The sequence below is a fragment of the Pseudomonas marincola genome, assembly GCF_900682675.2.
In the GTDB taxonomy this organism is placed as follows: Bacteria; Pseudomonadota; Gammaproteobacteria; order Pseudomonadales; family Pseudomonadaceae; genus Aquipseudomonas; species Aquipseudomonas marincola.
This window is the reverse complement of sequence record NZ_LR215729.2, coordinates 3,193,906-3,307,050: the sequence shown is the minus strand read 5'-3', so window position 1 is coordinate 3,307,050 and position 113,145 is coordinate 3,193,906. Positions and strand designations below refer to the sequence as shown.

Here is a 113,145-nt window from a genome sequence, read left to right as displayed (position 1 = left end):
CAGTCGGCGTATTGCCGAGCAGGTTGCAGCTGCCGCTGCATTGATCGCCTTGGGCGTGGAGAACGGCCATGACTGATTCACCTGTATTGCGTTGCGGCTATGTCGCCATCGTTGGCCGGCCGAATGTGGGTAAATCGACATTGCTCAACCACATCCTCGGGCAGAAGCTGGCGATCACCTCGCGCAAGCCGCAAACCACTCGTCACAACATGCTCGGGATTAAAACCGAGGGTGAGGTGCAGGCGATTTACGTCGACACGCCGGGCCTGCACAAGAACAACGAGAAAGCGCTTAACCGCTACATGAACAAGAATGCGTCTTCGGCACTGAAAGATGTCGATGTGGTTATTTTTGTAGTCGATCGCACCCGTTGGACCGATGAAGACCAGATGGTTCTCGAGCGCATTCAGTATGTTGAAGGCCCGGTGATTCTGGCCATCAACAAAACCGATCGCCTCGAAGACAAAGCCGAGCTGATGCCGCACCTTGAGTGGCTGGCCGAGCAGTTGCCGAATGCTGAAATCGTGCCGATCTCGGCGCAGCATGGGCACAACCTCGAAACGCTGGAAAAACTGGTTGGCGAGCGTTTGCCGGAAGGCGTGCATTTCTTCCCGGAAGACCAGATTACCGACCGCTCCAGCCGTTTCTTCGCCGCTGAGCTGGTGCGTGAAAAAATCATGCGTCAGCTGGGTGCTGAGTTGCCTTATCAGATAACCGTCGAGATTGAAGAGTTCAAGAAGGAAGGGCGCATTCTGCATATCCATGCGCTGATTCTGGTTGAGCGCGACGGGCAGAAGAAAATCATCATCGGCGACAAGGGTGAGCGCATCAAGCGTGTGGGTCAGGAAGCGCGCAAGGACATGGAAGTGCTGTTTGACTCCAAGGTCATGCTCAACCTGTGGGTCAAGGTTAAAGGCGGCTGGTCCGACGATGAGCGAGCACTGCGCTCGCTCGGCTATGACGATATTTAACACCCCAGACGCGCGGCACGACTGCCTGCAATGGCGGGCGATGTTTCACGCCGCGCAACCCGCGCCTGACCGAGTAATCGCGTCGGGCGCAGGCGACCCCATTCTCTCTTGAGTCTGCATCTGCCATGCTTGCGCTCAGCCAACCCGCTTTCGTGCTTCACAGCCGCGCCTATCGCGAAAGCAGTGCGCTGGTTGATTTCCTCACTCCACAAGGTCGCTTGCGCGCGGTATTGCGCGGCGCCAGAGGCAAGGCCGGCACGCTGGCCAGACCCTTCGTAGCGCTGGATGCCGAATTCCGCGGGCGCAGCGAACTGAAAAATGTCTCGCGCCTTGAAGCCACCGGTTTTCCCATGTTGATCGCCGGGCAGGCTTTGTTCAGTGGGCTGTACCTCAATGAACTGCTTATTCGCCTGTTACCCGCCGAAGACCCGCATCCGTTGCTCTTCGATCACTACGCCATGACCTTGCAGGCGCTCGCCGAAGGGCGGGCTATTGAACCCTTGCTGCGCTCATTTGAATGGCGTTTGCTGGGTGAGCTGGGCTATGGTTTTGCCCTTGATAGTGATGTGCAAGGCGAGCCGATTGCCCCAGAAGGCCTGTATCGCCTGCAAACTGAAGAGGGGATGGTGCCTGTCGGGCAGTTTCAGCCCGGCGTATTTCAGGGCAAAGAATTATTGGCCATGGCCGAAGCCGACTGGTCGGCTGTCGGCGCGCTCGCGGCGGCAAAACGCCTCATGCGCCAGGCGCTGGCCCCTCATTTAGGCGGCAAACCGTTGGTGAGCCGTGAATTGTTTATGACGCTCAAGGAGCCTGTTCGTGACTGATGCCAATCGTGTATTGCTTGGGGTAAATATTGACCATGTGGCGACGCTGCGCCAGGCGCGCGGTACACGTTACCCCGATCCGGTAAAGGCAGCGCTGGACGCCGAAGAGGCGGGCGCTGATGGTATTACCGTGCACCTGCGTGAAGATCGCCGGCATATTCAGGAGCGCGATGTGCGCGTGCTCAAGGACGTGCTGCAAACGCGCATGAACTTCGAAATGGGTGTGACCGAGGAAATGCTTGCGTTCGCCGAGAGCATTTGCCCGGCGCACGTATGCCTGGTGCCGGAAACACGTCAGGAGCTCACCACCGAAGGCGGGCTTGATGTGGCGGGGCAAGAGGAGCGGATTCGCGCGGCGGTTGAGCGCTTGAGCAAGATTGGCTGTGAGGTGTCGCTGTTCATTGATCCGGACACCGCCCAGATCGAAGCGTCCAAGCGTGTCGGTGCACCTGCTATCGAGCTGCACACAGGGCGTTACGCCGATGCCCATATCCCGCAAGAGACTGCGCACGAGCTTGAGCGTATTCGCCAGGGTGTGGCTTGTGGTCTGGCCAATGGGCTTATCGTTAACGCCGGTCACGGGCTGCATTATCACAACGTCGAGCCTGTAGCGGCGATTGCCGGCATCAATGAGCTCAATATCGGCCATGCGCTGGTTGCCCACGCCTTGTTCGTTGGCTTCAAGCAGGCAGTCGTGGAAATGAAGCAGTTGATCACCGCCGCAGCGGATCGTGGTTAACCGCTAAGCGTGACGTTGAAGTGCTGAAAAGGCTGGAGAATGCTCCGGCCTTTTTGCTTTTGCGCCGTTAGAAAGGTGCAGGGCACTCGAAACGCATCCGCTCACCTGTTTGCGGGTGAGTCAGGCTGAGCATGCAGGCGTGCAAGCAGAGGCGCGGATAGGCGTGTAACGCTTGCTCATGCGCATACAGGCCGTCACCCAGCAGCGGGTGACCGATAGAGAGCATGTGCACGCGCAATTGGTGTGAGCGGCCGGTAATCGGCGTCAGCTCTACACGGCAATAGTCGCCACAGCGCTCGATAATCCGCCAGAAGGTCTGCGCGTGTTTACCTTGCTCAAAGTCGACCACGTGACGCGGCTTGGTTGGCGGATCGTAGCGCAGCGGCAAGTCAATCGAGCCGCTGTCCTGTTCGGGTTGGCCCCAGCACAGCGCCATGTAGGCTTTTTCAGTCTCACGATCATGGAATTGGCGCGACAGCTCGCGGTGGCTGTCCGGGTCGCGTGCGAGCACGATAATTCCCGAGGTTTCCCAGTCCAGTCGATGCACGATACGTGCTTCGGGGAAGCCGTTTTCTTGCAAGCGAGTCACCAGGCAGTCCTTGTTGTCCTCCGCGCGACCGGGCACCGAGAGCAGCAGGGTGGGCTTGTTGATCACCAGCAGGGCGGCGTCTTGGTGGAGTATTTCGATCTGGCTGAGAGGCATTAGCGATTCTTGCGTTAGCGGTTTGTTGCGGGGTGAAAATGAAACGGCGGCCAACAGGGCCGCCATTTTCATAACTGTCGATCGTGTTGTTACCGGTTGGCGAGAGCTCAGAGCTTGCGCGAACCCCGGCGATTAACGATCGGGCAGGGTGATGTTCAATTCCAGAATCGAACAGCTGCCCTGATTCTCCAGGGCAACCTGCACTTGGTCAGATTCGATATTGACGTACTTGCGAATCACGTCGACCAATTCTTGCTGCAAGGCCGGCAGATAGTCCGGCTTGCTGCGTTGGCCGCGCTCGTGGGCGACGATAATTTGCAGGCGTTCTTTCGCGATCGAAGCAGTGGAGCCTTTCTTGCGCTCACGAAAGAAGTCAAAAATATTCATTCACGACCTCCAAACAGACGTTGTAAGAATCCTTTCTTCTGTACATCAAGGAAACGATGCGCCACTTCTTTGCCCAGCAGGCGGTCAACTGCGTCGCTGTAGGCCTGGCCCGCATCGCTCTGGTCGTCGAGAATCACCGGAACACCCTGGTTGGATGCTTTCAGTACAGCTTGTGACTCCGGAATGACGCCGATGAGGCGTATCGCGAGAATTTCTTCTACGTCGTCAACACCGAGCATTTCACCTTTGGTGACGCGCTCTGGGTTGTAACGGGTGAGCAGCAAGTGCTCCTTGATCGGGTCTCCGCCTTCTTCGGCGCGGCGTGATTTGCTCGCAAGCAAGCCCAGCATGCGGTCGGAGTCACGTACCGACGAGACTTCAGGGTTGGTCACGACAATCGCCTCGTCAGCGAAGTACATGGCCAGGTGAGCGCCTTTCTCGATACCGGCTGGCGAGTCGCAAACCACGTACTCAAAGTTTTCGGACAGCTCTTTCATGACCTTTTCAACGCCTTCCACGGTCAGCGCGTCTTTGTCACGGGTCTGGCTTGCGGCCAGTACGAAGAGGTTTTCCAGGCGTTTGTCTTTGATCAGGGCCTGGGTCAGTGTGGCTTCGCCGTTAACAACGTTGACGAAGTCATACACTACGCGGCGCTCGCAACCCATGATCAGGTCAAGGTTACGCAAGCCGACGTCGAAGTCGACGATGACTGTTTTGTGCCCGCGCAGAGCGAGGCCGGTACCGATGGCAGCGCTGGTGGTGGTTTTACCTACGCCACCTTTGCCGGAAGTGACTACGAGGATCTTGGCCAAGGTGTTTCACCCCAAAATATAAGATTAAAGCGGGATCTTTCGGCCGATTGAGGCTTCCTGATGCCCTTATTGTGTCCAGAATTTGCGGCAGTATCCGTTAAAGACGAGTGATGTTCAACAGCTCACCCGACAGGCAGACATGAACCGCATCGCCCCACAGTGGATCGCGTCTCAAGTCTTCTGCAACCTTGTAATGGCCGGCGATGGAAAGCATTTCCGCGCCCAGCTGTTTACAGAAAATTCGTGCTTTCAAATTACCTTTTACGCCAGCCAGTGCTCGGCCACGCATAGGCCCATAGACATGGATGTTGCCGTCGGCGAGAAGTTCCGCGCCCGAACTGACAGCCGCCAATACGATCAAGTCACCGCCTTGTGCATAAACCTGCTGGCCGCCGCGCACGGGGCTGGTGATGATTTTGGTCGGTTTATGTTCGGGCTCTGCCGGGGCTGGCGGCTTTTCAGGTTTCTTCTCGGTCTGACCTGCGGTCGGATCGATAACGCGTTCGCGTGCGCCAGAAGGAGGCAATACCGGCAAGTCGAGGGCGTTGGCGGAATCTATGTGCGCCTCATTGCTGGCGCGAACCGCCAATGTGCGCAGGCCGTGTTTGCGGCATACGGCCATCAGGGCGGCCAGATCCAGCTCTTCTTCGCTTTCGGGCAATTTGTCGAGTGCCAGAATAAGCGGGGTGTTGCTGAAAAAATTCGGGGCTTGGGCTACTTTTTCGGCCAGTTGCTGATCGAGTTGCTCAATCGAATACTGCGCCAACTCCATTACGGTGATGGCCAGCATACTGCCTTTGAGTTGGAATACAGGGGTTTGGTCGAGGAGGTCGGCTTGACTCATGGTGTGCCTGGGGCGCCTTTTCGGTTGGGCTTGCGGACAAACAGACCTGCTTACCGCTGAAATTTCTAAACTGTGATTATTTCACTGTGGCTCTTATAGCGAGAACTACGTTGGCCCGCAAGCGGCTACCCGTTTTTGCCGCCTGCTCAGGGCGCCAAAGACTTGAAATTGCTGGCCATGTCCTGGTTCAAATGGCTGACGTACGCTGCATTGGTCAGGTGAATGCTGACCTTTTGTGCATTGTGTTTCTGCCGCGCGATACCTGTTGCTGAGGGGCAGGGTTTTTCGTCGCTCACGGCATAGACCGCAGGCCGGCAAAAAAGTCCTATAGAATGTCGCACTTGATGCTCTGATCGGAAGTGTTCATGGAACGTCCTGTTTTTAGTCGCGCTTTTCTGCACCCCAAATATTGGCCGTTATGGCTGGGATTGGGCCTGCTCTGGCTGATTGTGCAATTGCCTTATCGGGCCCTGCTCGGGTTGGGGAGTGCGCTGGGTGCAGTGATGCGGGTATTCGCCCGTGAGCGCCGTGAGATCGTTGCGCGCAATCTGGAGCTTTGTTTCCCCGAGAAAAGTGCAGCAGAGCGTGAGCAATTGTTGCGCGATAACTTTGCGTCGACCGGTATCGCGTTTTTCGAGATGGCCATGAGCTGGTGGTGGCCACAGTCGCGTCTGGCCAAGCTGGCGCACATCGAAGGGTTGCAGCACTTGCAGCAGGCTCAGGCTGAGGGGCAGGGCGTAATCCTCATGGCCCTGCATTTCACCACACTTGAGATAGGCGCTGCCCTGCTGGGGCAGGTGCATACAATCGACGGCATGTACCGCGAGCATGACAACCCGTTGTTCGACTATATCCAGCGCCGCGGCCGTGAGCGGCACAATATGGATGCGACTGCGATCGAGCGTGAAGATGTTCGTGCCATGCTCAAGGTCCTGCGCGCGGGTCGGGCCATTTGGTATGCGCCGGATCAGGACTATGGTCGCAAGCAGAGTGTGTTCGTGCCGTTGTTTGGTATTCAGGCGGCAACTGTTACGGCGACGACCAAGTTTGCCCGTCTGGGACGTGCCCGCGTGTTGCCGTTCACTCAGCAACGCCTGCCGGACGGTGGTGGCTATCGCCTGGTTATTCATCCGCCGCTCGAGGGTTTCCCGGCCGACAGCGAAGAGGCAGATTGCCTGTTGATCAATCAATGGGTCGAAACGGCAATCAAGGAGTGTCCGCAGCAGTATCTGTGGGCGCATCGGCGCTTCAAGACCCGCCCCGAGGGTGAGGCGCGGCTTTACCCCAAGCGCAAGAGGAAATAGCGCACGCCGGCAAGGCGCTTTTCTATACTGCCTCTAACAAGCTAAGGATTATTCATGAGCCCAGCACCCCAAACCCATGAACCGATTACCGGGTTGATTCTGTCAGGGGGTGGTGCGCGAGCGGCTTATCAAGTGGGCGTACTGGCGGCAATTGCCGATTTGCTGCCAGATCCCGAGCACAATCCCTTTCCCGTTATTGTCGGCACCTCTGCCGGTGCAATCAATGCGGTGAGTCTGGCGTGTGGTGCCTTGCACTTTGGCCAGGCGGTGCAGCGTCTTACTCAGGTCTGGCAGGGGTTTTCAACTGATCAGGTTTACCGCAGTGATTGGCCCGGGGTGATTCGTCAGGCCAGTCGTTTCTTGGGTCACAGCTTGCTTGGTCTCGGCTCTCAAGTGCCGGTCGCCTTGCTCGACAGCGCGCCATTGGCAGAGTTGATCAAGGAAAGGCTCGATTTCAGCGGCATCTCGGCTGCGGTTCGGCAGCGCAAATTGCGCGCGGTGGCGGTATCAGCATTTGGTTATGACACAGGGCAAGCGGTCACCTTCTATCAGGGTCGCGCTGCCATCGAGCCTTGGTTTCGTCATCGTCGCGTGGGTATACCGACACGGTTGGCGTGCGAGCATCTGATGGCGAGTGCTTCGATCCCGCTGCTGTTTCCGCCGGTTAAAATTCAGCGTGAATACTTTGGTGATGGCGCCGTGCGTCAAAGTGCACCGATCAGCCCGGCGCTGCATCTCGGTGCCAGTCGCGTGTTGGTGGTGGGCGTGAGTGGCAACCTGCAGGACGAAACAACCGGCCCTAACGAGTTTCGCCCGCACAATGCCAAGCAACCAAGCTTGGCGCAGATTGGCGGGCACATGCTTAACAGCACGTTCATCGACAGCCTTGAGAGTGATATCGAATTGCTTGAGCGGCTCAATCAGATGGCCCGCCTGGTGCCAGCCGATCAGCAGGTTGGTCATGTCATCAAGCCAGTTGAAGTGCTGGTCATTGCCCCCAGCCAGCCGCTCGACGTAATCGCAGCTCGCCATCGCCGCGAACTGCCGGCGGCTTTGCGCCTGTTCTTGCGCGGGCCGGGCGCTACGCATGCAAGCGGCGCAGGTGTACTCAGTTATCTGCTGTTCGAGGCAAGCTATTGCAGCGAGCTGATCGAGCTCGGCTATAAGGATGCAATGGCGCAAAAGGCCAAACTTTGCAGTTTTCTGAATATCCAGCCGGCCACGGTTGCCGGTGAAGTGTCGATACCGGCATAAGTCTCAATCTTGCCCGGGGCTTTAAGCAGGCTTGCGAGCAGGTATGACTTGCTGGTCATTAATTCAATAATTTATCCCTGCGCTATTGGCTGCGTTTAAACTGCGCCTTCATGACGCTTTCTGTCGCATTTGCATAAGCGCCGTTTTCACTCGGGTTGGCGCTATAAGAAGTTGTCGCATAGCGGCAATGCCAGCCGGTGTTCAGTCCCTACAATCGTTAAATCGCCTGTCACCCTGTTTGGGTGTTCCTCGTTAGGAGAGTTCAGATGTCAGTTCAGCACGACCCGGTTCAACGCGCCGACTTCGATCAGTTCATGGTCCCCAACTATTCGCCAGCCGCTTTCATTCCGGTGCGTGGCGAAGGTTCGCGCGTGTGGGATCAAACCGGTCGAGAACTGCTCGACTTCGCTGGCGGCATCGCGGTTAACGTACTTGGCCACGCGCATCCGGTGTTGGTGAAGGCGCTGACTGAGCAAGCCAATGCGCTGTGGCATGTGTCTAACGTCTTCACCAACGAGCCGGCGCTGCGTCTGGCTAAAAAGCTGACTGACGCTACCTTCGCTGAGCGAGTGTTCTTCTGTAACTCCGGTGCGGAAGCCAACGAGGCGGCCTTCAAATTGGCGCGTCGGGTTGCGTTCGATAAGTTCGGCGAGGAGAAGTGCGAAATCATTGCGGCGGTCAACAGCTTCCACGGCCGTACCCTGTTTACCGTAAGCGTGGGTGGCCAGCCGAAGTATTCAGATGGTTTCGGCCCGAAAATCCAAGGCATCAGCCACGTTCCGTACAACGACCTTGAGGCACTTAAGGCCGCAGTCAGCGACAAGACCTGCGCCGTAGTGCTTGAGCCAATTCAAGGCGAAGGCGGCGTACTGCCGGCCGATCTGGCTTACCTGCAAGGCGCCCGCGAGCTTTGCGACAAGCACAATGCGTTGCTGGTGTTCGATGAAGTGCAGAGCGGCATGGGCCGCAGCGGCTCGCTGTTCACTTATCAGCACTACGGCGTAACCCCGGACATCCTCTCCAGCGCCAAGAGCCTGGGCGGTGGTTTCCCAATCGGTGCGATGCTCACCACCACCGAACTGGCCAAGCATCTGGCCGTCGGTACTCACGGTACTACCTACGGCGGCAACCCGCTGGCGTGCGCGGTGGCCGAGGCGGTCGTCGACACCATCAACACCCCTGAGGTGCTGGAAGGCGTCAAAACCAAGCATCAGCAATTCAAGACCGCGCTGGAGAAGATTGGCCAGCAATATGCAGTGTTCAGTGAAGTGCGTGGCTTGGGCTTGCTGATTGGCTGTGTGCTGACCGATGCCTGGAAAGGCAAGGCCAAAGTCATTCTCGATGCCGCCGCCCAGGAAGGGTTGATGGTGCTGCAGGCTGGCCCCGACGTGGTGCGTTTTGCACCGAGCCTGGTGGTGACTGAAGCCGAGATCAATGAAGGTCTGGCACGGTTCGAGCGTGCTGTCGCCAAGGTTACTCAGGCTTAACTGAGTACAGGCCCGGCACAGGAAGTGCCGGGTTCCTCGCACGGGATGGCTTATTTCGTTTATCCGCAGCACTGCTGCGGTTTCCTTGAGCGCTCAATGCAAGTGCTCAGGGCTTTTCTTGAGAAAGGAGTGGCACCATGCTGGTGATGCGCCCCGCGCAAATGGCTGATCTCGCTGAAGTCCAGCGTCTGGCCGCGGATAGCCCGGTTGGTGTGACTTCACTGCCGGATGACAGTGAACGCCTGAGCGACAAGATCGCCGCCTCGGAAACCTCATTTGCCGCCGAAGTCAGCTTCAATGGCGAAGAGAGCTACTTCTTCGTGCTCGAAGATACCGCAACCGGCAAGCTGGTTGGCTGCTCGGGAATTGTTGCGTCTACCGGTTACTCGGAGCCGTTTTACAGTTTTCGCAACGAGACCTTTGTGCATCACTCGCGAGAGCTGAAGATCCACAACAAGATTCATGTCCTGTCGTTGTGCCATGACCTGACCGGCAACAGCTTGCTCACCAGTTTTTATGTCGAGCGGCCGCTGGTCAACACTCCCGCCGGTGAACTCAATTCGCGAGCGCGCCTGCTGTTTGTGGCCGCACATCCTGAGCGTTTTGCCGACGCCGTGGTGGTCGAAATTGTCGGCCACAGCGACGAGGCGGGCGACTCGCCGTTCTGGGATGCTGTGGGGCGCAACTTCTTTGATATGAACTACGCCGAAGCTGAGCGTTTGTGTGGCCTGAAGAGCCGCACGTTCCTCGCCGAGTTGATGCCGCATTACCCGATTTACGTGCCGCTGTTGCCAGACTATGCCCAGGAAGCCATGGGGCAGGTGCATCCGCGTGCGCAGGTGACATTCGATATCCTGATGCGTGAGGGTTTCGAGACCGATCACTACATCGATATTTTTGACGGCGGCCCAACTTTGCATGCGCGTACGTCGGGCATTCGCTCTATCGCCGACAGCCGCGTTGTGCCCGTGCATATCGGCGCCAAAGCGACGGGCGGCCGACAGTATCTGGTCGCCAACGGCCAGCTCCAGGACTTCCGCGCGCTGGTCACCGAGCTGGACTGGGTGCCAGGCAATCCTGTCGAGCTTGATCTTGAAACCGCCGAAGCCCTGGGCGTCGGCGAAGGCGCCAGCGTGCGTCTGGTTGCGGTTTAACCATTAGCGGTGAGCGTGTAATAGCGGGCGACTGCGCGCATTGCACTTAGCAGCCTCAGGCGCTTGAACGCTTGCAGCTATCTGGAGGATTTATGATCGTTCGTCCCGTACGCAGCGCCGATTTACCGGCCCTGATTGACCTGGCACGTAGCACGGGTGCCGGCCTGACCACTTTGCCGGCCAATGAAGAGCGCCTCGCGCACCGGGTCGGCTGGGCTGAGAAAACCTTTGCCGGCACGGCCGAGCGCGCTGATGCCGATTACCTGTTCGTGCTCGAAGACGACGACGGCGGCGTGGTTGGCATTTCGGCGATTGCCGGTGCTGTCGGCTTGCGTGAGCCTTGGTACAACTATCGCCTTGGGCTGACGGTCAGCGCCTCGCAAGAGTTGAATATTCATCGTCAGGTGCCAACCCTGTTTCTGGCGAATGACCTGACCGGCAACTCGGAGCTGTGCTCGTTGTTCTTGCGCAGTGACAAGCGCAGCGGCCTCAACGGGCGGATGCTGTCGAAAGCGCGCTTCCTGTTTATCGCTGAATTCCCCGAGTTGTTTGGTGACAAGGTCATAGCGGAAATGCGCGGCGTCTCGGATGAGCAAGGCCAGTCGCCGTTCTGGGAATGTCTGGGCCGCCACTTCTTCAAAATGGAATTCAGCCAGGCCGATTATCTGACCGGGGTCGGCAATAAGGCGTTCATCGCCGAGTTGATGCCCAAGTTTCCGCTGTACACCTGCTTCCTTTCTGAAGGTGCGCGCAACACCATCGGCCGTGTGCACCCGGACACTGAGCCAGCGTTGGCGATGCTCAAAGGTGAGGGTTTCAGCTATCAGGGCTACGTCGATATTTTCGATGCTGGCCCGGCAATTGAAGCCGAGACGCAGAAAATCCGTGCCGTGCGCGACAGCGAAACCCTGGTGCTGGCCATCGGTACGCCTGGCGATGATGCACCGCCGTTCGTGATTCATAACCGCAAGCGTGAAGATTGCCGGATTACTGCCGCTCCGGCACGCGTAGCCGCTGGCACGCTGGTGGTGGATGCGTTAACCGCCAAGCGCCTGCAAATGTCGGCGGGCGATCTGGTTCGCGCGGTGCGCTTGTCTGCACGCGGTTAATTGATTGAATTCTGCATCCGGCCTGGCCGGGTGCCAAATTGCTGGGAGTGGTAAAACAAAATGAGCACTCATTTCATTGCAGGAAACTGGCTGGCAGGAGAGGGCGACGCATTCGAGTCGCTCAACCCAGTCACTCAGGACGTTCTTTGGCAGGGCCGTGGTGCCACGGCCGCTCAGGTCGACAGCGCGGTAGCAGCTGCGCGTGCAGCGTTGCCGGGCTGGGCTGCACAGTCACTCGATCAGCGTATTGCGCTGCTTGAGCGATTTGCCGTAAGCCTCAAGGAACATGCAGATGAGCTGGCTCGTACCATTGGCCAGGAAACCGGTAAGCCGCTTTGGGAGTCGGCTACCGAGGCCACCAGCATGGTTAATAAAATCGCCATTTCGGTGCAGAGCTACCGCGAGCGCACGGGCGAGAAGAGTGGCCCGCTGGCAGACGCTACCGCTGTTCTGCGGCACAAACCGCACGGTGTGGTTGCGGTGTTCGGGCCGTATAACTTCCCGGGCCATTTGCCCAACGGGCACATTGTTCCTGCGCTGTTGGCGGGCAACACCGTGGTGTTCAAACCAAGCGAACTGACTCCTAAAGTGGCCGAGTTGACGGTCAAGTGCTGGATTGCTGCCGGTCTGCCAACCGGCGTCTTGAATCTGGTCCAGGGCGCACGTGAGACGGGCGTGGCGCTGGCCTCGAATCGTGATATCGACGGCTTGTTCTTCACCGGCTCAAGCCGCACCGGCAACTTGCTGCACAGCCAGTTTGCCGGTCGTCCCGACAAGATTCTTGCCCTGGAAATGGGCGGCAACAACCCGTTGGTGGTTGATCAGGTCAATGATGTCGAAGCGGCGGTGTACACCATCATTCAGTCGGCGTTTATTTCTGCGGGTCAGCGTTGCACCTGTGCGCGTCGCCTGCTGGTGCCGGCTGGCGAATGGGGTGACAGCTTGCTGGCGCGTCTGGTTACTGTGGCCGCCAACATCAAAGTGGGTGCCTACGACGCTCAGCCTGCACCATTCATGGGCTCGGTGATTTCGCTGGCGGCAGCGCAGCAGTTGATTGATGCGCAGCAAGAGTTGTTGGGCAAAGGCGCGGTTTCCCTGCTCGAAATGCGCCAGCCAGAGGCCGGTGCAGCTTTGCTCACGCCGGGCATTATTGATGTGACGGCGGTGGCGGATCGCCCGGACGAAGAATTCTTCGGCCCGTTGCTGCAAGTGATTCGCTACGCTGATTTTGATCAGGCCATCGCCGAGGCCAATAACACCCAGTACGGCTTGGCCGCTGGCCTGTTGTCGGATTCCAAGGGCCGCTACGAGCAGTTCTGGCTGCACAGTCGTGCCGGTATCGTTAACTGGAACAAGCAGCTCACTGGCGCTGCCAGCAGTGCACCATTCGGTGGTGTGGGCGCCTCCGGTAATCATCGAGCCAGCGCCTATTACGCGGCCGACTATTGCGCCTATCCGGTTGCCTCGCTTGAGAGCGAGAGCCTGAGCCTACCCGCCACGCTGACGCCAGGAGTAAGCCTGTGAGCAATGCTTTTGAAGTGAACTTCGACGGGCTGGTCGGGCCGACGCACAACTACGGCGGTTTGTCCTACGGCAACGTCGCCTCGCAGAGCAACAGCAACGTCGCCTCCAGCCCTAAAGAAGCCGCCAAGCAAGGCCTGGCGAAAATGAAGGCGCTGATGGAAATGGGCTTCAAACAGGGCGTGCTGGCGCCGCAAGAACGCCCTGATGTGAATGCCTTGCGCAGCCTGGGTTTTGCCGGCACCGATGCGCAGGTCATCGCCAAGGCCGCCAAAGAGGCCATGCCGCTGTTGGTGGCAAGCTGCTCGGCGTCGAGCATGTGGACGGCAAACGCCTGCACAGTGAGCCCGAGTGCCGACACTGCCGATGGCCGTGTGCATTTCACCGCTGCCAACCTCAACTGCAAATTCCACCGCTCAATCGAACACCCGACCACCAGCCGGGTACTGGGCGCCATGTTTGCAGATTCCCAGCACTTTGCTCACCACGCGGCGCTTCCCGCTGTGGGGCAGTTTGGTGATGAAGGTGCGGCTAACCACACGCGGTTTTGCAAAGAATATGGCGCGGCCGGTGTCGAGTTCTTTGTCTACGGTCGCAGTGCCTTCGACAGCCGTTTGCCAGCGCCGCAGAATTACCCGGCGCGGCAGACGCTGGAAGCCTCACAAGCCATCGCCCGCTTGCACGGTCTGAGCGAGAGCGGTGTGGTTTACGCCCAGCAAACGCCGGCTGTGATTGATCAGGGTGTGTTCCACAACGACGTGATTGCCGTCGGCAACGGTGAAGTGCTGTTCCATCATCAGGATGCCTTCCTCAATAGCGATGCGGTCATGGCTGAGCTGCGCGAAAAACTGGCGCGTGTCGGCGCTGAATTCCACTCCGTGTGTGTGCCGCGTGATGCGGTGGGTGTGGATGATGCGGTGAAGTCTTACCTGTTCAACAGCCAGCTGCTCAGCCGCGGTGATGGCAGCATGCTGCTGATTGTGCCGGAGGAGTGCCGCAACAACAGCAATGTATGGAACTACCTGCAGCAGCTGACGAGCAGCAACGGCCCGATTCGTGATGTGAAGGTTTTTGACCTCAAGCAAAGCATGCAGAACGGTGGCGGCCCGGCGTGCCTGCGGCTGCGTGTTGCGCTCAAGGAAAACGAGTTGGCGGCAGTCAATCAGGGTGTGATTATGACCCCGGCTTTGTATGACACGCTGACCGTTTGGGTCGATAAACACTACCGTGACCGTTTGACCGAAAACGATCTGGCAGACCCGAATTTACTGATTGAGTGCCGGACGGCATTGGATGAACTGACGCAGATCCTTAAACTAGGCTCGGTTTATCCTTTCCAATTGCCCTGAATAGAGAGTTCCTACAATGTCTGACGCCCTGCAACTTATCCTCGAAGACACCGACGGCACCCAGCTGGAAACTTCCTGCACCCGTTTTGCCGTTATGTGGCAGGGCAAGGAAGTGTGGATTCAGCAAGTGGGCAACAACCAGCTGATGATCGGTGTCGATGTCGCGGAAGGCGATACCGAGTACGCCAATCTGGTACTGCGCCCGTTGGCGACCAATCTGGTCAGCCTTGAGCTGGAAATCGAGCCGGCCGATGTTGATGAAGACGGTGTTGCCGGTCACGTGCATGGCCCGGATTGCAACCACGACTGATTGCGTGAGGCCTCTGCAGCGCTAATGCGGCGGTGCTTTTGCGCCGTTTTAAGCTGTCAGAGGCCACTGTCACAGTCATAGCGTTTTCAATGTAAAGGTGCACGACCGCGGCACCTGGATGGCAATAATGGAGTCGTTATGCTTGCACTTGGACAACTGCTTGAACTGACCCTGGCTGGACGTGAGCCAGCGGCGAAAATTCAACTGACGCCCGAGGGCACGCGTTTACGTTGGCTGGCAGAAGGCGCGCTGGAAATCACCCCGCCAGAGGCGCGCGATACAGGCCTCGACTTACTGTTGTCTGCCGGTATTCACGGCAACGAAACCGCACCGATCGAGCTGCTTGATCGTCTACTGCGGTCAATTGCCAATAATCAGCTGCAACCGCGTGTGCGTATCTTGCTGTTGCTGGGTAATCCAGCGGCGATGCGCCATGGCGAGCGTTATATCGAGCAAGACATCAACCGCCTGTTCAATGGCCGTCATGAATACAGCGAAGGCTACGAAGCATTGCGTGCCGGCGAACTCGAGCGTCTGGCGGCTAGTTTCTTCAGCTCGCCCGAGCGCCAGCATCTGCATTACGACCTGCACACCGCAATCCGCGCCTCCAAGATTGAGCAGTTCGCGCTCTATCCATGGGCCGAAGGGCGTCTGCATTCGCGTCGGGAGCTGGCGCGTCTGAATGCGGCGGGTATGGAGGCGGCGCTGCTGCAAAGCAAAAGCTCGATCACCTTCAGTGCCTACACCTACTCGGCGTTGGGCGCCGAAGCCTTCACGCTGGAGTTGGGCAAGGCGCGGCCGTTCGGGCAAAACGAGATGGTTAATCTCGACCTGCTCGAGGCGCGTTTGCAGCACATCATCGAAGCCACTGAGCCCGATGAAGATGAGCAGGGGCTTGATGGCCTGCAGCTGTTTGCGGTGGCGCGTGAGGTGATCAAGCAGAGCGATGAGTTCCAGCTGCACCTGCCGGCCGATATCGAGAACTTTACTGAGCTTGACGTCGGTTATCTGTTAGCTGAGGATCGCGGAGGCGTTCGCTGGACCATTGAGGAGCCGGGCGCTCGCATTATCTTCCCCAATCCTAAAGTCAAAAATGGCCAACGCGCTGGCATATTGATTGTGCCGAGCGATAACGCCCAGCTTGCTTGAACACGCATTGTTCAGCCAAGCGGGCAGTGCTCCGCCTGGCTCGCCGTAATATCCACTTAAGGCCCGAACCATGACTGTTATTGATTTGCGCAGCGATACCGTAACCCAGCCGACTGCCGGTATGCGTGATGCAATGATGGCGGCGCCGTTGGGCGATGACGTGTATGGCGAAGACCCGACCGTCAACCTGCTTGAGGCCACTCTGGCCGGTCAGCTCGGTTTCGCTGCCGGATTGTTCGTGCCAACCGGCACCATGAGTAACCTGCTTGGGCTGATGGCGCATTGCGAGCGCGGCGATGAATACATCGTTGGCCAGCAGGCGCACACTTACAAATACGAAGGCGGCGGTGCCGCTGTGCTCGGTTCAATCCAGCCTCAGCCATTGGAGATGGAAGCCGATGGCAGTATTGATCTGGCCCGCGTTTGCGCTGCGATAAAACAGGATGACTTCCACTTCGCCCGCAGCCGGTTGCTGGCGCTGGAAAACACCATGCAGGGCAAGGTATTGCCGCTGGCTTATCTGGCCTCGGCGCATGAGTTCTGTGGCTTGCATGGTTTGGCGCTGCACCTGGACGGGGCGCGTTTGTTTAATGCCTCGGTCAAACTGGGCGTGGCCCCGCGTGCGATTACCGGGCATTTCGATTCAGTCTCGGTGTGCTTGTCCAAGGGGCTGGGTGCGCCGGTCGGCTCGGTGTTGTGTGGCAGTGAGCCGTTTATTGGCAAAGCGCGGCGGTTGCGCAAGATGGTCGGCGGCGGCATGCGTCAGGCCGGTGTTTTGGCGGCTGCCGGGTTGTACGCGCTGGAGCATCAGGTTGCGCGTTTGAGCGAGGATCATGCCAATGCTCAAGCGCTGGCCGATGGGCTGATTGAGCTGGGCTACAGCGTTGAGCCGGTGCAAACCAATATGGTTTATGTTGATGTCGGTGACCAGGCCGCCGCGCTCAAGGCCCATTGCGCCGAGCAGGGCATTATTTTGTCGGCTGCTGCGCGGTTGCGCATGGTCACCCATCTTGATGTTAGCTGCGACGCAATTACGCGGGTAATCGAGGCGTTTGCAAGCTTTCGGTCGGCTTAATATTCTTCAGTTAAGGCTTTTTGCCCTGCGCTGGCAGGGTAAAAAAGCCCAGTCGGCTACTTTCTCACGCGGTTGTCTTATGGATGTGCGTGGGTAATAGTCAAGAACTATCGCGCAAATACACTAGCCGCGACTGTCAGGGCCTATATAATGCGGCCCTTTGCCGGACATATTACCCGTCAGATATGCGCCTTTTGCGCCAATAAATGCCTGAAATGACCTGTTAAGACGTCATTCATATTTTTTGTCAGCCTGGCTGAGTGTCATACGGGGTTTTAAGAAGCCAGCGTAATCGCCTATTTCCGTGGATGACCTATGAAAAGCGCAGAAATCCGTGAAGCCTTCCTCCGCTTCTTCGAAGAGAAGGGGCACACCCGCGTAGCCTCCAGTTCCCTGATTCCGGCTAACGACCCAACGTTATTGTTCACCAACGCCGGTATGAACCAGTTCAAGGACTGCTTCCTGGGCCTGGAAAAGCGCGCCTACACGCGCGCCACTACCAGCCAGAAGTGTGTGCGTGCCGGTGGCAAGCACAATGACCTGGAGAACGTTGGCTACACCGCGCGTCATCATACTTTCTTCGAAATGCTGGGTAACTTCAGCTTTGGCGACTACTTCAAGCGCGACGCCATTACCTTTGCCTGGGAGTTCCTGACGTCCGAGCAGTGGCTGAACCTGCCGAAAGAGAAACTCTGGGTAACGGTTTACGCCAGCGACGACGAAGCCTATGACATCTGGACCAAAGAAGTCGGTGTACCAACCGAGCGCATGATCCGTATTGGCGATAATAAAGGCGCGCCATACGCCTCGGATAACTTCTGGGCGATGGGCGATACCGGCCCTTGCGGTCCGTGCACTGAAATCTTCTTCGATCACGGCGAGCACATCTGGGGCGGTCCTCCGGGTTCACCCGAAGAAGACGGCGACCGTTACATCGAGATCTGGAACAACGTATTCATGCAGTTCAACCGCACCGCCGATGGCGTGATGCACGCGTTGCCTGCGCCAAGCGTTGATACCGGCATGGGCCTTGAGCGCATCAGTGCGGTGTTGCAGCACGTCAATTCGAACTACGAAATTGACCTGTTCCAGCGCTTGCTCGACGCCTCAGCCAAAGCCATCGGCTGCCAGAACGAAGGTCAGGCTTCACTGAAAGTTGTGGCTGACCACATTCGTTCGTGCGGCTTCCTGATCGCCGACGGCGTGACGCCATCGAATGAAGGCCGTGGCTATGTGCTGCGCCGTATTATTCGTCGCGCTTGCCGTCACGGTAACAAGCTGGGTGCCAAGGGCAGCTTCTTCTATCAGATCGTGGCCGCGCTGGTTGCCGAGATGGGCGATGCGTTCACCGAACTCAAGCAACAGCAAGCACATATCGAACGTGTACTAAAAACCGAAGAAGAGCAGTTCGCCAAGACTCTGGAACAGGGCCTGAAGATTCTTGAGCAGGACCTTGCCGAACTCAAAGGCACCGTAGTGCCAGGCGATGTTGTGTTTAAGCTGTATGACACCTTTGGTTTCCCGGTTGACCTGACGGGCGATATCGCCCGTGAACGCGACCTGACCATCGATGAAGAAGGCTTTGAGCGTGAAATGCAGGCTCAGCGCGAGCGTGCTCGTTCCGCCAGCGCCTTCGGCATGGACTACAACAGCGTCGTCAAGGTCGACAGCGACACGCGTTTCCTCGGTTACAGCGCCACCAATGGCAGCGGCACGATCATCGCGTTGTTCAAGGATGGCGCAGCAGTTTCCAGCCTGGCAGAAGGCGAGGAGGGCGTAGTCGTCCTCGATCAGACGCCGTTCTACGCTGAATCCGGTGGTCAGGTGGGTGACAGCGGTTTCCTTGAAGGGCCAGGCGTTCGCTTCGATGTGCGCGACACCACCAAGGCAGGCGGTGCCTTCTTGCATCACGGTATCGTTACCAAGGGCAGCCTGGCGGTTGATACCTCGGTTAACGCAGAAGTCTCTGCAGAGGTGCGTAAAGCCACCGCGCTGAATCACTCGGCGACTCACTTGCTGCACGCGGCATTGCGTGAAGTGATTGGCGAGCATGTGCAGCAGAAGGGCTCATTGGTTGATAGTCAGCGTCTGCGTTTCGACTTCAGCCACTTTGAAGCGATCAAGCCAGATCAACTGCGCGCATTGGAAGATCGCGTTAATCAGCAGATTCGCCTGAACAGCGAAGTCGAAACCCTCGAAACCGACATCGAAACGGCCAAGGCCAAGGGCGCAATGGCGCTGTTTGGTGAGAAATACGGTGATCAGGTTCGCGTGCTGACCATGGGCGACGGTTTCTCTGTTGAGCTGTGTGGCGGTACTCACGTTTCACGAACCGGTGACATCGGCGTGTTTAAGATCACCAGCGAAGCGGGTGTGGCCGCCGGTGTGCGCCGTATCGAAGCGGTAACCGGTGCTCAGGCGCTGGCTTACCTGAACGGTGCCGAAGAGCAGCTCAAAGAAGCCGCGCAGTTGGTAAAAGGCAGCCGCGACAACCTGCTCGACAAGCTGACGGCTGTGCTGGAACGCAATCGCCAGCTGGAAAAAGACCTTGAGCAGCTCAAGGCTAAAGCGGCGAGTGCAGCCGGTAATGACCTTGCCGCTTCGGCGCAGGAAATTAACGGCGTTAAGGTTCTCAGTGCGCGTATCGACGGTGCGGACGGCAAAGCGCTGCTGGCGTTGGTCGACCAACTGAAGAACAAGCTGGGCAGTGCGGTTATCCTGCTCGGCGGCGTTTTGGATGACAAAGTTGTTCTGGTTGCCGGTGTAACGGCAGATCTGACCGCTCGCTTCAAGGCTGGCGATCTGATGAAGCAGGCTGCTGCGGCAGTCGGTGGCAAGGGCGGTGGTCGTCCTGATATGGCGCAAGGCGGCGGTGTTGACGCGGCGGCGCTGGATCAGGCACTGCTGCTGGCGCAGGCTTTCGTCGAGAAGGCTTGAAGAAACACAAGGTGAGCCCACTGCGCGCAGTGGGCCAGAAGCAGTCATTTTGGTTGCATGATTAATGGGCGCCCTTCACGGGCTTAGGCGGCTTTGAAATGGCTTTGATCGTACAAAAATTTGGCGGCACATCCGTCGGCACTGTCGAACGTATCGAGCAGGTGGCGGAGAAAATCAAAAAGTTTCGCGAGGGCGGTGATGACATCGTCGTGGTGGTTTCCGCCATGAGCGGTGAGACCAATCGCCTGATTGATCTGGCCAAACAGATTGGTGACCAGCCCGTACCGCGTGAGTTGGACGTGCTGGTCTCGACCGGTGAGCAGGTGACGATTGCCTTGCTTGCCATGGCGCTGATGAAGCGTAATGTGCCAGCGGTTTCGTACACCGGTAATCAAGTACGGATTCTCACCGATAGCGCGCACAATAAAGCGCGTATCTTGCAGATTGATGACCACAAGCTGCGCACCGATCTCAAGGCCGGTCGCGTCGTGGTTGTTGCAGGTTTCCAGGGTGTCGACGAGAACGGCAACATCACCACGTTGGGCCGTGGCGGTTCCGATACCACAGGCGTTGCGCTGGCCGCTGCGCTGAAGGCTGATGAGTGCCAGATCTACACTGACGTAGATGGCGTCTACACCACCGACCCGCGTGTGGTTCCGCAAGCTCAGCGTCTGGAGAAGATCACGTTCGAGGAAATGCTCGAAATGGCCAGCCTGGGCTCCAAGGTTTTGCAAATTCGCTCGGTGGAGTTCGCCGGCAAGTACAACGTACCGCTGCGCGTCCTGCACAGCTTTAAGGAGGGGCCAGGTACCCTCATTACTATTGATGAAGAGGAATCCATGGAACAGCCGATCATCTCCGGCATCGCTTTCAACCGCGACGAAGCCAAGCTGACAATCCGTGGTGTGCCGGATATTCCGGGTGTGGCCTTCAAGATTCTTGGCCCGATCAGCTCGGCCAATGTTGAAGTGGACATGATCGTGCAGAACGTTGCGCACGATAACACCACCGATTTCACCTTCACCGTGCACCGCAATGATTATCAGAATGCGCTGCAGGTACTGGAAAATACCGCACGTGAACTGGGCGCTCGTGAAGTGTCCGGTGATACCAAAATCGCCAAAGTGTCGATTGTGGGTGTGGGCATGCGTTCACATGCAGGTGTTGCAAGTCAGATGTTCGAGGCGCTGGCCAAGGAGAACATCAACATTCAGATGATTTCGACTTCCGAGATTAAGGTTTCGGTGGTGATTGAAGAGAAATATCTGGAACTTGCCGTGCGTGCATTGCACACCGCCTTCGAGCTGGATGCTCCAGCCACGAAGAGCGAGTAAAGCTGTAACCGGAAGGCGCTAATTAAAACGAGCGCCTTCTGTCTTTTTTTGCCTGGGGTGGACGGCGCTATCTTTCCGGCTACTCTGGTCAATACTTAGGTGATGGGTTGACTTGTAATTGGGTTGGCTCGGCATCATTTTAATTTTGCAGACTGTTTGTACTGAATTTAATCCGTGAGGTGAATGGAATGTTGATTCTGACTCGTCGGGTCGGAGAGACCCTAATGGTGGGTGATGAAGTCACCGTCACTGTGCTTGGCGTTAAGGGAAATCAGGTGCGCATAGGGGTTAACGCCCCGAAAGAAGTGGCTGTGCACCGCGAAGAGATCTACCAGCGCATACAGAAAGAAAAGGACGACGAACCAAGCCACTAATTTAATTGAAATTTTGGCTTTGCAAACGGGGGGAAACATGGGTATCATGCGCCCCGTGTTGCGGAGAGGTGGCCGAGTGGCCGAAGGCGCTCCCCTGCTAAGGGAGTACATCTCAAAAGGGTGTCGGGGGTTCGAATCCCCCCTTCTCCGCCATTATTAAGCTGTATAGGGTGGGTCAGGATTTTTTCAGTAAGTTGTTGAATTACTTGAAAAAATTGCTTGTAAAAAGTTTTACGATCCCTATAATGCGCACCGATTGTTGCACTCATAGCTCAGCTGGATAGAGTACTCGGCTACGAACCGAGCGGTCGGAGGTTCGAATCCTCCTGAGTGCACCATATTTAGAACGATCTGCTAAGGCGGGCGTTCTGATTCAACCAGAGGTGATCTGGTCTACCAAGCGCCATTTGCACTCATAGCTCAGCTGGATAGAGTACTCGGCTACGAACCGAGCGGTCGGAGGTTCGAATCCTCCTGAGTGCACCATATAGCAACACCGAAAAGACCCGCAGAGATGCGGGTTTTTTTTCGTCCCCAGTTTTTCATTCCGATTATTTTTCGCTGCAGCCGTTCTGGTCAAAGCTGACCTGACGTTTGTTGCCGCGCCTGTCGCTGTAGTAATAGCGAGTGCGGCCGTTGACTCGGCTAATCCGCTCCGGTGAGCCCAGGGCTCGCTCTACGTCCTGTAATGACATGCCAGCCGGGATGAGTTGCTTGATGCGCGCATTACGCCGCTGGCGATCGCTGAGAAGGTTGCCGCAGCCGTCGTCGCGCTCACCGACCACCACAATCTCAGTGCTCTGGCGGGATGATTCAGGCTTGGGCAGTGCTTTTGGCTGGACTTCTGCCGGCGCCGCTATTGAGTTGACGACACGGCTGCGATCATCGAGCAATTGCCCTTGATGCTGGGCGGGGCAGCCGTGCCCGGTGAAGCTGAGCTGACCCTGATTATCTTCGCAGCGATACAGGCGGGCCGCCCACGGCGTGCCTGTGACCAGCACTAACAGGATGGCGGTGACGATGCTTGGATAAAGCATATCGGTGTCCTCCGTGACAGGAGGCTAAGCTTAGTCAGGTATTTTGGCGGGTGGCGTGCCTTGTGCTGAGTTGCCCGCGTCGTAACAGAATATCTACAGAAATAATTCAGGATTGCGATGCAAGCGCTTGTTCTTGCCGTGTTTTTGTAACGCGCAATCCTGCTAGGTGATGTTATTATTCGCAGTATCAGCCCCGTCGGGGCTTGTGGACAGCACCATGGACTTACCCAGTAGTTACTCTGCAACTCGATTGTGCAATCAAGAATTGACTGATTGACCCTCCTTGGCGTGCGCCGTCACTGGGGGTGGAGCGCGCCATGACTGAAGTAGAAGCCAAAAAGCCGCAAGAAAGCCTGCAGGATCGCCTGGCGCAGGTGGTCGAGCTATTGCAGCGGCACAAAGTAGTTGAAGACCTGACGCAGCGTCAGGAAGGCCAGCACAGCGATCTGGTCGAGAATCTGGTGCACCGCCAGAACCTTGCCGAGCTGCAACGCAAGCTCGAAGACCTGCACAGCGCAGACGTCGCCTACATCCTTGAAGCCCTGCCGCTTGAAGACCGTCTGGCCGTCTGGCAGCTGGTCAAGGCCGAGCGCGACGGCGACATTCTTCTCGAAGTATCCGATTCGGTCCGCGAAACCCTGATCGCGGACATGGACGACCACGAAATTCTCGCGGCCGCCAAAGACCTCGACGCCGATGAACTGGCTGACCTTGCGGCTGAGTTGCCGCGCGATGTCGTTCATGAGCTGATGGAAACCCTCGATGCACAACAGCGCGAGCGTGTTCGCTCGGCGTTGTCCTACGAGGAAGATCAGGTCGGTGCATTGATGGACTTCGAGATGGTGACGATTCGTGAGGACGTCACCCTCGAAGTGGTCTTGCGCTATCTGCGCCGCCTGAAAGAGCTGCCGGGGCACACCGACAAACTCTTCGTGGTCGATTACGACGGGGTACTCAAGGGCGTCCTGCCGATCAAGCGTTTGCTGGTGAATGATCCAGAGCGTCTGGTGGTGGATGTAATGGCCACCGACCCGGTGAGTTTCCATCCCGACGAGGAAGCGCTGGAAGCCGCTCAGGCGTTTGAGCGTTACGACTTGATCTCGACCCCGGTGGTCGATAAGAACGGCAAGCTGATCGGCCGTCTGACCATCGACGAGATGGTTGACCTGATCCGTGAAGAAAGCGAAGCCGAAGTGCTCAACATGGCCGGTCTGCGCGAAGAAGAAGACATCTTCGCCTCGGTCTGGCGCTCACTGCGCAACCGTTGGGCCTGGCTTGCGATCAACCTGATTACGGCCTTCCTCGCGTCGCGGGTAATTGGCCTGTTCGAAGGTTCCATCGAAAAACTCGTGGCGCTGGCGGCCTTGATGCCAATCGTTGCGGGCATCGGCGGCAACTCCGGTAACCAGACCATTACCATGATCGTGCGGGCGATGGCGCTGGACCAATTGAGTACCGGCAACACTTCACGGCTGATCCGCAAAGAGCTCGCTGTTTCGCTGATTAACGGCGTTATTTGGGGCGGCGTGATCGGCATTGTGGCGTGGGTGCTGTATGACAGTTGGTCGCTGGGGCTGGTGATGACGGCAGCAATGACCCTCAATCTGCTGCTGGCCGCGCTGATGGGGGTTTTGATTCCCATGACATTAGTGCGCATGGGCCGCGATCCGGCCATGGGCGCCAGTGTGATGATCACCGCGGTGACCGACAGCGGCGGTTTCTTTATCTTTTTGGGCCTGGCCACGCTCTTTCTCATGTAAGTGCACCAGCACCTCTCGGGCCGCAAGGCCCGGCCCAAGGTTTGCCTGGAGTCATCGTTTAGGGATAACCTTTCCCGGCTTTTGGCTCCATTCGGGCGTATAAGGCTATAAAAAATGCGACCTGGAAGTCCCTAAACAATAAATAAAGGAGTCATGATGACCCCAAGCCAACTCCTCTCCGAAGGCGTTGAACTCATGCTTTATGGCATGGGTTCGGTGTTTGTTTTCCTGACCCTGTTAATCCTCTCTATACATCTGATGGCGCGCCTGCTCGGGCGAATAGCGCCGCCAGCTGCCGTTGCTGCTGTCACACCCGCCAAACCTGCTGTTCAGGCCGAGCAAGGGCCGGAACCGGATGTTCTCGCTGCCATTCAGGCTGCCATTTCTCAACATCGCGCCCGCCGCGACTGACCCAGCCTGACGGAGTTTGTGTATGACTGCTGTGAAGAATCCGCTCGGTATCACCGACGTTGTGCTGCGTGACGCTCATCAATCGATTCTGGCCACCCGGGTGCGCCTTGAAGACATGCTGCCCATCGCGCCAAAGCTCGATCAGGTCGGTTTTTGGTCGGTTGAGTCCTGGGGTGGCGCGACCTTCGACGCCTGCATTCGCTACCTGGGTGAAGATCCTTGGGAGCGCATTCGCGAACTGAAGAAAGCCATGCCCAATACTCGCCAGCAGATGTTGCTGCGCGGGCAGAACCTGTTGGGTTATCGCCATTACGCCGATGACGTGGTGAACAAATTCGTTGAACGCGCCGCCATCAATGGCGTTGATGTGTTCCGGGTTTTCGACGCCATGAACGACCCGCGTAATCTGGCGACTGCACTGAAAGCGGTCAAGCAGCAGGGCAAGCATGCCCAAGGCACTATTTCCTACACCACAAGCCCGGTTCATACCCTGGACATGTGGGTGGATCTGGCCAAGCAGATCGAAGACATGGGCGCCGATTCGGTGGCCATCAAGGACATGGCCGGGATTCTCAATCCCTACACCGCGTTCGAGTTGGTGACGCGGCTCAAGGCGACGCTGTCGATCCCGATTCATATGCAGTGCCACGCCACGGCAGGCCTGTCTACCGCCGCGATTCTCAAAGCGGTTGAGGCTGGAATCGACAACGTCGACACCGCCATCTCGTCACTGTCGATGACCTACGGTCATTCGCCGACCGAATCGGTGGTGGCCATTTTTAAAGACAGCGAGCGCGACACCGGTCTTGATCTGTTGCTGCTCGAAGAAATTGCAGCATATTTTCGCGAAGTGCGGAAAAAGTACGCCAAGTTTGAGGGCAATCTTAAAGGCGTCGATTCACGCATTCTGGTCGCCCAAGTGCCAGGCGGCATGTTGACCAACATGGAAAGCCAGCTGAAAGAGCAGGGCGCCCAAGACAAGTTCGACGAAGTGCTGGCGGAAATTCCGCGAGTCCGCGAAGACCTCGGCTTTATTCCACTGGTGACACCGACCTCGCAGATTGTCGGCACTCAGGCCGTTATCAATATCCTCACGGGCGAGCGCTACAAGTCGATCACCAAAGAGACCGCCGGCATCCTCAAAGGGGAGTACGGCGCGGCGCCTGCGCCGTTCAACGCCGCATTGCAGGCGCGGGTGCTTGATGGCAACGAGGCGATTACCTGTCGTCCGGCTGACCTGCTCAGCGACGAGATGGACAAGCTCACCGCCGAATTGCGCGGCATTGCCGCCGAGAAGGGCATTCGACTGGCCGCCGATGAAATCGACGACGTACTCACTTATGCCTTGTTCCCGCAAATTGGCCTGAAGTTTCTCGAGAATCGCGGCAACTCAGCCGCGTTCGAGCCGGCGCCAAATGCCAAGTCGTTGCCTGCACTCGAGGCCGGCAAGCCCGAGGTTTACACCGTCGAGGTCAGTGGCAAGTCTTACGTTGTGCAGGTGAACGAGGGCGGCGACATCAGCGGTATCAAGTCGCTCAACAGCGGCGCTGCGGATGCGGTTCCGGTAAGCGCCCCGGTTGGCGCTGGCGAGCCGCAAGTTGCCCCGCTGGCGGGCAACATCTTCAAGGTTCTGATCAAACCGGGCCAAGTGGTAGCAGAGGGTGAGCTGGTGATCATTCTTGAAGCCATGAAGATGGAAACCGAAATTCGTGCGTTCAAGGCAGGCACCATCGGTGCCGTCAATATCAAGGTAGGTGACTCTGTGGCGGTGGGCGACAGCCTGCTGACCATCGGCTGAGGGGCGGATTATGGAGAAGCTCCTCAAACTGTGGCAAAGCACCGGCCTGTATCATCTGGAGCCGGGACAGGCGCTGATGATCGCGATCTGTCTGGGTCTGATTTATCTGGCTATTCGCAAGGGTTTTGAGCCGCTGCTACTGATCCCGATTGGTTTTGGTGGTCTGCTCGCCAACATTCCGGTTGCCGGCATGGCCGAAGGCAACGGCATTTTGCATCTGTTCTACGAAATTGGTCTGCCCACCAGCGTATTCCCGCTGCTGATCTTTATGGGCGTGGGCGCCATGACTGATTTTGGGCCGATGCTGGCAAACCCGAAAACCCTGATCCTTGGCGCTGCTGCGCAATTCGGTATTTTCGCGACGCTGATCGGCGCGCTGGCGATCACCGCAATGGGCATTCCGGGAATGGAGTTCACCCTGCGCGAGGCGGCATCGATTGCCATCATCGGCGGGGCGGACGGGCCGACGTCGATCTTTGTAACCTCCAAGCTCGCGCCAGATCTGCTGGGGCCGATTGCCGTGGCGGCTTACTCGTATATGGCATTGGTGCCATTGATTCAGCCGCCGATCATGCGTGCGCTGACCACCAAGGCTGAGCGCGCCATTGTTATGAAGCAGCTGCGCCCTGTTAGCCAGGTCGAGAAAATCGTCTTCCCGTTGGTGCTGTGCCTGCTGGTCGGCATGTTGCTGCCGGATGCAGCGCCGCTGGTAGGCATGTTCGCCTTCGGTAACCTGCTGCGCGAAGCCGGTGTGGTCGAGCGCCTGGCTGATACGTCACGCAATGCGCTGATCAACGTGGTGACTATTTGTCTGGGCCTTACCGTGGGTTCGAAGCTTTCCGCCGAAGCATTCCTGCAACTGAAAACTCTGGGAATCCTGCTGCTGGGCATGGTCGCGTTCTGCGGTGGTACAGCGGCTGGCGTATTGATGGCCAAGGTGATGAACATGTTCAGCGCCAACAAAATCAACCCGCTAATCGGTTCGGCTGGCGTCTCGGCGGTGCCAATGGCGGCGCGTGTTTCGAACAGGGTCGGGCTTGAAGCCAATCCGCAAAACTTCCTGCTGATGCATGCGATGGGGCCGAATGTGGCTGGTGTTATCGGCTCGGCGGTTGCGGCGGGCGTGTTGCTCAACTTTGTTGGCTAAGGCGATTGCCTGAACAGAGAGGTATTTTCTTCTCCCATAAAAAAACCGGCCAACTGGCCGGTTTTTTTATGGGTAAACCTCAAGCCTCTTCGGCTGTCATTTCGGCGTCGTGGGCAATCAGGGCGACCAGCGCATTTTGCTGGCGGCGTGTCAGCTGGCGGAATTGCTGCAGAAGCTCGCGCTCATGCAGAGACAGTTCCGGGCTGTCCAGACGCAGACTCGAATCATCACTCAGAGCGCCTTCCTGGAGCATGCTCTGCTCAAGACGAGCAATGATTTCTGAATTCATGCTGCGATGATGATTGCGTGCTACATCAGCGATACGTTCACGCATGCCATCGGGCAAGCGTACGACAAACTTGTCAGCCGTTCGGCTGGAATAGATAGCCTGTTTCATAGGGCGCATACATTAAACCGGTTAGTTCAGGGGAGCGATACTGGCATGCAACTTGATTCTCACATGCTGTGACAACCTTATTCATCAACCGTTCAGCCGAAGCGTTTAACTGCGGCATTATGACCTGAATACCATCCTTGATTAGAAGCCAGTAAAACCAGCGCGATTCTCGTCGGTATTGGCACGTTTGGCCATAGACCCAATGGGTTAATGCGAGTGGTCCTACACAAAACTATGAAAATTCCGCTCGCAATTCGGCGGTTCATCCCGTTGCTGCGCATGCGCTTAAAGGGACAACAGCTCGTAAGCCTTATCACCTAAGCATAATCAATCGTCACTGAAGTGTCATGACTCATTAACTGACCTGACACAGTCTTCGCCTAGCTTGGTCTACACCAGATGGCGAAGCGCAGGTGGCTTTGCCTTACTCAAAGATGAGGCTAAGCCATGAGCGCGGCAATTCAAGTAGACAGTTTAAACAAGACCTTTGGCCGCAAACAGGCACTGCACGGCCTCTCTTTAGCGGTTAAGCCAGGCGAAATGGTCGCCTTGATCGGTGCTTCAGGTTCCGGCAAGTCAACCTTGCTGCGCCATGTTGCCGGGCTGGCCCGATGCGACAAGTCGGTAACCGGCAATATTCAGGTGCTTGGCCGGCCGATGCAGGATTGCGGGCGCCTGAGCGATGAAGTCCGTCACTTGCGTGCCGACATTGGCTACATCTTCCAGCAATTCAATCTGGTTGGCCGCCTGAGCGTGCTGCACAACGTATTGCTCGGTTGTCTGGGGCGTATGCCGCGCTGGCGCGGTTCGCTGGGCATGTTCAACAGCGAAGAACGCCAGCGTGCGCAAGAGTCGCTGGAGCGTGTCGGCCTGGGTGATCTGGCGGAGCAGCGGGCATCGACTTTGTCGGGTGGCCAACAGCAACGCGTGGCGATTGCCCGCGCCCTGTGTCAGCGCGCCGAGGTGATTCTGGCTGATGAGCCGATTGCATCACTCGACCCCGAGTCCGCACGCAAGGTCATGGAAATTCTCGCCGACATCAATTCGCGCGACGGCAAGACCGTTGTCGTGACGTTGCATCAAGTCGATTACGCCGCTCGCTACTGCAAGCGAGCAGTGGCGCTCAAGGCCGGGCGTATTCATTTCGACGGCTCTACCGAGCAACTCAATCCCGACTTTCTCAATGACCTTTACGGCGCCGAACTCGATACCAGCCTGTTGCTGCCCGGTATCGAGGCGCGTGCCAAGCAATACCAGCAGCCGTTGGCACTGGTTAAAGCATAAACCCAACAAAACCAACGCAACCCTTATCAAGCAACAGGAGTGTGCTCCATGTTCAATCGTCTTGGTCGTGTTCTGGCGGCATCTGCATTAATCACCGGCTCCATTATGGGCACCGCGCAGGCGGCTCAGGAGTCACTGACGTTCGGCATCATTTCTACCGAGTCTTCGCAGAATCTGCGCACCTTATGGGACCCGTTTCTGGCGGACATGAGCAAGCAGACCGGCATGAAAATCAACGCCTTCTTCGCCCCGGACTATGCCGGTGTGATTCAGGGTATGCGCTTCGACAAGGTTGATGTGGCGTGGTACGGCAACAAGGCGGCAATGGAAGCTGTGGACCGTGCCGGCGGTGAAATCTTCGCCCAGACCACCGCCCTCAGCGGTGCGCAGGGTTATTACAGCCTGATGGTTGCTAACAAGGACAGTTCGATCAACAACGTCGACGACATGCTGAAAAACGCCAAGCAACTGACCTTCGCCAACGGTGACCCAAACAGCACCTCGGGTTTCCTGGTACCTGGCTATTACGTGTTCGCCAAGAACAAGGTCGACGCCAACACGATCTTCAAGCGCACCATGAATGGCAGCCACGAAGTCAACGCCTTGTCGGTGGCTAACAAGCAGGTCGATGTCGGTACCTTCAACAGTGAAGGCATGGAGCGTCTGGAGATCACTGCGCCGGAGAAAGCCGCGCAACTGAAGGTGATCTGGACATCGCCGCTGATCCCGGCCGACCCGATGGTTTGGCGCAAAAATCTGGATGGCGAAACCAAGGCCAAATTGCAGAAGTTCTTTATGTCCTACGGCGCCAAACCGGCCGAGAAGCAAGTTCTGGCCGCGCTGCAATGGGGCCAGTTCCGCGCCTCGACTAACGACCAACTGCTGCCGATCCGCCAGCTTGAGTTGTTCAAGCAACGCTCCGAAATCGCCAACAACAGCAACCTGTCTGCTGCCGACAAGCAGGCCAAGCTGGACGCCATCGATGCCGAACTGGCAACCCTGGAAAAGCGCATGGCTGAGCTTGAAAGCAAGAACCTCAAGCAAGCCAGCTAATCAGCCCCGTGTTAATGCGCTGCCATCAGGCCGGTCTCGAGCGACTGGGCCGGTCTGATGAGTCACCTGTTGCACTTCAAGAGATGTACCTATGACAACACTCAACCCGGCTGTTAACGCTCAGGCTACAGCCAAGCAATCCTGGCTCAAGTTGTTCATGTGGGGCGGCGTTATTGCGTTGCTGGCGTGGTCCTGGCAGGGCGCAGAAATGAACCCGCTCGGGCTGATTCGTGACAGCGGCAACATGGCCACCTTTGCCAGTGACTTCTTTCCGCCAGACTTCAGTAACTGGCGCCTTTATTTGAAAGAAATGGTCGTAACCGTACAGATCGCTATTTGGGGTACGGCGATGGCCATCGTCTGCGCGATACCGCTGGGCATCCTGTGTTCCGAAAACATCGTCCCGTGGTGGGTTTATCAGCCGGTGCGCCGGGTGATGGATGCGTTCCGTTCGATCAACGAGATGGTCTTCGCCATGCTCTTTGTTGTGGCCGTGGGTTTAGGCCCGTTTGCCGGGGTGCTGGCGCTGTTTATCGGCACGGTAGGCGTTCTTGCCAAGCTCTTTGCAGAAGCGGTCGAGGCGATTGATCCGGGGCCGATCGAAGGTGTTCGGGCAACCGGTGCCAGCGCGCTGCAAGAAGTAATTTTCGGGGTGATCCCGCAAGTATTGCCGCTGTGGATCTCCTATTCGCTGTACCGCTTCGAATCCAACGTGCGCTCGGCAACTGTGGTCGGCATGGTCGGCGCGGGGGGCATCGGGGTGATTCTGTGGGAGTCGATTCGCGGCTTTCAGTTTCAACAAACCTGCGCACTTCTGATCGTCATCATCGTGGTTGTCAGCGTCATCGACATCCTTTCCCAGCGCTTGCGCAAATTGTTCATCTGACCTGAGCGAGACGCCTTGATGCGTCCTTTTTTTGCCATGAACTTGTCTAGACAAATTGAGCCGTTATACCGCGAGTTGGCCAGTGTGCTGCGCGAAGAACTGCAACAGTTTTGCCCGGGTGATCTGTTGCCCAGCGAAGTTCAATTGGCCGCGCGTTTTTCAGTCAACCGGCACACGTTGCGCCGCGCGGTGGATGAACTGGTGCTTGAAGGCCTGGTTCTGCGCCGTCAGGGCAAAGGCACCCAGGTTTTGGCCAGACCGCTGGTGTATCCGTTGCAGGCAAACAATGCGTTCAGCGATTCGCTGTCGGCACTCGGCCTGCGCGTAGAGGCGGTGTTGCTGGAGCGCAAAAAGCGCAAGGCCACGGGCGATGAAAGCCAGCGCCTGCAATTACCCGAGGGCGCCATGCTTATCGAGTTGACGACCTTGCGCTTGCTCGACGAGCAGCCGGTCAGCCTGATTCGCCATCGCTTTTGTGCAAGCCACGCGCCAGCACTCGAGCGCTACAACGGCGGCTCATTGCGTGAGTATTTGCTTGAGCAATCACTCGGGCTCAACCGCACGTACAGCCTGATTGGCGCCCGCCTGCCGAGCCGTGAAGAGGCCGCGCAATTACTCATGCCGCTGCATGCACCACTGCTCAGCGTGCTCACTCTTTCCTGCGATACGGCCGGGCGACCGGTGGAGCTTGCGTTGTCCACTAGCCGCGCCGATCGCTTTCAGTATCAAGTTGCCCCCTGATGGAGACATTCACCATGCACAGCGACCCCAATGTCGCCAAGCGACAGCACTGGATGGGCGTTCTGGCCCGTGCCGCGCAACAGTTGCAACCCTATGCAGATGCTTTGAAAGACGCGCAATACAGCCACATTCGCCACCCGGAAATCGGCATGACGCTGGTGCGCGGGCGCATCGGTGGCACCGGCGAGGCTTTCAATTTAGGCGAGATGAGCGTCACCCGTTGTGTGGTTCGTCTTGAAGATGGGCGCGTCGGTTTCAGCTATGTCAGCGGCCGCGACAAGCAACACGCGGAGTTGGCCGCGTTGGCCGACGCGCATTTGCAAGGCAGTCAGCAGCAACAATGGTTGCGCGAGTTGATCGAACCGCTGGCGGCGCAACAGCAGGCTGGCAAGGCGGCACAGGCTGCCGAAACCGCAACCACCCAGGTGGAGTTCTTCACCCTGGTTCGAGGAGAAGATTGATGGCCCAGGCTCACAGCTCAGAATGGTTGCAGGCAGCCTTTAGTGATCCGGTGCTCGATGCACAGCTGAGTTTCAGAACAGCGCTCAAGGCCCTGGCCGAGCCAGGTCTGGTACAGATCATGGATCGCGCACTGGAACTCGACAGTTTGCAGCCGGCGACATATGCCCTGTGCCTGTCCTTTTTGGATGGCGATACACCTTTATGGCTGGCACCGCGTTTTGATACACCGATGATCCGCGCCAATTTGGCCTTCCATTGCGGCTGCCCGATTGTTGCCGAACGCGAGATGGCACTGTTCGGTTTGCTCGATGAAAGCGAGTTGCTCGACCTCAGTGATTTCGACAACGGCAGCGAGCGTTATCCCGATCAGTCCTGCACGTTGCTGGTGCAGTTGTCCTCTCTGGATAACGGCCCCCAACTGCGCTGGCGCGGCCCTGGCATCAAGGATGTGCAGGCGGTCGAATTGCCGGTTCCTGCCGGGTTTTGGGCACAACGCAAAGCGCGCAGCAACTTCCCGCGCGGTCTTGATGTGTTCTTTGCCGCAGGCGAACACGTGATGGGTTTGCCACGCAGTACCCACGTTCTGCACAACAACCACGAGGAGGCTGCCTGATGTACGTTGCCGTTAAAGGAGGCGAGCGCGCTATCGACAACGCCCATGCGTTGTTGGCCAAGAAGCGCCGTGGCGCTACCGACATTCCCGAGCTGACCGTCGATCAGGTGCGCGAGCAAATGCCGTTTGCCGTCTCACGGGTGATGAGCGAAGGCTCGCTTTACGACCCGCAATTGGCCGCGCTGGCGATCAAGCAGGCGGCGGGCGATCTGATGGAAGCAATATTCCTCTTGCGCGCCTATCGCACCACGTTGCCGCGCTTTGCCTCCAGCATGCCGATCGACACCAGTGCCATGCAGTTGTCGCGGCGCATCTCGGCCACCTTCAAGGATTTGCCGGGTGGCCAGTTGTTGGGCCCGACTTATGACTACACGCACCGCTTGCTCGACTTTGCTTTGCTCGCAGAAGGCGAGCAGCCTGGCCCCGAAATTGACCCGCAAGCCGCCATTGAGAAATGCCCGCGGGTGCTCGACTTTCTGGTGGATGAAGGGCTGATGAGCCACGACGGCGACAGTTCGGCAGCGGTGCCGGACATCACCCGCGAGCCGCTGGAATTTCCGGCCAATCGTGCTCAGCGCTTGCAGGCATTGGCGCGGGGTGATGAAGGTTTTTTGCTGGCGCTGAGTTATTCGACGCAGCGCGGCTATGGTCGCAATCACCCGTTCGCCGGCGAAATACGCATCGGCGAACTTGAGGTGTGGATCGAACCCGAGGAGCTGGATTTTGCCGTGCCGTTGGGCGACATCGAAGTGACCGAGTGCGAGATGGTCAATCAGTTTATCGGCGGCAAAGGCATCGAGGCCCAATTCACCCGTGGCTACGGTCTGGCGTTTGGCTACGCCGAGCGCAAGGCGATGGGCATGGCGCTGGTGGATCGCGCATTACGCGCAGACGAGTTCGGCGAGGAGGTACAAGGCCCGGCGCAGCAAGAAGAGTTTGTGCTGGCGCATTGCGACAACGTCGAGGCGGCCGGTTTTGTCTCGCACTTGAAGCTGCCGCACTACGTCGACTTCCAATCCGAACTCGAGCTGATCCGCAAATTACGCGCTCAGCCAGGCTCTCAGCAGGAGCAAACGCCATGACCTCATTGCACAACGCACAACAGCAAGCCGACAGTGGCTACAACTTTGCCTATCTCGATGAGCAGAGCAAACGCATGATCCGCCGTGGCCTGTTGAAGGCGGTGGCGATTCCTGGTTATCAGGTGCCATTTGCCGGCCGTGAGATGCCTTTGCCGTATGGCTGGGGCACAGGCGGCATGCAGCTAACTGCGGCGATTCTGGGCCGCGACGATGTGCTTAAAGTTATCGATCAAGGCGCGGATGACACCACCAATGCGGTGTCGATCCGCCGCTTCTTCGGGCGCACCGCAGGCGTTGCAACTACTTTGCGTACGCCGGAAGCCACGGTGATTCAAACCCGTCACCGCATCCCGGAAACGCCGCTCAGCGCCGATCAGATCATGGTCTATCAGGTGCCGATTCCTGAGCCTTTGCGCTTTATCGAGCCGTCTGAAAGCGAGACGCGCACCATGCACGCGTTGGGTGATTACGGGGTTATGCACGTCAAGCTGTATGAAGACATCGCTACCTTCGGCCACATCGCCACAAGTTACGCCTATCCCGTCACGGTGGATGACAACTATGTGATGGATCCGTCGCCGATCCCCAAATTCGACAACCCAAAGCTGCACATGAGCCCCGCGCTGATGCTGTTCGGTGCCGGGCGTGAAAAGCGTTTGTACGCCGTGCCGCCTTACACACGGGTCGAGAGTCTGGACTTTGAGGATCATCCGTTCGAGGTGCAGAGCTGGGAACACAACTGCGCGATTTGCGGCAGCGCTGATTCTTATCTGGACGAGCTGATTGTCGATGATGCCGGCAGCAAACAGTTTGTCTGTTCCGACACCGACTATTGCCTGCAACGCCGTGACCAGCAGCAATCCGGGGAGGGCGCGCAATGACCGCCGCCGTACGTGTAAATCGTGAGCTGGCAGCGCTCGAGCCGCTGTTCTCCGTCAACAATGTGAGCAAGTTGTATGGCCCCGAAAAGGGCTGTCAGCAGGTGTCGTTCGACCTGTATCCGGGTGAGGTGCTGGGTATTGTCGGCGAATCCGGCTCGGGCAAGTCGACGCTATTGAGCCTGTTGGCCGGGCGTTGCCTGCCTGATGAAGGGCAGATCAGCTATTTGCGTGAAGATGGTCAACTGCTCGATCTGTATGCCAGCAGCGAAGCGCAGCGGCGCACGTTACTGCGCACCGAGTGGGGCTTTGTCGAGCAGAACCCACGCGATGGATTGCGCATGGGGGTATCGGCCGGCGCCAATATTGGCGAGCGTTTGATGGCGCAAGGCGTACGCAATTACGGCGAGCTGCGCGGTGCGGGTATCAGCTGGCTGAAGCAGGTGGAAATCGATCCGCAGCGGATCGATGACCTGCCGCGCACCTTCTCTGGCGGCATGCAGCAGCGCCTGCAAATAGCACGCAATCTGGTCTCCAGCCCGCGACTGATTTTCATGGATGAACCCACCGGTGGCCTTGATGTGTCGGTGCAGGCGCGCTTGCTCGATCTGCTGCGTGGGCTGGTGCGCGAGCTGGGCCTGGCCGTGGTTATCGTCACCCACGATCTGGCAGTGGCGCGTTTGCTCGCAGATCGGTTGCTGGTGATGCGCAGCTCGCGCGTGGTCGAAAGCGGGCTGACCGATCAGATTCTTGATGATCCGCAGCACCCGTATACCCAGTTGCTGGTCTCCTCGGTGCTGCAACCATGAGTCTCGCAGCGCCAATGCCCGGAATATCACGGCCCAGGACAGATGCCATGAATAACCTGATTGAAGTCACCGAACTGAGCAAGACGTTCACCCTGCACCAACAACACGGCATCGTGCTCAAGGTGCTGCGCAACCTCAGTTTTACCGTGGAAGCTGGCGAGTGCCTGGTGCTGATGGGCAACTCCGGAGCTGGTAAGTCGACGCTGCTGCGCACGCTTTATGGCAACTATCTGGCCGCTGGCGGCAGCATTCGCGTGCGTCATCAGCAGCAGTGGGTCGAGTTGGTCGGCGGTGCGCCGTTGCAGGTGCTGGATGTGCGCCGGCAAACACTTGGCTATGTCAGCCAGTTCTTACGCGTAATCCCGCGTGTCGCCACGCTCGATGTGGTGATGGAGCCCGCACTGGCGCGGGGCTGGAGCAAGGACGCGGCCAAGGCGCGTGCCAGTGAATTGCTCACCCGCCTGAATATTCCGCAAACCCTCTGGCAACTCGCGCCCGGGACTTTTTCCGGCGGCGAGCAGCAGCGGGTCAACATCGCGCGCGGCTTCATGGTCGATTGGCCGGTGATGCTGCTGGATGAGCCCACCGCATCGCTCGATGAGCGCAATCAGCGGGTGGTACTCGAGCTGATCAATGAGGCCAAGGCCGCAGGCAGCGCATTGATTGCCATCTTCCATGACCGTCACGCACGTGAAGCCGTTGCTGACCGTTATCTCGACATGCAGGCGCCATGCACCGCCGATCAGGAGTTTGTTTATGCCGGTTGAAACGATACTCAGCAATGCCCGCGTAGTGACCGCCAATGAGGTCTTCGATGGCAGCGTGGTGTTGCGCGATGGCAAGGTATTCGATGTGCAGCCGGGTGTAAGCAAGGTGCCGGGCGCTGAAGATATGCAGGGCAGCTATCTGTTGCCGGGGCTGGTCGAGTTGCACACCGATAACCTCGAAAAACACATGAGCCCGCGGCCGGGCGTTGACTGGCCGTCGGCCTCGGCAGTGCTCAGCCATGACGCGCAAATCATCGCCGCCGGAATCACCACGGTATTCGATGCCTTGTCGATCGGCGACATCAATCCGCGTGGCAAACGCATGCAGCAACTGCCGCAAATGCTCGCGGCGATTACGCAGGCACAAAGCCAGGGCAATACCCGAGCCGAGCATCGCCTGCACCTGCGCTGCGAGGTTTGTCACCCGGACGTGCTCAGCGTCTTCCGCGATCTGGTCGAAGACCCGCTGGTGCAGCTCGTCTCGGTCATGGATCACTCGCCGGGGCAGCGCCAGTTTGCCAAGGAAGCCAAGTACCGCGAGTACTACATGGGCAAGTACCACCTTTCTGTCGCCGAGATGGACGCGTTCATTGAGGAGCAAATTGCCAACTCCAAGCAGTACAGCGACCGTCATCGTCAGCAGATTGTGCAGGAGTGTCATTTGCGCGGACTGTCGATCGCCAGCCACGATGATGCAACGCTTGCGCACGTGCAGGAATCTGCGAGTCTGGGCATGGCCATTGCCGAGTTCCCGACCACGCTGGAGGCGGCCAAGGCCAGCCATTCGCTCGGCTTGAGTGTGCTGATGGGCGCACCGAATATCGTTCGCGGCGGTTCGCACTCGGGTAACATAGCCGCGGCAGAATTAGCCCGCTTAGGTGTTCTTGATATCCTTTCGAGTGACTACTATCCGGCCAGTTTGCTGCAAGCGGCGCTGCAACTTGCAGACCTCGACAACGACTATGATTTAGCCAAGGCGATTGCCACGGTCAGCCTCAATCCGGCCCGCGCTGCCGGGCTGGATGATCGCGGTGAAATTCGTACAGGCTTGCGCGCTGATCTGGTTCAGGCGCGTCTGCACGACAAGCAAGTGGTGGTGCAACAAGTGTGGCGTCAGGCCAAAAGGGTGTATTGATGAGCGCCAGATTGATCTATCTGATAGGCCCCTCCGGTTCAGGCAAGGACAGCCTGCTCAATGCAGCACGCGCGCAGTTGACTGCGCGCGGCTGCAAGATCGCCCGGCGGGTGATTACCCGTTCGGCTGAGGCGGTAGGGGAAGATGCAGTCGCCGTTACGCTGGCAGAATTCGAGCGCATGGAGGCGGGCGGCGAGTTCGCCATGAGCTGGCGCGCCAACGGGCTGGCTTATGGCATTCCCAGGCAGATTGACGACTGGCTGATGCAAGGTCACGACGTGTTGGTAAATGGCTCGCGGGCATACTTGCCCGAAGCCTTACAGCGCTATCCAAAGCTGCTGGCGGTTTTACTGACGGTCGAAATGGACGTGCTGCGCCAGCGGTTGCTGGAGCGTGGGCGTGAGCCACTGGCAGAGATCGAGGCGCGTCTCGCACGAAATGCGCAGTTCGAGAGTGACATGCTAAAGCAGCACGCCAATCTGCAACTGTTGAATAACTCCAGCCATTTTGAGCAAACCGTCGAGCAACTGCTGGCGCTGGTGCAGCGCGCGCCCGCATGCGCCTGACCCTGCTTGGCACCGGTGATGCGCGACAATTGCCGGTATACAACTGTGCATGTGCCGCATGTAGCAGCGCACGTTCAGACCCCGCGTTACGGCGCGGCCCATGTTGCGCGCTGCTGGAGGTGGATGATCAGCGCTGGCTGATCGACAGCGGTCTGACGGACCTGGCCGAGCGGTTTGCGCCGCATACACTCAGCGGTATTTTGCAGACCCATTATCACGCCGATCATGCACAGGGTTTGCTGCAGTTGCGCTGGGGGCAAGGGCTGATAATTCCCGTGCATGGCCCGGCCGATCCCGAAGGTTTGGCCGACTTGTACAAACACCCGGGAATCCTCGATTTCTCGCAGCCGTTCAGCGCGTTCGAAGCGCGAACATTTGGTTGTTTGCGGGTAACCGCTTTGCCGCTGCAGCATTCGAAGATGACTTTTGGTTATTTGTTTGAAGCGCAAGGCCAGCGGATTGCTTATTTAACCGATACGGTTGGTTTGCCGGTAGCTACAGCTGAGTATTTACGTGGCGGGGAGTTGTTGGATTGGCTGGTGCTGGATTGTTCGTTGCCGCCGCAAACGCATGAGCCGCGTAACCATAATGACCTGACGCGGGCGTTGGCTATTGTTGAGGATTTACGGCCGAAGCAAACGGTTCTGACGCATGTTGGGCATACGTTTGATAGTTGGTTGCTGGGGAATGCGCAGGGCTTGCCGGAGGGGGTGGTTGTGGCCAGAGATGGGCTGGTTGTTGGGAGGTGAGGTGGGGTTGGTTTTTTTGAGGTGCTGAGTAAGCGGTGTAGAGCCGGCGTAGGTTTGAGACTGTTTAAGGCGCTGTTCGTGATTCATTGTTATTGGGTGGGTTGAACGCTGGCGCTAAGCCTGGTTTTTTGGGCGCTCTCTGGTCACCTTTTCGCCCTTACGGCGAGTCACTTTTGCCAAGCGAAGCAAAAGTAACCCAAAATTCTATGCCCCTCCATTGGGCCTCGCTGTGCTCGGCTTCCCGCATTCCATCATTGCTCCGTGGGCACGCCGCGATGGGCCGTCCTTGGCCCAGCGCGACTCTCGCAGCATCCATGCTGCTCAACCCACTGCACAACGATAGCATTTGGCCTGCTGGCAAGGGGCGCTGGCGGTGTTTGGAATATCGCATTACAGGCCGCAACCGCTGCTTTGCTTCAACTCCTGCACAGCACATTCCGCCCAAACAACTCGGTCATCTGGCCCGTCAGGAGGCTGAGTGGAGGTGGTGTGGAGTTGGGCATTTGGCAAGGACGCCAAATGAGCCATCAAGGGACAGGGACGTCCCTTGGTGGCGACCAACGGAGCGGCGCCGGAACGAGGGTAGTTTTGCGCAGCAAAACCCGTATGCCGGGTGCGTTTTCTCTTTGGTTACTCTTCTCTTTGCGCAAACAAAGAGAAAGTCACTCGCCGTAAAGGCGAAAAGGTGACCAGAGAACACCAACCATTCCGGATTAGCGCCAGCGTTCAAACGCAATAAAGCAGACCTCGAACGAATGGAGGATGGATAGCGGCGCGAAGCAACGCAATCCGTCGGGCGATTTCGCAGGCGCCGATGTCGTCGAGTGAATCAGTTAGACCGCCATGTCGGAAGCCGCAATGCGGATTCCAACCTCCGGCAGCCAACCATTCGAAAATTCGGCGCACATCTCAAACGTACGGAGGATGGATAGCGGCGCGCAGCAACGCAATCCGTCGAGCGATTTCGCAGGCGCCGATGCACCCGAGTGAACCCGTCAAATCGCCATGTCGGAAGCCGCAAGCGGATTCCAACCTCCAGCAGCCAACCATTCGAAAACTCGGCGCACATCTCGAACGTACGGAGGATGGATAGCGGCGCGAAGCAACGCAATCCGTCGGGCGATTGCGCGGGCGCCGATGCAGCCGGGTGAATCAGTTGGACCGACATGTCGCCCCGTCGACGATTCAGCGCATGGCCGCTTAATCCAACGGCAATTCCGTCGTGCGTTTGACCTCACTCATCGCAATATTCGAATGCGCTTCCTGCACGTGTGGGCGTTGCAATAAATGATCCCGCAAAAACCGCTCATAACTGTCGATGTCTTTGGCGATTACCTTCAGCAGATAATCCGAACTTCCCGCCATCGTGTGGCATTCCAATACCTCGGGATACCCGACAATCGCCTTCTCGAATTCGTCCAGATTACTGCGCCCATGCGCCGACAATTTGATGTCCACAAACACCGTGATGCTAAAACCGAGCAGCTTGTGATTGAGCAGCGCTACCTTGCGCTCAATCAGGCCTTCTTCCTGCATTCGGTTTATCCGTCGCCAGCAAGGCGATTGCGATAATTCGACCCGCTCGGCGATCTCGGCAGCGGACAAATCCGCGTTGTGTTGCAGCAGGCGCAAAATCTTGCGATCGATGCTGCTCAATTTTTCCTGCATGAATAGCCCTGAATATTTGTTTTTATTGGAAGGTTCATGCGCAGTATTAGCGTTTTGCCCTCAAAAAAGAAATAAAAAATCAGTACCGAGCAGTCATATTGTTGCCATGAGCCACCTGCAGTGATCCTGCGGGTGAGTAATCGGGAATACCTAGCCGTATTGCCCACAGGTCGCCTAAAAAAATAAAAGGAGCGCCCGCATGTCTCTGGCCGAGATCCGCCTGGATGACAAATACCGTCTTGCAACGGGTCATCTGTACCTCACCGGCACCCAAGCGCTAACCCGCTTGCCCATGCTGCAAAAGCAGCGTGACACTGGCAACGGTTTAAACACCGCCTGCTTTATTTCCGGTTACCGCGGCTCGCCGCTGGGTAATCTGGACAAGAGTTTGTGGGAGGCCAAAAGCTTCCTTGAGTCCAACGCTATTCACTTCCAACCCGGTGTTAACGAAGAGTTGGCCGCCACCGCCGTGTGGGGCAGTCAGCAGACTTCGCTGTTTCCGGGCGCGCGTTACGACGGCGTGTTTGCCTTGTGGTACGGCAAAGGACCGGGCGTGGACCGTTGCGGCGATGTGTTCAAGCACGGCAACTCGGCCGGTGTTTCGCCCAAAGGCGGTGTGCTGTTGCTGGCGGGGGATGACCACGGCTGCAAGTCTTCGAGTATCGCCAACCAGAGCGAGCATGCGTTTATTGCCGCTTCGATTCCGGTACTCAATCCGGCAAACGTTCAGGAAATTCTCGACTATGGCATCATCGGCTGGGAGCTTTCGCGCTACAGCGGTTGCTGGGTGGCGCTAAAAACTATCGCCGAGAACGTCGACTCTTCGGCTGTGGTCGACGTTGACCCGCTGCGCATCAATATCAAGGTGCCTGAAGATTTTGAGCTGCCGGATGACGGTGTGCATATCCGCTGGCCAGATCCGCCGCTGGTGCAGGAAAAGCGCCTGAATACCTTCAAGATCTACGCGGCTCGCGCCTTTGCCCGCGCCAACAATCTCAACCCGCTGATGCTCGACTCGCCGAACCCGCGGCTAGGCATTATCACCACCGGCAAGTCTTATCTGGACGTGCGTCAGGCGCTGGAAGACCTCGGGCTGGACGATGAGCTGTGCGCCAAGGTTGGCCTGCGAGTGCTGAAGATCGGCATGAGCTGGCCGCTGGAGCCGGTTTCGGTGCATGAATTTGCCGAGGGGTTGGACGAGATTTTGGTGGTCGAAGAGAAGCGCAGCATCATCGAAGACCAACTCACGGGCCAACTCTACAACTGGCCGGTGGGCAAACGCCCGCGGGTCGTCGGTGAGTTTGATGAACAAGGACGTTCGCTGCTGCCTAACCTCAGTGAACTCACGCCTGCGATGATCGCCCGGGTGATCGCCAAGCGTCTTCAGCCGATCTACAGCAGCGCGCAGATTCAGTCGCGTCTGGAGTTCCTGGCGGCCAAGGAAGCTGCTCTGGCAGCGCCCAAGCACACGACTGTGCGCACACCACATTTCTGCTCGGGTTGCCCGCATAACACCTCGACCAATCTGCCAGAAGGCAGCCGTGCGCAAGGCGGCATTGGTTGTCACTACATGACCCAATGGATGGACCGTAATACCGACACCTTCACCCAGATGGGCGGTGAGGGCGCGACCTGGATCGGCCAGGCGGCATTTACCGACACCCCGCATATTTTCCAGAACCTTGGCGATGGCACCTATTTCCATTCGGGCCATCTGGCCGTTCGTGCGGCGGTGGCTGCCGGGGTCAATATCACCTACAAGATTCTCTACAACGACGCCGTGGCCATGACCGGCGGGCAGCCGATAGATGGCGAGCTGCGCGTTGATCAACTCAGCCAGCAAGTGTTTTTCGAGGGCGTTAAGCGCATTGCGCTGGTTACCGATGAGCCGGAGAAGTATCCGGACCGCAGTACCTTCGCGCCGATTGTTAGTTTCCACCATCGCCGTGATCTGGATGCGGTGCAGCGTGAATTGCGCGAGTTCAAAGGCGTGTCGGTGCTTATCTACGATCAGACCTGCGCCACTGAGAAGCGTCGCCGGCGCAAGCGCGGCAAGCTGGTCGATCCGGCTAAACGTGCGGTTATCAATTCGGCAGTGTGCGAAGGCTGTGGCGATTGCAGTGTTAAGTCTAACTGCCTGTCGATCCTGCCGCTGGAAACGGAGCTGGGACGCAAGCGTGAGATTGACCAGAACAGTTGCAACAAGGACTTCAGCTGCGTTGAAGGCTTTTGCCCAAGCTTTGTCACCGTGCACGGCGGCGCTTTGCGCAAGCCTGAGGCTGTAGGTGTTAATGCGCTGTTTATTGCGCTGCCGGAGCCCAAGCAACCAAGCCTGGAGCGGCCGTGGAATATTCTTTTGCCGGGCGTTGGCGGCAGCGGTGTCACTACAGTTGGCGCGCTGCTGGGTATGGCGGCGCACATTGAAGGCAAAGGCTGCAGCGTGCTCGACCAGGCCGGTCTGGCGCAGAAATTTGGTCCGGTAATCACCCACATCCGGGTGGCGGCCAAACAGGATGATATTTACGCTGTGCGCATTGCCGCCGGTGAAGCTGACCTGCTGCTGGGCTGTGATCTGGTGGTGGCAGCGAGCGAGGAGTCGCTGGCCAAGCTCAATGATCAGATTGCCTTTGCGGTGGTCAACAGTTTCGAGGCGGCCACAGCAGAGTTTACCCGTAACCCAGATGCGCAGGTGCCAGGCGCCGCTATGCGAGAGGCATTAGTGGAAGCCGTTGGCGCAAAGAAAACCTGGTTCGTTGATGCGACGCGTCTGGCCACTCGCTTGTTGGGCGACAGCATTGCAACCAACCTGTTCATGCTCGGTTATGCCTACCAGAAAGGCTTTGTGCCGGTTTCAGCCGAGGCCATCAACAAGGCCATCGAGTTGAATAACGTCGCTGTGCAACTCAACCAGCAAGCGTTTCTTTGGGGCCGCCGCGCCGCACACGATTTGGCGGCGGTCGAGAAGTTGGCGCGTCCGGCTATTGCTGACGAGCCGATGGCCAAAACCCTCGATGAAATCATTGCCTATCGGGTCGAGCAACTGCGTCTGTACCAGAGCGCCAGTTATGCGCGGCGCTATCAGAAATTGGTCGAACGCGTGCGCAAGGCCGATGTCAGTGAAGATCAGCTGTTGAGCAAGGCCGTGGCGCGTTATTACTTCAAGGTGCTCGCCTACAAGGATGAATACGAGGTGGCCCGGCTGTATAGCGACGGTAAATTCGTCAAGCAACTGCAAGCGCAGTTCGAGGGCGATTTGCGACTTGAATTTCACTTGGCACCGTCATGGTTGGCCAAGCGTGATCCGCTCAGCGGCCAGCCACGCAAGCGTCAATTCGGCCCGTGGATGCTTAAGGCGTTTGCAGTTTTGGCCAAGTTCAAATTCTTGCGCGCGACTCCGTTCGATCCTTTCGGCTACAGCGCCGAGCGCCGGGTGGAGCAGCAGTTGATTGCTGAGTACGAGCAAAGCATCGATGGATTGCTCAAAGTGCTCACGCCCGCCAATTACCGCACGGCCGTGGCAATTGCCGAGTTGCCTGAGTCTATCCGCGGCTATGGCCACGTTAAAGAGCAGGCATTGCTCAAGGCTCGTGAGCATGGCAAGCAGTTGCAGCAACGCCTGAGCAGTGCCGAGATTCCTGCCGTTCAGGTCTTCGAACCCGCCGCTTGAGTGATGCATGAGGGCTGCCAGCGCAGCCTTCACGCTTTCTAATCAGCCTTCAATTTTTAACTTTATTGATTTATCGAGGTACACCATGTCGGTGTTTACACACGTTGATTTCGACCAGCATCAGCACGTCGTCTACGGTCACGACAAAGCCAGCGGCCTGAAAGCCATCATTGCCATCCACAACACCAATCTTGGCCCCGCGCTTGGCGGCTGCCGGATGTGGCCGTATGCCGATGAAGAAGCAGCATTGCGTGATGTGTTGCGTTTGTCGCGCGGCATGACTTACAAGTCGGCGATGGCCAACCTGCCGCTGGGTGGCGGCAAAGCCGTAATCATCGGTGATCCGCACACGGGCAAAAGCACCGCGCTGTTTCAGGCGATGGGCGACTTTGTCGAGAGCCTCGGCGGTCGCTATATCACCGCTGCCGACTCGGGCACTGGCGTTGCCGAAATGCAGATAATGGCCGAGCGTACCCGCCATGTGGCCGGCGCCAATGCGCGTGAAGCGATCGGTGGCGGCCAGCGCAGCGGCGATCCGTCACCAGCAACGGCTTACGGGGTATTCTGCGGGATCAAGGTGGCTGTGCAGCAACGTCTGCAACGTGAAGATCTGCGCGGGCTCAAGGTGGCGATTCAGGGCGTCGGGCAGGTGGGCTTTACGCTGGCCAGGCACCTTAAAGAGGCTGGTGCCGAACTGTGGGTGACCGACATCGTCGAGGCCAATATGCGCCGCGCCGTTAATGAGCTGGGCGCGATTGCGGTCAGCGCTACAGATATCTACGGCCTTGATGTCGATGTGTTCGCACCGTGTGCGATGGGCGGAATCATCAACCGTCAGGTGCTTGAGGTGTTACGCGCGCCTATCATCGCCGGCGCGGCCAACAACCAGTTGGCCGATGCCTCCGTCGCAGAGGAGTTGCAGCTCAATAACGTGCTTTACGCGCCGGATTACGTGATTAACGCAGGCGGTATTATCGATATTTACTACGAGCGCAGTGGCGGTACTACTGAGCAATTAAAAGCGCATCTGGACGGTATCGGCGACACACTTAAGCAGGTCTTTGTGCAGGCGCAGCAGCAGGGCAGAACCACCACTGCTGTGGCTGATGCCATCGCCGTGCAAAGATTCAGCGTTCGCTAAACGAGCCGCTGCAACTTTAAACAGGCTCCAGCGCCAGACTAACGCCGTGCAACTGATAACCCAGCGTTTGATAAAAGCGCTGGGCATCGGCACGGTTGTTCCGGCTGGAAAGCGCCAGTTTGTAACAGCCCCAGTTACGCGCGCGTTCAGCGGCTTTGTGTACCAAAGCCTGACCCACTCCCAAGCCGCGCATATTGGCATCGACCACGACATCTTCAAGGATCGCCGAGCGGGCGAAGTTGTGCGCCAGATGCTCGATTAAATGCACGGTGCAGGTGCCCAATAGTTTGCCTTCGCGTTCGGCGACCAGCACTACACGGCCCTGATTTGGCTCGTTGAGGCGCATCGCCAGAATGACGGGGTCTGGCCTTGGCTCATCATCCCCCAACTGTTGGAGCAGTGAGGCGAGCGCATGGGCGTCGGTCGCGCAGGCAGCACGCACGCTGAAGTTGGCGAAGGGCGAGTCGGGGACAAGCTGTGCAATTGGCTGCGACATGCTGATTTCCTCCAGTGAGTGTTCTCAGTATGGCAATTGTGTTGTGGCAGTGGCATGACAAAACGGTCGATCATGGTTAAGATGCCGGCCGTTGTTTGCAATACCTCGTCTCCTTAGTTCAATGGATAGAATAAACCCCTCCTAAGGGTTAGATACTGGTTCGACTCCAGTAGGGGACGCCATCTTTCAGGTGCATTGCTGCACGCTAATTGCAGCAATCACTGCCCGGCGCATCTCTGCGCATCGTGATTATCATTTCCACAGCTCAGTATTCTGCGAAGCCTTTACGGGCCTCGCAGGGATGTATTGCTGTGGGTTAGCGTGTGGAGCTGCTGTAGCGGCGAACGCCGGATTCCGAGAGGTCGGCGTGGGCGGCGATGCTGCCCGGCGCGGGGAAGGCGACCAGATGATCGGCTGCTACGCGGATGCCCACGTTTTCACCGGGCTGGTGATCGGCATGGCTGGGGAAGATGGCTTCTAGCTGGCTGCCGGTATTCATTTGCAGGCGGTACAGGGTGGCCGCGCCGAGGAAGGTCTTGCCGATAATGCGTGCCTGCAGCTGGCTGTCGGGGGCGTAGACAATATCGTCAGGGCGCAGCAATACATCGACTGCGCTGCCCAATGGCCAGATATAGGCGCGGTTGCCGCCAATCACGCCCAATTCGGTTTGCACCGTGTCCGGGGTGAGCAACTGGCCGCGAATGAAGTAGCCCTGGCCGATAAAACTCGCCACAAACGGCGTGTGCGGCTCGTGGTAAAGGTTGTAGGGCGTATCCCATTGTTCGAGTTTGCCGTTGTTGAACACGCCAACGTGATCGCTAACCGCAAAGGCTTCTTCCTGATCATGGGTGACCAGAATGGCGCTAGTGCCGCGTGCCTTGAGGATCTCGCGAACTTCCTGGCTGAGGCGGCGGCGCAGTTCGCCATCGAGGTTAGAGAACGGCTCGTCCAACAACAGCAGGCTTGGGTCCGGTGCCAAGGCACGGGCCAGTGATACACGCTGTTGCTGGCCGCCAGACAACTCATGTGGATAGCGCTTGCTCAGGTGCGCAAGGTTGACCAGTTCGAGTAGCTCTTCGGTTCTGCGCGCACAGTCGGCGAGTTTGCGAATGCCGAATGCGACGTTCTCGGCGACGCTCAGGTGCGGGAACAGCGCGTAATCCTGAAACACCATGCCAATCCGGCGTTTTTCCGGGGCGAGGGTGAAACCCGGGCTGGAGATAACATCGCCAGCCAGCTGGATTTCGCCTGTATGAACTGGCTCAAAGCCTGCGATTGCGCGCAGGGTTGTGGTCTTGCCGCAGCCGGATGGGCCGAGCAAACAACCGATGTCACCGGCATTGAGGTGCAGGTTGAGGTCTTGTACAACCTTGTGCTCGTGATAACCACAGCTCAGGTTGTGCAGGTTGAGCAGCAATGACTGGCTCATGCGTGGTGGTACGCCGGCTCTACGAGAAACTCCAGCAGCGCTTTTTGTGCGTGCAGGCGGTTCTCGGCCTGGTCCCACGCCACGGAGCGCGGATCGTCGAGCAGGTCTTCGCTGATTTCCTCGCCACGGTGTGCCGGCAAGCAGTGCATGAACAGCACATCTTCGGCGGCCGCGTCGAGCAGCTCACGGGTCACTTGGTAAGGCTTGAAGCGCGCCATACGCTGCTCGGCTTCTTCTTCCTGCCCCATCGAGGCCCAGACGTCGGTGCTGACCAGATCCGCGCCGCGAACGGCTTCCATCGGGTCCTGAGTGACCAATACGCGATCGCCGTATTTGGCCAGCAACTCAGCGCTGGGCTCGTAGCCTTGCGGGCAGGCAACGCGCAGCTGGAAGTCGAATTGCTCGGCGGCCTCGATGTAGGAGTTGCACATATTGTTGCCGTCGCCGATCCAGGCCACGGTTTTGCCGGCAATGCTGCCGCGATGTTCAAAAAAGGTCTGCATGTCGGCCAGCAACTGGCACGGATGCAGGTCATCCGACAGGCCGTTGATTACCGGTACGCGCGAGTTGGCAGCAAACTCGGTGAGGGTGCTGTGGGCGAAGGTGCGGATCATCACCACGTCGAGCATGCGCGACATCACAATCGCCGCGTCGCCGATTGGCTCGCCACGGCCGAGTTGCGTATCGCGCGGCGAAAGGAAGATCGCCTGGCCGCCGAGCTGGATCATGCCGGCTTCGAACGAGACGCGGGTGCGGGTCGAGGCTTTCTCGAAAATCATGCCCAGTACGCGGTTTTTCAAAGGCTCGAACAAGACGCCGCGATTGCGCAAGTCCTTCAGCTCCATGCCTCGGCGGATCAGGCTCACCAGTTCGGTTGGTGTGCAATCCATCATCGAGAGAAAGTGTCTTGCGCTCATAACTCACATACCTTTTTGCAACAGGGTGCAGGCTCATTGGGCCGGTGGTAATCCGGGAATAGCAGAGCCAGCAGCAGAAGGCCGCAGCGTGCGACGAAACGGGGAAAGGCGAAATCTTATAAGGAAATGGCGATCCGGCGCAAATTGTCGGCTTAAACCCTGCAATAAAGCGTGTTATAGCCCGCCGTTGGGCTGTTTTTGCCGGGCTTATAACCGCTGCAATCGGCTGGCCTGATAGAGGTCGATTCATGAGACGAACGCTGCTGGCGGCGAGGCCCTGCGCGCGGCATAGTTATTGTAGTCGGTACTGAAACTGCCAGAATAAAAACCAGAGGCTTGGCCATGACCCATACCCAGCATCACCGTGCGTGCCATCTGTGCGAAGCGATATGCGGATTAACCATCGAAACTGCGCCCGCCGAAGACGGCTCCGAGCGCATTGTCTCAATCAAGGGTGATGCGCAGGACACCTTCAGTCGCGGCCATATCTGCCCAAAAGCAGTGGCCCTGCAGGATATCCAGAATGACCCTGATCGCTTGCACCGTCCCATGCGCCGCGTTGGCAGCGAGTGGCAGGCAATTGAATGGGATGAGGCGTTCACCCTGGTTGCTGAGCGCTTAAGCGAGATTCAGATGCGCCACGGCAAAAATGCCGTGGGCATTTATCAGGGCAATCCGAGCGTGCATAACTACGGGTTGATGACCCACAGCAACTATTTCCTCGGCCAGTTGAAAACCCGCAATCGGTTTTCGGCGACCTCGGTCGATCAACTGCCGCATCATCTCACCAGTTATCTGATGTACGGACACGGGCTGTTAATTCCGATTCCGGACATCGACAACACAGACTTCATGCTGATTTTGGGTGGCAACCCGCTGGCGTCGAACGGCAGCATCATGACCGTGCCGGACGTGGAGAAACGCCTCAAGGCGATCAAGGCGCGTGGCGGCAAGTTTGTTGTAGTGGACCCGCGTCGCAGCGAAACCGCAGCAATTGCCGACCAGCATGTCTTCGTCCGTCCCGGGCAGGATGCTGCCTTGCTGTTTGGCCTGCTGAACACCCTGTTCAGTGAAAACCTGACCCGTCAAAGCCACCTGCAAATTGCCGGCATCGAGCAGGTGAAGACGGCGATTGCAGACTTCACCGCTGAAGCCATGAGCGTTCGTTGCGGCGTACCCGCGCAAACAATCCGCCAGTTGGCGCGCGACTTTGCCAGCGCTGAAAAGGCGGTGTGTTACGGGCGCATGGGCGTATCGACGCAGGCATTCGGCACGTTGTGTCAGTGGCTGGTGCAACTGATCAATATGGTCACCGGCAATCTTGACTCGGTGGGTGGCGCGTTGTGCACCGAGCCGGCTGTCGATCTGGTTGCGGCCACTTCCGGCGGGCACTTCAACGTCTGGCAGAGCCGCGTGTCCGGCTTGCCCGAGTACGGCGGCGAATTACCCGTGGCGGCGCTGGCAGAAGAGATGCTTACCGAAGGCGAAGGGCAGATTCGGGCGATGATCACTGTGGCCGGTAATCCGGTGTTGTCGACGCCTAACGGTCGGCAGATGGAACAGGCGCTAGACGGTCTGGAGTTTATGCTCAGCATCGATTTCTACATCAACGAAACCACGCGCTACGCCGACCTGATTCTGCCGCCAACTGGGCCGCTGGAGCATGATCATTACGACACCACCTTTAATATGTTCGCGGTGCGTAACGTCACCCGCTTCAACCAGTCAGTATTGGCTAAACCGGCGGGCGCGTTGCACGACTGGGAAATATTCGTCGGCTTGGCCAAGGCTTTCGCCGAGAAGACCGACGCTCAGTTAAAGCCAACCATGGCGCCTTCGCAAATGATTGATATGGGGTTGCGGGCAGGGGCTTATGGCGACCGTTCCGCGCATAAACTATCGCTGCAAACCCTGGCCGATCATCCGCATGGGCTCGATCTGGGGCCGCTAAAGCCGAATCTGGCGGGGCGCTTGAAAACCGCCGATAAACGCATCAATGCCGCGCCAGAGGTGATTCTTGCCGACCTGCAACGTTTCGCCGCAGAGCCGGTACCGGCCGAGAACCAACTGTTGCTGATTGGCCGGCGCCATGTGCGCAGCAATAACTCCTGGATGCATAACTATCACCGTTTGGTGAAGGGCAAGCCACGTCACCAGCTATTGATGAACAGCGCAGACATGGCGGCGCGGGGATTGACTGATAAACAGCGCGTGCGAGTGCGTTCGCGCATCGGACAAATTGAGGTCGAGGTGGTCGCCAGTGAAGACATGATGCCGGGTGTTATCAGCCTGCCGCATGGCTGGGGACACGCGCGGCCCGGTGTGCAATTGGCCACTGCGACGGAGCAGCCGGGCGCCAGCGCCAATGACCTGACAGATGAGCGTCAGTTGGATAAGCTTTCAGGTAACGCGGCATTGAACGGTGTGCCGGTCGAGGTGGTGGCGGCCTGAGGGTGGCTGCCGTGGCGTTTTCAAAGCCGAGCATGGCGCTCGGTTTTTCGTTACAATGCAGCCACCGTGTCGACGTATGAGTCGAAAAGTTAAGACCTGAGGTGCCCAATGGATATCATCGAAACTATCAAAGAGCAGATCGCTAACAACACTGTTCTGCTTTACATGAAAGGCTCGCCGAATGCCCCGCAGTGCGGCTTCTCGTCGAAGGCTTCGCAGGTTGTGATGGCGTGCGGCGAGAAATTCGCTTACGTCGATATTCTGCAAAACCCGGAAATCCGCGCCAACCTGCCAAAGTACGCCAACTGGCCAACCTTCCCGCAACTGTGGGTTGGCGGTGAGCTGGTTGGCGGTAGCGATATCCTTGCCGAGATGTTTGATAAGGGCGAGCTGCAGACCCTGATCAAAGACGCCGTGCAAAAAGCTGAAGCCTAAGTTTGCCTCAGCAAGCTGAGTAACAAGTTACTCAGACAAAAACGGGAGCCAATGGCTCCCGTTTTTTATTGCCGCGAATTCCAGCCCCGCCCGAAAACAGAACCCTGTACCAGGAGGATGGATAGCGACGCGCAGCAACGCAATCCGTCGGGCGATTGTGCAGGCGCAAATGCCCCCGAGTGAATCCGGCAAATCGTCATGACGCAAACCGCGACGCGGATTCCATCCCCCGCCGAAAACCCAACACCCGGAGGATGGATAGCGTGCGCAGCAACGCAATCCGTCGAGCGATTGTGCGGGCGCAAATGCCGCTGAGTGAATCCGATAAATTGCTATGTCGGAAGCCGTGACGCGGATTCCATCCACCGTCGAAAACCCAACACCCGGAGGATGGATAGCGGCGCGCAGCAACGCAATCCGTCAGGCGATTGTGCTGGCGCAGATGCCGCCGAGTGAATCCGATAAATTGCAATGACGGAAGCCGCGTTGCGGATTCCATCCTCCGTCGAAAACTCAACACCCGGAGGATGGATAGCGGCGCGTAGCAACGCAATCCGTCGAGCGATTGTGCAGGCGCAGATGCCCCTGAGTGAATCCGATAAATTGTCATGTCGGAAGCCCCGATGCGGACTCCAATCCCGTCGAATCAACCCAACACGGAGGATGGATAGCGTGCGCAGCAACGCAATCCGTCGGGCGATTGCACGGGCGCAGATGGCCCCGAGTGAATCCGATAAATTGCAATGACGGAAGCCGCGTTGCGGATTCCATCCTCCGCCGAATCAACCCAGGAGGATGGATAGCGGCGCGCAGCAACGCAATCCGTCAAGCGATTGTGCAGGCGCAGATGCCGCCGAGTGAATCCGGCAAATCGTCATGACGCAAACCGCGATGCGGATTCCATCCCCCGTTGAAAACCCAGCACCCGGAGGATGGATAGCGTGCGCAGCAACGCAATCCGTCGGGCGATTGCACAGGAGCAGATACAACCGAATCAATCCGCGCATTCAACACATTCAGCCCAAACAAAAACAGGAGCCATTGGCTCCTGTTTCAACGTTGCTGACGATTTACTCGTCCATCTGCGACTGCAGGTAATTCTGCAAGCCCACTGCCTTGATCAGGCTCAGCTGAGTTTCCAGCCAGTCGATGTGCTCTTCTTCTGAGCAAAGAATATCTTCGAGCAATTCGCGGCTGGCGAAGTCACCAATGCTCTCGCAGTAGGCGATAGCATCTTTCAGGTCGCCATGGGCTTTGTGTTCGATCTTCAGGTCACACTCGAGCATTTCCTGAGTGTTTTCACCGATGAGAATCTTGCCCAGGTCTTGCAGGTTCGGCAGGCCTTCGAGAAACAGAATGCGCTTGATCAGCTTGTCTGCATGCTTCATCTCGTCGATGGATTCATGGTACTCGTGCTCACCAAGCTTCTTCAGACCCCAATCCTCGTACATGCGCGCATGCAGAAAGTACTGGTTGATCGCGACCAACTCGTTACCGAGGATCTTGTTCAGATGCTGGATGACTTTCTTGTCGCCTTTCATGTCCGGGCCTGCTGAGTGTCGGGGGAATTTGACTATCGATTTTGGCCCTGACTCTGCTAGCTGTCAAACCTAAGTATCTGAAAGTAAAGTGAAAATTAATCGCAATACGAATACTTTACTTCTGCATTAAAGCGCTAAGTATCTGAATTTCAGGCATAAAAAAACCGGATATGGCATCCGGTCTTTTTCACTGCATTCAATCAGGCGCTAATAAAATTTGCCGGAAAGGCCAAAGCGCTCTGGCTGCTGTGCATTTCACTCAGTGTTTCGCGAACGACTTTCTTGGCAAGGCATGCACATTTGCCGCACTGGCTGGCAACACCGGTGGCTTCACGGACATCACGGTAGCTGCAGCAGCCATCATAAATGGCTTCGCGGATCTTGCCGTCGGTGACACCTTCGCAGAGACAAACATACATAAGAAAGACTCGCTGCTAAGCAGTAGTAAGTGACCAAGATACTAATGCTAATGAGAATGCTTGTCAAAGACCGAATGCGAACGTTCTCATTTATAGAGCAAAACTCGATTAACGGTCGTGCGCTTATTACCTATTGCTTCGTCGCGGCTAGGGCATCGCACACCAAGCGGCACAAAAAGCGGTGGGCGAGGCCTAAAATCGAGGTGTATCATATTTCGTTCAAGTGACGCGGGCCGTGTCATTGTGCTGTCTTGCGATCATGCAAATTTAACGGCTCGCCGTTCACCTAATCATCCAAGGAGATATCGAATGAGCGTACTCGTAGGTAAGAAAGCCCCGGATTTCAACGTTGCAGCGGTACTGGGCAATGGCGAAATCGTTGAAGATTTCAGCCTGTCTACTGCGATCAAAGGCAAATATGGCCTGGTGTTTTTCTATCCTCTGGATTTCACCTTCGTATGCCCGTCCGAGCTGATCGCTCTGGATCACCGCATTCCTGAATTCAAAGCGCGCAACGTTGAAGTTGTTGGTGTGTCCATCGACTCCCACTTCACCCACAACGCATGGCGCAACACCCCAGTCGACAAGGGCGGCATCGGTCAGGTTTCTTACACCCTGGCAGCCGACATCAACCACGAAATCTGCAAGGCCTACGACGTTGAGTCCGAAGGCGGCGTTGCTTTCCGTGGCGCTTTCCTGATCGACCTGAACGGCGTTGTTCGCTCGCAGATTGTTAACGACCTGCCGCTGGGCCGTAACATGGACGAGCTGCTGCGTTTGGTTGACGCGCTGCAGTTCACCGAAGAGCACGGCGAAGTTTGCCCGGCTAACTGGAAGAAAGGTGACAAGGGCATGACTGCATCGCCAGAAGGCGTTGCTGCGTATCTGTCTGAGAACGCTTCCAACCTGTAAGCGCTTCGACGCTGTGAGTACGCACGGGTAACAATCCGTTGCCTTTGCTACTGCAATAAAAAACCGGCCTTGTGCCGGTTTTTTATTGCGTGAATGTTTTGTTGGAACAGCAGGGTATTGGTCAAGATCACGCGCAAAGCCAGCGCGATAAATTTTATAAAGCATTTGCGATGACAACACCCTTAAGGCTGGATCGGATGCCAATGTAAGCCCGTTGGTCGGTAATTCGCAGTGTTGTGCGCCCGGAAAATGCGTACAAATTAAGTTGTTGGGCTAGCCTCAGGTTGCAGTCGTTATGCCGATGTCATTTTGAACATGCGCTAAATCGCGGTCTGCATGGAGCAAACGCACTATGGATACCGACACAAGGAACCCCTGTGTAAGCCGTTTTATGTTGTTGCGCCAAGGCCCTAGTTGTCTAGTCGAATCAATTACTTTCATCGTGGTTACAGCACTGCCCGTTGCCGCGTTCGCTGTCGATGAATGTGGCGCGGATGGCGCAGGTCAAAGCACAATCAGTTGCAGTGCGGGTTCGTATGTGTCGGGGATTAATTACCAGGTCGCGGATGGCCTGACACTTATTCTGGATGATGCTGGCATCATCGTGGGTGAGGGCGGTGTATCCCTCGAGGCTGATGCCACCTCAACCGGTAATCTCAGCATTGAAGCGCGCAATTTTGCACCGTTTGTCACCACCGTAGATGGCACAGGCCTCGTTGCCATCAAACGGGGAACGGGTGATGTGTCGGTCACGGTGACGGGGGGCAGTGTCGCGATTACAGGTCCGACGCAATCACAGGCTCATGCCGTGTTCGCCCGAAATTTGGGCCAGGGCAATGCATCGGTGGAAGTAGCTGGCGGCACATTAACCACGGAAGGCAACAGTTCATTCGGCGCCTATGCACGGACAGATAATGCCAATGCAGGGTTAGCCTCAGCCCTGATGAGCGGTGGCTCAATTGAGACCACAGGAAGCAGCGCCTCGAGTGGTGTTGTCGCAGAAGCAGCGGGCACTGGGGGCGGTGCGGTCGCAACCATGACCGGTGGCTCAATTTTGGTACGAGGAAACAGTGCCAGTGGCCTCGAAACAATCGTAGGCAACGGACAAAGTATCGCGGATGCGATTACCACTTTTTCGGGCGGTAAAATTGAAGCGCAGGGCAATTCGAACGGTGTGTCTGCACGTAACTCCGGTACGGGCTCAGCAACTATTCATATTACCGGTGGCCAGATATCCGCGACTGAAGGCAATGTTGTCAGACTCGCAATGATTAATACCAATACCGTGGGTACTGGCAACGTCGTGATTGATGACGGTGAGTTGATTGGGGAAAGGGGTGGCGTTTTGTCGGTCAAGTCAGGGCCTGGTGACGTTGCTATCACCCTTAATGGAGGTTCGATCCGGACTACATTCGCGGGTAATGCTCCCGGTATTTTCACTCGTTCCGACCGGCAAGCTGGCGGAAATGATGGCAGTCTGATCATCAATATCAATGGCGGCACCATCGATACGGTGGGCAGCTCGGCTTTTGGCGCAGAAGCGCTGGCCGGCAGCAGAACCTCGACTTTTATCAATATGAGAGGAGGAGCCGTCACGACTGAAGGACGCGGTGCGACTGGACTTTTGGCGACCCACGGTAGCCAGACCGATGTGACCGGTTCTGCAAACATTTTGATGAGCGGCGGAAGCGTTACAACCAAGGACAGGGGGGCAGATGCGATTCTCGCCAGTCACGGTGGAACCGGCACAGTAGGCGCGGCCACTGCAATAATCACTGACGGTGTTATTAGCACCGCGGGCTTGGGCTCCAATGGTGTGTCTACCTTAATTACTTCCGCTTCCAACGGCAGCACAGCCGAGTCGCGTATAGAAGGTGGCACTGTGCAGACTACCGGGCAAAGGGCTGCGGGCGCTCGGGCACTCAACCGAGGCGCGGGAGCGGCAATTTCGGGTTTGTATGGCGGTACGCTGACCACCGCGGACAGCACCGGGCACGGTGTAATAGCAACATCGGAGGGGACGGGTGCTGCAACCGCTAATCTCGCTGGCGGTACTGCAACCACTCAAGGAAGCTCCGCGTATGGCGTGGCCGCAGAAGTCAGTAATGCAGCCTCCAGCGCTGCCGCAACTGTAAATGCAACCGGTGGCACCTTAAATACCTCGGGGGCGCTCGCACATGGTTTGTTTGCTACCAACGCGGGCTCTGGAAATGCGGTTGTCAGTAACCAAACCACAATCACTACCAGCGGAGGCAACGCTGATGCACTGCGGGCTGAGGTGACGGGTACTGGGCGCTATTCGGTGTCCGCAACCGGAGGCCTGGCAACGGGTGGCAGTGCTGGCGGGGCGGGTATTCGTGGTGTCGGGGCGGCGGGCGGTAACATCGATGTCGCTCAAGCAGCTGTCATAGACGGTTCTGCAGGTGCAGCCGGTATCGTCGCTGAGGGCGGCGCGGCCACCATCACCACATCGGGCACTATCCGTAATGGCATTACCACGGCCGCTGGAGCTGATGTTCTTAACTGGAATGCGGGAGCTATCGACTCGACTATAAACATGGGTGATGGCTCAGACACCGCATTGGTTACTGCAGCAGCCGACATGTCGGGCCTGCTGGTGGCCAACGGTGGCGATGATCTCGGCATTGCCGATGGCGCTGAAGATGAGCTGAAATTTCTAGCTGGCACGCGCGTAGTCGACGGTAGCTTGCTGACCAACTGGGAGCGGGTCCGTCTGGTAAGTGGTACCGATCTGGCGCTTTCAGGCACGCTGGCAACCGGTACCGGCGCGGGCCTTGGTGCAGACGGTTTGGGCTTTTGGATCGAGGATGGTTCGACGCTGCGCTTGGCCTCCACACTGGCCACGGTGATGGGCGACGTCACCAATTTAGGCACCATCGACCTGCAGAACAGTTCAGCCAACAACGTGTTGACCGTGACCAACAATTACCGCGCCGGCTCAGATTTGTTGATTGATACCGTGCTCGGCAATGACAACTCGGCCACCGATAAGTTGGTAGTCAATGGCAGCACTGCCGGCAATACCACGCTAACCGTCAACAACCTCGGCGGGCGAGGCGCGCTAACCACCAACGGTATTCAAGTGGTGCAGGTTGATGGCGCATCGAACGGCGGTTTTCTGTTGAAGGGAGATTTCGTTACCCCGGACAATCAACAGGCCGTTGTGGGCGGCGCTTACGCATATACCCTGCATAAAAATAGCCCGGCCGATCCGGCAGACGGAGACTGGTATCTGACTTCGCAGCGGCGTCCCGCGACGCCGATAACGCCTACGTTACCGCCTGCGCCCGTTGACCCAAATAATCCAACAGCTCCCGGCACCCCGACTGACCCAGGTTCGCCGACCAGTCCAGTTACCCCGCCGGCGCCGTCGGAGCCTGCACCCGTTGAGAACCTCGGGCCGCGTTACAGCCCTGGCGTGCCCTTGTATGAGCAGTACGCTCAGGCGCTTTTGGGGTTGGCAACATTGCCCACCATGCAGCAGCGAATTGGTAACCGTTATTGGCCGGTGGCGATTAATCAAAGTGAACTGGCTGTTAATACTGAAGGCCTTGAGGCAGAAGAGCCGAGCATTGAAGACGGAGCCAGTTGGATTCGCGTAGAAGGCAGTCATCGGCGCGATCACTACAACGTGTCCACCGCTAAGGCCAACACCGAAAGCCATAACTGGATGGCGCAAGCGGGCATCGATGCTCTGCTGAAAGAGCGTGATGATGGCAGCAAGTTATTCGGCGGTCTGACCGCTCACTACGGCGGCTCGCGTACTGACGTCGATGCTTTGGATGGCGATGGCAACATTAATATTCGCGGCTATGGCGCCGGATTAACGCTGACCTGGTTAAAAGAGAACGGTTTCTATGTCGACGGGCAGGCGGCCGTCACCTGGTTCGATTCTGACCTGGACTCGGATACCGCCGAGCGAACATTAACCAGTGATAACGATGGCAAAGGTTACGCGGTGTCGATTGAGAGCGGTAAGAAATACGTGGTCGACAACGAAACAACCCTGACTCCGCAGGCGCAATTGATTTACTCGCAGGTGGACTTCGACAGCTTTGACGACACCTTCGGCGCTGAGGTGTCGATGGATGATGCCGATAGCTTGGAAGCCCGCGTGGGCATCTCGGTCGATCGCAATGCCGCCTGGAAGGACGATGCCGATAAACTCCGTCGCAGCCATGTGTACGGCATTACCAACTTGTACTACGAGTTCTTGGACGGCACCCAAGTCGATGTTGCTGATGTCAAATTCAACAACCGGGCAGCGCGCATGCGGGCGGATGTAGGTGTGGGCGGCAGCTACAACTGGAACGATGACAAGTTGTCGTTGTATGGCGAGGTCTCGGTAGACACCAGCTTGAATAACTTCGGCGACAGCACCGGCGTTAATGGCACGGTGGGTTTACGCGTGAAGTTCTAAGGTATGGCCAAAAAAAACCGGCGCGAAGCCGGTTTTTTTATGTTCTTATTTATTCCGTCTTATTCCGTTAGGCCAGACAAATAGAGGCTTTCAGGCTAATATAGCGTCCTGATAATTCCAACCACTACCGGCTGAATCCAAAAAAATGTGTGGGGCTGGGTGAGGGTTTGATCAACAAGCGGGGCGAGTAATGGCACTGAATCCGAAAGAAGTTGAGCACCTACTTACACCAGGTAGACATCTCGATGGGGGTGGGTTGTATCTGGTTATTAGCACAACAGGTAGCAAATCATGGTTACTGCGTTATCAACTCAACGGTAAGCGCCGTGATATGGGTTTGGGGCCGTACCCTGCTGCGTCACTCAAAACTGCGCGATTAGCCGCTACAGATGCGCGAGCGTTGATACTTAAAGGTCTTGATCCTCTGGATGAGCGAAAAGCTCAGCAGCAGCGTCAGAAAGACCAGCAGGCCGTAGATAAAGCTAAGTCCATTACTTTCAAGACGGTACTGCTGGAGTACCATTTGGCGCACTGCCAAGGCCTCAGCGTCAGGTGGCGAAGTGGCTGGCTATCCAAGATGGAGCGCTATGCTTTACCTGTAATAGGCGAGCTCTCACCTAACCAAGTCGATACGGAGCATGTGCTGAGAGTCCTTCAGCCCATCTGGAACTCTAAGCCACGGACTGCTAATGAAGTACGCGCCCAGATTGAGTGCGTTTTAGATGCGGCTAAGGCACGTAATTTGCGAACAGGTGAAAACCCAGCCCGTTGGCGTGGTCACCTAGACAACCTATTGAGCAGGGCAGACAAAAGACGGGCGACTCAACGAACTAATCATCCCGCAATGCCGTGGCGTGATCTGCCTGCATTTATGCTGCGCTTGGCGAGCATGGGAGGCCGCGATCAGGCGGCGCTGCAACTGATAATCTTGACAGCAGCACGCGCTGGCATGGTTCGCTTTGCCACTTGGGATGAGTTCGACCTAGAAGCCGCTACCTGGCACCTGCCAGCGGAACGCATGAAAACTCGTCAGCCTTTCACCGTCCCTTTACCTGACCAAGCTGTTGAATTATTGCGATCTATACCTCGTACAGTGGGCAACTCCTATCTGTTTCCAGGCCAGGGCAGTAAGTCGAAAGTTATCCACGTTGGTGCAACCTTCAATCTATTGCGATCTATGGGGCATAGCGACATTACAACCCACGGCTTTCGTGCCACCTTTCGCACCTGGGCAAGTGAATGTACCCACTACCCGCGAGAGGTTTGTGAGATGTCACTCGCCCATGATGAACGAGGTCAAACTGAAGCCGCATACAGTCGCAGCGACTTACTGGAGAAGCGTCGTGTGCTTATGCAGGCTTGGGCTGACTACGCCACCTCTGCACCGGTTAATAATGTGGTTCATGGCGCATTTGGGAGGCTATGAGCTTGAGCAGAAAATATACTGGCGACCTGGCGAAGCCTTATCAGCCAGAAAGATTGGGCCCTTTGGCTTCTGACGAATTAAAGGAGTCGTGGCGCCGGAAAGTCTTTGCCGAAAAAAAACAACGGATGGGATTACTGTTTGACTTGTATGGATTTGAGGTCGGAGATTGGGAGGGCCTGGCATGGGGCTTAGCAACAGATCACGTACCTGGAATGAAGTTAGGTGAGAGGTCTGGCAGACAAAAAAAATGGGACGATTACACAAGAGCCATGCTTGTATTGTGTGTTGAAGAAACCGGCCTCTCGGTCACTAACGCAGCCGCATTTCTTGCGGAGCAGGAGCCTTGGAAAAGCTTTCTAGGGCCTTCTAGTGGGGCCAGTCGATTGCGTGATGAGTATCACCGTCAGTCTGATCACAAAGTGCAAGCCTTAGTGCGCGATGCGTGTGATGCGCAAGGAGTCACCCCAGTCGAGTTTGCGCGTAAATACTTAGCGCCATAATTACGCACACGACCACTACAATTCCGAGCAATAGTATTGGTGTTCATGGCGTTCCAACAATATGGAGCGCTCTTATTCGTGAGGAGCGAACATGAACACTGCAACAATCGATACTTCCCCCATCAGGATTCTGCGCCGACCTGAAGTCGAAAAGCGTATTGGGCTTGGTCGCTCAACAATCTATCTGCATATGCAACAAGGTACTTTCCCGAAGCCAATTCGCTTGGGTTCCGGTGGTGCCGCTGCGGTCGGATGGCTGGAGCATGAAATTGACGCTTGGTTACACGAGCAGGTAAGCAAAAGCAGAGTTAGTAGCACCCGCGCATGAAAAAGCCGGACGTGAGGGCGTCCGGCTGTGCCTGTCATTGATCAAAGCAGTGATGGCACGCTGATTGTCTCACCCTGTCTGGCCTTCGACAATATTGAGGGCAATTTATATGAGCATCAAAGATAAGATGCAGGCTCAGTGCGGCCTGATTAATGGCGAACCTTTACAGGACGGCAAGATTCACCGATTCCACGCTTACGGCGACCGGCCAGGTCACGATAGTGGCTTCTACTTGTACTTTCCGGACGGAGCAGCTTGCTGGTTTTCAAAGCATCTTCACAGCGCTGGATTTTGTCATGGTTCAGACCCCCGTAACGGGAGGGGCTGAGTTATGGCTCGTTCACGCAACATAAAGCCTGGATTCTTCAAAAACGAGATGCTGGCCGAACTCCCGGCCTTTGACCGATTACTTTTCGCTGGTTTGTGGTGCCTAGCCGACCGGGAGGGGCGTATCGAGAATCGTCCAAAGCGGATCAAAATGGAGCTTTTCCCTTGTGATGACTACCAAGTAGATCAGGGGCTTGCGGCGCTGGAGCAGGCGGGATTTATCGAGCGATATTCAGTTGCGGGCTGGTCGGTGATTGAGGTGTTGAACTTCGCAAAACATCAGAGGCCACACGGCACTGAAAAGGACGGGACGCTACCAGACAAGCACGGGGAGTTAACAGTTCATGAACGTAAGAAAAATGGTTGCGTAACTGGAGACAAACACAAAACCCACGTTCAACCACCGTTAGATAACGCCCTGATACCTGATACCTGATACCTGATACCTGATACCTGATACCTGATACCTGATTCAGCCCTCGCCCCCGCTCTTGCTCTTGATCTACCAAGACGATTGAAAATCGTTGACTTTGATCTTGGCCCGAGTGGGGCCCCGCTTGCGGGGTCGAGGGCTTGCACTTTTTCACGGGCTCAGCCGATGGGCAAGTGCATCTGGTCGGTGTCGATGGTGGGTTGGACTTCGGTTAGCTACCTGTTTCCTGGCCAGGGTGGTGGTGTGCTAGGCAAGGTAAAGGGACGGCGGCTGGGGGCGATCATTCGCAAGCGAGGTGTTCGATGGGCATGACTGAGTATGTGGAGTTCAGCGATACGGTCATCAGAGAAGCGGCGGTGGATGACTTTGTGCGTGACCTGCGAGACCGGCGCTATCCTGGATTACGGTTGCGCTTCCGAGGGGATCGACGGTACGCCAGTTGGGATCTGCGTCAGGACGGCAAATGGAGGAAGGTCGGTAACTGGCCGCAAATAGAGTGGAAGGCGATGCATTCGGCGTTGCCGGGGTATGAGCTAGCGTTAGGACTGGAAGGTAAGACTGTGCGTCTGATGGGTGAGTTTGTCACGGTGGGCGATCTGCTGACTTGGCATTTGGAGCGTCAACTGAACAACGCGGAACTCTCTAAGCTGCGCAAGGCGGTCTGTCGGTCGATGTTCAGGAGGTGGCTTCTCCCGCACCTAGGCATGTTGCCGCTTGCGGAAGTGAACCGGGCGACCGTGGACCGGCTGTTGATTCAGCCGATGCAGGCGAAGTTGAAGCCGGCAAGCGTCTGTAATTGCTACCGGATGTTATTGGCGGCGATCCATGCTGCGCGTCGACTGGAACTGCTGACACGCAATCCACTGGAGGGCGTGATGTTTCCCGACTTCGGGTTGAGACCGATCAGACCTAAGGAAGCGAGGTTACTGCCCAAAGATGCCGGTGCGGTGGCCAGCCTGCTGGCGGAGCGTTTCGCGTCCGCGCCGCGTGATTGCATGCTGGCGCTGCTGATGTTGTTGCACGGGACGCGGGTTGGTGAGACGCGGCGAGCGCGCTGGGTGGATTTTGATCTTGACGCCGGTTGGTTGGTGATCCCGGCTGATCTGACCAAGACGCGGACGCAGCATGAGATACCGTTGACGCCCGGGGTGGTGGCGCTTGTGAGGCGGTATCGGGAGACGCGGGGGGAGAAACGAAGTGTTTACCTGTTTCCTGGGGGCGGTGGCCGACCACTTTCGGCACAAGGGGCCGCGCAGGCTATACAGATGCTGAGTGGTGGGGCGTGGTCGAGTCACGACCTTCGCAAGTTGGCGCGTGCTGGGTGGGCTGAGCAAGGGGTAGATTATTTGGTGGGTGAGCTGTTGCTTAACCATGCGCCGCCTGGACTGGCGTCGACATATATCCAGACGGATCTGGCCCAGAAGAAGCGGGAGGCGTTGGAGGGGTGGCACGGGGCAGGGAATGGACGATCACAAGGGTTGGATCTGTCATCGCGGTTTGAGTGGTTTATTCGATTCGATTAAATGGGCACTAGGCGCTGAGGGGCGTTCTATATGGGCGCGCTGCGGGTGGCCGGATTGCGCTCATAAAGTGGTGCTTTTAGGGGCGTATTCTTGGGGTGTTTGGGAAGTAGATTAATCGCGGCGTTGGCCACTGGGTAAAGGTGCTGGGCAGCGCTATGAAGTGCGGGGTAGAAGGGGCGGTGGCGTGTTGAGGAGTTGTAGCAGTGAAGGGGATGCATTCTCCAGGGTGACTAATTCTGGCTTCAGCGGTACAGCGCTCTGCGGCGGGGCTCTCAAGCCTTCGCCGCGATGGCTTGCATGGAGGTAAATATTGTCCACCCGGGCCGGCTGCCGCGTCTGCAATTTTTGCAGTTGTCATAACTGCAAGGAAATCAATGGGCTGCGGTGGAAATAAGGGTAGAAATCCTGGTGAGTCAGGCGTGCAGATTTTCGGCGTGAGCTCTGATCTGGGCTGATAGCACCTGCTGGTCGGGTTGTCGCCTCTTTCGCCGCTGGTCTGTCCGACCTAGGTTAAGTATTGGGGCGGCGATTGGTGGCAGGTAGAATCCGAGACGTTTCAGGTGGTTGACATCCCAGCCACGCTATCGGAGCAGCGCATTCAAATGGCTAAACCCTCTATTTCTCAGCACTTCGTCAACCTAGGCGCACCATTGCGTAATGTCGTCAACTCGTGGGGAGCAGTCCGCGAAAGCGATGGGGCGGTGTTCCTGCGCGTGTGGCGAGACCGGCGCCGGCAGATCGACGTGCGTTGGTTCCGGCAACTGCTACACAAGGCTAGCGAGTTGAAAGTTGGATACGTGGAGCGCATAGAACATATCGACCTGATACGCGCCGGGGCGCCTGCATACATGGTGATAGTCACCGCGGCGGATCCAGAAGCCAGTCCCCGCAAAATTGGCTCGTATACTCCTGATCGGTTAGTGCCGATTGGCGAGCTGGTGGAGATCGATGGCGAGGTGTGGGGGGAGTGCCTGCCTCCCGTCGCTACCCGCCATTGAATATGCTGGGAATCGAAGGCAGGCGAGATTCCCGCGGTGTAGGACGTATCAAAACAATCGGAGGCGGCGCGGCGGACTGCGCCTTTCACAAATGAGAACACTACTGATGCTAACGACACTGGCGCTGCTGAGTGGCTGCGCAAGTGTGCTGAATTCTGACTTTGTTCGCTGGGCGTCGGCTCCGCGCGCTTATTACCAGAGCCAGAGCTATCAACAAGCCCCAGTGCTGGCGCCGAACGGGCAGTCGGTCTATCAACAAGCCCCAGGACTGACGCCGAACGGTCAGCCTGTTTATGACGTCAGCCAATGCATCGGCGCTGTGGTAAATGGCGTCTGCCATGGATCGACTATGGGCGCACCAGTTGCTCGTTGCTATGGATCCATGCTCAATGGCCAGTGCATCGGGCCGCAGTTCTGACTAACCCCACGCGCCCTAATTATGTGGGGCTGGGCGTGGGGTTGGATAGAAATTAAATTAGAGGTCCGCTTATCACGTGGTATATAGGTTATAGAAAACCGGCGCAAAGCCGGTTTTTTTATGCACGCGTAAGAGCCTCAGACTAGTCGTCGAAGTCCATCCAACCGCCCATTTCTTTCCAGCGATTGACGATGCCGCAAAACAGCTCGGCAGTTTTTTCGGTGTCGTAGCGCGCTGAGTGCGCCTCGCGACCGTCAAACTCGATTGCTGCTGCCTGACAAGCTTTGGCCAATACGGTTTGGCCATACGCCAGACCGGCCAGTGTGGCAGTGTCGAAGCTTGAGAACGGATGGAACGGGTTGCGTTTGATACCGGTACGCGCGACGGCCGCGTTGAGAAAGCCCAAGTCGAAGCTGCTGTTGTGCCCTACCAGAATGGCGCGTTTGCAGCCGTTGGCTTTCAGCGACTTGCGCAGGCCACGGAAGATCTCGGTGAGCGCGTGCTCTTCAGTCACTGCCATGCGCAGCGGATGATCGAGCTTGATGCCGGTGAACTCCAGCGCCGCCTGTTCGATATTGGCGCCTTCGAACGGTTCAATCCGGAAAAAGTGGGTGTGATCCGGATAGAGAAAGCCTTGTTCGTCCATTGCAACGGTGGTCGCCGCAATCTCCAACAAGGCGTCGGTGGCGCTATTGAAGCCACCGGTCTCAACATCCACCACTACCGGCAGGTAACCACGAAAGCGTGCCGCCATCGGGTGACGCGGGCCGCTTGGGCCGGTGTCTTCCTGTTCGTCGTCGTACTGATCTTCACTCACTCGGTTGCCTCCAGCAGGCGCCAGTTAAGGGTTTCGCCCGCTCGCAGGGGAATTACGCTGTTGTCGCCCAGCGGCAAGGTGGCAGGGGCTTGCCAAGGCTCGCGAACCAGGGTGATGGTGTCGGTGTTACGCGGTAAACCGTAGAAGTCCGGGCCATTCTGGCTGGCGAATGCTTCAAGTTTGTGTAGGGCGTTGCGCTGCTCGAATGCCTCGGCATACAACTCGATTGCAGCATAGGCGGTGTAGCAGCCTGCGCAACCACAAGAGGTTTCCTTGGCTTGCTGGGTGTGCGGCGCAGAATCCGTGCCGAGGAAGAATTTGGTGCTGTCGCTCGTGGCCGCGTCCAGCAGGGCTTCCTGGTGTACGTTGCGCTTGAGAATCGGCAGGCAATAGAAGTGCGGACGAATCCCGCCAACCAGCATGTGGTTGCGGTTATACAGCAGGTGGTGAGCGGTGATGGTCGCGCCAACGTTGGCCGGAGCGGCTTTGACGAACTCGACTGCATCGCGTGTGGTGATGTGCTCGAACACCACTTTAAGTGTCGGGAAGCGCTCGACAACGCGGCTCAGGTGCTCATCAATAAAGACTTTTTCGCGGTCGAAGACATCGATCTCACCACGCGTCACTTCACCGTGAACCAGAAGCGGCAGGCCAACCTCGGCCATGGCTTCGAGCGTCGGGAAAATCTTGTCGACGCTGGTCACGCCAGAGTCCGAGTTAGTCGTGGCACCAGCCGGATACAGCTTGGCCGCATGGATAAAACCACTGGCCTTGGCCGCGCGCACATCGGCAGGGCTGGTCAGGTCGGTGAGGTACAGCACCATCAGCGGCTCGAAGCGGCTACCGGCCGGACGTGCAGCCAGAATGCGCTGACGGTAGGCGTCGGCTTGCTCGGTGTTGCGCACCGGCGGCACCAGGTTTGGCATGATGATGGCGCGGGCAAACGTACGCGCGGCATCAGCCACCGTGTGGTTCAACACAGCGCCATCGCGCAGGTGAATATGCCAGTCGTCAGGACGCAGCAGAGTAAGGCGGTCAGTCATGGAGGTATCCAGGCGGGTATAACATGGCACGAATGCTACCGGAAAAGCCTATGCAGGGCACGCAGGGCGGGCGACTAAAGCCGACATGGATCAGTATTTAGTACATTTCAGAGCCATCTGAGCGTCTATGTTCATGGCTTTATCGGCTAACGAGGCCAAAGTTGCCAGCGTTTGCGGTTTAAAGTTTTGCGTTGCAGGGCCGACAGTACAGGCAACTTTGTCTGTCATTGTGGAACTTAACGTGCCTCGGTCGCGACTTGCTCTCTGCTGTTTATTACTCAACCTGCCACTCGTCGCGAGTGCCTGGGGCGTGAGTTTTCAAACGCGCCTGGAAAAGGCCGAGTGGACAGTCAGTGGTGATCAGTTCGAGTGTCGCCTGAGCCAGCCGGTGACTGGTTTCGGCAGTGGCGAGTTTGTGCGCCGGGCGGGTGAGCGCGCGGTGTTTCGCTTGCATTCGGCGCAAAATAGCCTGAGCGCTGGCTCGGCCACCCTGATTGCCGCCGCCGCGCCCTGGCAGCCCGGTCGTGGCGATATTAATCTGGGGGCGGTGCGAGCGACTGGCGGGGCTACGCCATTCAATGCATCGTTCAATCAGAGTGGGCGACTGCTCGCAGGTTTGCTCGAAGGGCGGAGCCCGCTGGTGCGCTACAGCGCGCGCGGTGGTGAGTCGCTTGAAGTGCGTTTGCTGCCGGTGCGCTTCAGCCAGGCCTACGATAAATATCTGGACTGCGCGGCCAAGTTGCTGCCGGAAAACTTTGATCAGCTCAAGCAGAGCCGCATCGGTTTTCCCGGCGGTGGCGTGGATTTGGATCCCGCAGGCCAGGCCAGATTGGATGCACTGCTGGCCTACCTCAAGGCCGATCCGAGCATTAATCATCTGCTGATTGAGGGCCATGCCGACAACAGTGGTTCGCGCCTGACCAATCGCGATCTCTCAAGACGCCGCGCAGAGGCGGTGGTCAACTATCTCAAGGCGCATGGCGTAGCAGACGATCAACTGACCATGCGCTTTCACGGTGAACGTTATCCGCTGGTGCCGAACACCAATAATGCCAATCGGGCGAAAAACCGCCGGGTGGCGATCCAGCTTGAGCGCCTGCCGCAAACCCCGGATAAACCTGCTGAAAGTAGCGAAACCAAAGCATTGGCCACCGCTTCCTGAGCTGTGACGGATGGTCGCTCCGATGAAAGGTATTGTCGCTTGTTGATCAGAAGCTGTCGCGCCACTGTAAATTCACGCTAAGGGCCAGTAGAATAGGCGGTTTTCCGTACAACCCCGTGGAGTTGATGGCATGGCCGATGTAAACAAGGTGGTTCTGGCTTATTCTGGTGGCCTGGACACTTCAGTAATTCTCAAGTGGCTGCAAGATACGTATAACTGCGAAGTGGTGACTTTCACTGCAGATCTTGGCCAGGGAGAAGAAGTCGAGCCTGCCCGTGCTAAAGCCCAGGCCATGGGCGTCAAAGAGATTTATATCGACGATCTGCGCGAAGAATTTGTGCGCGATTTCGTGTTCCCAATGTTCCGTGCTAACACCGTTTACGAAGGCGAATACCTGCTGGGTACTTCGATCGCGCGTCCGCTGATTGCCAAGCGTCTGATCGAAATTGCCAACGAGACGGGTGCCGATGCGATCTCCCACGGCGCAACCGGTAAAGGCAACGATCAGGTGCGTTTTGAGCTGGGCGCTTATGCACTCAAGCCAGGCGTTAAAGTGATTGCACCATGGCGTGAGTGGGACTTGATGTCCCGCGAAAAACTGATGGATTACGCTGAAAAGCATGCCATCCCAATCGAGCGTCACGGCAAGAAAAAATCGCCGTACTCGATGGACGCTAACCTGCTGCACATCTCCTATGAAGGCGGCGTGCTGGAAGACACCTGGACCGAGCACGAAGAAGACATGTGGCGTTGGACCGTCTCCCCGGAGAACGCGCCTGACACCCCACAGTATCTGGAACTGACCTACCGCAAAGGCGATATCGTCGCCATCGACGGTAAAGAAATGACCCCGGCAACTGTGCTGGCTGAACTGAACCGCATTGGTGGTGAGCACGGTATCGGCCGTCTCGACATCGTTGAGAACCGTTTCGTCGGCATGAAGTCGCGTGGCTGCTACGAGACCCCGGGCGGCACCATCATGCTCAAGGGCCACCGCGCCATTGAGTCGATCACCCTGGACCGTGAAGTCGCTCACCTCAAAGACGAGTTGATGCCTAAGTACGCCAGCCTGATCTATAACGGTTTCTGGTGGAGCCCAGAGCGCACCATGCTGCAGCAGATGATTGATGCTTCGCAGGCTAACGTTAATGGCGTGGTCCGCATGAAGCTGTACAAAGGCAATGTGGTGATTGTTGGCCGTAAGTCTGACGAGTCGCTGTTTGATGCCAACATCGCGACCTTCGAAGAAGATGGCGGTGCATACAACCAGCAGGACGCAGCAGGTTTCATCAAGCTCAACGCACTGCGCATGCGCATTGCAGCGAACAAGGGCCGCAAGCTGATCTAATTTATTAGTCGCTTGTCCCTTTGGCCCCGCACGGCTCTGATCGTGCGGGGTTTTTTATTGCCTTCAATCCGTTATTTTCGCTGCATGCATTGCCTGTATTGGCACCAATAATCGGCTCGACTGGCCAAGGCGAAGGTTGCCAGCCACACTCAAAACTCGGACAGGTTTGCTGCGAGCGCCAAATCTCCGGTATTTCTATGCACTCAGAAAAGGAAGCGAAAATGCGTAAGGTATTACTGTTAGCAAGTTTGAGTCTGGTTTGCTTAAGCGCTCAGGCGGGCGTGATTGACCCGGATTGCACGGCAGAGAAAGCCGCAAAAAGCGCTGCCATGAAGGCAACCGTTGGAGTGGGCGGGCGCTGTGACGCGAAAGAGGCCGCCGCAGACTCCATGGGTCTGGATGACAAGAAAGACGCAGTTGATGATGCCAAGGACAATATCGGCGACGCCAAACACGACGCAGGTCGTAAAGCGCTGAAAAAAGCCATCAACTAAACCGCTGCATATCGCCCGGCAGTGTCTCTCCAAAAGCTGCCGGGCGATGACTGCTGCAGGCTGAGCTGTAGCCGTTAATCGGCAGGTTGATGTGGGCTCAACGTGGCAAGGTTCGGCTAATCGCGCAGATCCACTACTGTGCAAGTTTCTAACTGCGTGCAGTCATTTGCAGCTGAGATACACATCCCAAAGCACCTATGACTGAGCCGGATTGCTATGGCAATTTTTCGTATGCTGTTGAGCAACAACTTGCGCGCTTTTCACCGGTTTCGGGCGTGATAGCTGCCTGTAAATTATCAGTTCAATCGTAAGCATCTGATTAGAATAATATTTTTATTGCACGGCATATTTCTTGTTACTGAAGTGGGCAACGTCAGCCAATTTAACGGGCGACGTTCACTTTTTTATTAGTTCAAGGAATGTACTAATGCCTACTCCCGCGTATCTCTCCATCGAAGGCACCAAGCAAGGTTTGATTACTGCTGGCACCTTCACTCAGGACTCTGTTGGCAACATCTATCAAGAAGGCCACGAAGACCAGGTTCTGGTTGAGGCCTTTGAGCATCAGGTGATTATCCCGCGTGACCCGCAATCCGGTCAGCCGACGGGCCAACGGGTGCACAAGCCGCTGATGATTACCAAAGTGTTCGATAAGTCTTCACCGTTGCTGTTCAGTGCACTCACCTCGGGCGAGAAGCTCAACAAGTGCCGCCTTGAGTGGTACCGCACCTCGGCAGCCGGCACTCAGGAGCACTACTTCACCATTGAACTGGAAGACGCCATCCTGGTGGATATCCAGTCACGCATGCCAAATTGTCAGGACCCGGGCCTGTCGCATTTCACCCACCTTGAAGATGTTTATTTCACCTACCGCAAAATCATCTGGACCCACGAAGTCTCTGGCACTTCGGGCTCGGACGATTGGCGCACGCCTGTCGCCGCCTAGGCGCTAAGTAATTAGGCGTTTTCGGAAAAGTCTTACGCCTCATCTGGCCCGCGTTCAGCAATGAACGCACTAGGCTGGATGGGGCTTTTCCGCTGTGGATTACCGCGTATCAGATAAGGAACATGGAATGTTCGCGCCAGCCAATCAGGCCTCATTCACCTTGGCCATCGAAGGGCTAGATCACGACTTCAAAGTCCTGGGGTTCACCGGCCGCGAAGCGCTCAATCAGCCGTATTCTTTCGATGTTGAGCTGGTCAGTGAGCAGCCTAGTCTTGAGCTTGAGAGCCTGCTGCACAAGCCTGCGTTCCTGCAGATGTCACCCGGCGGCAGTGGTATTCACGGCCTGTTGTACCGTGTGGCGCAGGGCGATGCGGGTAAACGGTTAACCCGTTATGAAATTACCCTGCGCCCACACCTGGCCTATCTCGAACACAGTGTTAACCAGCGCATTTTCCAACACTTAACGGTTGAGCAAATTATCGTACAGGTGCTCGAGGCCCACGGCATCTTGAGTACGGCCTACCAGTTTCAGCTTGGTGGAACATATCCGCCGCGTGAATATTGCGTGCAGTACGATGAAACAGATCTGCATTTCATCCAGCGTTTGTGTGAAGAGGAGGGGATTCACTACCACTTTCAGCACAGCGCGCAGGGTCACATTCTGGCCTTTGGCGACGATCAAGTCGGTTTCCCCACGCTAGCGCCCATCGCCTATCAGCAAGACGCAGGCATGGTTGCAGACAACCCGGTGATCAAGCGTTTCAGCTTGCGTCAGGAAACTCGCTCCTCACGCGTTACCCGCCGCGATTATGACTTTGAAAAGCCCAGCCTCACGCTTGAAGGTGCCGCGCAATCCCAAGTATTACCCGACCTTGAGGATTACGATTATCCCGGTCGCTTTACTAAGCAGGCGCGCGGCAACCTGCTGGCCAGTCGTGCCCTTGAGCGCCACCGCAGTGACTATGCAGTAGCTCATGGGCGCAGTGATCAGCCGAGTTTGCTCAGTGGCCATTTCATCACATTGAGCAATCATCCCAATGCCCAATGGAATGATTTGTGGCTGATTAATGAGGTGCGCCACGAAGGCAAGCAGCCGCAAGTACTCGAAGAATCGGTCACCAGCGACACGGGCGATAGCCCAGATGATTTTGACCACGGCTATCGCAATACCTTCACGGCTACGCCGTGGGCGGTGATTCATCGGCCGCCGCTAATTCATCAAAAGCCGCGCATTCTCGGCAGCCAAAGTGCCGTGGTTACCGGCCCCGAAGGGGAAGAGATTCACTGCGACGAATACGGCCGGGTCAAAGTGGTTTTTCATTGGGATCGCGCCGGCATCGTTACTGATAAAAGCAGTTGCTGGCTGCGCGTTTCATCCAGTTGGTCGGGGGCTAAATACGGCGGCATTGTCATTCCGCGAATCGGCATGGAGGTGTTGGTTAGTTTCCTGGAAGGCGATCCGGATCAGCCACTGATAAGCGGTTGCCTGTACCACAAGGAAAACAGCGTGCCCTATCCGCTGCCCGCCAACAAAACCGTGAGCACTTTCAAAACGCTTAGCTCGCCGGGTGGGGCTGGCTTTAACGAGTTGCGCATCGAAGACAAAACCGGCCAAGAGCAGATTTTCATACATGCCGAGCGCAACTGGGATCAAGCGATTGAGCACAACCAGAAAATCACCGTGCACAACGAGCGCCACGACACCGTCACCGCCAACAGTTACAGCGCATTCAAAGCCGAAGAACACCGCACCACTCATGCGGACCGCAAGGTTGAGGTGCGCGCCAATGACCACCTGACTGTCGCCAATAACCAGCACGTAAAAATCGACAACTCGCAGTTCGTCGATGCCGGCCAAGAGATCCACTTGTCCAGCGGCCAGAAAATAGTGCTTGAGGCCGGCAGCGAGCTAACGCTCAAAGTTGGCGGCAGCTTCATCAAGATAGACCCCAGCGGCCTCACGCTGGTCAGTCCCGATGTGTATCTCAATAGCGGCGGTAGTCCTGGTATTGGCTCCGGCGCTGCACCGCTATTGCCGGGGCTGGCTTTACCGGCGGATACCGATGTGCCTGGCGAAGTACTAATTGCAGCACAGAAAGAAACAATGCTGAAAAAGCAATCGATTTGCGCAGCCTGCGAAGCGGCTGAGCAGGAGGCAACCCATGGCGCGAGTTGAAATGCCCGGTCTGAGCAGCGACTTGCCGTGGCAACTATCGACGTACCTGTTGATTGATGGGGTGAGCGTTGAGCAGCTGTTGCAGTGCATCTATCTATGGTACGAGAACCCTGACTTTGAATTGCTCTACCGTACAACCGCGCTGGAGCCACTGGCGGATATCTCGCCGTGCCTTATTCGTTTGTCTGGCCCTGATGATCCGGGGCTTCGCCAATTTCTGAGCAATGCTCAGCAAGAGTGGGGCTATCTGATTTTTTCAGACGCCTCGCAAGCCGAGCTAATGGCGCATTTGCGGGCGCTGTTGCACGTTAAAGTCAACGGCCAACCTGCGTACCTGCGCGTCGCTGACCCCGCCACCATCGACGCCTTGCTGACGCTCGAAAGTAGCAGCCATCTTTTAGGCCCGATCGTCACCATGGTCACGCCTGATCGCATCAGCAATCAGTGGCGTATTCACACCCGATTGCAACGCCATGTAACCCTAAAAATACCAACGCCATACACGCTTACTGATGAGCAAGTTAACGCCTTAGGAGCAGTCAGTTTTCGCCAGAGTGTGATCGAACTTAACAGTTATCTGCTGCAAAGCTTTCCCGGCTATGCCGAACATCTAGAGCTGGATCAACGCTGGCAGCATATCCATACCCTTGCCACCCAGGCATACGCTCAGGGGTTCTGCAGTGCGCTCGACATCACCCAGTACGCCAGAATCCATGCGTTGCTGGGTGAAAATGCGCTGCAGGAGCATCACGATATTGCCGCGCTGGTGCTTGAATCCTCCAGTAGAACCCCTTCCCAGCGTATTGAGTTTGCCGCTCAGATCGCCCAGTTGCGGGCCCAGAAATTATTGCCCATCCCGGAACAACTTTCCCAAGGAGTTGTTCGATGAGCAGCCCAAGCCTCGCTGATAAAAGTACCCGTGACGTCAAAAGTCCCATCAGCTTATGCCCCGCACGGCAGCCCGATGTTTTTATCGTGCCCGCACGTTACGCTTTGTCCGAGCAGCCAGCACAACACAGTTGCTTCAGCCCGGCAACCAAGACCGCAAGCCATCCAATGGCATTGCGTCGTTTACGGGTCGGTTACTTGTACCTTTGGCATGCTCAAGGCCCGTTAAAACGCTATGCCGTTGCCGCCGATGGACGCTTGCAACTGCAAGGTCTGGACGCACCACACAGCGAGCTGGCAAGCGGCAGCGATGCAGGCATTAGCCTTAAGAAAGATAAGGACGCTTGGCTGCTCTATACCGAGAGACCCATCGGCGCCGAGCAGTATCAGCAGCTGGAAGATCCGCAGCAGCGCTCAACGCACATGCGCAAAATTGCCTTGCCACGCGTGGCGCGCGAGCTTGAAACCGAACATTGCCCGCCACTTACCCAGGCCGAGAAACTGCTTGCAGAGCTGATGCCCGAAGTTCGCGAGCAAGCGATGGCGCAGGATCAGCAGAAAAATGCTGCCGCCCATAAAGCAGGGATTGATCAACTCAGCAAACAGATGATGGACAACCCATCGTACGAAACCATCAAACCTTATACCGACGCCATGCTATGGCAAGCGCAGTTGGATGAAGCATCTGCCCAATACCCCGACGCCAGCGAACACCCCATCGGTGAATGGAGTGTCGTGCCGTGGGATGTCGCCGGTACTGATGCGTGGCTGCAGCAGGCCAAAAGCCAAGCGGCAGATTTATGGCCAGTGTTTGCAGCGGTCGATGACGATCTAGGCGTGCTGCGCGACTTGAACTTTGAACAAGTCAGCGTAAACCTCGCGGAAGAAGAATGGGACCATAACAACGCTCTCAAAGGCATGGTCGCAGGCTTCATCAACAGCTTGATCAACGAAGATGGCGCAGAACTCAGCAATCAATTCAATTACATATACCGCGAGCGTGATCTAGAACTGACGCCTGAGCAGGGTGAAACCTTATTGCAACAGCGGCACAAGCTTGAAGCCTTGATGGACGAGGAGACTCAAGTTAATCGCGATATGCGCCGCGCGCTTGGCCACAGCGCTGCGGACGCGCGTCTTGCTGAGATAAAGCAAGAACAAGAAATAGTGATGGCCCCGGTTCGAGCATTTATTCCAGCTGACCTGCAAAATCAGGTGCAGCTGGTAATCATGAACTACGTGACAACCAAAGCGACTAACATGACCGACGCCAGAAGCGGCGCGCAAGTCAGTGAGCGGGTTGATCTGGTCGGTATGCAAAAATGGATCAGCCAAACTGCGGAGCCGCACCAACAGCGGTTAGTCGATCGACGTAGCGTGTTACTCGCCGATACTGAAGCCTATCTCGACCGCCACGGGCCAACCCTGTGGTATGCCGACTTCGACAGCGAAGAGCATTGCACGTGGCTCAGCGAGCTGTCGCTCAATACCTTAAGTGAGTTATGCAGCACTGGGCCCGGCACACAGCTGGCCATGAATTTATTGCGCGCCCCTTCAGTCAATCAGCCATTGAGCATGCTCAGCTCAGGTTTTAGCCCCTCACTCATGGATCTCGCTGACCGGGCGGTGAATGTTCAAGCGGCGCTGGAAAGTCCCACACAGGAGGCCGTTGGCAAATTACTCAGCAGCCTGGTTGCTGCTGGAAAGCTGACCTGGCTGAGCGGCCTTGGTGGCCCCAACGGCACTGACTGGAGCCAAGCCGTATCGCGACTATCCGCAGCATTCACTGCGCTACAAGCCGAAAACCTCACAGGGGCAGGCTCTTCATCAAACCTGATTCAGCGCTTTCCACCATCCCTGCGCGGCATGTTGCTGATACTGCGCTTAGGCTCAGACACTGTTTTTAAAGCGGGCTCACTGGGCTTTCACTTAAGCGGAAGTACCGGACAAAAGCTGTGGGACTGGAGCCAGTATGCGGGCAAGCAACTGCAAAAGGGCTTAACGCCCGTAGCCAATCAAATTAAAAGCCTGAATAAGTTTGGAGGCTTGTTACCGTTGGCGGCTTTGTTGCTGCACGTGAGTAATGTGGCGTCGATTAATAAACGAGATCAGGGACGTGAGAATGATGATGTACGTGGACTTGAGCATGCGGCAGAAAACTTTAAAGTCGGGGCGGCATTATCAGCAGTAATAGGCTCAGCATGGGAGGCTACGGGACAGGTTGAAATAAGTAAATTTGGCATGAAAGCTCCAATTATTACCTTATTTGGTTTCACTACAGGTGTATTAGCGACATTTGCCAGTATTACGGAATTGGCCACATTATCAGCAGAAATGTATAAAGAAGGCGCTTACTGGACAGATGATCACTGGGCTCGTTTAAGCCACGACAGCGCAGTGATGGCCCTGATGACGGCACAAACAGGACTCGGCGGTTATGCAACCTATATGGTTCTCATCGGTGAGTGGCTAACTAAAGATGCCATAGCATGGTTCACCCTTCGCCTTTCCCCTGTAGGGTGGCTGCTCCTCATCGTTGAAGGCTTATATTTAGCTTGGAACTATTTTAAGGACAGCGAACTGCAATTATTCCTTGAGCAATGCTGCTGGGGCAATCAGCGGCGCTGGGGAAACAGTCCTGAGCAGCAAAGTGCAGAGTTACAAACCCTAGTGAATCTGCTTTTCAAGCCTAAAGTGATTGCCGACGGTCATATAACCAGCCGTCAACTGGGGGGAGGCGGCAATAGCATTGTGCTTGGCAGCGAAACCGACGACCTGCAAATACTGTTACCCGGTGCAGAACCTGAACGCACCCAGCTCTATCTGTGTTTGGTTGCAGTCAATGATCGCGGCTCGGCAACTGACTGTACCCTGCAATGGCTGGAAAAGCTCAACAGTGAGTGGATGCCATACCACAATGGCATGGGCCTAAGCCTAAGTGGCAAATTGCCTGAGTGCCTGAATACTCGCTATTGGCAGGTTCAAGTGCTCTACCATAGCCCACTGGCACTACAAACCGGCGCACTCTCAACAGAACCCGAAAAACTGGTAATAGGTGGAGGTATGGGCATGCGCTACATCATTAATGGCAGCGCAGTCACCGAGCACAAGACCAATGATGGCCCTTTAGTTATCGACCGTTTTAAAAGCCAACTCGTCAACCCTGAAAAGCTTAGACCCAAGGATGCTTCATGACCGAGCAGGCCGGCGATATAAAGCAAGGTTTTCTGTGGAAGCAAGAGCATCTTGCGCCTTTACCCATCCCCACAGGCCAGCCTGCCAGCGATTTGATGAATATCATTTGGCGCAAGAATCAGGTGTTCTTAGATATTGGAAGTTTCGCAATGGGGGCTGGATGGCTTACTTTGCACATGGGTTCAGTGCTCGTTTTATCGATTTGTACTTGGATGGCTTTAACAGGGAAGATTTGGCTGAGTCTCATATGTTTGGCCTTTATGGGCGGTGGTCTGATGGGCACCCTCTGGTACTTTTTCATCAAACAATGGCGCAAGCCACTTATTCCGCCCATTCGCTTTAACCGGCAACGCAGGGAAGTTTGTATTACCAAATCCGATGGCAGTTATTGGTTTGTGCCGTGGGAAAAAGTGCATGCCATCGCACCCAGTGTAACTAACTTGAACACCGGCGGTGCTAGCCAGCACGGTAGCTTGCTCTTATGGTTTCCGCTTGAAGGTTTAGAGCATGAAGCTTATGGGCCAGATGTAGAGGGCTGGGTATTGATGGTTAATCCCGGCGGCGGGATTTCATCGATGGCGCAATGGGAGTGTATACGCAGCTTTATGGAAGTAGGGCCGGACGTTGTACCGCAGGCGCTTGAAAACATTTGCGGTCTTAGTCTTTGGCAAATTTTCTGCCGCGAATTTGAAGTCTCTCGCCAGAAAATAGGCCTGTTCCTAACGGTGGTTTGGGAGGTTGGTTGCATGTTTCCAGTGTTCAACCCTATGGGTGCATACTGGATAACTCAGAAAAAACTCAAGCACATCCCCGATCTAACCGCCCCTGAAGTTATCGAATGGTCCAAACCGCTACCCCCTGAACAATGGGGCAAGCGCTCCCTTGAGTTGGAGCAGGCCATCCTTCAGCGCGAGGCTGAACTAGCGTCGCTTGCTTAGTCGGGAAGGCTGCCTCGATTAGACGCTCCAGATACCGAAGCTTAATGATGATCCTCCGCTTCTATTGGCGGTGCACTTGCCGGCAGTATTCACAACAGGCTTGTGAGGGTGGTCAGCTTAGCCGTGTGGGCTCACAATATGTACAGTGCCAAAGGCCACAAACCGATGTGGCCTTTGGTCTTTACCTGCAATTTTTCTATGGAATCCTGATCATGCGCCTGTTGCATACCATGCTGCGCGTTGGCGATATGGACAAGTCCATCGCTTTTTATACAGAAGTGTTGGGCATGACCCTGTTGCGTCGCAAAGATTATCCCGACGGTAAATTCACTCTGGCATTTGTCGGCTACGGCGATGAAGCGCACAACTCGGTGATCGAGCTGACCCAAAACTGGGGCGTAGAGAGCTACGAGTTGGGCAATGGTTACGGCCACATCGCGCTCGAAGTCGAAGACGTATACAAGGCCTGCGAAGACATTCGCGCGCGGGGCGGCAAGATCACCCGCGAGCCGGGCCCGATGATGCACGGCAACAGCATTCTGGCGTTTGTCGAAGATCCGGACGGCTACAAGATCGAGTTGTTGTCACCTTCGCGCAACGACTGAGCTGACTAAGGTTGCAAAGCGCCCCGTTTGTGCGGTTCTATCAGGTTTTGCGCAAACGGCGCGTTGAATTTACTGCCCACGTCTAGAGGTGCCTTTATGCATAACTCAGTTTCTGCGGTCGATCCGGAAGGGTTACTCGAATATTCCGTGGTCTATACCGACCGCTCGCTCAATCACATGTCGCAAGCATTTCAGCAAGTCATGCGCGACATCTCGCAAACCCTCAAGCAGGTGTATAACGCCGAAGCGGTTGCGGTTGTGCCGGGCAGTGGTACCTACGGCATGGAAGCGGTTGCCCGCCAGTTTGCCGGTGACAAGAAATGCCTGATCGTGCGTAACGGCTGGTTCAGTTTCCGCTGGACGCAGATTCTCGACATGGGCCGCATTCCCAGCGAGACCACGGTGCTCAAGGCCCGCCCGCAATCTGCCGACAAGCAAGCGCCTTATGCGCCGCCACCGATTGATGAGGTGGTCGCCGCCATCCATGCCAACAAGCCTGATGTGGTGTTTGCGCCGCACGTTGAGACCTCTTCCGGGATTATCTTGCCGGATGCTTACATGCGTGCGATTGCCGAGGCTGTGCACGCGGTCGGTGGCCTGTTTGTGCTCGACTGCATTGCCTCCGGAACGCTGTGGGTCGACATGCAGGACATTGGTGTCGATCTGTTGATCAGCGCGCCGCAAAAGGGCTGGAGCGCATCGCCTTGCTGCGCCCTGGTAATGTTCAGTGGCGAAGCGCTGTCGCGGATTGCTGACACTGAAAGCAGCAGCTTCGCCTGCGACCTGAAAAAATGGCTGCAGATCATGCAGGCCTATGAGCAGGGCGGCCACGCTTATCATGCGACCATGCCGAGCGACTCGCTGGTGCGTTTTCGCGATGTGATGCGCGAAGCTGAAAACTACGGTTTCGCTGCGCTTCGTGCCAACCAGCAGGAGTTGGGTGACCGGGTTCGTGCCTTACTGGCCAGCAAAGGTATCAACAGTGTTGCCGCGCAAGGCTATGAAGCGCCTGGCGTGGTGGTGTGCTACACCGATGATGCCGATATCAAGACCGGTAAAAAGTTTGCAGCACAAGGCCTGCAAATTGCGGCGGGCGTGCCGTTGCAGTGTGATGAGGGCGCTGATTTCCAGACCTTCCGGATCGGTTTGTTCGGGCTCGATAAGCTCTACAACATCGACCGTACGATCGACACGCTGGCGCAGGCGCTGGATCAGGTTCTGGCGGGGTAAATTTGCTGTAAAAAACAGTCTCTCCCGGGTTTCAACAACCCGGGAGTCGCGGTTGGTACAGCCACAATCGTTGCCATGCGCTGTTCTGGCGTTGGCAGCCGTTGTGTAATTCTAAGTGTTGCGGCGCCTTTGGTTGGCGCGGTACTGCTTGGTAAATCGGTGACGCAAAGCGGTTTACAGGTCGAAGTCGTACTCTGCCAACTGCTTGTTCAAACGGCGCTCATCAAGAAAATTATCAATGATGCGACGCTTGGTCAGGTTGGTTTTTGCCACCTCGATCGGTGCTTCCGTGTCGTCGCTGTCTTCAGAGACAAAGTCGTCGTCGAGCTCAAGGTCTTCTTTATCAGTGCTCATATGTTTCACTCCCGGCTACACAGGCCATTTGCGCACCTTATAGCGGTAAAACATGAGCGGGTAAAAAAGATTTTTTCAATCGGATAAGACAAAAACTCAGGGAAAAATCAATCGTCCGAAGTTTTCTGCTTGAACTCGCACAGATCTTCGATCCGGCAACTGCCACAGCGCGGCTTTCTAGCCAGGCAAACGTAGCGGCCGTGCAGGATCATCCAGTGGTGGGCATCCAGCAAAAATTCCTTGGGGACGAACTTCAACAGCTTCTTTTCGACCTCAAGCACGTTCTTGCCGGGGGCTACGCCGGTGCGATTGGCGAAGCGGAAAATGTGCGTATCGACCGCCATGGTCAATTGCCGAAACGCGGTATTGAGCACCACGTTGGCGGTCTTGCGGCCAACACCGGGCAGGGCTTCGAGTGCTTCGCGCGTTTCGGGTACCTGGCTGCCGTGCAGCTCTACCAGCATGCGACAGGTTTCGATAACGTTTTTGGCCTTGCTCGGGTACAAGCCGATGGTTTTGATGTAGCTGCACAGGCCGTCATATCCGAGCGCATAAATGGCTTCCGGGGTATTGGCAACCGGGAACAGCTTGGCAGTAGCTTTGTTGACGCCGACATCGGTGGCTTGCGCCGACAGAATCACCGCAATCAGCAGTTCGAATGGCGTGCTGTACGCCAGCTCGGTTTTCGGCTCGGGCAGGTCTTCGCGTAACCGGCGGAATATCTCATAACGTTTGGCGGCGTTCACTCGACAACTCCGGTCACCCGTACGCGTCGGCTTTGTGCCGCAACCGCGGGCTCGCGGGCTTTGGCGCGCTCGGCCAGCGACTCATCAATACGGTTCTTCAGCGCTATCAGCAGGCCCAAAACAATAAATGCGCCCGGCGGCAGAATGGCCAGCAAGAAGCCTTTGTAATCACTAAATACGGTAACTTGCCAGTTGGCTGCAGGGGGGCCGAATAACAACTGCATGTTGGCAAACAGCGCGCCGGTGCCAAATAGCTCGCGCAGGGCTCCAATCACGACCAGCACCGCACCAAAACCCAAGCCCATCATCAAGCCGTCGTAGGCCGCGCGGGCGGGATCGTTCTTGGCCGCAAAGGCATCGGCGCGGCCAAGGATCACGCAGTTGGTGGTGATCAGCGGGATGAAAATGCCGAGAATCTGATACAGCTCATAGGTGTAAGCCTGCATGAGCAGCTCAATGCAGGTGGTGAGCGCGGCGATAATCATGACGAACGCCGGCAAGCGCACTGCCGTGTTGACTACGCCACGAACCAGCGACACCGCGGTGTTGGAGCAGATCAGCACCAATGCGCTGGCCAGTGCCAGGCCCAAGGCGTTTACCGTCGAGTTACTGGTGCCCAGCAGCGGACAAAGCCCCAGCAGCTGCACCAACCCCGGGTTGTTCTTCCACAGGCCGTTGATGGTTATTTCGCGGTAGCTGACGCTCATCAGTTAGCCCCCGATTCAGATGATTTGGCGGCGAACAGTTCGCTTTTGTGCGCATCCACATATTGCAGCGCCTTGTGCACTGCTTTTACCACGGCGCGTGGGGTGATGGTCGCCCCGGCAAACTGATCGAACTGGCCCCGGTCCTTTTTCACCGCCCAGCCATCGGCGTCCGGATTGCTCAGCGACTTGCCGTCAAAAGCACGAATCCACTGGCTCTTGGCCAGATCGATCTTGTCGCCCAGCCCCGGTGTTTCCTTGTGGCTCAGCGCGCGTACACCTGCCAAAGAGCCGCTGGCCTGTACGCCAACCAGCAGGTGAATCGCGCCGCCGTAACCGTCGGGCGCAGTGACCTTGAGAATCACGGCTGTCGGCTGGGTGCCCTTGAGTGCGATGTAGGCATCTTGCGCGGTTTTGTTGCCGAGCAGTTCAGGATCGAACACGCTGATGCTGTTATCGAGCAGGTGATTATCGTAACTGCCAGCCGGCAGGATCTCGCTGAGTGCGCGTGCCTGCGCATCGCGCTCGGCGGCGGCAATCCGGTCACGGGTACCGAGTTGGGTGAGGGCGACAACGCCAACGGTCACGATCGCGAACAAGCCCAGTACCAGGCTGTTCTTGAGCATCGAGCGGCTGATTTCAGGGAGTGCCATGCTTATTCGCCCAGCTTGAAGCCACGCGTCGGCTTGCGATGGCCGTACGTGCGTGGTCGTGTGTAGTAATCGATAGTGGGTGCCGCCAGGTTCATTAACAGCACACCGAAGGCGATGCCGTCAGGATAACCGCCCCAGGCGCGGATCACGTAAACCAGAATGCCCACACCTGCGCCGAATATCAGGCGGCCGAGGTTGCTGGTGGCGCCAGATACCGGATCGGTGACGATAAAGAATGCACCGAGCATGGTCGCGCCGCTGAGCAAGTGAAACAGCGGCGAGCCGTGTGAGTCAGAGCCGCTGCCATTCCAGAAGATCAGGCTCATGATGGCCAGCGCCGCGAGCATTCCTACGGGCGCGTGCCAAGTAAAAAGGCGCTTGCGCAGGAGGTACAGGCCGCCCAGCAAAAAGCCGAGGTTAACCACTTCGCTGCCCGCACCGCCGATATAGCCAAACGCCGGATTCTGTGTCCACAGCTCATCGATGGTCAGGCTTTTATTGATCTTCAGCGTATCCAGCGCGGTGGCTTGCACCCAGCCATCTGGCAGGTTGGCAAAGCCGAAGATGTGCTGCAACGCACTCAGCGGCCCGGTCATGTGCGGTGCTGGCCAGGTGGTCATCTCTACCGGGAACGACACCAGCACCACAACATAACCAATCATCGCCGGGTTGAATGGGTTCTGACCAAGGCCGCCGTAAAGTTGCTTGCCCAATACAATCGCAAAGCCCACCGCAACCAGTGTCAGCCACCAGGGCGAGTAGGGCGGCAATGCCAGTGCCAGCAATACGGCCGTGACCACGGCGCTGTAATCCTTGAGGAAGAACCCCAGCGGACGCTTGCGCAGCGCCAGTATCAACGCCTCAAAGCCGATGGCGCATAGACACGCCCAGAGCAGATTGATCAGCGTGCCAAAGCCATACAGCCAGGTCAGGGCTAGAATGCCCGGCACGGTGGCCAGCAGCACTTGCAGCATCACCTGCTGAGTACGGTTGTTGCCTTTGGCATGCGGCGATGTAATACGTGGCAGGGCCATCGTTGCTCCAGTTGCTCTACGTCGGGGTTGCCACTGCACCTATTAGCGGTGCAGCGGGCCCTTGAGTGTCAAGGCTATAGCGTCGGGCGCTATTGGCATCTCTCGTTAGGCGTTGCTGTGTTCTGCAAGCTTTTGTTCTGCATCGGCTAGCCGCGCGCGGGCGGATTCAAGCGCCTCAGCAGCGCTATTGTCATCGCGTTCCAGCTTGCGCAAATCCGCACGGGCAAAAGCCACTTCGGTCTTCAGTGCACGGGTCGTTTCATCAATCGGCCGCTTGACCTTGCGCTCCAGCACCGGTGCTGGCTTGTTTGAGTTTTCCTCTGCCGCATGCAACTGTTGCTCAGCTTGCTTGACTGCCTCGCGTAACGGCATCAGCAGCTCTTCACTAGCCTCGGCTTTCTCGGCCTTTTTCAGCTCGGCACGTTTCATCGCTAGCTCGATTTTGGCTTTCTTCAGGCCGCCATCATCAACCGGCTTGGCCGCTACAGGCGCCGCTTCTTCAGATACTTGCAAGCTGGCGAGCTGTTGCTCGGCGGTGGCCAGTTGGCTGCGCAGTTCTTCCAGCTCGGCTTGCTGCTCGGCATCTGGCGCTTCTACTTTCTCCAGCTTGCGCACTTGCGCGCGGAGCATGGCGGCGTCGATCTTGGCCTTTTTCAGCGCTGCGTCATCCACCGGTTTGGCCGCAGCAGGCGCCGCCGCTTCAGATGGCTGCAGGCTGGTGAGTTGTTGCTCGGCGGCAGCCAGTTGGCTGCGCAGTTTTTCCAGCTCGGCCTGCTGCTCGGCGTCTGGCGTTTCGACTTTCTCCAGCTTGCGCACTTGAGCGCGGAGCATGGCGGCGTCGATCTTGGCCTTTTTCAGCGCCGCGTCATCGACTGGCTTGGCCGCAGCAGGCGCCGCCGATTCAGTTGGCTGCAGGCTGGCGACTTGCTGCTCGGCGTCTGCTAGTTGGCTGCGCAGTTTTTCCAGCTCGGCTTGCTGCTCGGCATCTGGAGCTTCGAGTTTCTCCAGCTTACGCACTTGTGCGCGGAGCATGGCGGCGTCGATCTTGGACTTTTTCAGCGCTGCGTCATCGACTGGCTTGGTCGCTGCGGGTGCAGCGCTGGCCATGGCTTCGTCCAGTGCTTTTTGCGCGGCTTCGGCGGTAAGCGTAAGTGCACTGACCTGCGCTTGCAGTTCCGCTGTGTCGTGGGCTTCCAGCTGCTTCTGCGCCTTTTTCAGGGCGACATTGGCCATGCTGGCTTCGATTTTGAGCTTCTTCTGCACATCGCTGAGCCCGGCGGACTTGCCGGCAGGCGCGGCGTCACTCGCTGGAGTGCTGGTGCTGGCTTCAGCCTGTGCGGCCTTGGCTTTGGCGGCGCGCTCTGAGCGTGCCTTGCGTTCGGCTTCTTTCTGTTCTTCAGCGCGACGCAGACGCTCCTGGCGCAGCTCGAAGCGCTGTTTGGACTGTTCGGCCTTGAGCTGCTTTTGCTCAAGCTCGCGAATCTCACCTTTGGCGGCGCGGTAATACTGCACCAGCGGAATGCTCGACGGGCACACGTAAGCACATGCACCACACTCGATGCAGTCGAACAAGTTATGCGCCCGCAGTTGTTCGTGCTCCTGGCCGATCGCGAAAAAATGCAGTTGCTGCGGCAGCAAGCTGGCCGGGCAGACTTCGGCGCAATCACCGCAACGGATGCAGGGCATGGCTTTGGGCGGTGCTGGCAACTCGGCTGATGTCGAGGCCAGCAAGCAGTTGGTGGTCTTGATGATCGGTACATCAATGTTGGGCAGGGTGAAGCCCATCATCGGCCCGCCCATGATCAGGCGGTTGAGTTTGGTTTGATCCAGCCCGGCAAATTCGAGCAGTTCGCGCACGGGCGTGCCGAGCAGCACTTCAACGTTCATCGGCCTTGCCAGTGCTTCGCCGGTGAGGGTGGTGATGCGCGAGATCAGCGGTTTGCCCAGTACAACTGCATCATGCACGGCGACGGCCGTACCGACGTTCTGACACAGAATGCCGATGTCGGCAGGCAGGCCGCCGCTCGGAACTTCAACGCCGGTGAGAATCTGGATGAGCTGCTTTTCACCGCCAGAGGGGTATTTGGTCGGGAATACGCAAACCTGAAACGGGCGATCGCCCAAGGCCGCTTTTACGGCAGCAATGGCTTCTGGCTTGTTGTCTTCAATGCCAATCAACACCTGCTCGGGCTGAATCAGCTGCGCGAGAATTTCGATACCGCTGAGCATCGCCTCGGCGCGCTCACGCATCAGTACATCATCGGCGGTGATGTACGGCTCGCATTCGGTGCCGTTAATCACCAGCGTATGAATCTTCTGCGTCGGCCGTGAGGTCAGCTTTACTGCACTGGGAAAGCCTGCGCCGCCCAAGCCGCTGATACCGGCCTCGCGAATAATCCCTAGCAACTCGGTAGTTTCCAGTTGCGCATAATCCGGATGCGGCGTCAGCGCGGCCCAGGCGTCATTGCCATCGCTGTCGATAACAATCGCCATCGCGTCCATGCCCGAGACGTGCGGGTACGGTTGCGGGCCGATGAAGCTGACGGTGCCGGAAGTGGGGGCGTGTACCGGTGCACTGACAAAACCATTGGCCTTGGCAATCAACTGGCCCTTGAGCACGTTGTCGCCGACAGCAACAACCGGCTCGGCAGGCGCACCAATGTGCTGGTTGAGTGGCAGCACCAGACGCTTGGCCAGCGGCGCTGTCTGGATCGGCGTGCGGTTGGAGAGTTCTTTGCGCTCGGGAGGATGGATGCCGCCCGGAATGTCCCAGATTTTCAGGCTGCTCATGCGGCTTTGCCCCGGTCGCTGTCATCGCGATCACTGGCGATCAACTGGCCCGGTGCCAGCGGCTGTTCCCATTTCCAGGTTTGCACGGTGCGGCCTACTTCAATCATATCGATACAATCCACCGGGCACGGTTCGACGCAGAGGTCGCAACCGGTGCACTCGCTGACAATTACCGTGTGCATCTGCTTGGCGGCCCCGACGATGGCGTCAACCGGGCAGGCCTGAATGCACTTGGTGCAGCCGATGCATTCGGCTTCGCGAATGAAGGCAACCATTTGCGGCTTTTCGCCTTCAACGGCGTCCAGCGGCTCGGGCTCGACGTCGAGCAAGTCGGCCAGCGCCTGAATCGTGGCTTCACCACCCGGCGGGCACTTGTTGATCTTGTCGCCGCCGGCAATGGCTTCGGCGTAGGGCTTGCAGCCCGGATAACCGCACTGGCCGCATTGAGTTTGCGGGAGCAGGGCGTTGACCTGTTCGGCAATCGGGTCGCCTTCGACCTTAAAACGCACGGCCGCGTAGCCGAGAATCGCGCCGCAGATCAGGCACAGGCCGAGCAGCGCCAGAATTGCACTGATGACCAGACTCATAGCTTGATCAAACCGGTAAAGCCCATGAATGCCAGCGACATCAGGCCGGCGGTGACCATGCCTATCGCGGCGCCCTGGAACGACTTGGGTACATCGGCAATCGCGATACGCTCGCGCATGGCGGCGAACAGTACCAGCACCAAAGAGAAGCCCAGCCCCGCGCCAAAGCCGTTGGCGGTGGCGGTGATAAAGGTGAACTCACTCTTGTTGGCGTTGAGCAGGGCCACGCCAAGGACGATGCAATTGGTGGTGATCAGTGGCAGGAAAATCCCCAGTACCCGATAGAGCAGCGGGCTGGTCTTGTTCACCACCATTTCGGTGAACTGCACCACGACGGCGATCACCAGAATGAAGCTAATGGTGCGCAGGAACTCGATATCGAGTGGCTTGAGCACGTATTGCTGGACAAGGTAGCTGCACATCGCCGCGAGTGTCAGCACGAACGTGGTGGCCAGTGACAGGCCGATAGCGGTCTCGATTTTCTTGGACACGCCCATGAAGGGGCACAGGCCAAGAAACTGCACCAACACGAAGTTGTTTACCAGGATGGCGCTAACCAGAATCAGAGCGAGTTCGGTCATTGCAGGTACCGTTTGGACGGGCAAAGGCCGTATAAAAAGGGCGCGTATTATCGTTAAGCTGGCACTTGCAGACAAGTCAGCATTGTCTGGCGTGTTATCCGCCCATAAGCCTAGCACCGCTGGTGGCGGCTGCTGAGGGGCTGGCTGGCGTTACCCGGGGTTGCCGGGTAACGCCGATTGCAAGTGGTTTACTTGACGCGTTGGCCAGGCTTGGCGCCGTTGTCCGGGCTCAGCAGGTAAATTTCTTCACCGCCAGGGCCGGCTGCCAGCACCATGCCTTCGGACACGCCGAACTTCATCTTGCGCGCCGCCAGGTTGGCCACGTACAGGGTCAGGCGGCCTTCGAGCTTGCTTGGGTCCGGGTAGGCGCTCTTGATGCCGGAAAACACGTTGCGCTTGGCATCGCCGATATCCAGAGTCAGGCGCAGCAGTTTGTCGGCACCTTCTACAAATTCGCACTTCTCGATCAAGGCAACGCGCAGGTCGACGGCAGCGAAGGCATCAAAGGCGATTTCCGCCGCGATGGGCTCTTTGCTCAGTTCGCCATTGCCGGTAGCAGCAGGCTGGTTGCCAGCTTCAGCGGCGGCGAGGTCTTCTTTCGAGGCTTCGATCATGGCTTCAATTTTCGCAGGTTCAATTCGGGTCAGCAGTGCGCTGAACGGATTCAGTTGGTGAGCGCCCAGCAACGTCTGATGGTCGTCCCAGGTCAGCGGTGCGACATTGAGGAACGCCTCGGCGTCGCTGGCCAACTTCGGCAGAACCGGCTTGAGGAAGATCACCAACTGGCGGAACAGGTTGATCGCCAGCGAGCAGATGGCTTGTACTTCTTCCTGCTTGCCTTCTTGCTTGTTCAGCGACCACGGCGCTTTGTCGGCGATCCAGGCGTTGGCGCGATCGGCCAGGCCCATGATCTCGCGCATGGCGCGGGCAAAGTCACGGTTCTCGTAGGCTTCGGCAATGCTTGGCGCGGCTGCCTGGAAAGCATCGGTCAGCTCTGGCGCGGCGTTGCCGGTCGCCATCAAGCCGTTGTTACCCTTGTGAATGAAACCTGCACAGCGGCTGGCGATATTGACGACCTTGCCGACCAGATCCGAGTTGACCTTTTGTACGAAGTCTTCGAGGTTCAGGTCGAGGTCATCCACGCCACGGCCCAGTTTGGCTGCGTAGTAGTAACGCAGGTATTCCGGGTTCAGGTGATCCAGGTAGGTGCGCGCCTTGATGAAGGTGCCGCGAGACTTCGACATTTTCTGGCCATTTACAGTCAGATAGCCGTGTACGTTGACCGCAGTCGGCTTGCGGAAACCCGCGCCTTCGAGCATGGCTGGCCAGAACAGGGCGTGGAAGTTGACGATGTCCTTGCCGATGAAGTGATACAGCTCGGCAGTCGAGTCTTTGCACCAGAATTCCTGGAAGTCCAGCTCTGGGCGGCGCGAGCAGAGATTCTTGAAGCTGGCCATGTAGCCGATTGGGGCGTCCAGCCATACGTAGAAGTATTTGCCCGGCTCGCCCGGGATTTCGAAACCGAAATACGGCGCGTCACGGCTGATGTCCCACTCGTGCAGGCCAGAGTCCAGCCACTCGGCAATCTTGTTGGCCACAGCATCCTGCAGCGCGCCGCCGCGGGTCCACTGCTTGAGCATGGCGGTGAATTCAGGCAGCTTGAAGAAGAAGTGCTTGGAGTCCTTGAGCACCGGCACGGCGCCGGAGATGGCTGAGCGCGGGTTTTTCAGCTCGGTCGGCTCATAAGTGGCACCGCACTTTTCGCAGTTGTCGCCGTACTGGTCTTCGGCCGCACACTTGGGGCAGGTGCCTTTGATGAACCGGTCCGCCAGAAACATGCCCTTCTCAGGATCGAAGTACTGGGTAACCGAGCGGGTGGCGATATGGCCGCGTTCGGCGAGCGTCTGGTAAATACCGGCAGACAGCTCGCGGTTCTCTTCCGAATGTGTCGAGTGGAAGTTGTCGAAGTCGACCAGGAACTCGGCAAAGTCGGCGGTGTGTTCAGCCTTGACGTTGTCGATCAACTGCTCGGCAGTGATGCCTTCCTTTTCGGCGCGCAGCATGATGGCCGAGCCGTGAGCGTCATCCGCGCAAACATAGATGCACTGATTGCCGCGCAGTTTCTGGAAGCGTACCCACATGTCGGTCTGGATGTACTCGAGCATGTGGCCAAGGTGGATTGAACCATTGGCGTAGGGCAGGGCACTGGTAACGAGAATCTTGCGGGCTTCAGACATAGAATTCGCTGCACTGGTAAAACAAAGGAGGTCGGTAACTATATAGCGCCGGACGATTTTTTTCATCCTGCGCAGGATTTTGCGCAGTAAAAGTCTGGTTCTGGCGCAACAGTGGCTTTGCGGTAAGATGACTGCTTGCGTTACTTGACCTCAGTTTGGGAGTTTTCATGTCTGTCACCCGTGAAGTGGTTGAAGCCACCCTTCGTCAGTACACCGATCCACACTTGAATCAGGATCCGGTCACTTCCGGGTGTCTGCGCGAAGTGGATGTACAAGGTGCCAAGGTGTCTGTACGCCTTGAGTTGCCGTATTCCGCCGGCCTGTTCAAAAGCGGCTGGGCGCAAATGCTGGAAATGGCCCTGAGCAATCTCGATGGCGTTGATAGCGCGGTGGTGACAGTCGATTGCGTGGTGCAGGCGCATAAAGCGCAGGCCCAGGTGCCCGCGCTGGAAAACGTCAAGAATGTGATTGCTGTGGCGTCGGGCAAAGGCGGTGTGGGTAAATCCACTACCGCGGCCAACCTTGCACTGGCGCTGGCTCGCGAAGGTGCGCGTGTCGGTATTCTCGATGCGGATATCTACGGGCCCAGCCAGGGCATTATGTTCGGTATTGCTGAAGGCACGCGGCCACTGGTCAAGGATCAGAAGTGGTTTGTACCGATCAAGGCGCATGGCGTTGAGGTTATGTCGATGGCATTTCTCACCGACGAGAATACGCCTGTGGTCTGGCGTGGGCCGATGGTCTCCGGTGCCTTGCTGCAACTGATTACCCAAACCGCCTGGGATAACCTTGATTACCTGATCGTCGATATGCCGCCAGGCACCGGCGATATTCAGCTGACGCTGGCGCAGAAAGTACCGGTTGCCGGTGCAGTAATCGTAACCACGCCGCAAGATTTGGCGTTGCTGGATGCCAAGAAGGGCGTCGAGATGTTCCGTAAGGTCAATATTCCAGTGCTGGGTGTGGTCGAGAATATGGCCGTGCACATCTGCTCGAATTGCGGCCATGCCGAGCACCTGTTCGGTGAAGGCGGCGGTGAGAAGCTGGCGGCGCAGTTTGACGTTGATCTGTTGGCCTCAATGCCGTTGTCGATGGCCATCCGCATGCAGTCCGATGGCGGCAAGCCAACCACCATTGCCGATCCTGAAAGCCAGATCGCAATGATCTATCAGGAAACCGCAAGAAAGGTTGGCGCGCGCATCGCTCAGGGCGACGCAAACGCCCAGGCCATGCCGACCATCTCCGTCAGCGACGACTGATAGCAATCAACCCGCCGCGTGCAACACGGAGGATGGATAGCGGCGCTACGCGCCGCAATCCGTCGGGCGATTGGTGAATCGCCGCATGATTTGGATCGCATTGATCAACCGGCCACCAGCGGTATCTGCAAAGCGCAGCCGTGTACATCCCACAAACCGCCATGACGGTTTACCCTTCGGGTTAACCGTCCTCCGTCGGGACGTGAACCCGTTCGTGCCGTGCGCAATACGGAGGATGGATAGCGTCGCTTGGCGCCGCAATCCGTCAGGCGATTGGTGGATCGCCGCATGATTTGGATCGTATTGATTAATCGGCCACCTGCCGAACCTGTAACGCGCGACGGTGTACACCCCACAATCCGCCATGACGGTTTACCCTTCGGGTTAACCATCCTCCACGGGACGCGAACCTATTTGTGCCGTGCGCAACACGGAGGATGGATAGCGGCGCTTGCGCCGCAATCCGTCGGGCGATTGGTGAAGCGCCGCATGATGCGAGTCGAGTTTATTGACCGGCCAACTGCGGTATCTGCAAAGCGCGACGGTGTACACCCCACAAACCGCCATGACGGTTTACCCTTTGGGTTAACCATCCTCCGTCGGGACGCGAACCTATTCGTGCCGTACTAAACATGGAGGATGGATAGCGGCGCTTGGCGCCGCAATCCGTCAGGCGATTGGTGGATCGCCGCATGATTAGGATTTCTGCAGGCATAAAAAAACCCCGCCGAAGCGGGGTTTTTTATAGGGAGGACAAGTTAGATAACTTGTACTTCCTCAGCTTGCATGCCTTTCTGACCACGGGTGGCCACGAAAGTCACTTGCTGGCCTTCTTTCAGGCTCTTGAAGCCATCGCTCTGGATAGCTTTGAAGTGTACGAACAGGTCATCACCAGATTGTGGAGTGATGAAGCCGTAGCCTTTCTCATCGTTGAACCACTTAACGGTGCCAGTTTGACGATTAGACATGTGAAATCTCCTAACAAAAGTAATTACAGCCCTGGAAAAAACCAGGCCGGGACTGAGTGCAACGAGTACTAGGAGTCGGACGATGTTTGGATCGAAATCTAGGCATCAAGTAGCGATTCGCGGTGACACATGCAGCACAGTGGAAGCACCATACCCCTTTTTTGCGCTAAGAGCGAATGCTCTGTGCACCTTTCTGTTATTTATTGACTGATGGCGCGAAATAACCGGCCAATGACGACACTCGTCAACAGACTTTGAACCTCAAGGCAAGCACCGGTAAGATGCGCGCATTGTTCATTCATAACCTCATTCAGGACATCAGCCATGAGCATCAAATCGGATAAGTGGATTCGCCGCATGGCCCAGGAAAACGGCATGATAGAGCCGTTTGTCGAGCGCCAGGTACGGACTGAAGGCAGCGAGCGGCTGATCTCCTACGGCGTTTCGAGCTACGGCTACGACGTGCGTTGCGCAGATGAATTCAAAGTTTTTACCAACATCAACTCGGCAACGGTCGACCCAAAAAACTTTGATGAAAAAAGTTTTGTTGACGTTAAAAGTGATGTTTGCATCATCCCGCCAAACTCGTTTGCACTGGCGCGCACGGTTGAGTACTTCCGCATTCCGCGCAACGTACTGACTATCTGCCTGGGCAAAAGCACTTACGCGCGTTGTGGGATTATCGTCAACGTCACCCCGCTGGAACCTGAGTGGGAAGGTCACGTGACGCTGGAGTTCTCCAACACCACGACGTTGCCGGCGAAGATTTACGCCAACGAAGGCGTGGCGCAGATGTTGTTCCTTGAGTCTGACGAGGCCTGCGAAGTCTCTTATAAAGACCGTGGCGGCAAGTATCAGGGCCAGCAGGGAGTGACCCTGCCAAAAGCCTGATCCCGCGCTGCAATGCAAAAAGCCGAGCATTTGCTCGGCTTTTTTGTGCGCGCAGTTTACGGACTTCTAGAACCAACCTTGTCGTGAGCGCAGCCGTTTTCGAGTCGATAGGCTCGTTGCGGATTAAACCAGCTATCGCGTGACGGGTTTCGCTTGGCTCTACCCATCCTCAGTGTTGGGATGAGTAGAAAGCGAGTTCTTCAGCGACTCAGAGCGCCTTATAAAGGGAAGTTGGCCCTGCCCAGAGACTGTTTGATGATGTCCATGACGGCGGCGGTCATCACCGAGGTCGATACACCAAACATCAGGATACCGTTGGAGGCTTCCAGCGGGCCGAGCAGGCGCCATTGTTCGGACATGACGATATCGCCGTAGCCCAACGTCGCGAAATTCACCCCGGAGTGGTACAGCGCGGTGGTGAAGTCACTGAATTCGCCGAGCCAGATAAATACCTGCGCCCAGATGGCCATCTGCACGAAGTTGCCGACCAGCATCAGGATCATGATCAGTGACAGCAACACGATATTGTTAACGAATGGCCTTTCGAGATCGATAATTTTTTTGCGATGGGTGATGTAGGCACGCAAACACAAGGCAACGAATATCGCCTGGAATATCAGGCAGATCAGCATCACGGGGATACCAACAAGTAGGTTCATTAGCATTTCGGGTTATCCGGAAAGTTGGTTTTTCAGGCGATGCATGCGGCGGCTGTCAATCACGTAGATGGCGGCGCAGGCATACAGCGTAACGGCGGTAAACAGGCCCATGCGGACGGCGAACGCGGTGTAAACATCCTTGCCGGTAGCGCTGTCCTGCACAGATTGGCCAAGCAGGATGATCATGGTGCTGGCGGTGTTGAGCCAGAAACTCGGTGACAGGGTGTTCTGCACCAGGCGGTATAGGCGACGGGCCAGGAGCAGGATGAAGAACAGCGTGAGAATAAAAAACATCCAGATGTGCGGCAGGATGCTCAGCAGCGTCCAGAACCCGATAGCCAGCAGCCCGCCTAGCAGGGTCGAGCCGATTATCTCGCGACCGGCATTGCGTGAACTGGTAATGCACACCTGCTGGCCCAAGTTGACTGACTTCATGATCAGCGGCATGTAGCTGGCCGGATCAATCAGGGCCATTAGAAACGATGGCATCACCACCAGGGCGGCGCGCAAGGCAATCCACTTAGCTTCATCGGGCGTCGATTTCGCCGGGGGAGCGGGGGCTGGCAGGCCTTTCGGCTCGGGGAACAGCCAGTGGCTGATCATCACCATAATGGTTGTGACCAGAACGCTCTTTATTAGCCCTTCGATGACCATCAGCGCCAATGCGAATGAGGTGGCGCCTGCGGCAGCGATCATCGTCAGACCGATCACCACGAAGGTCGACAGCAGGTTGTTGCCGCCGCGCAAGGCGTAGTGAAAACAGCCAAACAGGCTGAGGGCGATAACCAGCACACCGCTTAAGGGGTAATACTGCAGCAGCGGCGTCACCAGCAAGCCGCTGCTGGTCGTAAGTGCCACCACAACAGCCAGCGCGATACCGCCCTTAAGCGGCAGTGGCTGGTTGCGCATGACCAGCAGAAACAGGGTTAACATGGGCGCCAGAAACGGCAGTGGCAGGGCCAGCGAAAAGCTCACGGCCAGCGACAGCGCTGTACCGACTGCGACGCGTAAAGCGCTCCGCGGACGTGGATCGACAGTTGTGCTGTTCATCAGTAAGCGTAGGAGAGCCAGCTCATGAAACGCAGGAATGCGTGCCCGAGCAGGTTCAGCGGGTTGCCTTCCATTGGAAAGGCCATGACTTCCGCCTGACCGCCAACGCGCAAGCCTTCATAGTTGTCCAGCTGGCCTTCATCTATTCCGACAATTACCGGGAAACGCTGGGCGGCGCGAAGCCAGTCGCGGCTATTCTGCACTGTCGGCAAGGCGCCTGGCGGAGTGCTCTGGCTGACGCTGACGCCGTAACCGATGCTGCGCACTGTGCCGCTCAATACGTGCCCGGGCATGGAGTCGAGCACAATGGAGACGGGCGTGCCGGTTCGCATATGGCCGAGGTTGTTCTCGGTCATGTCTGCGCTGATCCATACGTCATTCAGGGCGATCAGGGTCATTTGCGCGGCGCCGGCGGCGGCAAACTGGCCGACATCGATGCGCAGGTCTGTGATCAAGCCTGCCGAGTTGGCGTGCACTTCGGTCTTGCTCAGGTCGAGACGGGCTTTTTCGACCGCGCTGGCGGCGCTGCGCAGTTTGGCGTTGTCATCGCCGCTGCCGCCTTCCTGCTCGCGAGCGCGCTGGACTTCGGCACGTGCGGCGGCAACCTGACTGGTCGATTGCTCAAGCGTTGCGCGGGAGATTTCCAGGCGGCGCAGAGAGATGGTTCCGGCGTCTTCGCGGTACAAACGCTCCAAGCGGTCGCGGTCTTGCCGGGCCTTGAGTTCATTGGCCTGCGCGGCGCGCAACGAAGCCAGTGCCGAATCGATGCCGGCAGTGCTCGCGCCGACTTGAGTACGTACGTTGGCTTGATCGGCAAGGGCTCGGTCCAAGGCGATCTGGTAGGGCTGCGGGTCGATTTTGAACAGCAACTGGCCTTTCTCGACCGTCTGGTTGTTGCGGATGGCCACTTGCGTAACACGTCCGGCAACTTCTGGCGCTACGGCAACGATATAAGCCTGCACCCGGGCTTGCTGGGTGTATGGCGTGAATCGATCGGCGAGCAAATACCAGATCAGGCTGACAATGATCAGCACGCCGACAATCAGTACGCCTTTACGGCTCGGATCTGGCGCCTTGGCGGCTGCAGGCTCGGTGGCGGGTTGCTCCGCGCGCTGTTGAGATTCAGTCATTGGCTTGGGCCTTATTGGAGGTGGGGCTGCTTTCATCCAGCAGATCGCCCCAGTCGGTGCGTTGCGACATTTGTTCGCGGGTGGCGTCATCTATCAGCGGTTGCTGGTTCTGCCAGCCGCCGCCGAGCGACTTGTACAGGCTGATCAGATTGCTCACAGCGGCGCTGCGGCTGAGCAGATAGCTGTCTTGCTGACTGGCCAGCGCCCGTTGTGCGTCGAGAACACGCTGGAAGTCGGAATAACCCTCGCGGTATTGCGCGGTGGCAAGCTCCAGTGAGCGTTCGGCAGCGGCGGCGGCGTCATGCAGAATGCGTTCGCGCTCGAGCGATTTGATCAGGCCGGTTGCGGCATCGTCGGCCTCGCGAGCGGCTTGGCGCACGCTGTCGCGGTAGGCCACGATCAACTGCTGCAGGCGGGCGTCCTGCACACGCACGTTATTGCGCAGCAGGCCTTGGTCAAAAATATTCCAGCTCAAGCTGGGACCGGCGCCCAGTGTCAGGCTGTCGGAGGCCGCGCTCAGCGAGCTTGCCGACCAGCCAATAGTGCCGAGCAGGGTCAGCGAGGGATACAGGTCGGTTTCGGCAACGCCAACCAGCGCCGACTGCGCAGCAACCTGCCACTGTGCGGCGCGAATATCCGGGCGACGCAGAAGCAGGTTAGCTGGCACTTCATTGATTGCGGCGCTATCGACCAGTGGAATCAAACCGGTCTGTTCGGCCAGTTCAGGCAAATCACTGGGCGGCCGACCAATCAGTACGGCCAGTGCATTGCGCGTGCTGGCAACCTGCGCTTCGAAGTCGGGGATGCTGCTCAAGGTTCCCAGATATTGGCTCTTGGCTTGTTGCAGGTCCAGCTCGGCGCTGTTGCCGCTTTTGAACAAGCGCTCCGTGATTTCATAGCTGCGCTTTTGCCGTTCGGCGTTGTCCCGGGCAATCCGCAGGCGAGCCTCGGCGGTGCGCAGGGCAAAGTAATTGGTGGCCACCTGCGCGCGGAGCAATACCAGTAAGTCCTGATAATTGGCCTGGGCGGCAAAATAGGCGGCGTTGGATGACTCGATGGCGCGGCTGTAGCGACCCCAGAAGTCCAGCTCCCAGCCAACATCGACACCGGCGCTGTATTGGGCGAAGTGACTGTCTTGCGGGTTGCTGCCACCAGACTGATTGCGGTCTATGTAGAACGCATCGGCACTGGCGATTCGGGCTTGCGGCAGGCGACCCGCCTGAGCGATGCCCAGGCGCGCGCGTGATTCAAGAATGCTCAGGCCGGCAATGCGCAGGCTGGAGTTGTGCGCATCGGCCTCGCTGATAAGGCGGTCGAGCAACGGGTCGTCAAACGCCGACCACCATTGCACATTGGCGGCCTGCGGCTGATGGTCGGTGACCGCGCTGATCGACTGACTGCTCCAGCCATCGACCCAGGGCTCGGTAGGCGATGTGAAATCAGGGCCAAGCTGGACACAGCCCGAGAGTACACAGCCATACAGCAGCGGCAGGGTAAATCGGGTGGGTCCAGTGAGCGCTGACTTGATGCGCTTACTGCGCATCCTGCTTAACGCTTTCGGCTTCAACAATCGTCGGCGTAGTCTGGCCAGCATCAATCCACTGCCAGAACAACTTGTAGCCGACGGCCAGCACAACCGGGCCAATGAACAGGCCGATGATGCCGCCTGCAAGCATGCCGCCCAATGCGCCGATCAGAATCACCGGCATCGGTACATCGACACCCCGGCCAAGCAACATTGGCTTGAGGATGTTATCCAGCAAGCCGCCGATAAAGGTGTAAATGGCGAAGATGATAGTGGCCAGCGAGGTGCCTTCAGTGAAGAACACAAAGGCGATTACCGGAATGGTCAGCAGAGGGACCGGCAACTGCATGATGCCCAGCAACAACACAACCATGGCCAGCAAGCCCGCGCCCGGAATACCCATCACCACGAAGCCTATGCCAATCACCACCATCTGAATGAAGGCAATACCAATCACGCCTTGCGCCACGGCACGAATGGTGGCGGTGCACAGGGTGATAAAGCTATGACTACGGTCTGGGCCGATAATACGGTCGGCAATGCGCACAGCGCTTCTGTGGCCGCTTTCGCCATAAGCCATCATGATGCCGGCAATGATCAGCGAACCGATGAAGACCAGAAAACCTGCGCCCACGCCGGCCAGCTTACTCAGTAAACCCAGAGTAAAACCTTTCAGGTGAGGGGCGAGGCTTTGCAGCACGCTGGTCAGATCCGACGCTGCATTGGCCCAGAAGCTATACAGCGATTTACCAATCAGCGGCCATTCTTCAACCGAGGCGGGCGGTGCGGGAATATGCACAGTGCCACTCTTCACCGTCTCGATGGCGGCTTGCACAGACTCGGTGAGTGATGTGCCAAGGAAGTACACCGGAACCAGCAGCACGGCAATTGCCAACACCACAAGCAAGGATGCGGCGCGACCATCGTGATTGCCCAAGCGCGCCTTGATCATGCCCTGCAGCGGATACAGAGTTACGCCCAGAATCAGCGCCCAGAGCATCATGCCCAGAAACGGATGGAAAACCTGGTAGCAGCCGTACACCAAAATGGCGATAAGCGCAGCACGGATAAATGTATCCAGTAAGTTTCGCGAGAATTGCAGGTCTGGTGGCGGAGTGAGCGACATATGAGTTCCTTTCTAAGTGGCTGAGCAGGGGCCATACAACGTGAGATGAGCGCGTCTTTAAAGTAGACGATGAGAACAGTGTAGCCGTTGGTCAGAAATCCAGTGGCCCTCTGAGACTATTTAAATGAGTTGCCAGATTTTTCGATAACAGGCAGATGCGTCCCGCCGGGCGAGAATAAGCCTATAAAAGATAGGGGATATTTCTGGCTGCCCATAGAGCCCGGCGCCTCATTGAAAGTTCAAATTATTGATCAATCAAAGGTGCTGCCCATTGTCGCAGGGTTTGTCGACTCAATGGGCGGAGGCCGGATTTAATTATGTGCAGGCGCGTGCAGGCGCGTGCAGGCGTTGAATGGCCGCGAGCAGGGGGCTGGAGGGCTGCCTGGGTAAATTCGGGGCAAAAGAAAGGGCGCTATAAAGCGCCCTAAACGATGATCTATGGAGTAAGTCCACTATCTCTGAGTGGCTAACTCCATAAAAGGTTCACAGTCGGCCACTCAAAAGCCGACGAACGGTCATTAGCGGCTCGGTGTCAGCATCAAACGTTTACTGCCGTAGACCTTGTCGACGTTCTGCGATTTGAAAGGGAAGCTCACATATCCGCCTTTGAGCCAGGCATCAATGCCGTCTGCATAGTGATCGCTTGCCGGGTTCCCGGACTGGCCGGAACTGTTGAGACCAATGAACGGCTCGTCGCGACCGAAGTCGACAATGATGCGCATGGCCGGAATCAGCCAGGTATCAAAATCCTGTCCCCAGTGGTACGCCGATACGTTCAGGGTGGTGTGGTCGCCACCGGCCGGATAAGGGCCGCGGTCCAGATAACTCTTGATCGAGTTGATATTGGCGCGCTGGCTGGCGCTCATGTTCGGCGCCATTTTGCTGGCATCGCTTAGCCACTGGTATTGGTGCAGTTTGCCCCATTGCCAGTTGCTGCGATTACTGCCCAGTGCGCTTTCCAGCGAGGTAACAGACGCGGCGAGGCTGCGCGCCAGAATCTGTGGCTTGGTCTCTTTTTGCGCGGTGCTGATGTCATCCCAGAACGGGCTGTCATCGCGGCCGAGCAGGTGATCCGCCTGCGCCGAGTAGGAACTGTTGGCGGTCTCGACCAGCGCCGTCCAGGCCGGGCTGTTCAAGGGGCCGAGTTGATCGAGGAATATCTGCTTGGCACTTTCTTGCAGGAAACTCTCGTAAAGCGCTGCATCAGCGGAGGTGGCAGTCAGATTGCCATCGAACGCCATCAACCTTTTCAGTGCCTCCTCGGCTTTACTGCGCTCAGCCGTTGGTAATGCAGATATCGCACCTTGCAGTGACTCTGCCATGCCGGGGGCGGTGAACATGGCCTGCAATTTAGCGACGAAGTTGGACTTCTGGTCGTATTGCATGCGGATCATGCTTTGCGTGTCGTGCTTGCCGCTCGCCGCCATTTCAGCCATGCGCTCGGCACGCTCCGGGTAATACCAGGAGTTGGACAGCTGCATGCCGTAACCGCGTGGCACTGTGCGCTGGTTGGCGGTGCCCAGCCAGCCCTGCGGCGGATCCTGATCATATGGATGCAGCATCGGTTCGGCGAAACCGTCCCACTCATATTGGCTGTTCCAGCCCGGCGAGGGAATCAGGCCCTGGCCTGCAAGGCGGTTGGGGAAGCGACCGGTGACTTGCCAGCCAATGTGTTGGGAGTCGGCAAACACCATGTTCAACGGGGTGGCGCGAATTTCTCGGGCAGCCTCGAAGGCTTGATCGACGTTCTGCGCCCGCGACAAGTCGAAGAAGGCATCAAGGCTCTTGTCCGCTTCGAACTGGGTGGTTTTCAGCGCCAAGCCATAACCCGACTGAACCTGCAGGGGTTGCAGCGGATTTTTCCGCTCGCCCAGAACCGAGTTCAACAGTACGCCGTGGCGGGTCTCGTAAATGGTTTCACGAATCGGCCGCTCACCCTTGATAAAGAAGGTTTCCTTGCGCTCCTGCGCTTGCACCCATTTACCGTCCGCAAGGTAGGACAAACCGCTGCCCTGGCGTTTTATCTGTTCGAGGAACAGATCCTGATTGTCGCCCATGACCATGGTCATGCCCCAGCCGAGCGAGCCATTGAAGCCGGCGACGACCGTTGGGATACCGGCGATGGAAACGCCGGCGACCTTGTATTTTGGCGCGTTGATCTGCACAAAATTCCAGGCCGAGGGCAGGGCGATAGGTAAGTGGGTGTCGTTGGCCAGCAAGCTTTTGCCGCTGCGGCTGTTCTGCGGCGCAATCGCCCAGTTGTTGGAGGCTGCGACGCTGAGCATGTGCTGTTGGGCAAATTGCCCAGCGGCATTCTCAACCGCAGCCAACCCGGCAATTTGGCCATTGAGCTTGAGGCCTTTGAGTTTCTCGGCCTCGGCAAACGGCAGCGGCTCGTCCGGATAGGTTGGCAGCAGCCAGGCGAGCTGATCGCTGCCGACTTTCTGCGCCATGATCAGCGCGGCGACTTCTTCCTGTAGATTCACCGCCAGGCCGAAGTTCATCAGGCTGAAAATCAGCGCAGAGTCTTCCGGTTTCCAATAAGCCGGACGGTAGCCAGACTCGGCCAGATCCATCGGCAACTTGTCGCGGTAGCGGTACAGGTAGGCGTTCACACCCCGGGCGTAAACCTCAAAGAACTTCTTAAGGCGTGGCGAGGCTTCTTTATAAAGCGTGTCGGCACTTTTGCGCAGATTCACAGCACGCATCAAACGGTCTGTTTCCAATGCGTCGGGGCCGACCATTTCTGCCAGCCGACCTTCCGCCATCAAGCGCATGCCGACCATTTGGCTGAGGCGGTCGCTGGCGTGTATGTAACCCATCGTGAACAGCGCGTCGTGGAAGGTGTTGGTCTCGATGAGGGGCATGCCCAACGCGTTACGCCTGACCACTGCATTTTGCGCCAGCCCTTTGATGGCAAAGGTGCCGTGGTCTGGCGCAACACTGTCGCCGTAGCGACTGTCGAGAAACGATTGGCAACCGCTGAGGGTGATGGCGCCGATAAGAGTGGCGCCAAGGCCAAAACCAGTGGTGGGACGAAACACGCGCGATTGCATGCAACGGACTCCTTGCAGAACGCAGGATAATAAGTTTATTGGGAGCAAAGCCTAGCAGTGATGCCGGGCAGACGATGCAAAGACTGGACCGCGCGGTGGGCGTTTGAGTTCAGTCCTCAGGCCTTTAGCTATGTAGCGTTCGGCGGATGCGTAAGGTAGTGAGCGGCGAGGCGCCTGACAAGCGTTGTTGCAGATTGTCAGACGCTGTTCTCACGCGGCGCTTAAACCCTCGTCCAGCAACCAGCGTGCAGCCGTGCGGGCTGCTGCCTTGTGTTGCAGTTCAAGGGCGGAGAAATCCTTCTCATGCTGACGCCGTTGTTCTTTGCTCAGGGCTTTCCAGCCAGCATGTGTCGGCACATGCTCGGTGGCGGCAAACAGCGTCTGGAACACCTGACACCGCGCATCATTGCTGAGACCGAGATCATAGTTGTCGAGCAGCACCTTGATGCGGATCGCACCCTCAATCAGCGGCAATTGCTCATCGAGCAGGCTGCTGGCAAGCACACGCAAATCATCCCTGAGGCGAATGTGCTGGGCGTCATTTGCTGCTTCTTGCTGCTTCTGGCGCAGCCAGACCCGGCGCCACAAGTGCAGGGCGTAAGCCGCCAGCGCCAGAACAACAGCAGTTCCGGCGAGCAGCAACAACAGGTTGGTTGTACTCATGCGCGGATCAGGCGCCGTGGCACTTTTTGAACTTCTTCTGGCTGCCGCATGGGCAAGGGTCGTTGCGGCCGACATCTTTCAGCGCGTTGCGCACAGGTTCCTGATGAGCGTGGCCGCAGTTCGGGCCGTGCACATGGCCGTGATCATGATCGTGGTGATCGTGATCATGGTTGCAGTCTGGGTCGTGGACGTGAGGTTGTTGGGTCATGCAAAACTACTCCGGGATGAAATCTCCGGGAATTATCTCGCCATCTCGCGACAGATGCACGCTGCGGCCGAATAATAAACCGGTTTTTACTTCACCCGAGAAACTGTACTTGATTGCCTCGTCCGGGCTTTCGAGCATTTTCACGATCTGCCGCACGTGGCGCCACAGGTTGGTGCGCACCGGAACCTTGAAGGTTTGCGTGCCATTGGCAGGAACCGTGAACCAGACATCAGATTCGCCTTCCGCCAGCTTTATATCGTTGAGGAACACCGAATAATCGAGGCCGCGCACTGGCAAGCTGACATCGTTGGGGTTATTGATACTGAAGCGCAGGACAAACTGCTGTTCGAGCAATTTGGCTTTGACTACGTCAACCTTGACCAGGCGAATCTCCGGGTCTTTAAAGTTGCCGGTCATCCATGTGGAACAGCCGCCCAAGCCTGCGAGCAAGCCAAACAGGGCGAGTAGGCTGAAGATTCTTATAGTTTTGGCCTGAAATGACATTTCATACTCCGTAAGACGCCCCAGTGTAACAAGCAACTGCTCGGCTGCAAGATGTTGTGAGGTTAAAAAAACTTACGTCATACTGAAGTATGACAAGGACAGGAGTGTGACGATGCTGCGTTTTGAGATTGCTTTTGCCGGGCAACTGGTACCGGGCGCGGACCCTGTGAAGGTAAAGGCCAACCTGGCCAAGCTGTTTCAGGCCGATGAACAGCGGATTGCCTTGTTGTTTTCCGGGCGACGCATCGTGATCAAAACCGGTCTCGACGCCGCGACGGCAGAAAAATACCGCGCCACCATCGAACGCGCTGGCGCGGTTGTCGAAGTGGCCGAAGTCGCTGCAACAGAACAAGGTGCTGCTGTACGAAGTGCGGCAGGCGTACCTGTGGCAGGCAACCCTGCGGCAGGCACACCTGCGCCAGAGTCCCCTGGTTCAGAACCCCCAGCAGAAGCCGCTCCGCAAACCGCCCAAATCGCATCCGCTGCCGACACACCGCAAACAACTGCCGCGTCCGGCAAACGACTATTACCGCGTGACGAGTACATGGCGGCTTTCAGTGAAGTAGACGCGCCGGACTTCGACATCGCTCCAGTGGGCGCTGATCTGCTGGAAGAGAAAACCGAAGTGGCTGAGCTTCCGTTGGACTTGTCCGAGTTCAGCCTGGCTCCGGTTGGCAGCGACATGGGTCAGCAGAAAGCCCCGCCAGCGGCTCCGGCGCCTGATACGTCGCACATCAAGTTGCAGCCTTAAAGTACCCACAGCAGCGCCGTTAGCTGCTGTATGGCGCGCACTCAAATGAAGGGTGCGCAGCACTTCTTGAATTTTTGCCCACTGCTGCAGGGACACGGGTCGTTGCGACCGGCCTTGAGTTCAATAGTCGGGTCGATGAAATACCATTTTTCGCCAACCTGAACGAACGCTGAGCGTTCGCGGTGGCTGTGTTCGCCCGTGTTGTCATGCCAGCGCACATTGAACGTGACGAACGCATGTTCAGGTTGCCCGCCCAGCACCTCGTTCGACTCAACCTCCAGACCCAGCCACGTGCTGCTCAAGCTCCAGTCGCTGATGGACTGGCGATCAAGCTGCGCCTGCTGGGCGGGCAGGGTGGTCGCGATTAAATAGTCAATTTGTCCCAATACATAAGCACTGTAGCGCGATCGCATGAGCAGCAATGCGCTGGGCGCTGCGGTGCCTGAGTGAAAGTGGCCGCAACATTCATTCAGTGAACTGCCGCTTCCGCATGGGCAGGCTGGGCTTGCGTTCATAGGCTTACCACCAGTACTTGCCGAAATTTTCAGGATTAGCCCAAAACTTGTGGGCCACTGGCGGCAGACCAAGCGTAGCGGGCTTCATAGGGTATCTCAAGTGTTTCTGGTGACAGCATGGTTACACGACTGGTGACACTTGGCGAGACCCTCGGATGGTCATTGGGCCATTCTGCGAGCGGTGAATTGACACTGAAGAGGGCGCACGGGGGAACCTGAAAGGGAATGATTGATTAGATGGTCATTCCCAAATTTTTTATATTTTCTCATCTGGACCTATGTGACCAAAGGCATAAGACCAAATGGACAGCCACACAGACCAGATAGGCAGCCTGTAGGGTGTCCATTGGGTTCTCTCTTTCAGTTACTTCTTTCGACGCGCAACAGCTTGCTTGCGGGATCTCTCAGCGATGGCCGTATTGATTTCTTGAGCTTTCCCTTGGAGCCACGCAAGGCCCTTGGCGGTGACACGGTAGCCATCTTCATTGCCGTAGCTCAGTGAGCAAGACTTGAAGAATCCCCCAGTGAATGCCCGTGATGCTGGCTTGAGGATTTTTCGATATTCGGTAGGGTGCTCCTGAGAGACGAAGTGTGCGGTGTGGACCAGATATTGTTTTGCCAATTGCGGCTTGGTCACTCCGGCCAACTTGCAGGCTTGCCCCCATGGAATCCCGTTACCAGTTAAGCGAGAGTCGATCAGGTCAGCTTTTGGGACTGCCTTGGCGAGCTGAATGTCTGCCTCAGCAGTTGCCAGAAGGGCCATGCGGGCGTTCAAGATAGAGTCGTTACGCATAGTGACGAAAGCGCGTACGACCATCAGATAGAAGTCCGTGGAGACCCACATTGCATAGGCAATTGCTCCCGACTCCGTGGCAAGGGTTCCGCTGCCGTCCAAGCTCCGCAAATTTCCGGAGGTTCGCAGCTCTGTGGAAACCGCGTTACGCCATTCAGATGGTCGCTTAGCTTCGACAAGGCTCAAAGCCTGATGGATCTCATTGAGGCTCCAAAGGCCTTCAGTGTTTGGTTTGAAGGTATGGCCGTTGATTTCGATAGGCAGAAGGGTGTCAGTGTTGTTGATCAGGTACATTGTCTTGTTCCTCTTGTTTGCTCCCTCAAGTTCGCTCCCACGGCCCAGCGCAGAGACCCGACAAAGGTTCTGGACGATGGCATGAAGAAGCAAACAGGAAGACTCTACGGTTGATCGGTTGATTGCCCAGCGACGGGCAGGGGGCAGATGGTCTTTGGGATTTCCATAGGCCCCAGCCGGACCCTCATCGTGTCGGTCTTAAGGGGCTCTCATGGTTGTGCGATCAGGTCAGCTTGATATTGGTGATCATCGGGAAGGCTACTGTCTCGGTCTGAAGACCATCGGCGGTCAGCTTCACCTTAACTTTGCCATTAGCAACGATGTCCACGAGGGCCATGATCTCGATGTCCCAGCATTGGTAGGCACCGTTGCGGGTCGCTTGGACCTTCCACACGTCACCGTTACGACCTTCTCGGTAGCTCAAACTGGTGAACATCTTTGGCAGCAGGAATAGACCTTGGTCAGCTCCGCTGTATGGCTGCACTGATGCACCAATGAGGCTCTCGATGCCATCTACGCCAGCTCGCTGAGCAGCACGCTCCAGAACGGCTACCAGTGACACAGGGAGCAAAATCACGAAGTCCCCTAAGGAGGTTCCTACGGTCTGGTTGATGTGAGTCGTCAGGATGTCGATTAGATCCTCAGCGACCTCAGCAGGTTTACCCGTTGGCTTGGTCTCAGCGATGCTCTCGGTGCTTGGAGCAGCCGAAAGGATTGCAGCAATCTTGCCAGCAGCAAGGTGTTCAATGTCCCGTAGCAGTTTATCGCCGGTCTGGATCAATGAGCCCTCGGTGAAGCCTGCCATCATGTTGTGATCAAGGATGGTAAAGCGGTGGCTGATGACGAGTGCAGCATCGGTTGGTTCCGTGAAAATCACAGAACCGGCAAGAACGTCACCTTTATCAATGGTTTGATTGTCCCAGTTCTTACGAGGATCGAAGGAAATAGAGCGGTCTGCCAGCGTGATGATTTGTTGACCTGTGGCCTCAGAGCCAGCAGGACGGAACTCACAAGGAGTTCGCTCGATAGCTGCTTGACGCCATTCGTCACCGTTTAAGTAATCGTCGAGGCCTTCAGTCAGGGCTTCAACGTAAACGGATACATCAGTTGCAGCTTCGTTGTCTGCGCGGATGTCAGAAGTATTGAAGCGGATAGACCCATTCTGATCATCGAAGGCGGTCGAGTAGTGCGTTGTAGGTTTCACATATTTATTAGGCTGCATGGAACTGTTCTCCTGAAAATTGTTGATTGAGGTAGTGGCTTGGTTTTACCAGCCGGAATTACGGGAAGCTGCTCGGACCTGTTCACCGTGCTCTCGAATAGCAGCCGCTCGGGCTTCTCTTTGGGCCTTCAGCTCGGCCAGCTCACGGGGCGTGGCAACTCGGCAGCGCTCGGCATGTGCTTGAGCTTCAGCTTGTCTGCGTAACCGCTCAGCCGCTTTCTCTGCTTGATCTTGGCGAAACTCTCGGGCGACATCAGGAATCGCTGAAAGCGATAAGCCTGCCTCAGAGAAAATCTTTACGATCTCAAATTGCTTTGCTTTGGCGGTTTGGCATTGAGCTACCAGCATTGGCAGCAGAATGTTCTCTGCATACTCACGGCTGAGCTTCTGACCTGAGATGGTCACTTCATTTTTCAGGGGGGTGGTGATTTCTACATTCATGGGATTGGATCTCCTATTAGGTGACCCTTTGATCGACCTTGCGCCATAGACACGCGCACGACCAGACGGCCAAGGAGTAAGCCTCGTGGGCATCTTCAAGGCCGATCAAAGGGTTCTGGGTTTGGGTTTGTTTATTGCTGATGCTGGTCAGGATATGGCTGTACCTGAAGCATCTTTTAGTTGGATCTACAGCGGGGACTGGCGGGCAACCGTGGCGAACGGCTGGATAGTTGGAGCTGAGCAGACAGCTATCTTGATGGGCTGTTGCTCTCTGCTTCTATAGTGAGGGGTTTTACGACACCCTGGCTCGACGGCTAAGCCTTGAGCGAGATCAGCTCATGTCCTGACATTGGAATCTTGAGGGGATTCGTTGAGACTGCCTGCAAGCAAACTCCTTTTTCAACCAGCATAGACACACGGTCTGCAATGTTGGATGAGCAATTCAATGCAACCTCTGCAAGCATGTGTTCCTTCATAATCGAGACCACTCCGTTAGAGTACGTACGCCAAGGTGCTTTACGATTGCTGAGTATTCCCCTGAGAGTTATCAGTTGATGTCTGACTGATTTCGGAAAGGTCGTCGATAGAAACTCAAGATCCTCTTGGGTGATCTGGGAGTTAGCTGGGTATGACAATGTGGTGTTCATCGTTTCTGGTTTGCCTCCTGAGAGTTGCTCATTTAGATGACTCATAGGGAGGGGTGATTAATATCACTACCCCTCTACCTCTATGAGCGGGTCGGTTAGTCTTTCTACTGGTCGATGAGATTCATCTCTTAGATGGTCTTTGGGTTTTATAAGTATGCGGCATTTAATCAAGCTGCCGCTGCTCCCAGCGTTCTCATGTCGTGGTGCAGCTTATTGAGAACCTCAGCGCTCGGTGTATCCAGCTCATCCGTCCACTCAGAAAAGCCACTCGGAATCACGTAGCCGTATTGCATTATGTCTGCAAGGTGCTTCGGGCGAGCCTTGAGCAAATAGGGCATGGCAACTTCGATAGCTTTGACATAGCGCTGAGCTTGCCTGAGACCAAAACCAAAACGATCCATCACGCTTTGCGCGCTGACCTCTTCCACATCCGACAGTATTTCGCTGAGTCGTCGAACGGATAACGGCTTAGATGAACCACCGGAACCTATTGGCCGGTCATGCCAGTCGAGCCTTGCGATGCCCTCAAGGATGTCCTGAGCGAAATACGGGTATCGTCCATAACCGGTTGCGGGACCAATGTGACCATAGAATGAATTGGTGATTGCTTTCGCTGGCCTTCCTCGACCGCGTTTCGGAACGGGTAACGGTTGCTCACCGAAGTAGGAAGAAGCGTCGCAGGGGCCTGTGAAGCCGCTGAACTGGATGGGCTTAGCTTGTGCGGGAATTGTGGGCATGTGTCGTACTCCTCAATGAACTGCTGCGGGAGTGCAGCAATAGTGAGGGTTTTTAACGACATGGAACTTCAGCCAGTAATTACGGGCTATTCACGGACTAACAAGCGGAGCTGGTCGATGAGGTTCTGAGCGATGGGGTTGCTCGACTCCTCAGCGTTGTACATACCAGTCTTGCGGATGGTCGGTAAGACCTCCTCAGTGACCCAGCGGCGAAAGGGTTCAGACCGAGGCGAGTTACCTCGGAGAAGCATCTGATAAACGTCAGTCTCGGGCATCACCCAAGTATCACGCCACCGTGGGTAAGGCAGGATCTCAATGCACTGCGCTTCTGTTAAAAGGGAAGAATCTTCCCCATTAACCAACTCGCGGATTTGCAGCCCGACCTTATGAGATGCCCGATTGGCTGCTCTAATGAATGCCTTAGCGGTGCCGCGCCCATCCTTCACGCCTGCCGCATTAGCCACCTGAGTTGCCACAAACAGCAGGTCATGCTCAGGGTGCCCCACAAGGACATCCAGCTCGATGCCCATGAGGGATAGTGGCAATATGATATTCTCGCCATTCCACTAACAAATGAGCTTCACGCCTAAGCGAACACCTATGCATTACACCATTTTGGTTCTTTGGTTCTTACTTGCCCAGTTTCTTCTTGGATTTGTCGCCGCGATGGTCACTGCAAATATGGGAGGAACTGCTATTTACTGGCGCCGAAAGGTTTTGCGTCTTCTCTGGGGGGCGACTGGCTATCTTTTGATTGGCGCTGTCGCTCTTGATGCATACCTTTATTTCCAACATTAGAAATTATTATGTGTTGTCCCTATCACTTTATGGTGGGGACTTTTCGCCGCGAGTTCTCTATTGAACGCTTAAGCCACTAACCCAAACGCCTTCTTCAAGGCTTCATTCAAAACGCTCACAGCCACTCGCCCAGACCCACCATACAGGTCATATGTAATATTTCCTGAGCTATGCCCAGTGATGCCTTGAGCGATGATGTCCGGTGTGGCAGCAGCTTTGAGAAGCCCAGCCAGTGAGTGGCGCAAGGAGTGGAATGACTGGTTACCACCAGCTTTCAGGCCGAGGGGTTCTCTAAGAGCCTCATTGAGTGGCTTGTTGAAGTAATGTTCCTTGGCTTTGAACAACCTGCCTTCATTCGCTGCGACCCACTCAAGGAAGACCTCAAGGGAAAACCCGTAGGCCCCATCGACCAGAGGAACCTGTCTTACTGAGAAGTTGTTCTTCAAGGTCTTGCCACCGTTCTCATCTTTGTTGATGTCTATCACGGTGATGCCTTCCACTTGCTTTATGTCTTCTTTGTTTAGCTGGTAGATCTCACCTATACGAGCCCCTGTGAGAACCCCGAGGGATAGCGCCCAGCGCTTCCAGTCATCCACAGGAAGGTTATTCGCATGATCCATGATGGTGACTACTTGATCCCGTGAGAGTGGCTTGCGGGTGCTCTCAGCGCCTCTCTCGATCTTCAGGCCCTTGTCGTATGAATGCTGAATGTGACCATTATTCTTGGCCCAGTCCATCACAGTAGATAGTTGAGCCAGCAGCTTGTTAATGGTCAATGGCTTGCGACCTTCCACTACTTTTGCCTTGAGAGCGACCATGTCAGCACGGGTGTGCGTCCTCATGTCGAGGTCTCCGATCAGCTTGAATAAGGTACTGCAATTGGATTGAACCGCTTTCAGGGTGGAGTCAGTGACATTGCCTTTACGCTCAGCCAAAAAGAGTTCTGAGAGGGTCTTGAAGGTCAGTGGCTCGCCAACGGGCAATACAGATAAGGGCTGATTGAGGGCTACAGGCGTGCTACAGGATTGGCCCTCAAGTTCCTCAATGATTTCTACCAGAGCCTTTGGGTCTCCATGCAGGCGATCTTGGGCAGCACCTATGATCCTTCTGCCAATTGCTAATGCCTTGTGCTGATCGACACTCAAGTTCGCCTTGGCGGAAGCCTCAGCGAGCGACACTGCGAGATCCCCGTAGATCATGTCGTAGGCTGACAATGAACCGTCATCAGCATGGGATTGACTCAGCGTATCCTTGGCGACATCTAAAAGGCGCTCCTTGAGATCCGTCCACGTTGCCTCTGGTTGATCGAGGTGAAACACAGCCAGAGCCTTGAGGATGTCTTTCGAGAGTGTCATTGCAGTGGGCCTATCGGTGGTGCGGAGTGAAATGGTAGCGCTACGAATTGAACAGCCGCGAGGGCGAACCCTAAGGTAGTAGATCCCTGAGCGGCGATAGTGCCAGACAGTCAGTCTTTGGTGGTTCTGGTGACAGTGCTGGTTACAGGCTGGTGACACTTGGCCCTGCTCGGGTATGGTGGTAATAGCGTTCATAGTGAGGTAAGCCCTTGATATTCATGGGATTACCACCAGTACTTTCCGAAATTTTCAGGATTAGCCCAAAACTTGGCATTGAGCCAGTCCGGTACCTGTTTGTAGTCGAGTAAGTCGTAGGTAAACAGGGTCAGCGTTTGCGAGTCGCGTTGAAATTGCTCGCTGGCCTGCATTGCCAGCGAAAACATGTCGGTCTCTTGCCATTCGCTTGCATCAAGGTCGACCAGCACCGCCATTCGACTGGCATTGAGGTTGCGAATACCGCCCAACAGCTCTAAGCCCTGGCGTTTACTCAGGTGTTCGAGGCAATCGACGACCAGGGCCAGATCAAAGCGCTGTCCGGCAATGTCGCTTGGCAATGGCACGGTTTGGGTGTGGCAAATCTGGCAGTCAGGATGAGCTTCGCTGAAAGCAGTAACTGCTGGTAGCTCGCTGGCACCGATCAGAAGCAGGCGTTTCGGGCTGTAGCGCTCTAATAGCGCGGCGATCGCCTGTAACGGCGAGCGCGATGATGGGCTCAGTGTCATGCAAAAACCTCGAAGTTATTGGCAAAGACTACCCCGAGGGCGACTTTTGTCCTATAGCTGAATGTTATGCACATCTGTGTAAATCCGATCTTGTGGAATTTAGAGCTGGCGTCTTTAATCCATATATCGGTTTTTGGCCGATTAATAACAGGAGACTTTGTCTATGAGCATCACAAGGAAAGCAGTACCCCTGATTTTGGCCTCAACATTGCTGACAGGCTGCGCAGGGATTCAAAAATCAGATTGGCCAACTTGCGCCATTGTCGGTGGTATCGGCGGTGCAGGTTTGGGTGCGATTGAAAGCTCTGCATGGGCTGGTGGCGGCGCCGCAGTGGGTGCTGGTCTGGCTGCAGCGTATTGCTGGGTGCATGGCGCGGTTCCTCCAGAGCCGATGGTTGAAGAAGTTGTTGTCGTAGAAGAAGAACCAGCTGCAGAACCTGTACGCGTTGAATTGGACGTTAAGTTCGATTTCGACAAGGCTCAGGTTAAAGAAGAAAGCTATGGCGACATCAAGAACCTGGCTGACTTCATGACTCAGTTCCCACAAACCTCTACCGTTGTAGAAGGTCACACTGACTCGGTGGGTACCGATGCTTACAACCAGAAACTGTCTGAGCGCCGCGCAAGTGCCGTTCGTGACGTGCTGGTTCAACAGTATGGCGTGGGCGCAACCCGTGTTGATTCGGTGGGTTACGGTGAAAGCCGTCCAGTTGCGGATAACGCGACTGCCGAAGGCCGCGCAATCAACCGTCGTGTAGAAGCTGCAGTGGAAGCTCAGCCTTAAGCGATGTTAGACAGGTTCTTGGCAGTTTATGCACTGCCAAGGGCCGTTTGTAGACTGCGAGTCTCAGAAAAAATGTCTGCATGATGTCTGCCGCAGACTTGCTCACAGGTACTCGGCGTAAGTCGGGTACCTGTGGGATTCCTTGCGAGTGGTTGCACATCGTACGGGCGCAGGCTCGATCACAATCGAATCCAGCTATTTTAATGCACCGCCAATTGGCGGTTTTTTGTGTGGGCGTAGAAATGTTGTTCGTTTCACGCTGCAACTGACGATGACAGCCTGTTTGATATGTGACGTGATTGGCAAATTTGCCAATTAGTCATAATTCAATCTCTAGGCGAATTATCTGGCTGCTCGCGTCGGTGTGGGAGGCTTTCCCCGGCAGTGCGAAAGCGGTTAATGTGCGGGCAAATAACTAGCGGTGGGGGCATCAATGAAAGTGCTTATGGGGCTTGGAAAGCTCCTGACTGTGGCCTTTTGGGCAGTTGTTGCAGGTAATTGGCTGCAGCCGGTTGCGCAACCTTTTGCCGATTTGCTCAATTTCGCCGGTGGCTTTGTACTGCTCCTGCACATCCTGGAGTTGCGCTGGTTCAGCGCACGCATCAAGAACACTGCCGCGCCCTTTTCTGCACGGTTGCAGGTTCTTTTGTTCGGTGTTTTTCATGCACTGACGCTCCCTCCCGCACCAGTGCCTGCGGCTGCGCCCGCCGCTGAGGCAGCAACGCCAGTTCCCGTTGAGCCTGAAGTGCAAGCCGTGGCAGACACCGCAGACTCTCAGCATACAGAGGCTGAGCCGCAGCAATTGGCGTTGTCGATTGAACCTGAGTTGGAGCCCAAACATGCGTAGCGCACTGTTTTTACTGGCGCTGGCCAGCCCGCTGGCATCGGCGCAGGCGCTGATTCATGTCGCCGCTAATTCGATGCTGCAATTGGCGCCCAGTGCTCAGGTGCTGGAGATCGAGCGGCTGCATATTGGCGAGCACGCCACCTTGATGGTGCCGGCGAGCGTGACCGAGGTGCGTGTCAGCGAACTGCTGCTTGAGCCCGAGGGGCGCATTGCGATTGCTGCCAGCCAGCAGCCGTTCTTTCTGCATGTACTGCAGGGCGAAATCGCCACGGGCGCGCAAATCACCGCTCGCGGTGCGCCTGGCACAGAGTTAAAACCGGCGATTGCCGGGCGTACGCTAACCGTGCGGCTTGAGCGTGTCGTGACGCAATCTTTGCTGATTGATGCGCGTGGTGGCACCGGCTCTCCCGGCTTTAATGGCCTGCATGGTGCCAATGGGAAACCGGGCGGTTGTCTCTGGGGGCAGTCGTTGAGCGGCGCTGATGGTGGTGATGGCAGTGATGGCCAAACCGGCGCGGCGGGCGGCAAGGTTCGTATCGAAGTGCCGCAGGATTTCCCTGCCGAGCATATCCTCACCCGCCTTGAAGGCGGTTCTGGCGGCAGAGCCGGCGAAGCTGGGCAGGGCGGCGCCAAGGCGATGGATGAGGGATGCTGGATTTACAGTGCGCAAGGTGCCAAGGGTGGCCAAGCGGGCCGCTCCGGGCAAGCTGGCTTGCCGGGCCCGGATGGCTCGATGGATCTGGTACGCTTCTGATCAGTTGACCGGCAAGTGCTGCGCTTGCCGGTCCGGCCTTAAAAGCTTGGGCGAATAGCGGCGATGCTGACGACCAGCAGGCCCAGAATCAGATTGATACCCACAACCTTGCGAATCCGCGCCAGCGCGGCGCCGGCTTCGCTCCAGTTCTGTTCGGCAATCGTCTTACGCAGTTCTGGTAGTTGCAGCAGCTGAATGCGCAGGAACAGCGCCAGCATGGCAATGAACAAACCCAT

106 protein-coding genes, 4 tRNA genes and 1 pseudogene (2 of these 111 cut by a window edge) are annotated in these 113,145 nt (G+C 56.9%); 68 read left to right on the top strand and 43 right to left on the bottom strand.

Features of this window, described 5'->3' with window-relative positions:
* The 4 genes from rnc to pdxJ form a co-directional block, all read left to right on the top strand.
* On the top strand, nt 1–76 hold the final stretch of the coding sequence (gene rnc, locus PMYSY11_RS15445; RefSeq protein ID WP_069899399.1) for a ribonuclease III. The gene continues 614 nt to the left of window position 1, outside the view; 76 of the gene's 690 nt are visible here — the last part of the coding sequence; its start codon lies off the left edge, out of view; it ends in the stop codon at nt 74–76.
* On the top strand, nt 69–971 hold the full coding sequence (gene era, locus PMYSY11_RS15440) for a GTPase Era (protein ID WP_069899398.1): 903 nt from the start codon (nt 69–71) through the stop codon (nt 969–971). Before rnc ends, era begins: the two co-directional genes overlap by 8 nt.
* Before the next feature lie 125 nt (nt 972–1,096).
* Nucleotides 1,097–1,795 carry a DNA repair protein RecO gene (gene recO / locus PMYSY11_RS15435; protein ID WP_090508780.1) on the top strand — a complete coding sequence of 233 codons (699 nt, stop codon included), beginning with the start codon at nt 1,097–1,099 and terminating at the stop codon, nt 1,793–1,795.
* Complete coding sequence (gene pdxJ / locus PMYSY11_RS15430; protein WP_150547352.1) at nt 1,788–2,534, top strand: pyridoxine 5'-phosphate synthase; 747 nt, start codon at nt 1,788–1,790, stop codon at nt 2,532–2,534. Before recO ends, pdxJ begins: the two co-directional genes overlap by 8 nt.
* Nucleotides 2,535–2,601: 67 nt before the next feature.
* Here the strand turns inward: pdxJ and PMYSY11_RS15425 are convergent, their stop codons facing one another.
* The 5 genes from PMYSY11_RS15425 to PMYSY11_RS15405 all read right to left on the bottom strand — a co-directional run bounded on the left by PMYSY11_RS15425 (nt 2,602) and on the right by PMYSY11_RS15405 (nt 5,576).
* Complete coding sequence (locus PMYSY11_RS15425) at nt 2,602–3,237, bottom strand: RluA family pseudouridine synthase (protein ID WP_150547351.1); 636 nt, start codon at nt 3,235–3,237, stop codon at nt 2,602–2,604.
* Nucleotides 3,238–3,369: 132 nt separating this feature from the next.
* Entirely contained in the window at nt 3,370–3,624 is a 255-nt protein-coding gene (minE, locus tag PMYSY11_RS15420) for a cell division topological specificity factor MinE (protein ID WP_069899395.1), read from the bottom strand.
* Entirely contained in the window at nt 3,621–4,436 is an 816-nt protein-coding gene (gene minD, locus PMYSY11_RS15415; protein ID WP_069899394.1) for a septum site-determining protein MinD, read from the bottom strand. The genes minE and minD overlap by 4 nt, the downstream gene beginning before the upstream one ends.
* Before the next feature lie 97 nt (nt 4,437–4,533).
* A complete protein-coding gene (gene minC / locus PMYSY11_RS15410) occupies nt 4,534–5,280 on the bottom strand; it encodes a septum site-determining protein MinC (protein ID WP_150547350.1) in 747 nt (248 codons plus the stop codon).
* 146 nt (nt 5,281–5,426) lie between these two features.
* Nucleotides 5,427–5,576 (bottom strand): hypothetical protein, encoded by a 150-nt coding sequence (locus PMYSY11_RS15405; protein WP_172970624.1) that lies wholly within the window; start codon nt 5,574–5,576, stop codon nt 5,427–5,429.
* A gap of 69 nt (nt 5,577–5,645) precedes the next feature.
* Here PMYSY11_RS15405 and PMYSY11_RS15400 point away from each other — a divergent pair, with 69 nt between their 5' ends.
* The 16 genes from PMYSY11_RS15400 to PMYSY11_RS15325 all read left to right on the top strand — a co-directional run bounded on the left by PMYSY11_RS15400 (nt 5,646) and on the right by PMYSY11_RS15325 (nt 22,123).
* Nucleotides 5,646–6,584, top strand: coding sequence for a lipid A biosynthesis lauroyl acyltransferase (locus PMYSY11_RS15400; protein ID WP_150547349.1), 939 nt, complete (start codon nt 5,646–5,648; stop codon nt 6,582–6,584).
* 54 nt (nt 6,585–6,638) lie between these two features.
* Nucleotides 6,639–7,838 (top strand): patatin-like phospholipase family protein, encoded by a 1,200-nt coding sequence (locus PMYSY11_RS15395; protein WP_150547348.1) that lies wholly within the window; start codon nt 6,639–6,641, stop codon nt 7,836–7,838.
* A gap of 266 nt (nt 7,839–8,104) precedes the next feature.
* Nucleotides 8,105–9,325, top strand: a complete 1,221-nt coding sequence (locus tag PMYSY11_RS15390) for an aspartate aminotransferase family protein (protein WP_090508776.1) — start codon at nt 8,105–8,107, stop codon at nt 9,323–9,325.
* 137 nt (nt 9,326–9,462) lie between these two features.
* A complete protein-coding gene (aruF, locus tag PMYSY11_RS15385) occupies nt 9,463–10,479 on the top strand; it encodes an arginine/ornithine succinyltransferase subunit alpha (protein ID WP_150547347.1) in 1,017 nt (338 codons plus the stop codon).
* A gap of 92 nt (nt 10,480–10,571) precedes the next feature.
* Complete coding sequence (astA, locus tag PMYSY11_RS15380) at nt 10,572–11,588, top strand: arginine N-succinyltransferase (RefSeq protein WP_090508775.1); 1,017 nt, start codon at nt 10,572–10,574, stop codon at nt 11,586–11,588.
* A 60-nt stretch (nt 11,589–11,648) separates the two neighbouring features.
* Nucleotides 11,649–13,112 carry a succinylglutamate-semialdehyde dehydrogenase gene (gene astD, locus PMYSY11_RS15375; protein WP_150547346.1) on the top strand — a complete coding sequence of 488 codons (1,464 nt, stop codon included), beginning with the start codon at nt 11,649–11,651 and terminating at the stop codon, nt 13,110–13,112.
* Nucleotides 13,109–14,458 carry an N-succinylarginine dihydrolase gene (astB, locus tag PMYSY11_RS15370; RefSeq protein ID WP_150547345.1) on the top strand — a complete coding sequence of 450 codons (1,350 nt, stop codon included), beginning with the start codon at nt 13,109–13,111 and terminating at the stop codon, nt 14,456–14,458. The genes astD and astB overlap by 4 nt, the downstream gene beginning before the upstream one ends.
* Before the next feature lie 16 nt (nt 14,459–14,474).
* Nucleotides 14,475–14,768: a topoisomerase II gene (locus PMYSY11_RS15365; protein WP_069899385.1), complete on the top strand. Its 294-nt coding sequence runs from the start codon at nt 14,475–14,477 to the stop codon at nt 14,766–14,768.
* Nucleotides 14,769–14,906: 138 nt separating this feature from the next.
* Nucleotides 14,907–15,917: a succinylglutamate desuccinylase gene (gene astE / locus PMYSY11_RS15360; RefSeq protein ID WP_069899384.1), complete on the top strand. Its 1,011-nt coding sequence runs from the start codon at nt 14,907–14,909 to the stop codon at nt 15,915–15,917.
* 70 nt (nt 15,918–15,987) lie between these two features.
* On the top strand, nt 15,988–16,992 hold the full coding sequence (ltaE, locus tag PMYSY11_RS15355; RefSeq protein ID WP_150547344.1) for a low-specificity L-threonine aldolase: 1,005 nt from the start codon (nt 15,988–15,990) through the stop codon (nt 16,990–16,992).
* Between the two features lie 315 nt (nt 16,993–17,307).
* On the top strand, nt 17,308–19,929 hold the full coding sequence (gene alaS / locus PMYSY11_RS15350; RefSeq protein ID WP_069899382.1) for an alanine--tRNA ligase: 2,622 nt from the start codon (nt 17,308–17,310) through the stop codon (nt 19,927–19,929).
* A 98-nt stretch (nt 19,930–20,027) separates the two neighbouring features.
* Nucleotides 20,028–21,263 carry an aspartate kinase gene (locus tag PMYSY11_RS15345; protein WP_150547343.1) on the top strand — a complete coding sequence of 412 codons (1,236 nt, stop codon included), beginning with the start codon at nt 20,028–20,030 and terminating at the stop codon, nt 21,261–21,263.
* 188 nt (nt 21,264–21,451) lie between these two features.
* Nucleotides 21,452–21,637, top strand: a complete 186-nt coding sequence (gene csrA / locus PMYSY11_RS15340; protein ID WP_069899380.1) for a carbon storage regulator CsrA — start codon at nt 21,452–21,454, stop codon at nt 21,635–21,637.
* 62 nt (nt 21,638–21,699) lie between these two features.
* Nucleotides 21,700–21,790 (top strand) — tRNA-Ser (locus PMYSY11_RS15335).
* 108 nt (nt 21,791–21,898) lie between these two features.
* A tRNA-Arg gene (locus tag PMYSY11_RS15330) sits at nt 21,899–21,975 on the top strand.
* Between the two features lie 71 nt (nt 21,976–22,046).
* Nucleotides 22,047–22,123 (top strand) — tRNA-Arg (locus PMYSY11_RS15325).
* 65 nt (nt 22,124–22,188) lie between these two features.
* Here the strand turns inward: PMYSY11_RS15325 and PMYSY11_RS15320 are convergent.
* Nucleotides 22,189–22,674 carry a DUF4124 domain-containing protein gene (locus tag PMYSY11_RS15320; RefSeq protein WP_150547342.1) on the bottom strand — a complete coding sequence of 162 codons (486 nt, stop codon included), beginning with the start codon at nt 22,672–22,674 and terminating at the stop codon, nt 22,189–22,191.
* A gap of 317 nt (nt 22,675–22,991) precedes the next feature.
* Here PMYSY11_RS15320 and mgtE point away from each other — a divergent pair, with 317 nt between their 5' ends.
* The 4 genes from mgtE (at nt 22,992) to PMYSY11_RS15300 (ending at nt 27,790) form a co-directional block, all read left to right on the top strand.
* On the top strand, nt 22,992–24,434 hold the full coding sequence (gene mgtE, locus PMYSY11_RS15315; protein ID WP_069899378.1) for a magnesium transporter: 1,443 nt from the start codon (nt 22,992–22,994) through the stop codon (nt 24,432–24,434).
* A 156-nt stretch (nt 24,435–24,590) separates the two neighbouring features.
* Nucleotides 24,591–24,845, top strand: a complete 255-nt coding sequence (locus tag PMYSY11_RS15310; RefSeq protein WP_150547341.1) for an OadG family protein — start codon at nt 24,591–24,593, stop codon at nt 24,843–24,845.
* A gap of 22 nt (nt 24,846–24,867) precedes the next feature.
* Nucleotides 24,868–26,643: a sodium-extruding oxaloacetate decarboxylase subunit alpha gene (oadA, locus tag PMYSY11_RS15305; RefSeq protein ID WP_150547340.1), complete on the top strand. Its 1,776-nt coding sequence runs from the start codon at nt 24,868–24,870 to the stop codon at nt 26,641–26,643.
* A 10-nt stretch (nt 26,644–26,653) separates the two neighbouring features.
* Entirely contained in the window at nt 26,654–27,790 is a 1,137-nt protein-coding gene (locus PMYSY11_RS15300; protein WP_069899375.1) for a sodium ion-translocating decarboxylase subunit beta, read from the top strand.
* Between the two features lie 79 nt (nt 27,791–27,869).
* On the opposite strand, the gene PMYSY11_RS15295 is transcribed toward PMYSY11_RS15300, so the two are convergent.
* Nucleotides 27,870–28,196, bottom strand: coding sequence for an Arc family DNA-binding protein (locus PMYSY11_RS15295; protein WP_069899374.1), 327 nt, complete (start codon nt 28,194–28,196; stop codon nt 27,870–27,872).
* Between the two features lie 438 nt (nt 28,197–28,634).
* Between PMYSY11_RS15295 and phnC the strand changes: the two genes are divergently transcribed.
* From phnC to phnP, 13 genes are all read left to right on the top strand, one after another.
* Nucleotides 28,635–29,471, top strand: a complete 837-nt coding sequence (gene phnC / locus PMYSY11_RS15290; RefSeq protein WP_150547339.1) for a phosphonate ABC transporter ATP-binding protein — start codon at nt 28,635–28,637, stop codon at nt 29,469–29,471.
* Between the two features lie 48 nt (nt 29,472–29,519).
* Nucleotides 29,520–30,524, top strand: coding sequence for a phosphonate ABC transporter substrate-binding protein (gene phnD / locus PMYSY11_RS15285; RefSeq protein ID WP_069899372.1), 1,005 nt, complete (start codon nt 29,520–29,522; stop codon nt 30,522–30,524).
* A gap of 91 nt (nt 30,525–30,615) precedes the next feature.
* Complete coding sequence (phnE, locus tag PMYSY11_RS15280; RefSeq protein WP_069899371.1) at nt 30,616–31,410, top strand: phosphonate ABC transporter, permease protein PhnE; 795 nt, start codon at nt 30,616–30,618, stop codon at nt 31,408–31,410.
* 18 nt (nt 31,411–31,428) lie between these two features.
* The gene (gene phnF, locus PMYSY11_RS15275) at nt 31,429–32,151 is read left to right on the top strand and encodes a phosphonate metabolism transcriptional regulator PhnF (RefSeq protein WP_239655492.1); all 723 of its coding nucleotides are present in this window, start codon (nt 31,429–31,431) and stop codon (nt 32,149–32,151) included.
* A gap of 14 nt (nt 32,152–32,165) precedes the next feature.
* Nucleotides 32,166–32,612 carry a phosphonate C-P lyase system protein PhnG gene (gene phnG / locus PMYSY11_RS15270; protein ID WP_150547338.1) on the top strand — a complete coding sequence of 149 codons (447 nt, stop codon included), beginning with the start codon at nt 32,166–32,168 and terminating at the stop codon, nt 32,610–32,612.
* The gene (phnH, locus tag PMYSY11_RS15265) at nt 32,612–33,226 is read left to right on the top strand and encodes a phosphonate C-P lyase system protein PhnH (protein WP_150547337.1); all 615 of its coding nucleotides are present in this window, start codon (nt 32,612–32,614) and stop codon (nt 33,224–33,226) included. The genes phnG and phnH overlap by 1 nt, the downstream gene beginning before the upstream one ends.
* The gene (locus PMYSY11_RS15260; RefSeq protein WP_150547336.1) at nt 33,226–34,308 is read left to right on the top strand and encodes a carbon-phosphorus lyase complex subunit; all 1,083 of its coding nucleotides are present in this window, start codon (nt 33,226–33,228) and stop codon (nt 34,306–34,308) included. The genes phnH and PMYSY11_RS15260 overlap by 1 nt, the downstream gene beginning before the upstream one ends.
* Nucleotides 34,305–35,189, top strand: coding sequence for an alpha-D-ribose 1-methylphosphonate 5-phosphate C-P-lyase PhnJ (locus tag PMYSY11_RS15255; protein WP_150547335.1), 885 nt, complete (start codon nt 34,305–34,307; stop codon nt 35,187–35,189). Before PMYSY11_RS15260 ends, PMYSY11_RS15255 begins: the two co-directional genes overlap by 4 nt.
* Complete coding sequence (phnK, locus tag PMYSY11_RS15250) at nt 35,186–35,995, top strand: phosphonate C-P lyase system protein PhnK (RefSeq protein WP_150547334.1); 810 nt, start codon at nt 35,186–35,188, stop codon at nt 35,993–35,995. Before PMYSY11_RS15255 ends, phnK begins: the two co-directional genes overlap by 4 nt.
* Nucleotides 35,996–36,042: 47 nt before the next feature.
* A complete protein-coding gene (gene phnL, locus PMYSY11_RS15245) occupies nt 36,043–36,762 on the top strand; it encodes a phosphonate C-P lyase system protein PhnL (protein ID WP_150547333.1) in 720 nt (239 codons plus the stop codon).
* A complete protein-coding gene (locus PMYSY11_RS15240; RefSeq protein WP_150547332.1) occupies nt 36,752–37,897 on the top strand; it encodes an alpha-D-ribose 1-methylphosphonate 5-triphosphate diphosphatase in 1,146 nt (381 codons plus the stop codon). Before phnL ends, PMYSY11_RS15240 begins: the two co-directional genes overlap by 11 nt.
* The gene (phnN, locus tag PMYSY11_RS15235) at nt 37,897–38,463 is read left to right on the top strand and encodes a phosphonate metabolism protein/1,5-bisphosphokinase (PRPP-forming) PhnN (RefSeq protein WP_150547331.1); all 567 of its coding nucleotides are present in this window, start codon (nt 37,897–37,899) and stop codon (nt 38,461–38,463) included. The genes PMYSY11_RS15240 and phnN overlap by 1 nt, the downstream gene beginning before the upstream one ends.
* A complete protein-coding gene (gene phnP, locus PMYSY11_RS15230; protein WP_150547330.1) occupies nt 38,454–39,212 on the top strand; it encodes a phosphonate metabolism protein PhnP in 759 nt (252 codons plus the stop codon). The genes phnN and phnP overlap by 10 nt, the downstream gene beginning before the upstream one ends.
* Before the next feature lie 1,200 nt (nt 39,213–40,412).
* Here phnP and PMYSY11_RS15225 read toward each other — a convergent pair.
* Nucleotides 40,413–40,880, bottom strand: coding sequence for an Lrp/AsnC family transcriptional regulator (locus PMYSY11_RS15225; RefSeq protein ID WP_069899361.1), 468 nt, complete (start codon nt 40,878–40,880; stop codon nt 40,413–40,415).
* Nucleotides 40,881–41,079: 199 nt separating this feature from the next.
* Between PMYSY11_RS15225 and PMYSY11_RS15220 the strand changes: the two genes are divergently transcribed.
* Complete coding sequence (locus PMYSY11_RS15220; protein ID WP_150547329.1) at nt 41,080–44,547, top strand: indolepyruvate ferredoxin oxidoreductase family protein; 3,468 nt, start codon at nt 41,080–41,082, stop codon at nt 44,545–44,547.
* Between the two features lie 85 nt (nt 44,548–44,632).
* Complete coding sequence (locus tag PMYSY11_RS15215) at nt 44,633–45,688, top strand: Glu/Leu/Phe/Val dehydrogenase dimerization domain-containing protein (protein WP_150547328.1); 1,056 nt, start codon at nt 44,633–44,635, stop codon at nt 45,686–45,688.
* 16 nt (nt 45,689–45,704) lie between these two features.
* Here the strand turns inward: PMYSY11_RS15215 and PMYSY11_RS15210 are convergent, their stop codons facing one another.
* On the bottom strand, nt 45,705–46,184 hold the full coding sequence (locus PMYSY11_RS15210; protein ID WP_150547327.1) for a GNAT family N-acetyltransferase: 480 nt from the start codon (nt 46,182–46,184) through the stop codon (nt 45,705–45,707).
* 107 nt (nt 46,185–46,291) lie between these two features.
* Here PMYSY11_RS15210 and PMYSY11_RS15205 point away from each other — a divergent pair.
* Nucleotides 46,292–46,366 (top strand) — tRNA-Arg (locus PMYSY11_RS15205).
* A 134-nt stretch (nt 46,367–46,500) separates the two neighbouring features.
* On the opposite strand, the gene PMYSY11_RS15200 is transcribed toward PMYSY11_RS15205, so the two are convergent.
* A complete protein-coding gene (locus tag PMYSY11_RS15200; RefSeq protein WP_150547326.1) occupies nt 46,501–47,613 on the bottom strand; it encodes an ABC transporter ATP-binding protein in 1,113 nt (370 codons plus the stop codon).
* Nucleotides 47,610–48,530, bottom strand: a complete 921-nt coding sequence (gene argF / locus PMYSY11_RS15195) for an ornithine carbamoyltransferase (RefSeq protein ID WP_069899356.1) — start codon at nt 48,528–48,530, stop codon at nt 47,610–47,612. Before argF ends, PMYSY11_RS15200 begins: the two co-directional genes overlap by 4 nt.
* Nucleotides 48,531–48,872: 342 nt before the next feature.
* Between argF and PMYSY11_RS15190 the strand changes: the two genes are divergently transcribed.
* Both PMYSY11_RS15190 and grxD read left to right on the top strand, forming a co-directional pair.
* Nucleotides 48,873–50,981, top strand: coding sequence for a molybdopterin oxidoreductase family protein (locus PMYSY11_RS15190; protein WP_150547325.1), 2,109 nt, complete (start codon nt 48,873–48,875; stop codon nt 50,979–50,981).
* A gap of 108 nt (nt 50,982–51,089) precedes the next feature.
* Nucleotides 51,090–51,416, top strand: a complete 327-nt coding sequence (gene grxD / locus PMYSY11_RS15185) for a Grx4 family monothiol glutaredoxin (protein WP_069899354.1) — start codon at nt 51,090–51,092, stop codon at nt 51,414–51,416.
* Between the two features lie 1,070 nt (nt 51,417–52,486).
* Here grxD and bfr read toward each other — a convergent pair.
* Nucleotides 52,487–52,957 carry a bacterioferritin gene (gene bfr, locus PMYSY11_RS15180; protein WP_069899353.1) on the bottom strand — a complete coding sequence of 157 codons (471 nt, stop codon included), beginning with the start codon at nt 52,955–52,957 and terminating at the stop codon, nt 52,487–52,489.
* Nucleotides 52,958–53,157: 200 nt separating this feature from the next.
* Complete coding sequence (locus PMYSY11_RS15175; RefSeq protein WP_090508751.1) at nt 53,158–53,376, bottom strand: bacterioferritin-associated ferredoxin; 219 nt, start codon at nt 53,374–53,376, stop codon at nt 53,158–53,160.
* 309 nt (nt 53,377–53,685) lie between these two features.
* On the opposite strand from PMYSY11_RS15175, the gene PMYSY11_RS15170 reads away from it, so the two are divergent.
* From PMYSY11_RS15170 to PMYSY11_RS15130, 9 genes are all read left to right on the top strand, one after another.
* Nucleotides 53,686–54,288 carry a peroxiredoxin gene (locus PMYSY11_RS15170; RefSeq protein ID WP_069899350.1) on the top strand — a complete coding sequence of 201 codons (603 nt, stop codon included), beginning with the start codon at nt 53,686–53,688 and terminating at the stop codon, nt 54,286–54,288.
* 538 nt (nt 54,289–54,826) lie between these two features.
* Nucleotides 54,827–58,729, top strand: a complete 3,903-nt coding sequence (locus tag PMYSY11_RS15165) for an autotransporter outer membrane beta-barrel domain-containing protein (RefSeq protein ID WP_172970623.1) — start codon at nt 54,827–54,829, stop codon at nt 58,727–58,729.
* 190 nt (nt 58,730–58,919) lie between these two features.
* Nucleotides 58,920–60,155 carry a tyrosine-type recombinase/integrase gene (locus tag PMYSY11_RS15160; RefSeq protein WP_150547323.1) on the top strand — a complete coding sequence of 412 codons (1,236 nt, stop codon included), beginning with the start codon at nt 58,920–58,922 and terminating at the stop codon, nt 60,153–60,155.
* A gap of 2 nt (nt 60,156–60,157) precedes the next feature.
* Nucleotides 60,158–60,655: a hypothetical protein gene (locus PMYSY11_RS15155; protein WP_204881714.1), complete on the top strand. Its 498-nt coding sequence runs from the start codon at nt 60,158–60,160 to the stop codon at nt 60,653–60,655.
* Between the two features lie 91 nt (nt 60,656–60,746).
* On the top strand, nt 60,747–60,983 hold the full coding sequence (locus PMYSY11_RS15150; protein ID WP_150547321.1) for a helix-turn-helix transcriptional regulator: 237 nt from the start codon (nt 60,747–60,749) through the stop codon (nt 60,981–60,983).
* A gap of 331 nt (nt 60,984–61,314) precedes the next feature.
* Nucleotides 61,315–61,746: a hypothetical protein gene (locus PMYSY11_RS15145; RefSeq protein ID WP_197737956.1), complete on the top strand. Its 432-nt coding sequence runs from the start codon at nt 61,315–61,317 to the stop codon at nt 61,744–61,746.
* Between the two features lie 305 nt (nt 61,747–62,051).
* A complete protein-coding gene (locus PMYSY11_RS15140; protein ID WP_172970622.1) occupies nt 62,052–63,266 on the top strand; it encodes a tyrosine-type recombinase/integrase in 1,215 nt (404 codons plus the stop codon).
* Nucleotides 63,267–63,868: 602 nt separating this feature from the next.
* Nucleotides 63,869–64,264, top strand: a complete 396-nt coding sequence (locus tag PMYSY11_RS15135; protein ID WP_150547319.1) for a hypothetical protein — start codon at nt 63,869–63,871, stop codon at nt 64,262–64,264.
* 106 nt (nt 64,265–64,370) lie between these two features.
* Nucleotides 64,371–64,682, top strand: a complete 312-nt coding sequence (locus tag PMYSY11_RS15130) for a hypothetical protein (RefSeq protein WP_150547318.1) — start codon at nt 64,371–64,373, stop codon at nt 64,680–64,682.
* Nucleotides 64,683–64,824: 142 nt separating this feature from the next.
* Here PMYSY11_RS15130 and rnt read toward each other — a convergent pair whose 3' ends face one another.
* Both rnt and pyrC read right to left on the bottom strand, forming a co-directional pair.
* Complete coding sequence (rnt, locus tag PMYSY11_RS15125) at nt 64,825–65,499, bottom strand: ribonuclease T (protein ID WP_069899348.1); 675 nt, start codon at nt 65,497–65,499, stop codon at nt 64,825–64,827.
* Nucleotides 65,496–66,542 carry a dihydroorotase gene (gene pyrC, locus PMYSY11_RS15120; protein WP_069899347.1) on the bottom strand — a complete coding sequence of 349 codons (1,047 nt, stop codon included), beginning with the start codon at nt 66,540–66,542 and terminating at the stop codon, nt 65,496–65,498. Before pyrC ends, rnt begins: the two co-directional genes overlap by 4 nt.
* Nucleotides 66,543–66,783: 241 nt before the next feature.
* Between pyrC and PMYSY11_RS15115 the strand changes: the two genes are divergently transcribed.
* The 10 genes from PMYSY11_RS15115 to PMYSY11_RS15070 all read left to right on the top strand — a co-directional run bounded on the left by PMYSY11_RS15115 (nt 66,784) and on the right by PMYSY11_RS15070 (nt 79,524).
* On the top strand, nt 66,784–67,704 hold the full coding sequence (locus tag PMYSY11_RS15115) for a flagellar protein MotY (protein WP_172970621.1): 921 nt from the start codon (nt 66,784–66,786) through the stop codon (nt 67,702–67,704).
* A 130-nt stretch (nt 67,705–67,834) separates the two neighbouring features.
* On the top strand, nt 67,835–69,052 hold the full coding sequence (locus PMYSY11_RS15110; protein ID WP_069899346.1) for an argininosuccinate synthase: 1,218 nt from the start codon (nt 67,835–67,837) through the stop codon (nt 69,050–69,052).
* A 221-nt stretch (nt 69,053–69,273) separates the two neighbouring features.
* Nucleotides 69,274–69,546, top strand: coding sequence for a hypothetical protein (locus tag PMYSY11_RS15105; protein ID WP_150547317.1), 273 nt, complete (start codon nt 69,274–69,276; stop codon nt 69,544–69,546).
* A 427-nt stretch (nt 69,547–69,973) separates the two neighbouring features.
* A complete protein-coding gene (locus PMYSY11_RS15100; RefSeq protein WP_069899344.1) occupies nt 69,974–70,492 on the top strand; it encodes an Hcp family type VI secretion system effector in 519 nt (172 codons plus the stop codon).
* A 127-nt stretch (nt 70,493–70,619) separates the two neighbouring features.
* Complete coding sequence (locus PMYSY11_RS15095) at nt 70,620–72,668, top strand: type VI secretion system Vgr family protein (protein WP_150547316.1); 2,049 nt, start codon at nt 70,620–70,622, stop codon at nt 72,666–72,668.
* Nucleotides 72,655–73,557 (top strand): DUF4123 domain-containing protein, encoded by a 903-nt coding sequence (locus PMYSY11_RS15090; protein WP_150547315.1) that lies wholly within the window; start codon nt 72,655–72,657, stop codon nt 73,555–73,557. Before PMYSY11_RS15095 ends, PMYSY11_RS15090 begins: the two co-directional genes overlap by 14 nt.
* Nucleotides 73,554–76,751, top strand: a complete 3,198-nt coding sequence (locus PMYSY11_RS15085) for a toxin VasX (RefSeq protein WP_150547314.1) — start codon at nt 73,554–73,556, stop codon at nt 76,749–76,751. Before PMYSY11_RS15090 ends, PMYSY11_RS15085 begins: the two co-directional genes overlap by 4 nt.
* Nucleotides 76,748–77,689 (top strand): hypothetical protein, encoded by a 942-nt coding sequence (locus tag PMYSY11_RS15080; protein WP_150547313.1) that lies wholly within the window; start codon nt 76,748–76,750, stop codon nt 77,687–77,689. The genes PMYSY11_RS15085 and PMYSY11_RS15080 overlap by 4 nt, the downstream gene beginning before the upstream one ends.
* A 212-nt stretch (nt 77,690–77,901) precedes the next feature.
* A complete protein-coding gene (gene gloA / locus PMYSY11_RS15075; protein ID WP_069899337.1) occupies nt 77,902–78,294 on the top strand; it encodes a lactoylglutathione lyase in 393 nt (130 codons plus the stop codon).
* Nucleotides 78,295–78,390: 96 nt separating this feature from the next.
* The gene (locus PMYSY11_RS15070) at nt 78,391–79,524 is read left to right on the top strand and encodes an aminotransferase class V-fold PLP-dependent enzyme (protein ID WP_150547312.1); all 1,134 of its coding nucleotides are present in this window, start codon (nt 78,391–78,393) and stop codon (nt 79,522–79,524) included.
* A 174-nt stretch (nt 79,525–79,698) separates the two neighbouring features.
* On the opposite strand, the gene PMYSY11_RS15065 is transcribed toward PMYSY11_RS15070, so the two are convergent.
* From PMYSY11_RS15065 to metG, 9 genes are all read right to left on the bottom strand, one after another.
* Nucleotides 79,699–79,878 carry a PA3496 family putative envelope integrity protein gene (locus tag PMYSY11_RS15065; RefSeq protein WP_069899335.1) on the bottom strand — a complete coding sequence of 60 codons (180 nt, stop codon included), beginning with the start codon at nt 79,876–79,878 and terminating at the stop codon, nt 79,699–79,701.
* Between the two features lie 107 nt (nt 79,879–79,985).
* Nucleotides 79,986–80,624, bottom strand: a complete 639-nt coding sequence (nth, locus tag PMYSY11_RS15060) for an endonuclease III (protein ID WP_069899334.1) — start codon at nt 80,622–80,624, stop codon at nt 79,986–79,988.
* Nucleotides 80,621–81,331 (bottom strand): electron transport complex subunit E, encoded by a 711-nt coding sequence (locus tag PMYSY11_RS15055; RefSeq protein WP_150547311.1) that lies wholly within the window; start codon nt 81,329–81,331, stop codon nt 80,621–80,623. The genes nth and PMYSY11_RS15055 overlap by 4 nt, the downstream gene beginning before the upstream one ends.
* Complete coding sequence (gene rsxG / locus PMYSY11_RS15050; RefSeq protein ID WP_069899332.1) at nt 81,331–81,981, bottom strand: electron transport complex subunit RsxG; 651 nt, start codon at nt 81,979–81,981, stop codon at nt 81,331–81,333. The genes PMYSY11_RS15055 and rsxG overlap by 1 nt, the downstream gene beginning before the upstream one ends.
* 2 nt (nt 81,982–81,983) lie before the next feature.
* On the bottom strand, nt 81,984–83,015 hold the full coding sequence (locus tag PMYSY11_RS15045; RefSeq protein ID WP_150547310.1) for an RnfABCDGE type electron transport complex subunit D: 1,032 nt from the start codon (nt 83,013–83,015) through the stop codon (nt 81,984–81,986).
* A gap of 105 nt (nt 83,016–83,120) precedes the next feature.
* Nucleotides 83,121–85,805 carry an electron transport complex subunit RsxC gene (rsxC, locus tag PMYSY11_RS15040; protein WP_150547309.1) on the bottom strand — a complete coding sequence of 895 codons (2,685 nt, stop codon included), beginning with the start codon at nt 85,803–85,805 and terminating at the stop codon, nt 83,121–83,123.
* Nucleotides 85,802–86,392, bottom strand: coding sequence for an electron transport complex subunit RsxB (gene rsxB / locus PMYSY11_RS15035; RefSeq protein WP_069899329.1), 591 nt, complete (start codon nt 86,390–86,392; stop codon nt 85,802–85,804). The genes rsxC and rsxB overlap by 4 nt, the downstream gene beginning before the upstream one ends.
* Complete coding sequence (gene rsxA / locus PMYSY11_RS15030) at nt 86,389–86,973, bottom strand: electron transport complex subunit RsxA (protein ID WP_069899328.1); 585 nt, start codon at nt 86,971–86,973, stop codon at nt 86,389–86,391. Before rsxA ends, rsxB begins: the two co-directional genes overlap by 4 nt.
* A 188-nt stretch (nt 86,974–87,161) precedes the next feature.
* Entirely contained in the window at nt 87,162–89,276 is a 2,115-nt protein-coding gene (gene metG / locus PMYSY11_RS15025) for a methionine--tRNA ligase (RefSeq protein ID WP_139134670.1), read from the bottom strand.
* A 101-nt stretch (nt 89,277–89,377) separates the two neighbouring features.
* Here metG and apbC point away from each other — a divergent pair, with 101 nt between their 5' ends.
* Complete coding sequence (gene apbC, locus PMYSY11_RS15020; RefSeq protein ID WP_090508733.1) at nt 89,378–90,469, top strand: iron-sulfur cluster carrier protein ApbC; 1,092 nt, start codon at nt 89,378–89,380, stop codon at nt 90,467–90,469.
* A gap of 758 nt (nt 90,470–91,227) precedes the next feature.
* Here apbC and PMYSY11_RS15015 read toward each other — a convergent pair.
* On the bottom strand, nt 91,228–91,437 hold the full coding sequence (locus PMYSY11_RS15015) for a cold-shock protein (protein WP_010484518.1): 210 nt from the start codon (nt 91,435–91,437) through the stop codon (nt 91,228–91,230).
* A gap of 324 nt (nt 91,438–91,761) precedes the next feature.
* On the opposite strand from PMYSY11_RS15015, the gene dcd reads away from it, so the two are divergent.
* Nucleotides 91,762–92,328: a dCTP deaminase gene (dcd, locus tag PMYSY11_RS15010; RefSeq protein ID WP_069899325.1), complete on the top strand. Its 567-nt coding sequence runs from the start codon at nt 91,762–91,764 to the stop codon at nt 92,326–92,328.
* 218 nt (nt 92,329–92,546) lie between these two features.
* On the opposite strand, the gene PMYSY11_RS15005 is transcribed toward dcd, so the two are convergent.
* The 9 genes from PMYSY11_RS15005 to PMYSY11_RS14965 form a co-directional block, all read right to left on the bottom strand.
* Nucleotides 92,547–92,993, bottom strand: coding sequence for a potassium channel family protein (locus PMYSY11_RS15005; protein WP_090508732.1), 447 nt, complete (start codon nt 92,991–92,993; stop codon nt 92,547–92,549).
* Between the two features lie 6 nt (nt 92,994–92,999).
* Nucleotides 93,000–94,037 carry a DUF2955 domain-containing protein gene (locus PMYSY11_RS15000; RefSeq protein WP_150547308.1) on the bottom strand — a complete coding sequence of 346 codons (1,038 nt, stop codon included), beginning with the start codon at nt 94,035–94,037 and terminating at the stop codon, nt 93,000–93,002.
* Nucleotides 94,037–95,167: an HlyD family secretion protein gene (locus PMYSY11_RS14995; RefSeq protein WP_150547307.1), complete on the bottom strand. Its 1,131-nt coding sequence runs from the start codon at nt 95,165–95,167 to the stop codon at nt 94,037–94,039. The genes PMYSY11_RS15000 and PMYSY11_RS14995 overlap by 1 nt, the downstream gene beginning before the upstream one ends.
* Nucleotides 95,160–96,710: an efflux transporter outer membrane subunit gene (locus PMYSY11_RS14990; protein ID WP_150547306.1), complete on the bottom strand. Its 1,551-nt coding sequence runs from the start codon at nt 96,708–96,710 to the stop codon at nt 95,160–95,162. Before PMYSY11_RS14990 ends, PMYSY11_RS14995 begins: the two co-directional genes overlap by 8 nt.
* Nucleotides 96,700–97,818, bottom strand: a complete 1,119-nt coding sequence (locus tag PMYSY11_RS14985) for an AI-2E family transporter (RefSeq protein WP_150547305.1) — start codon at nt 97,816–97,818, stop codon at nt 96,700–96,702. The genes PMYSY11_RS14990 and PMYSY11_RS14985 overlap by 11 nt, the downstream gene beginning before the upstream one ends.
* A gap of 518 nt (nt 97,819–98,336) precedes the next feature.
* Nucleotides 98,337–100,874, bottom strand: coding sequence for a penicillin acylase family protein (locus tag PMYSY11_RS14980; protein WP_150547304.1), 2,538 nt, complete (start codon nt 100,872–100,874; stop codon nt 98,337–98,339).
* Nucleotides 100,875–101,084: 210 nt separating this feature from the next.
* The gene (locus PMYSY11_RS14975; protein ID WP_150547303.1) at nt 101,085–101,537 is read right to left on the bottom strand and encodes a DUF2489 domain-containing protein; all 453 of its coding nucleotides are present in this window, start codon (nt 101,535–101,537) and stop codon (nt 101,085–101,087) included.
* A 7-nt stretch (nt 101,538–101,544) separates the two neighbouring features.
* Nucleotides 101,545–101,745, bottom strand: coding sequence for an SEC-C metal-binding domain-containing protein (locus tag PMYSY11_RS14970; RefSeq protein ID WP_150547302.1), 201 nt, complete (start codon nt 101,743–101,745; stop codon nt 101,545–101,547).
* A 6-nt stretch (nt 101,746–101,751) separates the two neighbouring features.
* On the bottom strand, nt 101,752–102,249 hold the full coding sequence (locus PMYSY11_RS14965) for an LEA/WHy family protein (RefSeq protein ID WP_069899316.1): 498 nt from the start codon (nt 102,247–102,249) through the stop codon (nt 101,752–101,754).
* A 112-nt stretch (nt 102,250–102,361) separates the two neighbouring features.
* On the opposite strand from PMYSY11_RS14965, the gene PMYSY11_RS14960 reads away from it, so the two are divergent.
* Nucleotides 102,362–103,000, top strand: a complete 639-nt coding sequence (locus tag PMYSY11_RS14960; RefSeq protein ID WP_150547301.1) for a hypothetical protein — start codon at nt 102,362–102,364, stop codon at nt 102,998–103,000.
* 41 nt (nt 103,001–103,041) lie between these two features.
* On the opposite strand, the gene PMYSY11_RS14955 is transcribed toward PMYSY11_RS14960, so the two are convergent.
* From PMYSY11_RS14955 to PMYSY11_RS14930, 6 genes are all read right to left on the bottom strand, one after another.
* Nucleotides 103,042–103,515 carry a YchJ family protein gene (locus PMYSY11_RS14955; RefSeq protein WP_150547300.1) on the bottom strand — a complete coding sequence of 158 codons (474 nt, stop codon included), beginning with the start codon at nt 103,513–103,515 and terminating at the stop codon, nt 103,042–103,044.
* 364 nt (nt 103,516–103,879) lie between these two features.
* Entirely contained in the window at nt 103,880–104,602 is a 723-nt protein-coding gene (locus PMYSY11_RS14950; RefSeq protein WP_150547299.1) for a hypothetical protein, read from the bottom strand.
* A gap of 223 nt (nt 104,603–104,825) precedes the next feature.
* Nucleotides 104,826–105,824 carry a hypothetical protein gene (locus tag PMYSY11_RS14945; protein ID WP_150547298.1) on the bottom strand — a complete coding sequence of 333 codons (999 nt, stop codon included), beginning with the start codon at nt 105,822–105,824 and terminating at the stop codon, nt 104,826–104,828.
* A gap of 45 nt (nt 105,825–105,869) precedes the next feature.
* Entirely contained in the window at nt 105,870–106,265 is a 396-nt protein-coding gene (locus PMYSY11_RS14940) for a hypothetical protein (protein ID WP_150547297.1), read from the bottom strand.
* An 814-nt stretch (nt 106,266–107,079) separates the two neighbouring features.
* Nucleotides 107,080–107,649, bottom strand: a complete 570-nt coding sequence (locus tag PMYSY11_RS14935) for a hypothetical protein (RefSeq protein ID WP_150547296.1) — start codon at nt 107,647–107,649, stop codon at nt 107,080–107,082.
* Between the two features lie 86 nt (nt 107,650–107,735).
* The gene (locus tag PMYSY11_RS14930; protein WP_150547295.1) at nt 107,736–108,179 is read right to left on the bottom strand and encodes a BRO family protein; all 444 of its coding nucleotides are present in this window, start codon (nt 108,177–108,179) and stop codon (nt 107,736–107,738) included.
* Between the two features lie 70 nt (nt 108,180–108,249).
* On the opposite strand from PMYSY11_RS14930, the gene PMYSY11_RS14925 reads away from it, so the two are divergent.
* Nucleotides 108,250–108,447, top strand: a complete 198-nt coding sequence (locus tag PMYSY11_RS14925) for a hypothetical protein (protein ID WP_150547294.1) — start codon at nt 108,250–108,252, stop codon at nt 108,445–108,447.
* A gap of 68 nt (nt 108,448–108,515) precedes the next feature.
* On the opposite strand, the gene PMYSY11_RS14920 is transcribed toward PMYSY11_RS14925, so the two are convergent.
* Entirely contained in the window at nt 108,516–109,802 is a 1,287-nt protein-coding gene (locus tag PMYSY11_RS14920; RefSeq protein WP_150547293.1) for a site-specific integrase, read from the bottom strand.
* A 224-nt stretch (nt 109,803–110,026) separates the two neighbouring features.
* Complete coding sequence (locus tag PMYSY11_RS14915) at nt 110,027–110,524, bottom strand: DUF6231 family protein (RefSeq protein WP_090508725.1); 498 nt, start codon at nt 110,522–110,524, stop codon at nt 110,027–110,029.
* A gap of 430 nt (nt 110,525–110,954) precedes the next feature.
* Here PMYSY11_RS14915 and PMYSY11_RS21905 point away from each other — a divergent pair.
* The 3 genes and pseudogenes from PMYSY11_RS21905 to PMYSY11_RS14900 form a co-directional block, all read left to right on the top strand.
* Nucleotides 110,955–111,308, top strand: a pseudogene (locus PMYSY11_RS21905) (OmpA family protein); the annotation flags it as partial.
* Nucleotides 111,309–111,741: 433 nt separating this feature from the next.
* The gene (locus PMYSY11_RS14905) at nt 111,742–112,155 is read left to right on the top strand and encodes a DUF1145 domain-containing protein (protein ID WP_150547292.1); all 414 of its coding nucleotides are present in this window, start codon (nt 111,742–111,744) and stop codon (nt 112,153–112,155) included.
* Nucleotides 112,148–112,909: a collagen-like domain-containing protein gene (locus PMYSY11_RS14900; RefSeq protein WP_150547291.1), complete on the top strand. Its 762-nt coding sequence runs from the start codon at nt 112,148–112,150 to the stop codon at nt 112,907–112,909. Before PMYSY11_RS14905 ends, PMYSY11_RS14900 begins: the two co-directional genes overlap by 8 nt.
* Before the next feature lie 38 nt (nt 112,910–112,947).
* Here the strand turns inward: PMYSY11_RS14900 and PMYSY11_RS14895 are convergent, their stop codons facing one another.
* A protein-coding gene (locus PMYSY11_RS14895) for a CopD family protein (RefSeq protein WP_090508722.1) crosses the window boundary here: on the bottom strand, nt 112,948–113,145 show its final stretch. 267 nt of this gene lie beyond the right edge of the window; 198 of the gene's 465 nt are visible here — the last part of the coding sequence; its start codon lies beyond the right edge, outside the window; the stop codon is at nt 112,948–112,950.

Excerpts from the sequence above, each read along its gene's own strand:
- phnF (WP_239655492.1), top strand. The coding sequence starts at position 31,429 with ATGCGTCCTTTTTTTGCCATGAACTTGTCTAGACAAATTGAGCCGTTA.
- PMYSY11_RS15000 (WP_150547308.1), bottom strand. The coding sequence starts at position 94,037 with ATGAACAGCACAACTGTCGATCCACGTCCGCGGAGCGCTTTACGCGTC.
- PMYSY11_RS14970 (WP_150547302.1), bottom strand. The coding sequence starts at position 101,745 with ATGACCCAACAACCTCACGTCCACGACCCAGACTGCAACCATGATCAC.
- PMYSY11_RS14905 (WP_150547292.1), top strand. The coding sequence starts at position 111,742 with ATGAAAGTGCTTATGGGGCTTGGAAAGCTCCTGACTGTGGCCTTTTGG.
- astE (WP_069899384.1), top strand. The coding sequence starts at position 14,907 with ATGCTTGCACTTGGACAACTGCTTGAACTGACCCTGGCTGGACGTGAG.
- PMYSY11_RS15295 (WP_069899374.1), bottom strand. The coding sequence starts at position 28,196 with ATGCGCCCTATGAAACAGGCTATCTATTCCAGCCGAACGGCTGACAAG.
- PMYSY11_RS15395 (WP_150547348.1), top strand. The coding sequence starts at position 6,639 with ATGAGCCCAGCACCCCAAACCCATGAACCGATTACCGGGTTGATTCTG.
- PMYSY11_RS15105 (WP_150547317.1), top strand. The coding sequence starts at position 69,274 with ATGCGTAAGGTATTACTGTTAGCAAGTTTGAGTCTGGTTTGCTTAAGC.
- PMYSY11_RS15100 (WP_069899344.1), top strand. The coding sequence starts at position 69,974 with ATGCCTACTCCCGCGTATCTCTCCATCGAAGGCACCAAGCAAGGTTTG.
- PMYSY11_RS15150 (WP_150547321.1), top strand. The coding sequence starts at position 60,747 with ATGAACACTGCAACAATCGATACTTCCCCCATCAGGATTCTGCGCCGA.
- csrA (WP_069899380.1), top strand. The coding sequence starts at position 21,452 with ATGTTGATTCTGACTCGTCGGGTCGGAGAGACCCTAATGGTGGGTGAT.
- minC (WP_150547350.1), bottom strand. The coding sequence starts at position 5,280 with ATGAGTCAAGCCGACCTCCTCGACCAAACCCCTGTATTCCAACTCAAA.
- PMYSY11_RS15255 (WP_150547335.1), top strand. The coding sequence starts at position 34,305 with ATGACCTCATTGCACAACGCACAACAGCAAGCCGACAGTGGCTACAAC.
- phnN (WP_150547331.1), top strand. The coding sequence starts at position 37,897 with ATGAGCGCCAGATTGATCTATCTGATAGGCCCCTCCGGTTCAGGCAAG.
- phnK (WP_150547334.1), top strand. The coding sequence starts at position 35,186 with ATGACCGCCGCCGTACGTGTAAATCGTGAGCTGGCAGCGCTCGAGCCG.
- phnD (WP_069899372.1), top strand. The coding sequence starts at position 29,520 with ATGTTCAATCGTCTTGGTCGTGTTCTGGCGGCATCTGCATTAATCACC.
- PMYSY11_RS15005 (WP_090508732.1), bottom strand. The coding sequence starts at position 92,993 with ATGCTAATGAACCTACTTGTTGGTATCCCCGTGATGCTGATCTGCCTG.
- PMYSY11_RS14960 (WP_150547301.1), top strand. The coding sequence starts at position 102,362 with ATGCTGCGTTTTGAGATTGCTTTTGCCGGGCAACTGGTACCGGGCGCG.
- PMYSY11_RS14955 (WP_150547300.1), bottom strand. The coding sequence starts at position 103,515 with ATGAACGCAAGCCCAGCCTGCCCATGCGGAAGCGGCAGTTCACTGAAT.
- phnE (WP_069899371.1), top strand. The coding sequence starts at position 30,616 with ATGACAACACTCAACCCGGCTGTTAACGCTCAGGCTACAGCCAAGCAA.
- apbC (WP_090508733.1), top strand. The coding sequence starts at position 89,378 with ATGTCTGTCACCCGTGAAGTGGTTGAAGCCACCCTTCGTCAGTACACC.
- PMYSY11_RS14940 (WP_150547297.1), bottom strand. The coding sequence starts at position 106,265 with ATGAATGTAGAAATCACCACCCCCCTGAAAAATGAAGTGACCATCTCA.
- PMYSY11_RS14980 (WP_150547304.1), bottom strand. The coding sequence starts at position 100,874 with ATGCAATCGCGCGTGTTTCGTCCCACCACTGGTTTTGGCCTTGGCGCC.
- recO (WP_090508780.1), top strand. The coding sequence starts at position 1,097 with ATGCTTGCGCTCAGCCAACCCGCTTTCGTGCTTCACAGCCGCGCCTAT.
- PMYSY11_RS14950 (WP_150547299.1), bottom strand. The coding sequence starts at position 104,602 with ATGTACCTGATCAACAACACTGACACCCTTCTGCCTATCGAAATCAAC.
- PMYSY11_RS15170 (WP_069899350.1), top strand. The coding sequence starts at position 53,686 with ATGAGCGTACTCGTAGGTAAGAAAGCCCCGGATTTCAACGTTGCAGCG.
- PMYSY11_RS15320 (WP_150547342.1), bottom strand. The coding sequence starts at position 22,674 with ATGCTTTATCCAAGCATCGTCACCGCCATCCTGTTAGTGCTGGTCACA.
- PMYSY11_RS15065 (WP_069899335.1), bottom strand. The coding sequence starts at position 79,878 with ATGAGCACTGATAAAGAAGACCTTGAGCTCGACGACGACTTTGTCTCT.
- phnL (WP_150547333.1), top strand. The coding sequence starts at position 36,043 with ATGAATAACCTGATTGAAGTCACCGAACTGAGCAAGACGTTCACCCTG.
- PMYSY11_RS14945 (WP_150547298.1), bottom strand. The coding sequence starts at position 105,824 with ATGCAGCCTAATAAATATGTGAAACCTACAACGCACTACTCGACCGCC.
- PMYSY11_RS15135 (WP_150547319.1), top strand. The coding sequence starts at position 63,869 with ATGGCTAAACCCTCTATTTCTCAGCACTTCGTCAACCTAGGCGCACCA.
- PMYSY11_RS15365 (WP_069899385.1), top strand. The coding sequence starts at position 14,475 with ATGTCTGACGCCCTGCAACTTATCCTCGAAGACACCGACGGCACCCAG.
- PMYSY11_RS15160 (WP_150547323.1), top strand. The coding sequence starts at position 58,920 with ATGGCACTGAATCCGAAAGAAGTTGAGCACCTACTTACACCAGGTAGA.
- phnG (WP_150547338.1), top strand. The coding sequence starts at position 32,166 with ATGCACAGCGACCCCAATGTCGCCAAGCGACAGCACTGGATGGGCGTT.
- PMYSY11_RS15090 (WP_150547315.1), top strand. The coding sequence starts at position 72,655 with ATGGCGCGAGTTGAAATGCCCGGTCTGAGCAGCGACTTGCCGTGGCAA.
- PMYSY11_RS14935 (WP_150547296.1), bottom strand. The coding sequence starts at position 107,649 with ATGCCCACAATTCCCGCACAAGCTAAGCCCATCCAGTTCAGCGGCTTC.
- PMYSY11_RS14920 (WP_150547293.1), bottom strand. The coding sequence starts at position 109,802 with ATGACACTCTCGAAAGACATCCTCAAGGCTCTGGCTGTGTTTCACCTC.
- era (WP_069899398.1), top strand. The coding sequence starts at position 69 with ATGACTGATTCACCTGTATTGCGTTGCGGCTATGTCGCCATCGTTGGC.
- PMYSY11_RS14915 (WP_090508725.1), bottom strand. The coding sequence starts at position 110,524 with ATGACACTGAGCCCATCATCGCGCTCGCCGTTACAGGCGATCGCCGCG.
- PMYSY11_RS15300 (WP_069899375.1), top strand. The coding sequence starts at position 26,654 with ATGGAGAAGCTCCTCAAACTGTGGCAAAGCACCGGCCTGTATCATCTG.
- PMYSY11_RS15130 (WP_150547318.1), top strand. The coding sequence starts at position 64,371 with ATGCTAACGACACTGGCGCTGCTGAGTGGCTGCGCAAGTGTGCTGAAT.
- PMYSY11_RS15200 (WP_150547326.1), bottom strand. The coding sequence starts at position 47,613 with ATGAGCCAGTCATTGCTGCTCAACCTGCACAACCTGAGCTGTGGTTAT.
- phnC (WP_150547339.1), top strand. The coding sequence starts at position 28,635 with ATGAGCGCGGCAATTCAAGTAGACAGTTTAAACAAGACCTTTGGCCGC.
- PMYSY11_RS15210 (WP_150547327.1), bottom strand. The coding sequence starts at position 46,184 with ATGTCGCAGCCAATTGCACAGCTTGTCCCCGACTCGCCCTTCGCCAAC.
- PMYSY11_RS15110 (WP_069899346.1), top strand. The coding sequence starts at position 67,835 with ATGGCCGATGTAAACAAGGTGGTTCTGGCTTATTCTGGTGGCCTGGAC.
- PMYSY11_RS15220 (WP_150547329.1), top strand. The coding sequence starts at position 41,080 with ATGTCTCTGGCCGAGATCCGCCTGGATGACAAATACCGTCTTGCAACG.
- PMYSY11_RS15080 (WP_150547313.1), top strand. The coding sequence starts at position 76,748 with ATGACCGAGCAGGCCGGCGATATAAAGCAAGGTTTTCTGTGGAAGCAA.
- rsxB (WP_069899329.1), bottom strand. The coding sequence starts at position 86,392 with ATGAGTCTGGTCATCAGTGCAATTCTGGCGCTGCTCGGCCTGTGCCTG.
- phnP (WP_150547330.1), top strand. The coding sequence starts at position 38,454 with ATGCGCCTGACCCTGCTTGGCACCGGTGATGCGCGACAATTGCCGGTA.
- PMYSY11_RS15240 (WP_150547332.1), top strand. The coding sequence starts at position 36,752 with ATGCCGGTTGAAACGATACTCAGCAATGCCCGCGTAGTGACCGCCAAT.
- ltaE (WP_150547344.1), top strand. The coding sequence starts at position 15,988 with ATGACTGTTATTGATTTGCGCAGCGATACCGTAACCCAGCCGACTGCC.
- minE (WP_069899395.1), bottom strand. The coding sequence starts at position 3,624 with ATGAATATTTTTGACTTCTTTCGTGAGCGCAAGAAAGGCTCCACTGCT.
- PMYSY11_RS15145 (WP_197737956.1), top strand. The coding sequence starts at position 61,315 with ATGGCTCGTTCACGCAACATAAAGCCTGGATTCTTCAAAAACGAGATG.
- aruF (WP_150547347.1), top strand. The coding sequence starts at position 9,463 with ATGCTGGTGATGCGCCCCGCGCAAATGGCTGATCTCGCTGAAGTCCAG.
- PMYSY11_RS14900 (WP_150547291.1), top strand. The coding sequence starts at position 112,148 with ATGCGTAGCGCACTGTTTTTACTGGCGCTGGCCAGCCCGCTGGCATCG.
- metG (WP_139134670.1), bottom strand. The coding sequence starts at position 89,276 with ATGAAAAAAATCGTCCGGCGCTATATAGTTACCGACCTCCTTTGTTTT.
- astD (WP_150547346.1), top strand. The coding sequence starts at position 11,649 with ATGAGCACTCATTTCATTGCAGGAAACTGGCTGGCAGGAGAGGGCGAC.
- PMYSY11_RS15225 (WP_069899361.1), bottom strand. The coding sequence starts at position 40,880 with ATGCAGGAAAAATTGAGCAGCATCGATCGCAAGATTTTGCGCCTGCTG.
- PMYSY11_RS15070 (WP_150547312.1), top strand. The coding sequence starts at position 78,391 with ATGCATAACTCAGTTTCTGCGGTCGATCCGGAAGGGTTACTCGAATAT.
- rsxG (WP_069899332.1), bottom strand. The coding sequence starts at position 81,981 with ATGGCACTCCCTGAAATCAGCCGCTCGATGCTCAAGAACAGCCTGGTA.
- mgtE (WP_069899378.1), top strand. The coding sequence starts at position 22,992 with ATGACTGAAGTAGAAGCCAAAAAGCCGCAAGAAAGCCTGCAGGATCGC.
- rsxA (WP_069899328.1), bottom strand. The coding sequence starts at position 86,973 with ATGACCGAACTCGCTCTGATTCTGGTTAGCGCCATCCTGGTAAACAAC.
- grxD (WP_069899354.1), top strand. The coding sequence starts at position 51,090 with ATGGATATCATCGAAACTATCAAAGAGCAGATCGCTAACAACACTGTT.
- PMYSY11_RS15390 (WP_090508776.1), top strand. The coding sequence starts at position 8,105 with ATGTCAGTTCAGCACGACCCGGTTCAACGCGCCGACTTCGATCAGTTC.
- PMYSY11_RS14965 (WP_069899316.1), bottom strand. The coding sequence starts at position 102,249 with ATGTCATTTCAGGCCAAAACTATAAGAATCTTCAGCCTACTCGCCCTG.
- PMYSY11_RS15260 (WP_150547336.1), top strand. The coding sequence starts at position 33,226 with ATGTACGTTGCCGTTAAAGGAGGCGAGCGCGCTATCGACAACGCCCAT.
- alaS (WP_069899382.1), top strand. The coding sequence starts at position 17,308 with ATGAAAAGCGCAGAAATCCGTGAAGCCTTCCTCCGCTTCTTCGAAGAG.
- phnH (WP_150547337.1), top strand. The coding sequence starts at position 32,612 with ATGGCCCAGGCTCACAGCTCAGAATGGTTGCAGGCAGCCTTTAGTGAT.
- dcd (WP_069899325.1), top strand. The coding sequence starts at position 91,762 with ATGAGCATCAAATCGGATAAGTGGATTCGCCGCATGGCCCAGGAAAAC.
- PMYSY11_RS14930 (WP_150547295.1), bottom strand. The coding sequence starts at position 108,179 with ATGGGCATCGAGCTGGATGTCCTTGTGGGGCACCCTGAGCATGACCTG.
- PMYSY11_RS14985 (WP_150547305.1), bottom strand. The coding sequence starts at position 97,818 with ATGTCGCTCACTCCGCCACCAGACCTGCAATTCTCGCGAAACTTACTG.
- astA (WP_090508775.1), top strand. The coding sequence starts at position 10,572 with ATGATCGTTCGTCCCGTACGCAGCGCCGATTTACCGGCCCTGATTGAC.
- PMYSY11_RS15085 (WP_150547314.1), top strand. The coding sequence starts at position 73,554 with ATGAGCAGCCCAAGCCTCGCTGATAAAAGTACCCGTGACGTCAAAAGT.
- PMYSY11_RS14975 (WP_150547303.1), bottom strand. The coding sequence starts at position 101,537 with ATGAGTACAACCAACCTGTTGTTGCTGCTCGCCGGAACTGCTGTTGTT.
- argF (WP_069899356.1), bottom strand. The coding sequence starts at position 48,530 with ATGAGCGCAAGACACTTTCTCTCGATGATGGATTGCACACCAACCGAA.
- PMYSY11_RS15310 (WP_150547341.1), top strand. The coding sequence starts at position 24,591 with ATGACCCCAAGCCAACTCCTCTCCGAAGGCGTTGAACTCATGCTTTAT.
- PMYSY11_RS15095 (WP_150547316.1), top strand. The coding sequence starts at position 70,620 with ATGTTCGCGCCAGCCAATCAGGCCTCATTCACCTTGGCCATCGAAGGG.
- PMYSY11_RS14925 (WP_150547294.1), top strand. The coding sequence starts at position 108,250 with ATGCATTACACCATTTTGGTTCTTTGGTTCTTACTTGCCCAGTTTCTT.
- PMYSY11_RS15175 (WP_090508751.1), bottom strand. The coding sequence starts at position 53,376 with ATGTATGTTTGTCTCTGCGAAGGTGTCACCGACGGCAAGATCCGCGAA.
- PMYSY11_RS15140 (WP_172970622.1), top strand. The coding sequence starts at position 62,052 with ATGACTGAGTATGTGGAGTTCAGCGATACGGTCATCAGAGAAGCGGCG.
- gloA (WP_069899337.1), top strand. The coding sequence starts at position 77,902 with ATGCGCCTGTTGCATACCATGCTGCGCGTTGGCGATATGGACAAGTCC.
- bfr (WP_069899353.1), bottom strand. The coding sequence starts at position 52,957 with ATGAAAGGCGACAAGAAAGTCATCCAGCATCTGAACAAGATCCTCGGT.
- PMYSY11_RS15400 (WP_150547349.1), top strand. The coding sequence starts at position 5,646 with ATGGAACGTCCTGTTTTTAGTCGCGCTTTTCTGCACCCCAAATATTGG.
- PMYSY11_RS15045 (WP_150547310.1), bottom strand. The coding sequence starts at position 83,015 with ATGGCCCTGCCACGTATTACATCGCCGCATGCCAAAGGCAACAACCGT.
- PMYSY11_RS15425 (WP_150547351.1), bottom strand. The coding sequence starts at position 3,237 with ATGCCTCTCAGCCAGATCGAAATACTCCACCAAGACGCCGCCCTGCTG.
- PMYSY11_RS15015 (WP_010484518.1), bottom strand. The coding sequence starts at position 91,437 with ATGTCTAATCGTCAAACTGGCACCGTTAAGTGGTTCAACGATGAGAAA.
- PMYSY11_RS15190 (WP_150547325.1), top strand. The coding sequence starts at position 48,873 with ATGACCCATACCCAGCATCACCGTGCGTGCCATCTGTGCGAAGCGATA.
- PMYSY11_RS14990 (WP_150547306.1), bottom strand. The coding sequence starts at position 96,710 with ATGCGCAGTAAGCGCATCAAGTCAGCGCTCACTGGACCCACCCGATTT.
- oadA (WP_150547340.1), top strand. The coding sequence starts at position 24,868 with ATGACTGCTGTGAAGAATCCGCTCGGTATCACCGACGTTGTGCTGCGT.
- PMYSY11_RS14995 (WP_150547307.1), bottom strand. The coding sequence starts at position 95,167 with ATGACTGAATCTCAACAGCGCGCGGAGCAACCCGCCACCGAGCCTGCA.
- PMYSY11_RS15215 (WP_150547328.1), top strand. The coding sequence starts at position 44,633 with ATGTCGGTGTTTACACACGTTGATTTCGACCAGCATCAGCACGTCGTC.
- rsxC (WP_150547309.1), bottom strand. The coding sequence starts at position 85,805 with ATGAGCAGCCTGAAAATCTGGGACATTCCGGGCGGCATCCATCCTCCC.
- PMYSY11_RS15055 (WP_150547311.1), bottom strand. The coding sequence starts at position 81,331 with ATGAGCGTCAGCTACCGCGAAATAACCATCAACGGCCTGTGGAAGAAC.
- pyrC (WP_069899347.1), bottom strand. The coding sequence starts at position 66,542 with ATGACTGACCGCCTTACTCTGCTGCGTCCTGACGACTGGCATATTCAC.
- PMYSY11_RS15345 (WP_150547343.1), top strand. The coding sequence starts at position 20,028 with ATGGCTTTGATCGTACAAAAATTTGGCGGCACATCCGTCGGCACTGTC.